At 42.0% G+C, this 115,343-nt stretch carries 97 protein-coding genes, 1 tRNA gene, 7 pseudogenes and 1 CRISPR repeat array (2 of these 106 only partly in view); of the genes and pseudogenes, 41 read left to right on the forward strand and 64 right to left on the reverse strand.

Features of this window, described 5'->3' with window-relative positions; all coding sequences use genetic code 11:
* Positions 1-1,238, reverse strand: the 5' portion of a protein-coding gene (gene uvrB, locus myaer_RS05815; RefSeq protein ID WP_046661362.1) for an excinuclease ABC subunit UvrB. Its footprint begins 766 nt before the window's first position; only the first 1,238 of its 2,004 coding nucleotides appear in the window; its start codon is at positions 1,236-1,238; the stop codon falls past the left edge of the window.
* 192 nt (positions 1,239-1,430) lie between these two features.
* Here uvrB and myaer_RS05820 point away from each other — a divergent pair, with 192 nt between their 5' ends.
* From myaer_RS05820 to myaer_RS05835, 4 genes are all read left to right on the forward strand, one after another.
* Positions 1,431-1,922 (forward strand): hypothetical protein, encoded by a 492-nt coding sequence (locus myaer_RS05820; protein ID WP_008197799.1) that lies wholly within the window; start codon positions 1,431-1,433, stop codon positions 1,920-1,922.
* A gap of 80 nt (positions 1,923-2,002) precedes the next feature.
* Complete coding sequence (locus tag myaer_RS05825; protein ID WP_046661363.1) at positions 2,003-2,755, forward strand: class I SAM-dependent methyltransferase; 753 nt, start codon at positions 2,003-2,005, stop codon at positions 2,753-2,755.
* A 49-nt stretch (positions 2,756-2,804) separates the two neighbouring features.
* Complete coding sequence (locus tag myaer_RS05830; RefSeq protein ID WP_235614805.1) at positions 2,805-3,332, forward strand: hypothetical protein; 528 nt, start codon at positions 2,805-2,807, stop codon at positions 3,330-3,332.
* A 24-nt stretch (positions 3,333-3,356) separates the two neighbouring features.
* Positions 3,357-3,755, forward strand: coding sequence for a hypothetical protein (locus myaer_RS05835; RefSeq protein ID WP_046661364.1), 399 nt, complete (start codon positions 3,357-3,359; stop codon positions 3,753-3,755).
* A gap of 12 nt (positions 3,756-3,767) precedes the next feature.
* On the opposite strand, the gene myaer_RS05840 is transcribed toward myaer_RS05835, so the two are convergent.
* Positions 3,768-6,881 (reverse strand): hybrid sensor histidine kinase/response regulator, encoded by a 3,114-nt coding sequence (locus myaer_RS05840; RefSeq protein ID WP_046661365.1) that lies wholly within the window; start codon positions 6,879-6,881, stop codon positions 3,768-3,770.
* Positions 6,882-6,987: 106 nt separating this feature from the next.
* Between myaer_RS05840 and myaer_RS05845 the strand changes: the two genes are divergently transcribed.
* Positions 6,988-7,650 carry a class I SAM-dependent methyltransferase gene (locus tag myaer_RS05845; RefSeq protein WP_046661366.1) on the forward strand — a complete coding sequence of 221 codons (663 nt, stop codon included), beginning with the start codon at positions 6,988-6,990 and terminating at the stop codon, positions 7,648-7,650.
* Between the two features lie 145 nt (positions 7,651-7,795).
* Here the strand turns inward: myaer_RS05845 and myaer_RS05850 are convergent.
* Positions 7,796-7,882, reverse strand: a tRNA-Ser gene (locus tag myaer_RS05850).
* A 246-nt stretch (positions 7,883-8,128) separates the two neighbouring features.
* Between myaer_RS05850 and myaer_RS05855 the strand changes: the two genes are divergently transcribed.
* From myaer_RS05855 to myaer_RS05885, 7 genes are all read left to right on the forward strand, one after another.
* Complete coding sequence (locus myaer_RS05855) at positions 8,129-9,070, forward strand: homogentisate phytyltransferase (protein ID WP_046661367.1); 942 nt, start codon at positions 8,129-8,131, stop codon at positions 9,068-9,070.
* Positions 9,067-11,340, forward strand: a complete 2,274-nt coding sequence (locus tag myaer_RS05860) for a hypothetical protein (RefSeq protein WP_046661368.1) — start codon at positions 9,067-9,069, stop codon at positions 11,338-11,340. Before myaer_RS05855 ends, myaer_RS05860 begins: the two co-directional genes overlap by 4 nt.
* 164 nt (positions 11,341-11,504) lie before the next feature.
* Positions 11,505-11,873, forward strand: a complete 369-nt coding sequence (locus myaer_RS05865) for a 2Fe-2S iron-sulfur cluster-binding protein (protein ID WP_046661369.1) — start codon at positions 11,505-11,507, stop codon at positions 11,871-11,873.
* Between the two features lie 14 nt (positions 11,874-11,887).
* A complete protein-coding gene (locus myaer_RS05870; protein ID WP_046661371.1) occupies positions 11,888-12,718 on the forward strand; it encodes an inositol monophosphatase family protein in 831 nt (276 codons plus the stop codon).
* A 43-nt stretch (positions 12,719-12,761) separates the two neighbouring features.
* Complete coding sequence (locus myaer_RS05875; RefSeq protein WP_046661372.1) at positions 12,762-13,700, forward strand: J domain-containing protein; 939 nt, start codon at positions 12,762-12,764, stop codon at positions 13,698-13,700.
* Between the two features lie 38 nt (positions 13,701-13,738).
* A complete protein-coding gene (locus tag myaer_RS05880; RefSeq protein WP_046661373.1) occupies positions 13,739-14,956 on the forward strand; it encodes an ATP phosphoribosyltransferase regulatory subunit in 1,218 nt (405 codons plus the stop codon).
* 85 nt (positions 14,957-15,041) lie between these two features.
* Positions 15,042-15,554: a dihem cytochrome c family protein gene (locus myaer_RS05885; protein WP_046661374.1), complete on the forward strand. Its 513-nt coding sequence runs from the start codon at positions 15,042-15,044 to the stop codon at positions 15,552-15,554.
* A 342-nt stretch (positions 15,555-15,896) separates the two neighbouring features.
* On the opposite strand, the gene myaer_RS05890 is transcribed toward myaer_RS05885, so the two are convergent.
* A complete protein-coding gene (locus myaer_RS05890; RefSeq protein WP_046661375.1) occupies positions 15,897-16,760 on the reverse strand; it encodes a helix-turn-helix domain-containing protein in 864 nt (287 codons plus the stop codon).
* A gap of 232 nt (positions 16,761-16,992) precedes the next feature.
* Between myaer_RS05890 and myaer_RS05895 the strand changes: the two genes are divergently transcribed.
* Complete coding sequence (locus tag myaer_RS05895) at positions 16,993-17,496, forward strand: MogA/MoaB family molybdenum cofactor biosynthesis protein (protein WP_046661376.1); 504 nt, start codon at positions 16,993-16,995, stop codon at positions 17,494-17,496.
* A gap of 1 nt (position 17,497) precedes the next feature.
* On the opposite strand, the gene myaer_RS05900 is transcribed toward myaer_RS05895, so the two are convergent.
* Positions 17,498-18,109 (reverse strand): hypothetical protein, encoded by a 612-nt coding sequence (locus myaer_RS05900; RefSeq protein ID WP_046661377.1) that lies wholly within the window; start codon positions 18,107-18,109, stop codon positions 17,498-17,500.
* Positions 18,110-18,243: 134 nt separating this feature from the next.
* Between myaer_RS05900 and myaer_RS05905 the strand changes: the two genes are divergently transcribed.
* The 5 genes from myaer_RS05905 to myaer_RS05930 all read left to right on the forward strand — a co-directional run bounded on the left by myaer_RS05905 (position 18,244) and on the right by myaer_RS05930 (position 24,328).
* The gene (locus tag myaer_RS05905; RefSeq protein WP_046661378.1) at positions 18,244-18,909 is read left to right on the forward strand and encodes an urease accessory protein UreF; all 666 of its coding nucleotides are present in this window, start codon (positions 18,244-18,246) and stop codon (positions 18,907-18,909) included.
* A gap of 227 nt (positions 18,910-19,136) precedes the next feature.
* Complete coding sequence (locus myaer_RS05910) at positions 19,137-20,087, forward strand: glycosyltransferase family 2 protein (protein WP_046661379.1); 951 nt, start codon at positions 19,137-19,139, stop codon at positions 20,085-20,087.
* Between the two features lie 5 nt (positions 20,088-20,092).
* On the forward strand, positions 20,093-20,683 hold the full coding sequence (gene hpsU, locus myaer_RS05915; RefSeq protein WP_046661380.1) for a hormogonium polysaccharide biosynthesis acetyltransferase HpsU: 591 nt from the start codon (positions 20,093-20,095) through the stop codon (positions 20,681-20,683).
* 163 nt (positions 20,684-20,846) lie between these two features.
* Positions 20,847-21,262: a CRISPR direct-repeat array (repeat unit 36 nt; unit sequence GTTTCCAACTAATCCTATTTGACCTAATAGGTAAGG).
* A gap of 746 nt (positions 21,263-22,008) precedes the next feature.
* On the forward strand, positions 22,009-22,233 hold the full coding sequence (locus tag myaer_RS05920; RefSeq protein ID WP_071846423.1) for a transposase family protein: 225 nt from the start codon (positions 22,009-22,011) through the stop codon (positions 22,231-22,233).
* 631 nt (positions 22,234-22,864) lie between these two features.
* Positions 22,865-24,328, forward strand: coding sequence for a GTP-binding protein (locus myaer_RS05930; RefSeq protein ID WP_046661383.1), 1,464 nt, complete (start codon positions 22,865-22,867; stop codon positions 24,326-24,328).
* 247 nt (positions 24,329-24,575) lie between these two features.
* On the opposite strand, the gene myaer_RS05935 is transcribed toward myaer_RS05930, so the two are convergent.
* Entirely contained in the window at positions 24,576-24,872 is a 297-nt protein-coding gene (locus myaer_RS05935; RefSeq protein ID WP_002737690.1) for a type II toxin-antitoxin system RelE/ParE family toxin, read from the reverse strand.
* A complete protein-coding gene (locus myaer_RS05940) occupies positions 24,857-25,045 on the reverse strand; it encodes a hypothetical protein (RefSeq protein ID WP_002737442.1) in 189 nt (62 codons plus the stop codon). Before myaer_RS05940 ends, myaer_RS05935 begins: the two co-directional genes overlap by 16 nt.
* Positions 25,046-25,399: 354 nt before the next feature.
* Here myaer_RS05940 and myaer_RS05945 point away from each other — a divergent pair, with 354 nt between their 5' ends.
* Both myaer_RS05945 and myaer_RS05950 read left to right on the forward strand, forming a co-directional pair.
* Complete coding sequence (locus tag myaer_RS05945) at positions 25,400-26,092, forward strand: Crp/Fnr family transcriptional regulator (RefSeq protein WP_046663617.1); 693 nt, start codon at positions 25,400-25,402, stop codon at positions 26,090-26,092.
* Between the two features lie 387 nt (positions 26,093-26,479).
* The gene (locus myaer_RS05950) at positions 26,480-27,223 is read left to right on the forward strand and encodes a cupin domain-containing protein (RefSeq protein WP_046661384.1); all 744 of its coding nucleotides are present in this window, start codon (positions 26,480-26,482) and stop codon (positions 27,221-27,223) included.
* 86 nt (positions 27,224-27,309) lie between these two features.
* Here the strand turns inward: myaer_RS05950 and myaer_RS05955 are convergent, their stop codons facing one another.
* From myaer_RS05955 to myaer_RS05965, 3 genes are all read right to left on the reverse strand, one after another.
* Complete coding sequence (locus tag myaer_RS05955) at positions 27,310-28,230, reverse strand: hypothetical protein (protein WP_046661385.1); 921 nt, start codon at positions 28,228-28,230, stop codon at positions 27,310-27,312.
* A 76-nt stretch (positions 28,231-28,306) separates the two neighbouring features.
* Positions 28,307-29,110, reverse strand: a complete 804-nt coding sequence (locus myaer_RS05960) for a type 1 glutamine amidotransferase (RefSeq protein ID WP_046661386.1) — start codon at positions 29,108-29,110, stop codon at positions 28,307-28,309.
* Between the two features lie 163 nt (positions 29,111-29,273).
* Positions 29,274-30,611, reverse strand: a complete 1,338-nt coding sequence (locus myaer_RS05965; RefSeq protein WP_002776995.1) for a Mur ligase family protein — start codon at positions 30,609-30,611, stop codon at positions 29,274-29,276.
* Positions 30,612-30,774: 163 nt separating this feature from the next.
* Here myaer_RS05965 and myaer_RS05970 point away from each other — a divergent pair, with 163 nt between their 5' ends.
* Both myaer_RS05970 and lptC read left to right on the forward strand, forming a co-directional pair.
* Positions 30,775-31,965, forward strand: a complete 1,191-nt coding sequence (locus myaer_RS05970) for an HhoA/HhoB/HtrA family serine endopeptidase (protein WP_046661387.1) — start codon at positions 30,775-30,777, stop codon at positions 31,963-31,965.
* Positions 31,966-32,041: 76 nt separating this feature from the next.
* Positions 32,042-33,190: an LPS export ABC transporter periplasmic protein LptC gene (gene lptC, locus myaer_RS05975; RefSeq protein WP_046661388.1), complete on the forward strand. Its 1,149-nt coding sequence runs from the start codon at positions 32,042-32,044 to the stop codon at positions 33,188-33,190.
* A gap of 66 nt (positions 33,191-33,256) precedes the next feature.
* Here the strand turns inward: lptC and nuoK are convergent, their stop codons facing one another.
* The 5 genes from nuoK to pyrE form a co-directional block, all read right to left on the reverse strand.
* Positions 33,257-33,562, reverse strand: a complete 306-nt coding sequence (gene nuoK, locus myaer_RS05980) for an NADH-quinone oxidoreductase subunit NuoK (RefSeq protein ID WP_197533180.1) — start codon at positions 33,560-33,562, stop codon at positions 33,257-33,259.
* A 25-nt stretch (positions 33,563-33,587) separates the two neighbouring features.
* Positions 33,588-34,184 carry an NADH-quinone oxidoreductase subunit J gene (locus tag myaer_RS05985; RefSeq protein ID WP_008203498.1) on the reverse strand — a complete coding sequence of 199 codons (597 nt, stop codon included), beginning with the start codon at positions 34,182-34,184 and terminating at the stop codon, positions 33,588-33,590.
* A gap of 145 nt (positions 34,185-34,329) precedes the next feature.
* Positions 34,330-34,902 (reverse strand): NAD(P)H-quinone oxidoreductase subunit I, encoded by a 573-nt coding sequence (ndhI, locus tag myaer_RS05990; protein ID WP_002733194.1) that lies wholly within the window; start codon positions 34,900-34,902, stop codon positions 34,330-34,332.
* 42 nt (positions 34,903-34,944) lie between these two features.
* Positions 34,945-36,063, reverse strand: coding sequence for an NADH-quinone oxidoreductase subunit NuoH (nuoH, locus tag myaer_RS05995; protein WP_002753735.1), 1,119 nt, complete (start codon positions 36,061-36,063; stop codon positions 34,945-34,947).
* A 411-nt stretch (positions 36,064-36,474) separates the two neighbouring features.
* Positions 36,475-37,164: an orotate phosphoribosyltransferase gene (gene pyrE / locus myaer_RS06000; protein ID WP_080949716.1), complete on the reverse strand. Its 690-nt coding sequence runs from the start codon at positions 37,162-37,164 to the stop codon at positions 36,475-36,477.
* Positions 37,165-37,217: 53 nt separating this feature from the next.
* Here pyrE and myaer_RS06005 point away from each other — a divergent pair, with 53 nt between their 5' ends.
* Complete coding sequence (locus tag myaer_RS06005) at positions 37,218-37,670, forward strand: hypothetical protein (protein ID WP_046661390.1); 453 nt, start codon at positions 37,218-37,220, stop codon at positions 37,668-37,670.
* Between the two features lie 114 nt (positions 37,671-37,784).
* Here myaer_RS06005 and myaer_RS06010 read toward each other — a convergent pair whose 3' ends face one another.
* From myaer_RS06010 to myaer_RS06075, 15 genes and pseudogenes are all read right to left on the reverse strand, one after another.
* Positions 37,785-39,779 carry an ABC transporter ATP-binding protein/permease gene (locus myaer_RS06010; RefSeq protein ID WP_046661391.1) on the reverse strand — a complete coding sequence of 665 codons (1,995 nt, stop codon included), beginning with the start codon at positions 39,777-39,779 and terminating at the stop codon, positions 37,785-37,787.
* Between the two features lie 183 nt (positions 39,780-39,962).
* A pseudogene (locus tag myaer_RS21895) lies at positions 39,963-40,130 on the reverse strand (DapH/DapD/GlmU-related protein); the annotation flags it as partial.
* Positions 40,131-40,196: 66 nt separating this feature from the next.
* Entirely contained in the window at positions 40,197-40,571 is a 375-nt protein-coding gene (locus myaer_RS21900) for an acyltransferase (protein WP_235614806.1), read from the reverse strand.
* 64 nt (positions 40,572-40,635) lie between these two features.
* Positions 40,636-45,108: a non-ribosomal peptide synthetase gene (locus tag myaer_RS06020; RefSeq protein WP_046661392.1), complete on the reverse strand. Its 4,473-nt coding sequence runs from the start codon at positions 45,106-45,108 to the stop codon at positions 40,636-40,638.
* Positions 45,109-45,189: 81 nt separating this feature from the next.
* Positions 45,190-45,966 carry an SDR family NAD(P)-dependent oxidoreductase gene (locus myaer_RS06025; RefSeq protein ID WP_046661393.1) on the reverse strand — a complete coding sequence of 259 codons (777 nt, stop codon included), beginning with the start codon at positions 45,964-45,966 and terminating at the stop codon, positions 45,190-45,192.
* Between the two features lie 55 nt (positions 45,967-46,021).
* Positions 46,022-49,300, reverse strand: coding sequence for a non-ribosomal peptide synthetase (locus myaer_RS06030; protein ID WP_046661394.1), 3,279 nt, complete (start codon positions 49,298-49,300; stop codon positions 46,022-46,024).
* A gap of 91 nt (positions 49,301-49,391) precedes the next feature.
* Positions 49,392-50,396 (reverse strand): putative capsular polysaccharide synthesis family protein, encoded by a 1,005-nt coding sequence (locus myaer_RS06035; protein WP_235614808.1) that lies wholly within the window; start codon positions 50,394-50,396, stop codon positions 49,392-49,394.
* Complete coding sequence (locus myaer_RS06040) at positions 50,368-51,168, reverse strand: SDR family oxidoreductase (RefSeq protein ID WP_002796359.1); 801 nt, start codon at positions 51,166-51,168, stop codon at positions 50,368-50,370. Before myaer_RS06040 ends, myaer_RS06035 begins: the two co-directional genes overlap by 29 nt.
* A gap of 48 nt (positions 51,169-51,216) precedes the next feature.
* Positions 51,217-51,843, reverse strand: a complete 627-nt coding sequence (locus tag myaer_RS06045) for a cupin domain-containing protein (protein WP_046661396.1) — start codon at positions 51,841-51,843, stop codon at positions 51,217-51,219.
* Positions 51,844-51,939: 96 nt separating this feature from the next.
* On the reverse strand, positions 51,940-52,572 hold the full coding sequence (locus myaer_RS06050; protein ID WP_046661398.1) for a bacilysin biosynthesis protein BacA: 633 nt from the start codon (positions 52,570-52,572) through the stop codon (positions 51,940-51,942).
* Positions 52,566-53,609, reverse strand: a complete 1,044-nt coding sequence (fni, locus tag myaer_RS06055) for a type 2 isopentenyl-diphosphate Delta-isomerase (RefSeq protein WP_046661399.1) — start codon at positions 53,607-53,609, stop codon at positions 52,566-52,568. The genes myaer_RS06050 and fni overlap by 7 nt, the downstream gene beginning before the upstream one ends.
* A gap of 39 nt (positions 53,610-53,648) precedes the next feature.
* Entirely contained in the window at positions 53,649-58,421 is a 4,773-nt protein-coding gene (locus myaer_RS06060) for a non-ribosomal peptide synthetase (protein WP_046661401.1), read from the reverse strand.
* 123 nt (positions 58,422-58,544) lie between these two features.
* Positions 58,545-60,422 (reverse strand): FAD-dependent monooxygenase, encoded by a 1,878-nt coding sequence (locus myaer_RS06065; protein ID WP_046661403.1) that lies wholly within the window; start codon positions 60,420-60,422, stop codon positions 58,545-58,547.
* Positions 60,423-60,666: 244 nt separating this feature from the next.
* Positions 60,667-64,926, reverse strand: a complete 4,260-nt coding sequence (locus tag myaer_RS06070) for an SDR family NAD(P)-dependent oxidoreductase (protein WP_046661405.1) — start codon at positions 64,924-64,926, stop codon at positions 60,667-60,669.
* 294 nt (positions 64,927-65,220) lie between these two features.
* A pseudogene (locus myaer_RS06075) lies at positions 65,221-65,367 on the reverse strand (IS30 family transposase); the annotation flags it as partial.
* A gap of 547 nt (positions 65,368-65,914) precedes the next feature.
* Between myaer_RS06075 and myaer_RS06080 the strand changes: the two are divergent.
* The gene (locus myaer_RS06080; RefSeq protein ID WP_046661408.1) at positions 65,915-66,700 is read left to right on the forward strand and encodes an SWIM zinc finger family protein; all 786 of its coding nucleotides are present in this window, start codon (positions 65,915-65,917) and stop codon (positions 66,698-66,700) included.
* A gap of 265 nt (positions 66,701-66,965) precedes the next feature.
* On the opposite strand, the gene topA is transcribed toward myaer_RS06080, so the two are convergent.
* The gene (gene topA / locus myaer_RS06085; RefSeq protein WP_046661409.1) at positions 66,966-69,602 is read right to left on the reverse strand and encodes a type I DNA topoisomerase; all 2,637 of its coding nucleotides are present in this window, start codon (positions 69,600-69,602) and stop codon (positions 66,966-66,968) included.
* 334 nt (positions 69,603-69,936) lie between these two features.
* On the opposite strand from topA, the gene myaer_RS06090 reads away from it, so the two are divergent.
* Positions 69,937-70,551: a DUF938 domain-containing protein gene (locus tag myaer_RS06090; RefSeq protein ID WP_046661410.1), complete on the forward strand. Its 615-nt coding sequence runs from the start codon at positions 69,937-69,939 to the stop codon at positions 70,549-70,551.
* 313 nt (positions 70,552-70,864) lie between these two features.
* On the opposite strand, the gene myaer_RS06095 is transcribed toward myaer_RS06090, so the two are convergent.
* Positions 70,865-71,920, reverse strand: a complete 1,056-nt coding sequence (locus tag myaer_RS06095; protein WP_046661411.1) for a Fe(3+) ABC transporter substrate-binding protein — start codon at positions 71,918-71,920, stop codon at positions 70,865-70,867.
* A gap of 247 nt (positions 71,921-72,167) precedes the next feature.
* On the opposite strand from myaer_RS06095, the gene myaer_RS06100 reads away from it, so the two are divergent.
* Positions 72,168-74,792, forward strand: coding sequence for a tetratricopeptide repeat protein (locus tag myaer_RS06100; RefSeq protein ID WP_046661412.1), 2,625 nt, complete (start codon positions 72,168-72,170; stop codon positions 74,790-74,792).
* A 90-nt stretch (positions 74,793-74,882) separates the two neighbouring features.
* Here the strand turns inward: myaer_RS06100 and cobT are convergent, their stop codons facing one another.
* The 3 genes from cobT to myaer_RS06115 are packed head-to-tail and all read right to left on the reverse strand — an operon-like array spanning position 74,883 to position 76,615.
* Positions 74,883-75,956, reverse strand: a complete 1,074-nt coding sequence (cobT, locus tag myaer_RS06105; RefSeq protein WP_046661413.1) for a nicotinate mononucleotide-dependent phosphoribosyltransferase CobT — start codon at positions 75,954-75,956, stop codon at positions 74,883-74,885.
* Positions 75,957-75,983: 27 nt separating this feature from the next.
* Positions 75,984-76,394, reverse strand: coding sequence for a type II toxin-antitoxin system VapC family toxin (locus myaer_RS06110; RefSeq protein WP_002738349.1), 411 nt, complete (start codon positions 76,392-76,394; stop codon positions 75,984-75,986).
* A complete protein-coding gene (locus tag myaer_RS06115; RefSeq protein WP_002739069.1) occupies positions 76,382-76,615 on the reverse strand; it encodes a hypothetical protein in 234 nt (77 codons plus the stop codon). Before myaer_RS06115 ends, myaer_RS06110 begins: the two co-directional genes overlap by 13 nt.
* Before the next feature lie 198 nt (positions 76,616-76,813).
* Here myaer_RS06115 and myaer_RS06120 point away from each other — a divergent pair, with 198 nt between their 5' ends.
* From myaer_RS06120 to myaer_RS22640, 4 genes and pseudogenes are all read left to right on the forward strand, one after another.
* Positions 76,814-77,692 (forward strand): ABC transporter permease, encoded by an 879-nt coding sequence (locus myaer_RS06120; RefSeq protein ID WP_046661414.1) that lies wholly within the window; start codon positions 76,814-76,816, stop codon positions 77,690-77,692.
* Positions 77,693-77,737: 45 nt separating this feature from the next.
* Positions 77,738-78,100 carry a thioredoxin family protein gene (locus myaer_RS06125; RefSeq protein ID WP_008203477.1) on the forward strand — a complete coding sequence of 121 codons (363 nt, stop codon included), beginning with the start codon at positions 77,738-77,740 and terminating at the stop codon, positions 78,098-78,100.
* A gap of 16 nt (positions 78,101-78,116) precedes the next feature.
* The gene (locus myaer_RS06130; protein WP_046661415.1) at positions 78,117-79,295 is read left to right on the forward strand and encodes an LL-diaminopimelate aminotransferase; all 1,179 of its coding nucleotides are present in this window, start codon (positions 78,117-78,119) and stop codon (positions 79,293-79,295) included.
* Between the two features lie 88 nt (positions 79,296-79,383).
* Positions 79,384-79,464 (forward strand): annotated as a pseudogene (locus myaer_RS22640) (PEP-CTERM sorting domain-containing protein); the annotation flags it as partial.
* A gap of 65 nt (positions 79,465-79,529) precedes the next feature.
* Here the strand turns inward: myaer_RS22640 and myaer_RS06140 are convergent.
* From myaer_RS06140 to myaer_RS06155, 4 genes are read right to left on the reverse strand one after another with little or no spacing between them, the layout of a single operon-like run.
* Positions 79,530-79,748, reverse strand: a complete 219-nt coding sequence (locus myaer_RS06140; protein ID WP_046661417.1) for a helix-turn-helix domain-containing protein — start codon at positions 79,746-79,748, stop codon at positions 79,530-79,532.
* Between the two features lie 22 nt (positions 79,749-79,770).
* Positions 79,771-80,562 (reverse strand): Rpn family recombination-promoting nuclease/putative transposase, encoded by a 792-nt coding sequence (locus tag myaer_RS06145; protein WP_046661418.1) that lies wholly within the window; start codon positions 80,560-80,562, stop codon positions 79,771-79,773.
* Positions 80,555-80,803: a helix-turn-helix domain-containing protein gene (locus myaer_RS06150; protein ID WP_046661419.1), complete on the reverse strand. Its 249-nt coding sequence runs from the start codon at positions 80,801-80,803 to the stop codon at positions 80,555-80,557. Before myaer_RS06150 ends, myaer_RS06145 begins: the two co-directional genes overlap by 8 nt.
* A gap of 22 nt (positions 80,804-80,825) precedes the next feature.
* Positions 80,826-81,605, reverse strand: a complete 780-nt coding sequence (locus myaer_RS06155; RefSeq protein ID WP_046661420.1) for an Rpn family recombination-promoting nuclease/putative transposase — start codon at positions 81,603-81,605, stop codon at positions 80,826-80,828.
* Between the two features lie 240 nt (positions 81,606-81,845).
* On the opposite strand from myaer_RS06155, the gene myaer_RS06160 reads away from it, so the two are divergent.
* Positions 81,846-82,568, forward strand: coding sequence for a hypothetical protein (locus tag myaer_RS06160; RefSeq protein ID WP_046661421.1), 723 nt, complete (start codon positions 81,846-81,848; stop codon positions 82,566-82,568).
* A gap of 64 nt (positions 82,569-82,632) precedes the next feature.
* Here the strand turns inward: myaer_RS06160 and myaer_RS21905 are convergent, their stop codons facing one another.
* The 11 genes and pseudogenes from myaer_RS21905 to myaer_RS06210 form a co-directional block, all read right to left on the reverse strand.
* Positions 82,633-82,833 carry a hypothetical protein gene (locus myaer_RS21905; RefSeq protein ID WP_052734165.1) on the reverse strand — a complete coding sequence of 67 codons (201 nt, stop codon included), beginning with the start codon at positions 82,831-82,833 and terminating at the stop codon, positions 82,633-82,635.
* A gap of 6 nt (positions 82,834-82,839) precedes the next feature.
* Positions 82,840-82,950: pseudogene (locus tag myaer_RS22315) on the reverse strand (DUF2887 domain-containing protein); the annotation flags it as partial.
* A 15-nt stretch (positions 82,951-82,965) separates the two neighbouring features.
* On the reverse strand, positions 82,966-83,787 hold the full coding sequence (locus tag myaer_RS06170) for an Rpn family recombination-promoting nuclease/putative transposase (RefSeq protein ID WP_046661422.1): 822 nt from the start codon (positions 83,785-83,787) through the stop codon (positions 82,966-82,968).
* A gap of 151 nt (positions 83,788-83,938) precedes the next feature.
* A complete protein-coding gene (gene dapB, locus myaer_RS06175) occupies positions 83,939-84,769 on the reverse strand; it encodes a 4-hydroxy-tetrahydrodipicolinate reductase (protein WP_046661423.1) in 831 nt (276 codons plus the stop codon).
* Positions 84,770-85,338: 569 nt separating this feature from the next.
* Positions 85,339-86,151, reverse strand: coding sequence for an FkbM family methyltransferase (locus tag myaer_RS06180; protein ID WP_046661424.1), 813 nt, complete (start codon positions 86,149-86,151; stop codon positions 85,339-85,341).
* Between the two features lie 22 nt (positions 86,152-86,173).
* Positions 86,174-87,172, reverse strand: coding sequence for a glycosyltransferase family 8 protein (locus myaer_RS06185; RefSeq protein ID WP_046661425.1), 999 nt, complete (start codon positions 87,170-87,172; stop codon positions 86,174-86,176).
* A gap of 748 nt (positions 87,173-87,920) precedes the next feature.
* Positions 87,921-88,874 carry an asparaginase gene (locus myaer_RS06190; RefSeq protein WP_046661426.1) on the reverse strand — a complete coding sequence of 318 codons (954 nt, stop codon included), beginning with the start codon at positions 88,872-88,874 and terminating at the stop codon, positions 87,921-87,923.
* 15 nt (positions 88,875-88,889) lie between these two features.
* Positions 88,890-89,393, reverse strand: coding sequence for a CGLD27 family protein (locus myaer_RS06195; RefSeq protein ID WP_002763155.1), 504 nt, complete (start codon positions 89,391-89,393; stop codon positions 88,890-88,892).
* A 5-nt stretch (positions 89,394-89,398) separates the two neighbouring features.
* On the reverse strand, positions 89,399-89,803 hold the full coding sequence (gene rsfS / locus myaer_RS06200) for a ribosome silencing factor (protein ID WP_046661427.1): 405 nt from the start codon (positions 89,801-89,803) through the stop codon (positions 89,399-89,401).
* Positions 89,804-89,858: 55 nt separating this feature from the next.
* Positions 89,859-90,455: a bis(5'-nucleosyl)-tetraphosphatase (symmetrical) YqeK gene (gene yqeK / locus myaer_RS06205; protein ID WP_046661428.1), complete on the reverse strand. Its 597-nt coding sequence runs from the start codon at positions 90,453-90,455 to the stop codon at positions 89,859-89,861.
* 80 nt (positions 90,456-90,535) lie between these two features.
* Positions 90,536-92,104, reverse strand: coding sequence for a YcjF family protein (locus myaer_RS06210; RefSeq protein ID WP_046661429.1), 1,569 nt, complete (start codon positions 92,102-92,104; stop codon positions 90,536-90,538).
* Between the two features lie 91 nt (positions 92,105-92,195).
* Here myaer_RS06210 and myaer_RS06215 point away from each other — a divergent pair.
* The 4 genes and pseudogenes from myaer_RS06215 to secF all read left to right on the forward strand — a co-directional run bounded on the left by myaer_RS06215 (position 92,196) and on the right by secF (position 97,159).
* Positions 92,196-93,383, forward strand: a pseudogene (locus tag myaer_RS06215) (RNA-guided endonuclease InsQ/TnpB family protein).
* A 296-nt stretch (positions 93,384-93,679) separates the two neighbouring features.
* Complete coding sequence (locus myaer_RS06225; RefSeq protein WP_002742584.1) at positions 93,680-94,663, forward strand: alpha-ketoacid dehydrogenase subunit beta; 984 nt, start codon at positions 93,680-93,682, stop codon at positions 94,661-94,663.
* A 26-nt stretch (positions 94,664-94,689) separates the two neighbouring features.
* Positions 94,690-96,096, forward strand: a complete 1,407-nt coding sequence (gene secD, locus myaer_RS06230) for a protein translocase subunit SecD (RefSeq protein ID WP_046661431.1) — start codon at positions 94,690-94,692, stop codon at positions 96,094-96,096.
* Between the two features lie 130 nt (positions 96,097-96,226).
* Complete coding sequence (gene secF, locus myaer_RS06235) at positions 96,227-97,159, forward strand: protein translocase subunit SecF (protein WP_002784403.1); 933 nt, start codon at positions 96,227-96,229, stop codon at positions 97,157-97,159.
* Here secF and myaer_RS06240 read toward each other — a convergent pair.
* From myaer_RS06240 to myaer_RS06275, 8 genes are all read right to left on the reverse strand, one after another.
* Positions 97,156-97,479 (reverse strand): helix-turn-helix transcriptional regulator, encoded by a 324-nt coding sequence (locus myaer_RS06240; protein WP_046661432.1) that lies wholly within the window; start codon positions 97,477-97,479, stop codon positions 97,156-97,158. The genes secF and myaer_RS06240 overlap by 4 nt on opposite strands.
* The gene (locus myaer_RS06245) at positions 97,476-97,892 is read right to left on the reverse strand and encodes a type II toxin-antitoxin system RelE/ParE family toxin (RefSeq protein ID WP_235614809.1); all 417 of its coding nucleotides are present in this window, start codon (positions 97,890-97,892) and stop codon (positions 97,476-97,478) included. Before myaer_RS06245 ends, myaer_RS06240 begins: the two co-directional genes overlap by 4 nt.
* A gap of 109 nt (positions 97,893-98,001) precedes the next feature.
* The gene (locus myaer_RS06250) at positions 98,002-98,229 is read right to left on the reverse strand and encodes a hypothetical protein (RefSeq protein WP_046661433.1); all 228 of its coding nucleotides are present in this window, start codon (positions 98,227-98,229) and stop codon (positions 98,002-98,004) included.
* Positions 98,216-98,467: a hypothetical protein gene (locus myaer_RS06255; RefSeq protein ID WP_046661434.1), complete on the reverse strand. Its 252-nt coding sequence runs from the start codon at positions 98,465-98,467 to the stop codon at positions 98,216-98,218. Before myaer_RS06255 ends, myaer_RS06250 begins: the two co-directional genes overlap by 14 nt.
* 196 nt (positions 98,468-98,663) lie before the next feature.
* A complete protein-coding gene (locus myaer_RS06260; protein ID WP_046661435.1) occupies positions 98,664-99,149 on the reverse strand; it encodes a crossover junction endodeoxyribonuclease RuvC in 486 nt (161 codons plus the stop codon).
* A 3-nt stretch (positions 99,150-99,152) separates the two neighbouring features.
* Positions 99,153-100,256, reverse strand: a complete 1,104-nt coding sequence (gene wecB, locus myaer_RS06265; RefSeq protein WP_046661436.1) for a non-hydrolyzing UDP-N-acetylglucosamine 2-epimerase — start codon at positions 100,254-100,256, stop codon at positions 99,153-99,155.
* Between the two features lie 93 nt (positions 100,257-100,349).
* Entirely contained in the window at positions 100,350-101,684 is a 1,335-nt protein-coding gene (locus myaer_RS06270) for an MlaD family protein (RefSeq protein WP_046661437.1), read from the reverse strand.
* Between the two features lie 46 nt (positions 101,685-101,730).
* Positions 101,731-102,513 carry an ABC transporter ATP-binding protein gene (locus myaer_RS06275; RefSeq protein ID WP_046661438.1) on the reverse strand — a complete coding sequence of 261 codons (783 nt, stop codon included), beginning with the start codon at positions 102,511-102,513 and terminating at the stop codon, positions 101,731-101,733.
* 219 nt (positions 102,514-102,732) lie between these two features.
* Here myaer_RS06275 and myaer_RS06280 point away from each other — a divergent pair, with 219 nt between their 5' ends.
* A complete protein-coding gene (locus myaer_RS06280) occupies positions 102,733-105,303 on the forward strand; it encodes a TIGR03960 family B12-binding radical SAM protein (RefSeq protein WP_046661439.1) in 2,571 nt (856 codons plus the stop codon).
* A 135-nt stretch (positions 105,304-105,438) separates the two neighbouring features.
* Here myaer_RS06280 and myaer_RS06285 read toward each other — a convergent pair whose 3' ends face one another.
* The 3 genes and pseudogenes from myaer_RS06285 to myaer_RS06295 all read right to left on the reverse strand — a co-directional run.
* The gene (locus myaer_RS06285; RefSeq protein WP_046661440.1) at positions 105,439-106,653 is read right to left on the reverse strand and encodes a type II secretion system F family protein; all 1,215 of its coding nucleotides are present in this window, start codon (positions 106,651-106,653) and stop codon (positions 105,439-105,441) included.
* Positions 106,654-106,773: 120 nt separating this feature from the next.
* A complete protein-coding gene (locus myaer_RS06290; RefSeq protein ID WP_046661441.1) occupies positions 106,774-107,880 on the reverse strand; it encodes a type IV pilus twitching motility protein PilT in 1,107 nt (368 codons plus the stop codon).
* A 121-nt stretch (positions 107,881-108,001) separates the two neighbouring features.
* Positions 108,002-109,432 (reverse strand): annotated as a pseudogene (locus myaer_RS06295) (GspE/PulE family protein); the annotation flags it as partial.
* Between the two features lie 41 nt (positions 109,433-109,473).
* On the opposite strand from myaer_RS06295, the gene myaer_RS06300 reads away from it, so the two are divergent.
* Positions 109,474-110,168 (forward strand): IS1 family transposase gene (locus myaer_RS06300; RefSeq protein WP_103672714.1). Its coding sequence is split into 2 segments (ribosomal slippage): positions 109,474-109,816 and positions 109,816-110,168, totalling 696 coding nucleotides; the frame shifts between segments, so codons are not numbered across the junction.
* Positions 110,169-110,188: 20 nt separating this feature from the next.
* On the opposite strand, the pseudogene myaer_RS06305 reads toward myaer_RS06300, so the two are convergent.
* Positions 110,189-110,779, reverse strand: a pseudogene (locus myaer_RS06305) (type II/IV secretion system protein); the annotation flags it as partial.
* Positions 110,780-111,019: 240 nt separating this feature from the next.
* On the opposite strand from myaer_RS06305, the gene grpE reads away from it, so the two are divergent.
* Complete coding sequence (gene grpE / locus myaer_RS06310) at positions 111,020-111,742, forward strand: nucleotide exchange factor GrpE (protein WP_046661443.1); 723 nt, start codon at positions 111,020-111,022, stop codon at positions 111,740-111,742.
* A 179-nt stretch (positions 111,743-111,921) separates the two neighbouring features.
* Here grpE and myaer_RS06315 read toward each other — a convergent pair whose 3' ends face one another.
* A complete protein-coding gene (locus myaer_RS06315; protein ID WP_046661444.1) occupies positions 111,922-112,581 on the reverse strand; it encodes an HAD-IA family hydrolase in 660 nt (219 codons plus the stop codon).
* Positions 112,582-112,671: 90 nt separating this feature from the next.
* Positions 112,672-114,636 (reverse strand): amylo-alpha-1,6-glucosidase, encoded by a 1,965-nt coding sequence (locus tag myaer_RS06320; RefSeq protein ID WP_046661445.1) that lies wholly within the window; start codon positions 114,634-114,636, stop codon positions 112,672-112,674.
* Positions 114,637-114,726: 90 nt separating this feature from the next.
* On the opposite strand from myaer_RS06320, the gene rpmH reads away from it, so the two are divergent.
* The 3 genes in view from rpmH to myaer_RS06335 are tightly spaced (at most 26 nt apart) and all read left to right on the forward strand, a layout consistent with a single transcriptional unit that may run on beyond the window.
* Positions 114,727-114,864 carry a 50S ribosomal protein L34 gene (rpmH, locus tag myaer_RS06325; protein WP_002739276.1) on the forward strand — a complete coding sequence of 46 codons (138 nt, stop codon included), beginning with the start codon at positions 114,727-114,729 and terminating at the stop codon, positions 114,862-114,864.
* A gap of 26 nt (positions 114,865-114,890) precedes the next feature.
* On the forward strand, positions 114,891-115,253 hold the full coding sequence (gene rnpA / locus myaer_RS06330) for a ribonuclease P protein component (protein WP_002763101.1): 363 nt from the start codon (positions 114,891-114,893) through the stop codon (positions 115,251-115,253).
* Positions 115,243-115,343, forward strand: the start of a protein-coding gene (locus myaer_RS06335; RefSeq protein WP_002784373.1) for a PH domain-containing protein. Its footprint extends 295 nt past the window's final position; the window shows 101 of its 396 coding nt (coding positions 1-101); the start codon lies at positions 115,243-115,245; its stop codon lies off the right edge, out of view. The genes rnpA and myaer_RS06335 overlap by 11 nt, the downstream gene beginning before the upstream one ends.

Here is a 115,343-nt window from a genome sequence, read left to right on the forward strand (position 1 = left end):
GGTCGGATAATTTGTTCGACAATGCGATTTTCTGACTGTGCTAATTCCCAATCTCCCGGAGTAGCCGAAACAAAAATACATTGATTAACTTTCTGCCAGAATTCTTCCGACTTCAAAGGACGATTATCCGCAGCACTGGGTAAACGAAACCCGTGATCGATCAAAACTTTTTTTCGTGATTGATCGCCATTATACATCCCGCGAATTTGCGGCACACTAACATGAGATTCATCTACAACTAATAACCAATCTTGGGGAAAATAATCCACCAAACATTCCGGTGGTTCCCCCGCTAACCTACCCGCTAAATGCCGCGAATAATTTTCCACGCCATTACAATAACCCACTTCCTGCAACATTTCTAAATCATAACGAGTCCGCTGATCCAAACGTTGCGCTTCCAGTAATTTGCCCGCTTTTTCTAACTCCAATAAACGGTTATCTAACTCGGTTTTAATATCCCGACAGGCTACCTCTAAACGCTCCTCCGGGGTAACAAAGTGACGGGCCGGATAAATACTAATTCGCTCTAATTTTTGCAAAACTTCCCCCGTCAAGGGATCCAGATAACGAATACTTTCAATCTCATCGCCAAAAAAATCAATTTTAATCACCCGATCCTCGTAAGCGGGGACAATTTCCAAAATATCGCCCTTGAGACGAAAACGACCGCGAGTTAACTCCAAATCATTGCGATTGTACTGCACTGACACCAAGGCCCGTAATAATTGCCTTTGGTCGAACTCTTGACCAACTGTTAAGGAAATCGCCGCTTTTAGGTATTCCGCAGGCATTCCTAAACCATAAATACAACTAATGGAAGCGACGACGATCACATCCCTGCGTTCAAACAGCGATCGCGTGGCCGAATGGCGCAGCATATCGATCTCATCATTAATCGAAGAACTCTTTTCGATGTAGGTATCGCTGACAGGAATATAAGCCTCCGGTTGATAGTAGTCGTAATAGCTGATAAAGTATTCCACGGCGTTATTGGGGAAAAATTGCCGCAATTCGTTACATAATTGGGCCGCCAAGGTCTTATTATGGGCTAGGACAAGGGTAGGCCTGCCGATTTTCTCGATCACAGCGGCAATGGTGAAGGTTTTGCCGGTGCCGGTTGCCCCTAGGAGGGTTTGGAAACGCTGCCGGTTTTGCAGGGAATCTACCAATTGATCGATCGCTGCCGGTTGATCCCCGGTGGGTTGAAAGGGTGCTTGTAGTTGAAAAGCGGACATTAGCGGCTAGGTGTAGAGAACAGGCAAAATAAATTATCAATCAAATTACCAACACTGATAGGGTTTTGGGGAAAGAAAGATGTATCTTAATATTAGAGAGGATTTTAAAAAAAGATTAAAAGTCTTCGAGAATACCCTAAACTTAAATCTTATCGTTTCCCCGAAGCTATTAACGGAAAGGAGTATCAGGTTATGACGGTGGAAAATCTAGAAACGAACGGGACCCAAACCCCAGCAACCACAGAAGAAAAGACCAGCAGCTCACGCGGCAAAGCTACTACGGCTAAAACCGCCAAAGATAAAGAAGTAGTCGCCCTTTCGGTGAAAAACAACGCTGAATCGGCTTCCAAAGCCTTAAAATTCTATCAACCTGAACATCGCTTACCCGAAAATCGTCCTGTTGGTACTAGCCATCTTCACTTCACGGAAGATGAAATGTTACCCGGAGGCCGTCCCGTGGAAGTTAGCCATCTGAAAGTGGTTAGTACCTATTCTTCCGTCGGTGGATTGCGTCCTGTCGGCTCTAGTGGTATGGAAGTTAGCAGCACTCTAGCGATTTCTGGCAATCGTCCGATCGCTCTTAGTCATCTGCACATTAGCGAAACCTATACAGTCATGGGTAATCGTCCCGTTGCTTCCAATGAAATCGATGATCCCGAAACTTTAATGGGATTTTTGGATTAATTGTTTTGTTGATCAAGATAGATTTTTTCCCTGTCCCGGACGGGGAATTTATTTTTTCTAGCCCACCGTTTTTAATCCCGATGCTGTTTAAGCAAAAATTGTTCTTAATTGTCTCGTTTCTAATAGTGGTTTTTTGTGGTTTCGGATTATTAAATCTTACCTACGATGCTTCAGTTTTAGCACCGCAGCAATATTATCAGATTCGATCGCTTCATAGTCGCGATGGTATCGGTAAATTTTATCTAGGACGGGAAATCGCTAAAGTCATGGGACACCAAGAAATGTTATGGTTAGAACGTCCTAGTCGCCGTTTCACAGAAAAACCCGATGATCTGATCACCGCACTACATCTAAAACCCACAGATCTAGTGGCAGATATCGGAGCGGGGACAGGTTATTTTAGTTTTCCTCTGGCGAATTTAGTAGAACAAGTTTTTGCCGTCGATGTGCAACCGGAAATGTTAGGGGCAATTGATTTTTTAGCCGAGGAAAATCAAGTAAAGAATATAACCACAATTCTCGCCACAGAAACCGATCCCAAATTGCCTATAAATGCGATCGATTTAGCTTTAATGGTCGATGCTTATCACGAGTTTTCCTGTCCCCGCGAGATGATGGAGAATCTGGTCAAATCCTTAAAACCCGCTGGTAGGGTGGTATTAGTAGAATACCGTCGTGAAAACCCTCTGATTGCCATCAAGGCCCTTCATAAAATGACCCGCAGACAGGTAGAAAAAGAAATGGCCGCCGTCGGTTTAGTGCCGGAAGAAATTATCGAGACTTTGCCCCAACAACATTTAATGATTTTCCAAAAGGCTGGTTCTTCTGGTTAATTTTATCGGCAAGCTTGGGTATCATAAGATTATCTAGGTAAAGAGGTACATGAAAATGGACATCGATGATCGAGTAGATTCTCTCTATAAACTAGCTAGAAATTATCCAGATAATCGGGAGTTACAAGAAGCGGTTGCTGTAATTAAGTCCCTGCGAAGCTCTCAAGGACAATATAAACGATGGAATCAGCAATATCGAGATGATAATAGTCATTTAAAAGACCAAATTGTTGAAATATCTGCCACTAATATTGACCTGCAAAAAGAATTAGATTCTTTAAATTCAGAAATGCAGAATTTAACTGAAGAAAAAGCCAAAATTACGGCGGAGAGAGAGAAAGTTATTGCTGAATTAAAGCAGATCCAAATGGAAGTAAAAGTGGCGGCTTATAATGTCCGTAGTACCAAGTCTGTATATGGAAAGCTAACTATTTTATGGACTCTAGTAAAATCTCTATTTCTCGATGATAACTGGGAAGATTTTGGTTCGATCGATAATAACTTGCCCTCCGATCCTGACCGGCCACAAATGGGGAGTGGTCAGTCAAATATCAACAAATCTTTGCTAGATAAATAAATCAGTTAAGGAGTAAAATCAATCATGTCTAGAATCAGTAAATTAATTGCTAACCTAGAAGATTTGCACCAGCAGGATATAAAAAATGCCGCCCAAGTTTACGGAATTACGGCCACTCTGACTCTCCGCTTGCAAGAAGTTTTAAATAGTTTAAGCGATCATGATTTGAATATTGCCCATAAGTCTTTGCCCGAAGGAAATTTAACTAAAGATGATATTATCTCCCTTTACGGTAACTATAATAATGCCTATAAAGCTTATAAAGAAGCCTACAATATTAAATGCTCAAAGGGATGGGAGGCATTTTTACAAGCGATTCATGGTTTAAAACCTCCCAGTCCTTCTCTTAGTTTAGAGCAGCGGGTTGAACAGTTAGAGAAAACGGTAAAAACCTTAGTGGAAATTCTCCTCGATAAAACTTAAATCCAACTGAACTTAATCCACGGAATTTTCTTTTTGGATTAATACTTCACCAGCGATTAAACGTTGGGCTGCCGACAGTAAAACATCCTCAATACAGGGCTTGACAAAATAACCTTTTGCTCCTTTAGCGGCGGCGAGATGCTCCATTTTTGGCGTCCCTCGCGAGGTAATCATCGCCACTGGTATCCCCTGAAGTTGTTCATTCTCTTGCAGACGAGAGAGCAATTCTAACCCATTCAGGCGAGGCATTTCGATATCGCAGAGAATCAGATCACAAGCCAAACCGGCCCGTAATTTTTCCCATGCTTCTAAACCGTCCCGGGCCTGTTCAATGCGATAACCAGCTTTAACCAAAGAAATCGCTAACATTTCCCGCACTATTAACGAATCATCGACAATCAAGACGAGAGGACTCGATTGTGCCAGCAAATTAGCGGGATTACTATCAATAATCGTTGTATCAGAGGATAAAGACTGATTAAGAGTCGCTTTAATACTATTAGCTAGTAATACTTCCCCCGCAATCATTCTTTCAGCTGCCCAGAGTAAATCTCTTTCCGTGTAGGGCTTGGTAAAATAACCACTAGCCCCTAATTTCGCCGCCACCTGACGATGACGTTCCGATCCTCGGGAAGTCAACAAAGCCACGGGAATCGCCGCTAATCTGTGGTCTTTTTGCAAATTAGACAGTAATTCTAGTCCATTCATGCGGGGCATCTCGATATCGCAGAAAACGATATCACAGGGCAAACCACCGCGTAATTTTTCCCAAGCTTCTTGACCATCCCGGGCCTGTTCCACACGATAACCGGCTTTAATAAAGCTTAAAGAGAGCAATTCCCGGACAGTAATCGAATCATCGACAATCAGAACCATAGCCTCGGATTTTTGGCTAGTTTCCACATCTACAGGGGGGGCAGATTGGCGCCAAAGACCACCGTTATCGATACGCAGACGACCCCTGGCGATGTCGATTAACTCTAACACATCGCCGACGGGCATCACCGTACCATCCCCTAAAACCGTCGCCCCAGCAATCCCAGCCGTTTTCGGAATCGGTCCTTCGATCTGTTTGATGACGATTTCCACTTCACCGATCACTTGATCCACCTGTACCGCGAGGAGATGATTACCACCGCGCAGGATCACGATCGAAAAAGAGTCTTCCTCCTGTTTGCCAGTGTAAAAACTACCGCGACTTAGTTGTCGATTGCAAGAAAGCAATTCGCTCAAGGGTTGGAAAGGCAGTAAAGTGTTTTGCCAGAAAACACAGGGCCGTCCCTCCCCATCTATTTGGATATCGCTGGCCCGGAAATCCTTCATATCTTCCACTCCGTCCATGGAGAAACCGATGCGAGCATGATTACTAACGCAACAGAGGGCCTTACAGATACTCAGGGTTAGGGGTAAACGGAGCGTAAAAGTGCTTCCTTTGCCCAGTACCGAGTCAATAGTAACGGTCCCGCACACATCGATTAAACTGGTACGCACCACATCTAAACCCACCCCACGACCGGAAAAATCATCGGCCTGATCTTTGGTAGTAAAACCGGGGTGAAGAAGAATTTCATAGACTTCTTGGGTACTGAGGTTTTGAGCTTCCCGATGGCTGATCAGGCCTTTTTCGATCGCCTTAAGTTTAATCAGATTAGCATCAATACCAGCCCCATCATCACTAACGGTGATCACGGTTTGATTTCCCTGTAGGAATGCCCCCACAGAGATCTTACCGAGGGCGGGTTTGCCTTTGGCCATGCGTTCTTGGGGTGATTCAATGCCGTGGGTGATCGCATTGTTGACCAGATGGATCATGGGACTATTGAGATGTTCAAGGATCATCTTATCGATGAGAACATCACCCCCTTCCACTTTTAATTTGGCTTGTTTGTGCAGTTTCAGGGAAATATCGTGAATTGCCCGGGGTAGATGATCGGCAGTTTGACTAAAGGGAACCATGCGTGATTTGGTCATCCCTTCCTGTAGTTGGGTGGTAGCCTGTCGCAGACTGCGCGTCACCTGATCGGTTTCATCGACGACAAATTGAATATCAGAGGCCGATTCTCGCACTCGCACGATCAATTCGATCATCTCTTGGGATAATAAGTGGAAATCGGTAAAACGGTCGATCTCTAGGGCATCTAGTTCCCCGGTCATGGCCGAATCGCCCTGATTTTCTCCCTTAACTCCACCGTAACCGATGGCACCGCTAGAATTGCCACTAGCCAGTAAAGCCCCTTCTAGGAGGGTTCTTTCATAGAGCTCCTGCATCCGAGCGCCCACATCGCTGAGATTTTGGACTTGGTTAAGCAAATTATCTAAAAAGAGACGCAGGCGATCCTGTTCCTCTTCCAGGCGATTGCGTTTAATCACCAGTTCCCCGATCAGATTGCTGAGGTTATCCAATTGTTTGATCGGCACCCGCATGGTCTGTTCAAAAGCTTTACTGACAAGAGGACGCAGGTTATTTAACCCGACCGGTGGACTGAAACTGGCCGCCGGAGTCGCTGCCATCACCTGATTGGTTTCTTCGAGGAGTTTTTCTAAATCTTTGAATTCATCCTCTGGGGAGCTTTCTGGGGCAATTTCCAGTGATTCTAACCGTTGGAGAGGTTCTGTCGCGGCCACCGGAGCCGCTGCTGTGGATTCCCAGAGGAAGACCTCTAGGGATTCAAAGATGTCTGGCAGTGGCGATTGCTCTGGTGGAGTGGGTTTTTCCAGAAAAGCTTCTAAGTCTTCGAGGCTGTCGTAAAAATTCGGGTTGCTGATGGTTATAATTGCTTCTGAGTCCCGCACCGCTGCATTTTCTAGCAGCAGCGATTCCAGATAATCCCAATCTTCTGGTTCTGACTTGGGAGCAGTCCCACGGGTAGAATAAAAATCATTAGTGGCGGCTTCTTCCCAATTGATGCTATCGCCAAAAAGTTCCTCTAATTCCTGTTCTAAGGGCAAGAAAGACAGGGTTTGGTCAAGAGAAGCCCCATACCTGGCCGCTGGGGGGGAACTCTGCTCAAATAAAAAGCTGAGTTCGTCTAGAGTCTCGTCACCGTCGGTGTCTTTGTCTTCTAAACTCTCTAACAACTGTTCGAGATCTTCGTTAAAGAAATGATCCGAGTCCGGTTTCATCATGATTTGCTTCCTGCCAAGTCTTCCTTTTTGGTCAACCAATGCTCTCTCTCTGGCTTCAGATTACCTAGAATTTTACTCGATCAACCCATTCACTAGGAATTTTTTTATGGCTAATCAAACTCTTGGACTCGATCGACAATTTTATTCCTATTATCAATCTATCTGTCTGCGAGAACCCCCGATTTTAGCTCAGTTACGTCAAGAAACTGCCTCTCAACCCCTAGCAGTCATGCAGATTGCCCCCGAACAAGGTCAGTTTATGGCTTTTTTAGTACAGGCGATCGGGGCGAAAAAAACTCTAGAAATAGGGGTTTTTACCGGTTATAGTGCGCTAGTGGTGGCCTTAGCTTTACCCCCCCAAGGCCAGCTGATCGCCTGTGATCTAAGCGAAGAATATACCAGTATAGCCCGCCGTTATTGGCAGCGGGCCGGTGTCGCCGATAAAATCGATTTAAGAATTGCCCCGGCCCTGGAGACTTTAGATCAATTAATCGCCGGGGGAGAAAGTAATAGTTTTGATTTTGTCTTTATCGATGCCGATAAAAGTAATTATGATCCCTACTACGAACGGGCGTTACAATTGGTCAGAAGGGGCGGAATTATCGCTATCGATAATGTTTTTTGGTCGGGACGAGTGGCGGCGGCCGATAGCACCGATAATCGCACCAAAATTATCCGTTCACTTAATGCCAAAATTCAGCAGGATGAACGGGTAAATATCAGTATTATTCCTATTGGTGATGGTTTGACCCTGGCTATGAAAAAGTAAAGAAGTTAAGGAGATTAGAAAAGCTTTTACTCTTAACAATCAGGGTCGATTTTTGTTGTCTAAATCTAGTCACCAGTCGGAAACCACCCACAGTAACGCTATATCTCTTAAGACCGTTAACGACAGCACTAAGTTATCAGTTCCACGGAGAGGGTGGGATTTGAACCCACGTTAGGTGTGACCCTAAAGCAGATTTCGAGTCTGCCGCATTCAACCACTCTGCCACCTCTCCACAGGGTTTGAGTCTGGATTATCATTTTAACAGATTACTTGCCCTAGGATTGATTTTTTTTGATCGACCTCTGGCATAATTGATTTTTGAGGGCTTAAAAACGTCAAAAATAAGGATTAAGCGGCATAAAATCGGTAAATAGACCATTTAATTGATTATTATTCATTCCCAATTCTCCTGACTACCGACTACTGACGACCGACTCCTCACCAACCACGACAATTTTTGATTTTTACAAGAGGTCTGATGAATCAAGCTCCTTTTCTTCCAGTTAACCATCCCCAGCCTAACTTTCTCGACCGGTTAGGGAGTCTCTGGAAATTTTCCCGTCCCCATACGATTATCGGCACTTCTTTCAGTGTTTTAAGTCTGTATTTAATTGCTTTAGGCAATATTAACGATTTTTTTAGCCATTGGCCAGTTTTATTGCTCACTTGGGTCGCTTGTCTTGCGGGTAATGTCTATATCGTCGGTTTAAATCAGTTGGAAGACATCGACATCGATAAAATCAATAAACCCCAGCTTCCCCTAGCCAAGGGCGAATTTTCTCCGTTAACAGGACGGTTGATCGTGGGTTTTACCGGTATTTTAGCAATTATAATGGCTTTTATCGGTGGTTTTTGGCTTTTAATCACCGTGGGGATTAGTTTACTTATCGGCACTGCTTATTCCTTGCCACCAGTGCGTTTAAAACGCTTTCCCCTCTGGTCCGCCTTCTGTATTTTTACCGTCCGGGGTGTCATCGTCAATTTAGGTCTTTTTAGCCACTACAACACAGTTATTAATCAAAATCAGTCTATCTATCCCTCGATCTGGGTTTTAACAGCTTTTGTTCTTGTTTTCACCGTTGCGATCGCTATTTTCAAGGATGTTCCTGACCTAGAAGGTGATCGCATTTACCAAATTACCACTTTTACCCTCCTTCTCGGCCCAGAAAAAATCTTAACAATTTCCTTATTGACAATTTCCCTGTGTTATGCTGGTATGATTGCCGTCGGTCTCTTGGGGATAAGGGGAATTAATTCTCCTCTGGCCATTGTCGCCCATCTGCTCCTACTTGTTCTTCTTTGGTGGCGTAGTCGCGGAGTAAATTTAGAAGATAAAAGCGAAATCAGCCGATTTTACCAATTTATTTGGAAATTATTCTTCCTAGAATACCTGATATTTCCCCTTGCTTGTTTACTATGAAAATATCTCCTTTTTTAGCGGCGATTCCCTTACTTTTACTAGGTGGTACAAGCGCACCTAGTCAGGAAACCATCGATCCGCAATTATTAACCGGCAACCTTCATTTAAACCTGAAACATGGGGTTTGGAAACTGTGGCAAGATCAACCCGTTTATCAAAATCTTACCCTAGATTTAAGCTGCGATCGATCTGTTTGTCAGCCGTCGGTGTGGGGATATGCGCCGAAATTCAATAAAGAAGTGGATCACCAAGGTACGGTAACAGCAATTAAATTAGACAATGCTTGGCGATTACAGGTGAAAATGAACATTCAAACTCACCCTTGGCAAGCGGAAGTCAGGGAAGCTATCTATAATATCGAAATTGTCCCCCACCAAGACCAACTTATCGGCAGTTATCAAGGCACGTTAGGGGGAAGAAGACTACAAAACCAAGTTAATGGCACAATTTCCCCTTTATGGCCTAATCCTGTCCCTAATTACCAACCCCTACAAGCGCGAGAACATCCCCGCTTAATCTTTCGCAAGTCAGAATTAACTAATCTCAGAGAAAAAGCGAAAACTCCCATCGGTCAAACTATTATCGCTCAATTAAACAACAGTTTACAGCAAAAAATTTATTACGATGGTTATGTTCCTAATGGGGGTTATCATGCCACAGGTCATTGTTTTTTAGCAATTTTAAATCAAGATAGAAAATCAGCAGAAACCGCATGGGAAATTCTCGAAAAAACCCGTAAAAATCGAGGCAGGAGAATCTTAGAACAATCTCCAATTGTCGCCGGAGTCGCTCTCGCCTACGATCTTTGTTATGATTTTTGGGGAGAAAAGCGCCAACAGGAAATTACTCGCTGGTTATCTAGTGAAAGTAAAAAACTTCTCAAAGGCGATTCACCCAAAAATGGCTGGAATGGAGACACAGTTAGTAACTGGAATGCGCGGGCCAGAGGTGCGGCAGGATTAGCCAGTTTAGCGATTCTCAAGGAAGATGTACCGCCCGATTCTCTCTATTATCCCTCTGCACAGGTGGAAATGGCCAAACGTCACATCGAACGCTATTTTATCACAGCTATCGGCGATCGAGGATTTGGCACGGAGGGAGATTTATACAGCACCGAACCCATGGTTCTCGCTGTTTTTCCTTTTTTGCAAGGGTATCGAAATAGTCTCGGATTAGACTTAGTAACCGGTTCCCCAGCAGCCCAATTAATCCCCCATTATTTAACCAGAATTGTCCCTAAAAATGGTCAATTATTGATTCCTGCTTATGGCAGACATCAGACTTTTTTGGGAGTATCTTTATTGACTATCGGATTGGGAATTACCGATAAATCATTGCTACCGGCACTAAAATGGCGATTACAAGGTCAAGAAAAACAACTTTTTCACCCCCATTATCCTCATATTGCCCCTTTTCTTCTCGCTGGTTATCCATCTAATCTTACTCCCGAAAATCCTGAGCGCCAACTTTCCAGGGTTTTAGTTGATCAACAAAAGGGATTTTATGCTTTTCGTAATCGCTGGCAAAATGAAGAGGATTTTGTCGCTAGTATCTATCTCAAACAGGAACCTTTTGTGGGGGGATGGTCTTTTCCCGATGTCGCGAGTTTGAGAATTTGGGGATTAGGAGGACATTGGGCGAGTTTTGAGGGGTCAGAAGGTGACTGGAACTCAGAAAACACGGTTACTTTCCCGAAAACCACGCCTTGGATCCAGGCAAAACCGATAACTTTTCAATCCAGTCCCGATGGTTCGGGAGTAATTACCTTAAAAACTGGTAAAATTAGGGTTAAAGGAGCTAATTCAACCTTCGGCTCCCCTCAGGGTCAACCAGCAGAAGTGGCTCTAGTTCGTTCTTTCGCCGTCGATTACGGCCTGTCCTCCGGTTCCCCCGGATTATTTGTCTTGATGGATAAATTATTAGGTAAAGTCGAGCAACCAGAATTTATTAATAAAACTTGGGTGATGAATACCCAGGGAAATGTCATTCTCGGAAAAAATAGTTTTACTATCACTCAAAATCGGGCAACTATGCAGGGAACTTTTATCACTCCCGTGACTTTAAAAGTCGAGAAAACTAATACAGGTGAGCGCATTTTAGCCACAGGTAGCGAGGAATTTTTTCTGGTGATGACCGTGCAGAAAAGTCGCCCCCCGGCAGTTAAAATTATCGGCAAGGGATTAGATGCGATCGTGCAAATTGGCTCCCAGGAAATATCAATTATCGACGGTGCAGTTAGATTAAAAGAGATGAAGTTTCAAGAGCCATAAAAATTGGCAAGTGACCCAAGAAAAGTTAACATTTGTCAAGGATAATTGTAAAGATGATGACTATTTGAGCAATGATTTATGATATAATTGGTACTGCCGACCAAAACAGACCCTAAATTTAGAACTATCTAGAATTGCATCTATAATTTCTGGCTAACTAAACTATGACTAAATATTATCAAATCACCGTCCACAATCGTCAGACGGGCGAAAAAATTACCACCACCGTTCCGGGGGATAACTATATACTACACAGTCTGGAAAAACAGGGCTATCAATTACCCTTTTCCTGTCGCAATGGAGCTTGTACTAGCTGCGCGGTCAGGGTATTATCAGGAGATATCTACCAACCAGAGGCGATCGGACTATCGCCGGAATTAAAAGCCAGAGGTTATGCTTTACTTTGTGTCAGTTATGCCCGTGGCGATATGGAAGTAGCCACCCAAGACGAAGATGAAGTCTATGAACTGCAATTCGGTCGCTTTTTTGCCCGTGGGAAAGTGCGTTTTGGTTTACCCTTAGATGAAGAATAGATTAGGGATTAATCGTGCCAGATACCAGCAGCCAATTAGAAAAATACCTAGACATTGCCAGTGAAGCCGCCCTAGCGGCAGGAACACTTATCCTCGATAATTGGGGTAAAATCGAGAAAATAGAAGAGAAAGGGCGATCGGGCGATTTAGTGACGGAAATAGATCGTCGAGCAGAAACAGAAATTCTCAAAATTATTGGCCGTCACTTTCCCGAACATGGGATTTTAGCGGAAGAATCGGGAAAACGGCCAGGGACGGACAGCGACTATCTCTGGGCGATCGATCCTCTCGATGGAACCACCAACTATGCTCACGGTTATCCCGTATCCGTCGTCTCCATCGGACTACTGATCGCAGGGAAAGCAGCAGTGGGAGTCATCTATAACCCCTTTAGAAAGGAACTATTTCGGGCAGCCCAGGGTTTGGGGGCCACCCTGAACCGTCGTCCCATCCATGTCTCCCGGACGAGTGAACTAGAAAAAAGTTTACTGGTGACGGGTTTTGCCTACGATCGCTGTCAAACTCCCGATAATAATTATGCCGAATTCTGTTATCTGACCCATCTGACCCAAGGGGTACGCCGCAGCGGTTCCGCTGCCAAAGACTTAAGCGATGTGGCCTGTGGGCGCTTAGATGGTTATTGGGAACGAGGGATTAATCCCTGGGATCTGGCCGCAGGAGTTATTCTGATCGAAGAAGCTGGGGGTAAAATTACCGCCTACGATGAAAGTCCTTTTCTGATAGAAACGGGGCGAATCCTGGCTACTAACGGACAGATTCACACCTCCTTAAGCCAAGCTCTGCAAAAAGCTGCCTCTTGGAGGGTTCAGTTTGAATCCTTTTAATATTTACTGCGATTATTATTTTAATTAGAGTAGGATACTCTCTATGACTTTTCCAATTTCCCAGGGATTATTTCAATATGATTTAATCGATCATTTCGCTATTTTAGGAGTCTCGATCGATGCCGAACAGGAGGAGATTCGCGAGCGTTACTTAAAAATCGCCTATAAACTCCATCCTGATACCTGTCGCACTCACACCCCCGATGAAAAGAAACTGGCTAATCAGTTACTTTCAAAATTAGTTAACCCCGCCTACGAACATCTGGGCCACGACCTATCTCGCGAAGAATTTCGCCTTGTTTTAGGACAAATGGGCAAGGCAATGGGGAAAGATTTGAGTAAAATCACCATCAGTAGCGAACCAGCTAGAAAACTAGCCCAATCTAGCGCTAACTATGAATTAGCCTATCAAAAAATCCTGCAATCTTTGGCGATCGATCAATATACTGCCCTGGAAAATACCTATCAGAAAATCGGCCAACTCAGTGAACTCAATCTGGTTTATCTGATCTTAACCGAAGGTCGGGGCAACAAGAAAACCAGCCCGAAAGTCTTTATCTCCCAGAGCAATACTAACCAGTCCGAGTTAGTTAGACCAGCTTTCACCACGGCAGTCCAGACTAAAAGCAAAGAATCGCCCCTAGAAGCCTATATTCGCCGCGCCCAAGCCTCTCTTGACCAAAATAACCCCGCCCAAGCTTTGCGAGAATTGCGCGATGCCCTGCGGCAAGAACCGGATAATGGCATCTGTCACGCCCTGCTCGGTTTAGCCTACCTGCGACAAAATCAACTGTCCATGGCCCGGGTTCATATCAATCGGGCCTGGAAAGCCAGCCCCCAAGATGCGACGGTGATTAGGTGCAAACGGGAACTAGATAAAGCAGTTAATTCTAATATTGAAATGCAAGACCAGAAAGAACAAAAAGATGAAGGAGAGCGCAAGGGCGGTTTTTGGTCTCGATTTGGTGGTAAAAAGAAATAGGACTGACCAGTGCCACCGATTTTGATTAGCAAACTCCCATGATTCATCAACCCCCGGCGGGGACAAGGGATTTATTACCCCTAGAAGTTACCCAAAAAGGCTGGATTAACGATCGCCTTCAGTCTGTCTTTCAGCGTTGGGGCTATCAAAGGATCGTCACCTCCACCATTGAATGGCTCGATACCCTCACCGCAGGCGGTACGATCGATCCCAGCACCGTGATCCAACTGCACGGGGATAGTCAAGGACTATCGGGATTACGCCCTGAATTAACCGCTTCCATTGCGCGTAGTGCCGTCACCCGCATGAGTGGGGAGTCCTATCCCCAACGTCTCTGTTATCGGGCCAACGTTTTTCGTCGCCCTAGCGCCAGTTATCATGGTCGTCAAGTGGAATTCTATCAAGCGGGGGTAGAACTGCTCTTTTCTGGCGGTTTACTAGCTGATGCCGAGATTTTACTGCTCCTGGCCGACTGTTTCGATAGTTTGGCCGTCCCTAACTGGCAGATTATTTTAGGAGAAGCGGGTTTGACTCGTTCGCTACTTTCTCCTTTTCCGGATCCCTTACGCGAACAGGTGAAACGCTGTTTAGCCCTCCTCGACTACGTTAGCCTCGAAAATCTTCCCTATCCCAATGAAACCCTCCGGCAGCAAGCCCGACAATTATTTCACCTGCGCGGTAATCCTGAGGATGTCCTCGCACGAGTGGCAGTATTAGCCCAGGAAGAATCAGCCCAAAAAGCCGTTAATAACCTTAAATCCCTAGTAGAGCTGCTTAATGCCGATCGCTCTGAACCCTTCCCCCTAATTCTCGATTTAAGTCTGATTCAAACCTTTGATTACTACACCGGCATCGTTTTTAAGGCGGTTAGTGATCACCAGCAAAATCTCAGTATTTTAGGCCAGGGCGGACGCTATGATCAATTATTGGGCGTTTTTCATCCCCAGGGTCAATCGGCTCCGGGTATCGGTTTTTCCCTGAATATCGAAGAACTGCACGAAAGTTTATTATCGGGGCAGACTTTACCCAGTCAAGCTCCCCCCCTCGACTGGTTACTTATCCCTTTGGGTAATAACGCCCAGATAGCGACTTTTAGTAAAGCTCGCTCCCTTCGCAATGCTGATCCGAATCTGAGGGTGGCGATCGATTTAGGGGGTCGCAGCGAGGCACAAATTCGTACCTATGCCCGCGATCGAATGATTAAAAATCTCGCCTGGGTGCAGGAAGATGGTTCCGTGATCGAAGAATCTCTCTAAAAGGGGGCAAAAGCAGCGAACATACTGCTTTCTGCCCGCTGCTATAGGACTCCCTAATTGTGTTCAATTACTCGTCATCCCAGTCATGCCTTCGATCGGTCAAGTGAAATCGATTTTTTTTATTATCCTCTTTCTCCTGAGTATTCTAGGGGGTATTCTACTGGCTTCGCTACTTCAACAACCAGCGATCGCCCAATCTCCTGCCTCGGATATAGTGCTGAATCGTTATCAAATTGGACAGCAAACCTATCTAGAAAATTGTGCCAGCTGCCATATTGCCATTCCCCCCAGCATCCTACCGAGTCAAACTTGGAAAAAAATCCTAGAAAATCCGGATTCTCACTATGGTATCCGTTTAAAACCAATTGTTGGCATTACTCAGCGTCTTATCTGGGATTATCTCAGTTATTCTTCCCGCCCTCTTAGGGAGACTACTTTTGTTCCCCTCCTAATTGAACAGTCCAGCTATGTAAAGGTTTTGCACCCTAGGGTCAATTTACCCACTCCTCTCGGTCATACCACCTGTGTCACCTGTCATCCTAACGCTTCCCGCTACGATTATCAGACCCTTACCCCCATCTGGGATGATGCAGCCTAATCAGTTATCAGTTATCAGTTATCAGTTATCAGTTATCAGTTTTCAGCTTCTGAAGGCAAGGGGCAACAGGCAAGAGGCAAAAGACAGAATCTGACAATTCTCCTACCTAAAAAGAAGGTTAGAAACTAAGCACATCAAAGCTTTTAGCTTAACCAATTAGGTCTTAGATTCGGCCCTTGTTTTCAGATGTGAGTTTTTAGTTCACTGATTACTGATACCAAATCCCTTTTTAATAGTGTGATTAACTCTCAAGTTATGAATTGTTTCTCCCCACACCCCACACCCCACACCCCACACCCCACTATCCTATACTTTTTAAACAGGATTTAGTATGATTACTGTTTACTGATCACTGAGAGGGGGTGCAGTTAGGGTGATTTCGCCGATTTGACCAGCTTTACCCATTAATTGGGCAGGTTTTTCGTTAAGAGAGATTTTAACACCGCCGGCATTGCCCGATCGAATATTTAAACTCTTTTGGGCTGTCCAAGTTTGTTTGGCCCCGGGTTGGAGACTGCCTTCATAGACTTTTTTGCCATCGGCAATTACGCGTACCCAAGCGGCCTGTTCAATAGTCACTTCGGCTGAGAGGGGAACTTGTGGCGGGGGAGAAGGGGAAGGAGAGGCTACCACTGCGGGAGGGACTACCGGCGCGGGGGAAACTAGAGGGGAAGGAGAGGGAGTAACGGCAGGGGGGTTAGAGAGGGGGGGACGGAGGAAAAGATAGCCAATACCGCAAAATATGCCCGCCAGCAAGCCTAACCAGAGATACATCCCGAAAACGCCTGATTTAGCTGGTTGGGGGCTAGTCTCTGGGGCTGGTTTTTCTGGTTCCACCCGTTCCGCTTTTGGGGCAGCGGGTTCAGCCTTGGGGATAGGGACAACTTTTGTGGGCAGTGTTTTCGGGATAGTTACCTCTTGGGCTAATTGTTCGGCACTAGGAGACAAGCGATCGGCTAAAGCTTTACCATCAATTTTTAGGGCATCACCGTAGCGCTTGATAAATCCCTTGACATAAATTAATTCTGGTAATTTCTCCCAATTCCCCGTTTCCAACGCTTCTAGCATTGGTACTCTAATCATCGTCAGGGCGGCGATATCGTCCATGCTCAGACAGCTTTCTTCCCGTTTTTGACGTAAATAAGTCCCGATTTCCTTGATTTGTTCGGCTTGTAGGGGACTGAGTTGACTCATAATTCCAGTCATAATCTGTACCAACTTAGATGATAATCTCGATTTTGTTATTTTGGGATAATCTCTTCTCTAGAAGCTCCTTTTACCTTGTCATCATTACCGGCGAAAAGGTTCCAAAAACTGGCAAAAATCGGCAATACTTGCAAAAGTTAAGTTTTTTATTCTCGGTTGACTGCACTGACCAGCCAGACATACATTTGTTCTTAATGCTTGTTGTTCTCGAACTCTCAGCTTATCCCTAATTATGACCTTTATTCCCCATCCCGACACCGCTCCCCTTCACCTTAGCTGTGCCGTAGTCACGGTGAGCGATACTCGTACCCCAGAGACGGATAGAAGTGGCCAAATAATTCAAGAGTTACTAACTCGATCGGGTCATGATATTGGCCTATACTTAATTATCCCCGATGAACCCTTACAAATTCAAGCAATCTTATCAGAGATTAGCAATCAAAATCGGATAAAAGTCTTAATTCTCAATGGGGGTACTGGTATTGCTCCCAGAGACACCACTTATGATGCTTTAGTACCTTTATTAAGGATTACTTTGCCCGGTTTTGGCGAATTATTTCGTTATCTCAGTTATCAGGAAATTGGCTCCCGTGCCATGGCATCAAGGGCAATAGCTGGGGTTTATCAAAACTTATTAGTCTTTTCTCTACCTGGTTCCACTAATGCCGTTAAATTAGCCCTAGAAAAACTGATTCTTCCCGAAATCTCACATCTGGTTAAACAGATGAATGGGTAATTTATTGGGATTTGATCTTAGCTGAAATTTCTTGAAAACATACATCCCAAAAATAGCTGGCCAGATTCACTGCGCTTAATAGTTTAGGAATTCCTTCACTTAGACTGGCAAAACCTCGATTTTTAATCTGGAGAAGATCGATAGTGATCGCAAAAGTTAAAAGTGCTAAAGCAATGATTAAAATTTGGTAAGAAGTTTGTCTTATGTGCCGCCAAAATACTAAACCATAAATCAGAATTGCTAGGCCATAAACAGAGATAGTCAAAAATTTGGGAATATTAAAATAGAGGAGAATGATATGAATTCTGAAGATTTCATTGATGGCAAAAAGTCCCGTTATTATACCAGAAAAAAGTAAAAAATGGCGAGAATTACTGAAACTTGCCTCCTGGGACAATAAAGCATAACTAAAAAGGCAAACAATCGGGGGTAAACAACAAAGAAACTGAAAAGAATGGGTTAATAAACCAGCGATCGGAGTTGGGGGAGTGGCGGGAGGATAAAATAAAAGACTAGAGGGTAATTCTGCCCGATCAACCCCAGCAATCAAAGCTAAAACCAAGAGAAGAACGACAAGATTTATTTTCAGAAAATGCTGTTCTCGTGAGGACATAAGTATAGTAGTTTATAATTGTGGCTATTAACCACGGTATAATTCACAGAGTGCCACTTTCTACTGGCTCGATCTACATACCGAAGTGCCAAGCATTTCCCTGATTGTGTTAGGGACAATTTTCTCGGTTTTCTATGCTCGATCAAAAAGAACTTTTGTGTTTATTACAATTGGCTAGTCCTATTTTACCCGTGGGGGCCTATAGTTATTCCGAAGGGCTAGAAACCCTCGTCGAAAAGGGGATTATCTCTAATAGTGCCAGCTTAAATGATTGGTTAGAGCGATCGCTTTGTCAAGGCTCGATTCGCTTAGAAACGGCGGTTTTGCTAAGGGTATATCGTTGTTTTTGTCAAGAAGATTTTACAAAACTTAATTATTGGGATAACTGGTTATCGGCAACGCGGGAAACGGCCGAATTAAGACAACAAAGCTGGCAAATGGGGCGATCACTGTTAAACTTATTGCGGGAGTTAGCACCAGTCCGAGATAATCTACCAGAACAGGCTAATTATGCCACCGCCTTTGCGATCGGGGCAAGTCATTGGCAAATTGGGGAAGAATTAGCGGTTTTAGGCTATTTACACAGTTGGGCAAGTAATTTAATCAATGCAGGACTGCGTTTAATTCCTCTAGGACAAACCCTAGGACAATCGCTTCTGATCGGTTTACAGCCCAGTTTATTAACAGCAACAGCAGATATTATCAGTTTAGCCGATGAAAACCTGAGTAGTTGGAGTTGGGGGCTAAGTTTTGCCAGTATGAACCACGAAACCCAGTATAGTCGTCTATTTCGCAGTTAGAAGTTTAGATAGGAGAACAGATGTATTATTATCGAATTTTTTGCTATTTTCCGGGAGAATATGCAAGTCTCTAGGAGTCTCTCTCTTAGGTTCAAGCCCAGAGAATGACGTAAAAACAAAATAAGGTATAGTAAGATAAAAAAAATCTTAGGTCCTAGTTCTCGCTTTTTGAGTAACTAAGGGTTTTAAGGAAAGGTGCGAACACTCTACCTAGCCACAGTGTACCAATGTTTAGTCAATCAGAAAAAATTCCCGTTTCGGTGTTAATTCCCGCCAAAAACGAGGAATCTAACCTTCCCGCCTGTTTAGAGAGTGTTGCTAGGGCTGATGAAGTGTTTGTCGTCGATTCCCAAAGTAGCGATCGCTCGATCGAAATATCTACCAACTATGGGGCCAATGTAGTCCAATTTTATTTTAATGGTCGTTGGCCGAAAAAGAAAAACTGGTCCCTCGATAACCTGCCTTTTCGCAATGAATGGGTATTAATCGTCGATTGTGATGAGAGAATCACCCCCGAACTATGGGACGAAATCGCCACTGTAATCCAAGATCCCAACTATAACGGTTATTATCTCAATCGTCGCGTCTTCTTCCTCGGACAATGGATCCGTTATGGTGGCAAGTATCCCGACTGGAATCTGCGTTTATTTAAACATAAGTCGGGCAGATACGAGAATTTAAACACGGAAGATATCCCCAACACGGGAGATAACGAAGTTCATGAACACGTTATCCTCGATGGCAAGGTGGGCTATCTAAAAAATGATATGCTGCACATCGATTTCCGCGATATCTATCATTGGTTAGAAAGACATAATCGTTATTCCAACTGGGAAGCGCGGGTTTATTACAATATTCTCACGGGTAATGACGAAAGCGGCACGATCGGAGCGAACTTGTTCGGTGATGCGGTGCAGAGAAAACGTTTTTTAAAGAAAATTTGGGTAAAACTGCCTTTTAAACCGCTGCTGCGCTTTATTCTCTTTTATGTTATCCGTTTCGGTTTCTTGGATGGCAAAGCTGGTTATATCTACGGTCGTCTTTTGAGTCAGTACGAATACCAAATTGGGGTTAAATTGTACGAATTACGGCAATTTGGCGGTAAATTAAACGTTAATGCCCCTGCTAATCCCCCGATTAAACCCTCGGAACCTCAACCGGTAGAAATGATTAAATAAGTCCTATGTCCCCAGAAATCCGCACCGATGAGGAAGCGTGGCTAGATCTGCGTACCTACGATCAATCTTGGTTCGATCGCGGTCGTTCTAATCCAATTATCCTACTTTGGTGGTTAGTACAGGGAATTCTTTTTCCCCTCAGTTTGCATCAGATGGATAGCTTTCGCTGCGCTGTTTTGCGGCTATTTGGGGCTAAAATCGGCCTTGGGGTGAAAATTCGCCCGACGGTAAGGGTGACTTATCCCTGGAAAGTGGCGATCGGCGATTATACTTGGATTGGCGATGATGTGGTGATTTATAGTTTAGATAATGTTACCATCGGCAGTCATTGTGTGATTTCTCAAAAATGCTATCTTTGCACTGGCAGTCACGATCCCGGCGATCGCTCTTTTGGTTTAAAAACCACTCCCATCCTCATCGGTAATGGTACATGGATCGCGGCCGATTGTTTTTTGGCTCCGGGGGTAAAAATTGGCTCTAATGTTGTTATTGGGGCAAGAAGCAGCGTATTTGCCGATATTCCCGCTCAAAAGGTCGCTTGGGGTAGTCCCTGTCGTCCTCAATACGATAGAAAGATGAATTCTTATAGTAGTTAAGCTAAGAGGCATTTTTGGCGGTCTTCCGCTCGCTTTTGCCCCACTGTTTCCCACGGGACATATTAAGCTGTTCGTAATTTAATTAGCATTTTTATCGATTTTTGTCAAGATATATTTGACACAATTTATTAGAAAAAGGGTTTCTAAAGAAACCCTTTTTCTAGTTTCCAACTAATCCTATTTGACCTAATAGGTAAGGAGTAAGAGTAGGGCTAATTCATGAATTAGCCCTACTTTTTTAGTTTCCAACTAATCCTATTTGACCTAATAGGTAAGGTTCACTGGCTCACCACCATGCCAAGGATTCTCAATAGTGTTTCCAACTAATCCTATTTGACCTAATAGGTAAGGTCCTTGCCATTATTAGCCCTGCTCGGGCCCAAGAACTCAAGTTTCCAACTAATCCTATTTGACCTAATAGGTAAGGCAGAGCCGTAAAATCGACGGGCAGAAAATGAATTCTACTGTTTCCAACTAATCCGATTTGACCTAATAGGTAAGGTTAGTCTGATTTTTTAATCAGTGTAGAAAAGCCCCCCTCAAGTTTCCAACTAATCCTATTTGACCTAATAGGTAAGGAGTACCCCTTGGAAAGTCTCATCGAGAGGGGAAGACAGACCCCCAGACGCATCTCCAAAAAGGTGGTATTGGGGGGGGGTAAAAGTCCCGATACCAAAGGGTAGAACCCTGACTGGGAGAGCAATCGACACATCTAACCAGAGAATCGGGGTTTTAGGTCGGGGAGAGGCTGCATCGATTTTCAACCAAGAGTTAGGGGACAAGCTCACCGTCCGTAGAGATTGGGGGGTGGTTGAGGAGGAGAACCTCCCATCACCAACAATCTAGAGACAGCTTCTTCGGAAATCCTATAGAAGCGCTCATCATCCTCTTGAGGATTGACCCTTTCTACTACTTTAGCGTACAGTTTCCGCCTCTCGATGTGTAATTAATTTTGCTTAAGTAGGGATTGCTGAATAAATCTAAAAACCTTGTTGGGTAAGACTTTTAGACTTTTTGTCAATCAAAAAAGACCAGAGATGGGAGTGATCAGGGGGAAAATTTAGGGACTTTTTCCCTGAAAATTAGGTAATTGACCAGATGAAAATCGGTAAAACCCCACACCCCAACCCCACCAACAAACTTTTTCAGCAAACCCTAAGTAATTAAGTAGCTGGTTATGATTAAATTAAAAATGGATTTTAACTTCGATCCCCCCTTAATCCCCCCCCCTTGATAAGGGTAGGGCTATTTCAAGGTCGATAGAGGGATTGTAAAAAAGAGGTTAGTGTGTATAATCACAATATTAACCTGACATAAGCCAAAATATGCCTAAAAATCTAATTTATTATCTGGAGAAAATTCCTGACTTCCGAGAGCCGAGAGGATGCCGTCACCGATTGTCAGTTGTCTTGCTTATTACCATCCTGGCCATCATGAGTGGAGAACTGGGCTATCAAGCAATGTCTCGTTTTTTAGAACGCCATCGTCGTAACTTGTCTTTTGTTACTCGGTCTGCCCATATCCCGTATCCCCTCTACATCAGTGATTAGACGAGTTTTAATAGGATTAAACTATAAAAAAGTCGGTTCTTCCGAACTTACACTGTAGAAAATTCCTCAAGTTCCCTCTCTGCCCAGCAATGCTCTAAAGTTGATAAATATCAATCTAACAAAAACTCAAAGCCTTAGTATACAAGCTTTACAAGCACGAGTTGTTGATAGTTTTACATGACAGGTTCGGTAGAGCCAAAAAGTCGAAGAACAATTGAACGAGTGGCTAAAAGAGAATGCTAAAGTTCCCGAAGGTGAATGGGTCAGTGGAGAGGGAAAAGCACTTAAAAATACGGTGTTGAATTATGATGATTCTCAACAAGTATTTTTTAATTTCGTCTCATTGTCCCCAGAAAAAGGGACTTTCCCCCATCAACATTTCCTTGTTAAAGACATGGGTTTTAACCTTGTACAGGTTAGAGGGTTATGATTCTTTAACAAAGGGAATTGACCACAATAAGCACAACATCCGCCAATTATTGTCTTTATGTCCCTAAAATTTCGTTTCTCGCCGTATTTCTCCTTTTTTCTTGAGAATGAAATAGCCCTACTACCCTTGATAAGGGGGGAAATCTGACAATTTTTAACACCTACCTACTTAATCACTGATAACCGATAACTGATAACTGAAATGACCTCTGACCCGTCCCTCGATCGAGCTTGGAATACCGAAGACCTAGAACAAGCGCTTCGAGGTGTCGGCACTATTCAAGAAGAACTCAACTATAATCAGGCACGCAATTCTCTGAGCAAACTTGTTGAGCGTCTGGATCTTACCTCGATCGAGAAAATTGGTCTAGAAGCGGAGATCGATCGCCTGGTGGCCCTGCTAGAAAAACTCGATCGATCCCTGATTCAAATTGCCGCTTTTGGCCTGGTGGGCCGGGGAAAATCCTCGATTTTAAATGCTCTGGTCGGTCAAGAAATCTTTACAACCGGTCCTTTACACGGAGTTACCCGCACCATTGAAGGGGTAAATTGGCAGTTAAGCAGCGATGATACTTTCCCCAATCTAGCGCGTCTGACCCTGAACGGCCAGGGTAATGCTCAGGTGCAATTGCTTGATACTCCCGGTATTGATGAGGTAGATGGGCAAACGAGGGAAATTCTCGCCTGTCAGGTGGCGCAGCAGGTGGATTTAATCCTTTTTATCATCTCTGGTGATATGACCAAAGTGGAATTTTCCGCCCTGGCCAAGTTGCGGGAAGCAGGAAAACCGATGATTTTGGTCTTTAATAAAATCGATCAGTATCCAGAAGTCGATCGCCTCGCTATCTATGAGAAAATCGCCTCAGAACGGGTCAAAGAATTACTCTCCCCCGATGAGATTGTTATGGTGGCGGCCTCTCCCCTCTTGGCGGAGACCGTCAAGGGGCAGGATGGGCGGCTAAAAACGCAACGATTTCGGGGAAAACCCCAGATAGAAGCCCTGAAACTCAAAATTTTAGAAATTCTAGAGCGAGAGGGTAAATCGCTGGTAGCACTCAATTCTATGCTGTATGCGGACGAGGTAAACGAGCAAATTGTCGCCCGCAAAATGGCTATCCGCGATCACGGCGCTAATCAATTGATTCAAAAAGCAGTGATGATCAAAGCATCGGCGATCGCTCTTAATCCGGTGACGGTGTTGGATCTGTTTACGGGGGCAGTTATCGATCTGGCCATGATTCTCGCTCTTTCTCGCTTATACGGCATCGATTTAACTCGTCAGGGGGCGATCGCTCTTTTACAAAAAATTGCCCTCAATATGGGGGGTATTAGTGCCAGCGAATTTTTAGCGGTTTTGGGCTTAAGTTCCCTCAAAGGACTGCTTGGCCTCTCGATTCCTGCCACTGGCGGCATTTCTCTCCTTCCCTATACTTCGATCGCCCTGACTCAAGCGGGAGTTGCCGGTGTATCCTGTTACGCGATCGGCCAAGTGACGAAAACCTATCTCGCTAATGGGGCCACTTGGGGACCCGATGGCCCGAAGGCAGTGGTGGCCAGTATTCTCGATTCCCTCGATGAAACCTCGATTCTCAACCGGATTAAGCGGGAATTAGGCTCAAAATTGGGGGGTGGGGGACTTTTCAGTGTTGCCAAAGGCACGGCGTAGCCGTCCAGTAAACAGTAATCAGTAATCAGTCAACTGAAGGCAAGAGGCAACAGGCAACAGGCAATAGGCAATAGGCTCCCAGAAAGAATCTGGCAATTCTCCTACCTAAAAAGAAGGTTAGAAACTGAGTAAATTAAAGCTTTTAGCTTAACAAATTTGGTATTAGATTCAGCCCTTGTGAACTGAAAATTCAAATCTGACCACTGATCACTGATAACTGATCACTGATCACTGATCACTGACTCGATCAATCCAAGAAATGCTTACTATGGACGATCGCCGCTATAATAACTACCGCCCCTTGAATTTGATAGATCAGACGGTAGGCATAGGCAGACTTTTCTCGGATGGTATCATCGCTAAATTCGGCGCATTTTTTCGCTTCTAGGGGACAATTTTCTAAAGAATAGCTTATATCAAGAATTCGACGCACGACGGCCGCCGCGTAGGACGGGGAATCTCGACTAATATAAGATGCGATCGCATCTACGTCTTCAATTGCTTTGGGCGACCAGACAAGGCGATAATTCACTCGATCAGCCATTTGTTTAAAAGACCCTCAACTTCTTCTTGGGGGATTGTATTCTCCAGAGAGGCAGCGTTCAAACTTTGACGCACCTTCTCCAGAACGTATAAATGATACTGAATATCTTCAATTGAACAATCATCTGGTAATTGATTCAAGAGGGATTCAACTTTTTGTCTAATGCTATTCATACAAGTTTGACCGAAGTTTTTAAGGAAAAGTATAAATTTAAGTTATCCATCAACTATCATCTATCATTTATCATCGGATAGAAAATTATAGTTACGCCTCCTATCCTAAGCCATAGTCCCCAGAAAAGCGAGAAAAAGTTAAGAATAGATAAGGTGATTATCTAGCTTTTGTAACATTGGGGCGGGGATACTGTTAAGAATGCTTAATAATTTCCTTATCTGCTCAATCCCCGCAACTTTTAGGGATTATTGACCGATAACCATCTAGCGGCCACAAGACCCCCCCCAATCGCAGAAAATTTTTGTTACATTAGTTTACAGTTCCCTCAACGCCCCAGTGGGTTATTAATTTTAATGTCTTCTTCGGTTCCTTCGTCGGATTTTATACCCTTAATCGGTCAAGAAACAGAAATCTTTAACTGGGCAAAATCCCATTATCGTAACCATACCTTTGCCAAAGATGAAAGAGTCGCCACGCGCCCCGGGCTGTTATACTTTGTGGAATCTGGGGCGATTCGTATTCTTGGTAAGGCACAAGTTAACGTTATCGACCAAAAATCCTGCCGTCAACTACCTATGGCCGACAGTGAGGAAGTATTTCTCGGTTTTGTGGGTGCAGGTCAACCTTTTGAGATTGTTTCTCAATTTCCCTTTCAATTACAAGCCCAAGCTCATCTAGACGGGACCGAGTTAGTCTGGTTATACTGGGAAGACCTAGAACAATGGCCGCAATTGCGATCGGCTGTTATGGAAACTTTTCGCCATCAATACCAGCGTAAGTTATTTTGGTTGAGTATTCTCGGTCAAAAACGCTCCCTCGATCGATTAATGGGGTTCTTAGTTCTATTATTGGAAGAATACGGTCAACCCTGTCTGGAAGGCTATTATCTCCCCTATACCCTAACTCACGCTCAAATTGCCAGCGCCATCGGCACTACCAGAGTAACAGTAACAAGATTAATCGGTAAATTGCGACAACAAAATTCGATCTTTTTTAAGCAGGATAATCTTATCGGATTGCCCAGTTTATTTTTGAGTCAGAATTAATTTTTCTGCAGTGTTGCGGGTGCATCTCATTTTTGTAAATCTACTAAGTTGGGATTTTTAAGGGGAAACTCTCGGATAAAATTGGGCATTACTTTCGATTTTATCACTCAATCCCAGCTTTTGGGGGGTTCTACCCCCCCAAACCCTGGAGCGCATTAGTTTTAATTAAGACGATCACCTTCTTGTCGATGAGAAGCACGGCATAACTTAGTCGTTAGCTGGACTAAAAAGCTATCGTGATCGAGTTCCGCCTATTTCCTGTTCCGAAGTTCTTAATGAGAGTAGATGAACTCGGAAACTTGAAGTCATAACTGCTTACATAGTATTCTTAGGTAGAAGAATAATGCCAAATAATTTTTCGACGCAAAAAAATAAAATTCAGGAAAGATGACTGCTCAATCTCTGTGGAAACCCCAAAAAGTTCACGTAAACTTACTAAGCCGCGTATCTGTGCTTCCCACATCATTAACTTGGTTTCAGACAAACTTTACTGGAATTTGGTTTGGCTGTTTCGAGTCTGACCATGAAATCCAGGATCATCCAGTAACAATGCTGACTCGATTCTATCCGGGTGGTTTTTTTCCGCTGCACGGACATCCCGGTGGTGAAGAGATTTTGGTGCTTGAAGGCAATTTTGCAGATGAAACAGGGGTGCATCCACCGGGTACTTATATGCTTAACCCCGAAGGCTTTATCCATCGCCCCTATAGTGAGGAAGGATGCCTGACTTTTGTTAAATTGCGGCAACATGGTGGTAAAACTCGCCAACAAGTGAGAACCAACATTTTTAACGGCTCCTGGCAAGCAGGTATAGTGCCTGAAATTAAGGTTCAACACCTCTATGAGCAAGCAGATTTCTCAGAAAAAGTCTGGATTGAGCGTTGGCTGCCCAACACTCAGTTGGTGAATGTTGTCGAAACTGAGATTAAAGAAATCTTTGTCATTGAAGGTACCTGGAGAGATGAATTGGGTAGTTATCCAGTAGGCAGTTGGCTAAGATACCCCCCCAATTGCCCCTACAGTCCTTCCTCAACAACAGGTTGTCTCATTTACGTTAAAACCTATCCTGTTACTGATACAACCGCAAGATTTGTGGTCGGTGATGATTTCCAACATCCTCAAGCAATCTGAAGCAACCATCTATGGGATTGAGGGTAGGACGTAGAGTCAAAAAAGACAGGCATTAAGCCTGTCTATAAAACAAAATAAATCACCTATCAGGTTGCCATAAATAGGGAGTTTTTTGCGTCAAATTTCCAAGCAATACCATCGGGATCTCTGATGCGACTCCAATCGGCAAATTCTGCTTCCGATTTATTTTTCTTGTTTCTACCCAAAACGGCCGGGGTAACTCCTAAACGTTTAGCCAAATCCGCCAAACTCATCGATGAGATGGTTTCAGATACAGTGGTTAGTGATTCTTCCCTAACTTCTGCTTCTGACTGGAACAAAGAACTGGCAGAACTGTTCAAACTAGGATTAATTATCTCCTCCGGTTCTTGAATTACCGTTTCTTGAACAGAGATTGCTGCAGTATTTTCTTCCTCTTTTTCCTCAAATAATTTACCTAAATTAGTCAGAGGTTGGGAGGAGGAAATAACAGCAACCTCCGGGACAGAATTTTCGCTTTTCTCGGCGACAATCAGGGGGGATTTAGCCTCCTGCGATTGCTCTAAATTGGTCAGAGGGGATCTCGATGCAGTAATCGCAGGAACTTGTTTTTCCTCTATTTCTTCTAAAGAGGGGTCACTCTCATCAAAAATACTACCCAAGGTACTGGCGGTGATAAAGTAATAGGCCATACCCTTATCGCCTACAGCTTTTTTTTGCGCCCCAAATTCCTCAGCTTTTTTGTCTAAAAATTGTCTGGCTAATTTGGCCGTGAGATTGGCTTTTGCCGATAGGTCAATCGGGGTGAGACAACCTTGATTGTCCTGTAAAAGTTGATTGAAATAGGGGTTAATCACCGTCGATAATTTTGACCAGCGATAGTCTTGCCACACCTTGACTGCAAGAGTTAAGAAGAAGACCAGTAGGATCAATGGCCAAGCGGTAAAAACAAGGATGATTAGCACCGCTAGGGGGATGATGAGGACGAGAAACCCCGCCGTTTGACGATCGATAATTTTTCCAGTCATAATTTCATAAGCTGCCAGAATTAAAATTCTTAATGGCTAGTTTGACTATCTCCTGCCATAAGTGTATATGACCAGTTTAGGCTTTATTGGTCACACTGGTTAGTTCTAGTCGTTCAAACATGGCAAATCTTGCCTTCAGGGCCAGAGAATCATCAAGTTTTGTTAAAAAAATCGGTTTTTGATACTTTTGTTCTAAAGCTTTTTGGATTAACCAATCAGCTAAAAAGGGATTTTTGGGTAGTAAGGGACCATGGGCATAGGTAGCGATCGCATTGTGGTAAAATGCTCCTTCATAACCGTCCTCTCCGTTATTTCCGTAACCGGTAATCACCTTTCCCAAGGGAGAAACGGTCTGTAAATAGGTACGACCCCCGTGATTTTCAAAGCCAATTACTAGCGGTTTTTCCCCAGTCATAGCTTTAATTTCCTCCGCTAAGGGAGAGGCCGTAATTTCAAAAACCACGTTACCGATACAGCGTTTTGCATTGGGGCCGGGATGTTTACTTACTAGGTCTAATAATCCTAATCCTTCGATTCTTTGACCGAAAGCTGGTTCGTAATAATGTCCTAATAATTGTGGGGAACCACAGGTAAAAACCCCCGGTATTCCTGCCGATAATTGTTCTTTCATCGCCGCCGCTTTTTTCCCCTGTAAATCCCGCATAACGATCTCCTGTTGCCGATCCTGCGCTCCACCCCCAACAATTATATCTACTTGATAAAATGTATCGGCTTCTGTTTGAGCATCTAGGGGAATAATTGTCACAGGAATATCACGCCATTGACATCTTCTTTGGATAGTAATAACATTACCTCGATCGCCGTAGGTACTCATTAAGGTCGGATATAACCAGCCGATTTTTAGTTCTAGTTCTTGCATAATTTTTTAGGGGATTAGGGAATGGGGAAATGGGGGATAAGAGACAGGCTGCATCTCAAGTTTGTGGAAATATCAAAAATTATTAATATATGAACAACTGCGTGTAAGTATCTCACAAAAAAAGCTAATGTACCCTTGCGCTTATGTACCCCTTTTCTAATTTCTACAAAATCTTTCGACCCGTGAGAATCTCTCGTACTTCCAACATAGCAGAATAGGTGGGTAAAATATGTAAAGTTTCCTCATTTTTGGTGTTATTAAGGGCAATTTGGATCGCTTTTTTTAGATCGGATTCAACAATTAAATTAACTGGATAAGCGAGACTATCCTGACTATATTGTAAGCGTAAAGCCATATCATAAAGTCGATCGCCCGTTACTACTAAAGTTGTTCCCAAACGGGTTAATTTTTCCGTATCCACATCCCAAATCCAAGAAACATCCGTCCCGTCGGGGATGCGATCATTGAGAACTAAGAGAGTAGTCGAGGACTTTTCTTTCTGTAAAATATCAGCCACTGCGCGAATTGTTTCATTCATACCCACAGGATTTTTAGATAGTAAAATTCTAACTTTTTTACCCTCAATTTCTAATTCTTCCGCTCGACCAAAAGCCGCTTTAAAACCCTGAACTGTCTCAAAAATTTCTCGATCTTTAATCCCCAATTCCTGGGCTACTAAACCCGCTGCTAAAGTATTATATTTATTATAAACACCGATTAAAATCTGCGGCCAATCGTGACTATGAAAAGCAGGATTACTCTTTTTAAAGCCACAACTAGGACAACTAAAATCCCCTAAATGGGAGAGATAAACCCCGCGATAATCCAAAGAAGCGCCACACTTAGGACAGTAAATAGAATCGACAGCGTGGGGAATTTCTTCCAGATATAATTCTGGCTCACTTAAGCCAAAATATACAACTCTTTGGGGCAGTTGTTGACCCAAATGGGAAAGGGTCGGATCATCAGCATTGAGAATCACTAAAGTATCGGTGGGTAGGGGAGATATGGCCCCTTGCCAACGGCGACTAATCGTATCCACTTCCCCATAGCGATCGAGTTGATCGCGAAACAAATTTAGAGCTAAAATAGCGCGAGGACGACAATCTTTTAAAACCAAAGGGAGAATATTTTCATCCACTTCTAAAATGGCATAATCAGCCTTTAAAGTGCCGAATAAATTAGCATCGGCTAATAAAGCAGTGATTAAACCATTAATTAAATTCGCCCCGGTGGTATTATGGGTAACTTTTGCCCCTTGACGCTCTAGAATAGTTCTTAGCAGTAGGGAAGTGGTAGTTTTTCCATTCGTGCCAACCACCAAGATTACCCCCCGTCGGACTTGCCCACAAAGTAGGGGTAACAAACGGGGATGGAGACGACGGGCAATTTCCCCCGGCAAGACGCTGGCAGCCCCTAAACGGAGTCCTTTAACCACAGCAGTAACGGTTTTAGCCACCGCTACGGCTATCCCTAAACGGATGCGATCAAACAATTGCATGAACTGAGATTCTCATAGCTGTTTCGTGATTTTACCCCTAAAAGAAGACCGGTAAACGGGGTAAGTTCCCATTGATTCTTTCCTACCGACAAAAAAGACAGCCTATAATATAGGTAAGTTTGGGGCCGATTCTACCGCACACGACATTTTAGGGCTAGAGCTTATGGGTTTATTGACAAGATTGGGGATTTCACTGGGATTACTCGCCCTAGGCGGTGCTGTGGGTGTGCTAGGAAATCAGTATTTAAGCAGAAAAGCGCCCCTAGAGGTAAATACACCGCCGGCAATCGTCCCCGCTTCCCTCTCTCTCCCTGTTATTCCCCAAAACGACGACAATGTTAATTTTATCGCCCAGGCCGTGCAGAAAGTTGGGCCGGCGGTGGTGCGGATTGACTCGGCCCGGGAAGTGGCCGACCAAATTCCCGAAGAATTTAAACAGCCCTTTTTTCGGCGCTTTTTTGGTGATCAAGTGCCGATTCCCAAGGAGCATTGGGAACGGGGAACCGGTTCTGGATTTATAATTAGTACAGAAGGACTACTTTTGACTAATGCCCATGTGGTGGACGGGACAACCCAAGTAAAAGTGACTTTGAAAAACGGTCAAACCTATCAGGGTAAAGTTCTGGGGGTTGACAATATGACCGATGTGGCCCTGGTGAAAATTGAGGCGAAAAATTTACCGACGGTGACTTTTGGCAAGGCCGAAACTTTAACCCCCGGGGAGTGGGCGATCGCTATTGGCAATCCCCTAGGCTTAGATAATACGGTGACAGTGGGCATTATTAGCGCCTTGGGCCGGACTAGCAGCGAAGTGGGGGTTCCCGATAAACGGGTTCGTTTTATCCAAACCGATGCCGCTATTAACCCCGGCAATTCCGGCGGCCCGTTGCTGAACGCCAAGGGGGAAGTTATCGGCATTAATACGGCAATTCGGGCCGATGCCCAGGGTTTAGGGTTTGCCATTCCCATCGAAACCGCCCAAAAAGTGGCGGGACAGCTATCTAGTAAGGGTAAAGCGGAACATCCCTACATTGGTATCCAGATGGTGACGCTAACCCCAGAATTACGGCAGCAATTGAACGAAACTAAAGAATTAAACTTTAATATTGACCAAAATGAAGGGGTAATCGTCCTGCGAGTGGTGGAAAATTCCCCCGCCCAAAAAGCCGGAATGCAAGCGGGTGATATCATCGAAACTGTGGCAGGAAATCCCGTTAAAACCGCTTCGGATGTGCAGCAAGGTGTAGAAACCAGTGCGATCGGTGGTAATCTGGAAATCGAGATTAACCGCAGGGGTAAACAACAAACTCTCACCGTTCAACCGGGGGTTTTTCCTAGCAAAACTAGCGAGTGAACTACTTTCAACCGGTCAAGGGGCGACCCCTTACCCTACACTGGGAGGAGAGAAAATAGCAGCGGAGCGATCGAAATTGAGGCAGCGGTTACAATTAAAATTATCAATTGGGCGCGGGGCTGCCCTTCTAATCGGTTTGCTGGGATTAACAGCCTGTCAACCTCCCGATCCGCCGAAAATTTCGCCGACAGAATCGCCTAAAATTGAAGAAACTGGCCGCTTAATTCTCAATAATGCCACCTTAGAACAGGCTAACCCCTCCGGACAACCCCTCTGGAAAATTCAGGTCAAAAAAGCTACCTACACCCAAGACCAAAAAATCGCCCGTCTGGAAAATATCAAGGGTAATATCTATCAAGAGGGGAAAGTAGTTTTACAGGTTAGTGCTGACCGAGGGGAAGTCTATAAGGAAGGCCAGGAAATTCTCCTCAAAGATAATATTGTGGCTGTGGATCCCCGCAATAAAGCCATTATTAACGCGCCTGAATTGCGTTGGCTACCCAAGGAAGGTATTTTAATCTCCCCCAAAGGGATCAAAGGTAGTCATCTACAACTAGAAGCCAAGGCCCGCCAAGGACGCTACGACACGCGCCAAGAAAAACTAGAATTACAAGGTCAAGTGGTGGCTACCGCCAAGGAATCTCGTGTCGTCCTGCAAACCGAGCGCCTGTACTGGGAAATTCCTCAACAAGTCATTAGTACCGATCAAAAAGTCGCTTTTGATCGCTATATTAATAAAACTATTATCGATCGCCTGACTGCTATCGGCGGTCGTTGGGAAAGAAAAAATAATCAGGTTATCCTGCAAGAAAACCTCGAATATCGCTCTTTAGAACCACCTTTACAGATTTCTGGTTCTCAGGCAATTTGGAACTATCAAAATCGTACCCTAACTTCCGATCGCCCCACGGAAATTTTTCAATATCAAGATCAAATCACTATTACTGGTAATCGTGTGGTGGTGGAATTAGGCAATCGTATCGCTTATCTCAAGGATGGGGTTAAGGGAATTAATCAGAAAACTGGGGCGCAATTGTATAGTCAGATCTTAACTTGGAAAATGTCGGAAAAAATTGTCGAGGCCGAGGGGAATATTATCTATGAACAACAGGAACCAAAATTTAATCTCACCGGCGATAAAGCGATCGGCACTTTAGAAGATAATAACATTGTTGTTACCAGTAGCTCCCCCGATCGAGTTGTCACCGAGATTTATCCTCGTTAACAGGGAAAACTGGCCAAAAAAAACTCTCCCCAAAAAAGGGAGAGAGAGGGGTAAATATTTAAAAGCTTACCATTTGAGCAGGTTAAACTGTTCCATATCGATGGTGTCGCGGTTACGATAGATAGTCAGGATAATCGCTAAACCCACGGCTGCCTCGGCTGCCGCTACGGTAATCACGAAAATAGTAAAAATTTGGCCTCGGATATTAGCGGGGTCAAGATAGTTGGAAAAACCCATTAAGTTAATGTTAACAGAATTGAGCATCAATTCGATCGACATTAAAACCCGGACGGCATTGCGACTGGTGACTAAACCGTAAATTCCGATACAAAATAAAGCCGCCGCTAATAACAAATAATACTCTAACTGAATCTGCATGATACCTCTTTTTTGGGTCTTATTTAGGGGCGGTTAATTCTCTAGGTCGTTCGGGTAATGTTAAGGCTGTGGCCGTAGGTTCTTCAGCTTTTAGGGTAGGGATAAGGTCACGACGAGCTAAAATAATTGCTCCGACCATCGCCATTAATAACAGCACAGAAGCTAATTCAAAGGGTAGCAAGAAATCACTAAAGAAATGCTTACCGATTTCTACTAAAGTATTAGTCACAACGGCGGGAGAAGTGGTAGAAATTGACCAAGGTGTGATTAAAACCATGGTCGATAACAGTACAAATAAACCCACACAAACTAAAGCAGTAGATGCCTGACGAATCCAACGTTTAGGAATATCAGAAAAGTCCTCTTGCTTGTTAACAAGCATAATAGCAAAGAGAATTAAAACGTTAATCGCACCCACATAAATTAGAATTTGTGCCGCCGCTACAAAGTCAGCATTTAGTAAGAGATATAAACCCGAAATGCTGATAAAAACACCGCCCAATAAAAAGGCGGAATAAACGATATTAGATAATAGTACCACGCCTAAAGCTGTCCCGATTACTAGGGCTGCTAAAATGCCAAAAGATACTATTTGAACGCCCTCGGCTAAATTCACAGTAGTTTCATCTCCTTTTATGTTTGAGAGTTATTAATTATTAGTTATCAGCTTCTGAAGGCAAGAGGTAACAGGCAAGAGGCAAAAGACAGAATCTGGCAATTCTCCTACCTAAAAACCGTGACGGCTGATAGCTAACTGCTAATTAATCAGTAATTTCTTCCGGACGTTTACCGGCGCGTTGACTACCGGCGGGTAAATCGTGGGGTTCGATGACACCTTTAGGCAGATAACCTAATTCCCTCAGAGGTGTTACCATCGGGTCTTGGGTGACTTTGTAGGGTAAACGGCCTAGGGCGACGTTATCATAGTTTAATTCATGACGATCATAGGTCGCTAGTTCGTATTCTTCGGTCATCGATAGGCAATTAGTCGGACAGTACTCTACACAATTACCGCAGAAAATACAGACCCCAAAATCGATACTGTAGTGTTTGAGTTCTTTCTTTTTAATTTCCTTGTTAAAAGTCCAATCCACTACTGGTAAATTAATCGGACAAACTCGCACACAAACTTCACAGGCGATACATTTATCGAACTCAAAGTGAATTCTACCCCGATAACGTTCCGAGGGAATTAACTTTTCGTAGGGATACTGAACGGTAATCGGACGACGACGCATATGGTCGAAGGTAACGGATAAACCTTCGCCGATGTATTTCGCCGCTTGAATGCTACCTTTGGCGTAATCGCTGACTTGTTTGAGGATGTTAAACATGATGGTCAGAGGTATAGTAGGTTAACAGGGCAAAAACGGGAATTAACCGCCAAAAGCAAAGGGAAAAGCTAGTTTTAGGGCGGCGGTAAGTAGTAGGTTAACTAAAGATACCGGTAAAAGGAATTTCCAGCCTAAATCGAGTAATTGGTCAATGCGAACCCGGGGTACAGTCCAACGCAAGAGAATAGCGATGAAGATGAGAAAATAGGCTTTTAATACCGTCATCGTAATCCCGAGGGAAGCGGTGATAATTTGTAGCCAAGGATTGGTTTCACTCACTCCCAACCAGCCGGCCACAGCATTGACGGGGATAGGAAATTCCCAACCACCAAGATAGAGGACGGCGAAAACTAGGGCCGACAGCACGAGGTTAACGTAGGAACCCACATAAAAGAGAGCGAATTTCATCCCCGCGTATTCGGTTTGATAACCGGCGACTAATTCCTCCTCCGCTTCTGGTAAATCGAAAGGCAGACGTTCACACTCAGCTAAAGCGGCAATCCAGAAAATCAGAAAACCCACCGGTTGGCGCCAGATATTCCAGCCTAAAATGCCATAACCGGATTGTTGTTCGACAATATCAATGGTACTGAGACTATTAGACATCATCACAATCGCTAATACCGATAAAGCCAAGGGAATTTCATAACTAATCGATTGCGCCGCCGCCCGTAGGCCTCCCAGTAAGGAATACTTATTATTTGAGGCATAACCCGCCATTAATAAACCAATGGGGGCAATACTGGACAAGGAAATCCATAAAAAGATACCCACGTTTAGGTCAGTAATCAGCAGATTTTGACCGAAGGGGACGATGAGGTAGGAGACAAACACCGGCATCACCACCAAAATTGGCCCAAAGAGGAATAACCAAGGGTCAGCTTTAGCGGGGACGACATCTTCTTTAAAGACTAATTTCAGACCGTCGGCGACCGGTTGTAAAACGCCCAAGGGTCCTGCGTATTCCGGCCCGATACGCTGTTGGACGGCGGCGGAAATTTTCCTTTCTAACCAGACGCAGACTAAAACCCCCACTGTGGCGGCTATAATCATCAGGAACATGGGTAAAGGCATCCAAATCGCTTTAGCCAGTCCTCCACTTAATCCCAAGTCTGTTAGGGATTTAATGAAACTTTCTTGTAAATCTATGCCTTGATTCATATTTGGCGATCGCTGTACTGTCGATAGTTCGGCATGGTCCGAAGATTTTTAAGCAAATCTTATAGCCTAGTATACAGTTAGTCGGTCTGAGGGTTATCAGAAAGTGATAAAGGCTTCAATTCTTAGCGGCCAAGAGAATCAAGCAATCTTGATTCCCCGTCCGAGAATAGCTATTAGTCAATCGTTAGACTCTGAATCTATCAATGTTCTCATTTGTTTCTTAGTGCCGACAACCTCAGCTAGTTACCAATTATTCACAGGAAAAAAATGTAAATAACTTATCGTTTAGGCAATGAAAGCAGCCCGCTTGAATCTGTCTTCCTCTTTGTGTTCTTTGTGCCTTTGTGGTTTATCCCCAGAGCCAATCCGACTGTTAAAATCCAGTTATCGAGCGTTTCTCGCCACTCCCCGCTATTGATTATGATAAGCCGCCTGTAGATCCCGAATCGAAAACAAAGCTTGAAACTTTATTCCCTGAGATTGGTAAAATTCCGCCCCTCCTTGCTCTCTATCCACCAAAGCAATGATTAAATCTACTTGATAACCCGCATCGCGTAATCTTTCTACCGCTACCATGGCACTTTTCCCCGTTGTCACCACGTCTTCGAGGACAACCACTGCGGCACCGGGGTTTAAAGTCGGCCCCTCGATATAAGCCATGGTTCCGTGACCTTTTGCCTCTTTGCGGACGATTAAAGCTGGAATCGGGCTATTTTCGTAGGCAGATACCACACTAACCGCGCTGACAATCGGATCCGCCCCTAGGGTTAATCCTGCCACCGCTTGGGTATCTGGAGGCAGTAGAGACAGCAATAAACGCCCCACGGCTAAAGCTCCCTCAGCAGTGAGAGTAACTTGTTTGCCGTTGATATAGTAGCTGCTTTTTTGTCCTGAAGACAGGGTGAAATCTCCCTCTCGATAGGCAAGACGGACAAGAGCATCGAGGAGAAATTGACGCAGGGAAGCAGTATCGAGATTCGCTACCGAGGAATTAGCCATATTTTCAGGATTGGGAGTCTGACTGACTCCAAAATTTCGGTTACAATTAAGCCAAAAGTCATTATATATTGCCTCGATCGCTAGTATTGATTTCTTTCTCATCCCATTGAAGCAATTTTTTAATTAACCTTGCCCCTGTGAGGAGGTTTTCACCCATGCGCGCTCAATTTTTACTCCCTTCCCTGTTTTGTTTAACCGGTTTAGTCTGGTTGAGTTCGCCTATTGCGATCGCCCAACGTTCACCCGCCACCAATCCGGCGCCGGTAAAAATCCAACAATTGCAACTTGTCCCCTCTCCCGATACGGCGGTGGGATTTAATAATATCCCCGGTTTGTTTAACCGCGCTGTTAATAATAATACCGGTCGTTTCTACGACTACACCAACATTTTAGGACAGTTCAACTCTCTTTTGGGTTGGCGTACTTTTCCCCAGGGTTCTTATTTCGATAATATGATTACCCGGGATGCTAAATTGACCGAAGCTTTATACTATGATGTCATGCAACAGCAACAGTCTGGGCCTTTAATTCGCACCCAAGATCTACCCAATCCCTTCGATACTTCCCTACAGGAAAATCCCAGTTATTTAAGCCCCGGCGGCTTTTAATTCGCCAATTTAACTCGCAATTGGCTAACAATGTAATCGGTCGAGAATCTTCTTTGAAGGTTCCCGAACTGCGGCAATATATCTTTTTAAGTTCAATCGAAGCTCCCTGAGAAGCTAAACTCTCACCCATTTGGCAATATCAAGGGTTTTGTCATAACGATAGCTCATGCCATCATTGGCAACAATCGTTTGACCTCGACTGGCTTTATTTTTGATCGTACTTAAGCTATAGTTGGTCAGTTTTTGCATTTCTTGATGGGTAAAATTGTCTTGATTGTTCATTTCAGAGACAATTTCTATCGTTTCATCAACGGTTTGGTCATTGTTAGAATGAGTTGCAATCACTGCTGATGGATGATAGTCTTCCATCCTCATTAAGCGCCAAGTAGAATCCTCGGACAGTTCCAAAACCTTTTGATGGTAGTTAAACAAACTTTCTCGATGTCCGACACTAATAAAGGTCTTGCCAGTTTGTTGTAACTGTTTATATAAATGATCTTCATTTTTTAAATCTAAAGCACTGGTGGCTTCATCTAAAATTACAAAATCTGGCTGATTAACGAATAGTCGCGCAAAGGCTAGACGCTGTTGTTCTCCTAAAGATAAAATATTTTCCCAATCCACTTCCTCATCAAAATTTTTGATGCGATTAAGAACATCTTGCAGGTTAACTTCTTGTAAGATTTCTTTTAATTGGAATTCACTCATCTCCGTTGTCGTTTGAGGATAAATTAGCTGTTCGCGCAAGTTTCCTAAAATGATATAAGGACGTTGGGGTAAAAATAATAAATCGTCGAGGGGAGGTCGCACCAAATGACCTGTACCTGTATTCCATAACCCAGAAATAGCGCGTAAAAGAGAACTTTTTCCTCGACCACTTGGCCCAACAATTAATAAACCTTTCCCTGGTTCAACGGATAGGGATAAATGTTCGACAATCACTTTAGCGGCATCGGGAGTTTGTAAGGTGACATCCTCAAAAGCTAGATTGTTATCTTCAATGACTTTAATGGTATTAACTGGGGTTTTTTGTTTGCTTACACCCTCTAAAGCTTGGTAAAACTCTTCTAAACGTTCAATATAATTAATAAACTCACCGGAGCGTCCAAATTCATCCACTAACACGGATAAGGCTGTGGAAAAGAAATAGCAACAATAGCTGGCTTGGTTAACTTGTCCAAACTCAATTTCACCACTAATATATAATGGGGAAACAATTAAGAAGGGGAAGATTTGAACAATGGATTGATAGCCGCGGTTAAAAAATTCTTGGGTTCTTTCCCAATTAATTCTTTCAATCATGATTTTAATCACCTGATTGAACTTTCTGTGAATAATATTTAACTCTTTTTCTTCCCCTCTAAAAAATGCAATTGATTCAGCGTGAGTCCGAACATGAGTAATGGCGTATTTATAGGTTCCTTCGATTTCTAATTGTTGTTTATTGACTTTATTTAGTTGTTGAGTAATATAGGTGGCAAGAATATTTCCAATAATCGTATAAACCAGAAGCACAATAGAAATGCTTTTAGAAATTGACCAAAGGATGACAATAAAAACCAGCATCTCCATAACTTTTTCAACACAGGTTGTTAAAAAGTCCATCGTTGTTCTGGCAATGGGTTGAATTTCTTGGGATAAACGTTGATCTGGATTTTCAATATCTCCTTTAAAATTAATTTGATAATAAGCACGATTTTTAAAATATTTTTGCAAGATACTACTATTGATCCATTGATACCAATCCAGCGCAATTAGTTTTTTAAGAAACCTAGACAATCCTGTGAAAAACGTCATACTGCCTAGAGTAATCCCATAAATAATGACAAAATGAGTTAATTTTTCTGCATCCCTAGCTTCTGTGACGCTAATTAAGTCTCTAAAAACAAAACTATTAAACGCATTAAGACCTACTACTCCCACTAATAATAAAAACAATAAAACGAGCATTCCCCAGGAACGAATAATCTGCGAAAAAGCTCTATCCTGGTGTTCTTTAGGATACCAATAAACTTGAATAAATCTTAAAAATTCTTGAAGAGATTGATTGAAAGTTCGAGTCTCTTGCTTGAGATTCATGCTGTCTGAGGTTTTTTCTGCAACATTCATAGGATTCTCTTTACTCTAAAATGGGGTACATTAGAACTTTTAAGGTCTATTTATTGAGTTAGACACTAATTCAGCATACCATAAAAATCTGCATTATTATCACAAATTCTATTACTACTATTTTCTAGATTTTTTACATATCAGTAATCAATATTAACCTATTGTTTAGGCATTGGATCAGATTCATAATCGTTTGATAATTTTGGCAGGATTACCAGCAACAACAGTAAAAGGTTCTACATCTTGTGTCACCACCGAACCTGCTCCAATAATTGCTCCTTTCCCAATCGTAACCCTTTTAAGAATCGCAACATTAAATCCAATCCAAACATGATCTTCTATCACCACTGGTGCAGATTTTATATCAAGATATTTAGCATCCTTAATCAGATTATTTAAAATGACGACTTCCACAAATTATTTCTGTCTTAAAACATAATTTAATGAATGAGCATCGGTATCATAAATATTGACATCATCGGCAATTATAACTTCATTGCCAATTTTGATAGAATTTGCTGATCTAATTCCAGTTTTCTCACCAATATAACAATTTTTACCGATTTCTATTTTTCCACCATGAGTAAATAAAAACAATTCACCTAATATTATGGTATTTTCTCCGATAGTAATTAAACTTTTATCTCCCCTATAATTTTCACACTTTCCGATAAATTTGACTGAACTGTGAAACGTGGCATTTTCAGAAAGTTGTTGACGTTTTTCGATCCGTTCTTGTTCTTCTAAGAATTTTGAAATTAATAAATATAATTGATGTTTTAAGTTAAACATAAGATTGATTTCGTGGAATTTATGATCTGGATTTTTGAATTTAGGGGTGTGATAAAATCGACATTTATTGTGTTAAAAACCCACTTTTAGTAAAATATTCAAAATAAGTTTTTAACAATCTGTCATCAATTTTGGGAAAATTAAAGGCTGTACCCTTTAACCCCATTACCGTATTTTGAGCATCAAACTGGGGGGGATAACCTGCGGATAAATTTTCATCTGAAAAATTATCTAACACCGGAGATAAAGCATTATCTGTATTAATTTTACATTGTTCTGTTAAATGCGATCGCCATTTTTCCAAGGAAACACACTGCAACGGATAACCCATTTCCCGAACACAATCAAATAACTCACGATTTAAGGTTGGGTGAGAATTCAACAAATGAAATGCTTTCCCTAAAGAGGTTTCTTGACTGGCTAAATGTACAATTGCACCACTGACATAATCCACAGGAGTGAGGTCTTCTGTACTATCGCCAAAATCAGGAATCATTCCTAATTGAATACAGCCTTTAATCATACGACAAAACAAATCTTCTCTATTACAAATTCCGGTTTTACTATGTCCAATAATTCGAGACGCTCTAAAAATTGTCATCGGAAGTCCTCGTTTTCCAGCTTCCATGATTAATTTTTCGGCAACCCATTTACTTTGAGTATAACCGGCATTGAGTCCATGATTTATACCCAGGGGATCAGATTCTTGAATTAAGTTTCCTTGAGCATAACTGGGGGAAAAAACAGAAATCGTCGAGACAAAATGAACAGGTTTGGTTTTAATTAAGCAGGCTAATCTCAAGATTTCTGCTGTTCCTAAAACATTAGTGGGTTTCAGTATTGAATAGGGATAAATAGCATTCACCCAAGCTCCATTATGATAAATCACATCAATTTGATTGGCTAATTCCAGAAAATCAGGTTCACACATTCCTAAACGTTTTTGGGATAAATCACCAATAACAGGAATAATACGAGAGCTTTTCTGTTCATCCCATAATTGAAAGGTTTTTAATTTCTGGTAAATTTTCGCTTGAGCTTGTTCTAAACTTTTGTCTCGAATTAAACAATGAATATTAGCTTCTGTTTTGTCTAATAATTCAGCTAATAAATGAATTCCGAGAAAACCCGTAGCTCCTGTGAGCAAAATATCAGCAGGTTTTTGAGGAAAGGGAGCCACAAGATTCGGCGGTTGAATGGAGGTATCTAAGGTAATTTCGACTTGCCAATCTGGGATTTGATCACTCTCAATTGTATCAGATAAATTCAAGTCTAAATTAGAGGATAATCCTGCTACCGTCGGTTCTGAAAAAAGATAGTTTAAAGGAATATTAATAGCTAATTGTTCTCGCAGTCGAGAAATCACTTGGGCAGCTTTTAAAGAATGACCACCTAAGTCAAAGAAATTATCGAAAATACTAATTTGCTTTAACCCTAAAACATCTTGCCAAATCTCAGCAACAATTTTTTCTGTAGCTGTTCGGGGTGTAATCATCGTTTTTTGCTCCCGAATTTCGGTGGGTGCGGGTAAAGCGTTACGATCAATTTTCCCACTGCTCATTAAGGGCAATTCTTGAAGCTGTACAAAGAAAGCTGGAATCATATAATCTGGTAATTTCTGTTTGAGAAAACTCCGCAATTTTGCAGGATCAATGGATGGGTATTTTGGCACAATATAAGCCACTAATTGTTTATTATTTGTTTGATCTTCTCTAACAATTACCGCCGTCGCTCGGACATCTGTGTATTCAGTTAATACGGCTTCAATTTCGCCAATTTCAATACGAAACCCTCGAATTTTAACTTGATTATCAATGCGTCCTAAAAACTCTATATTTCCATCGGGTAAATAACGAGCTAAATCTCCAGTTTTATAGAAACGTTGATATTCTGATGAATTAAAAGCATGAGTAATAAATTTTTCACGGGTTAAATCATCGCGATTGAGATAACCTTTGGCCAAACCTAAACCTCCAATTAACAGTTCTCCTGGTATTCCAATCGGGACTTGTTGCAAATAGCGATCACAAATATAAACCTGTGTATTTGTAATCGGTTTACCAATGGCAACAGAATGAATTTGAGCAATTTTATGACTCAAATTGGGATTAAAAACCGTGGTGGTTATCGTCGCTTCTGTCGGACCATAAGCATTCAACCAAGTGATATCTTCTCGTTGACTATTTGATAGGATTTTTTGCCATAATATTAATCGCTCTGCTAATACTTCTTCACTTCCTGTAATCACTAAGCGTAGGGTTTCAGGTAAAGTTATTAAAGTTTGAGATAAATCTAATACCCATTCATGCCAATAAGTAGCTGGAAGATTAATTACCGTTAAACGATTGTGCTGAATAAATTGAGTAAAATCGGCTAAAGCAGGGAACATTAATGCAGGACGCATAACTAAAGTTGCACCCGTTAAAAAGGTTGGATAAATTTCTTCAGCAGCTACATCAAAGGTAAAAGAAGCAAATTGTAAAATTCGGTCACGACTTGTTAAATCATAGGCTTTAATAATTCCTAAGCTATGATTAACTAAACTTTGATGTTCAATCATAACCCCTTTAGGAGTGCCTGTTGAACCAGAGGTATAAATAATATAAGCTAAATTATTTGGCTGAATAGGGTTAACTAAATTGTTTTGGCTTTGACTAATAATTAAGTTTTCTTCAGTATCTAGACAAACCACTTTTGCTGGATGCTCATGGAATAAATTAATCAAGGTATTTTGAGTGATTAATACCGAGACTTGAGCATCATTTAAGATATAGTTTAAACGCTCTTGGGGATAATTGGGAGCTAGAACAAGATAAGCAGCACCGGTTTTAAGAATTGCCAAAAAACTGATAATAATAGATACAGATTGTTCTAAACAAATACCCACTAATGATTCAACTTTAACCCCCTTAGATTGGAGATAATGAGCTAATTGATTGGCACGATAATTTAAGTCTTGATAGGTGATTTTTTCCCTGCCCCATTCTATTGCGATCCCATTTGGATTTTTTAAAACTTGATGTTCAAATAATTCATGAATACAAACCTTTGGATTTTCAGCAATATTAGTCTGATTCCATTGAGCTAATAACTTTTGTTCTGATAAAGGTAAAATAGGTAATAATTCAATCGATTGTTCAGGATTAACGGCAATTCCTTCTAATAAAGTTTTAAAGTGGGTAATCATGCGCTCAATTGTGTCTTGATTAAACAACGCGCAATTATAATCAAACGATCCAACTAAACCCTCAGTGGTTTCTTGCATGGCTAAGGTTAAATCAAATTGAGCAATTAAAGCATTCATCGTGACGGGAGTTAATTTTAAATCCGCCATCGAAAAATGATTAATGTGCAGCATATCTTCCCAAGAAAACATCACTTGGAATAAAGGACTATAACTTATGTTTCGTTGAGGATTTACCGCTTCTACCACCTTCTCTAAGGGTAAATCTTGGTGTTCATAAGCTTCTAAAACTACTTGTTTGACTTGATTTAATAAAGCTTTAAACGAGAGATTTTCTTTAAACTGAGTGCGAATGGGTAAGGTATTAATAAAGCAACCAATTAAGGGTTCAATTTCAGGAAATTGTCGATTTCCACTAGGAATTCCAATCACAATATCTTCTTGACTGCTATAACGATATAATAAAATATTAAAAGCCGTTAACAGCGTCATATTCAAAGTAGCGGTTGACGTTTGGCTAATATTTTTCAGGTTTTGGCTTAATTCTGGACTTAGTTTAAATGTACAATTATTGCCTTTAAACGTTTGTATGGGAGGACGAGGATGATCAGTGGGAATTTCCAATAACGGTGGAATTCCCGTTAATTTTTGTTTCCAATAATTAACTTCCTGGGTGAGTTTATCTCCTTGTAACTGTTGTCTTTGCCAAACGGCAAAATCACCATATTGAATAGGCAAATCGGGTAAAGGATTAGATTGTTTTTGTAAAAAAGCTTGATATAAACGAGAAAGTTCTTGTAGTAAAACTTTCATTGACCAGCCATCAAAAATAGAATGGTGTAAACTCAAAAATAAAAGATAAGAATCAGCTTTTAATTTAACCAAAAAAGTCCGCATTAAGGGAGCTTTGGTTAAGTCAAAGGGAGTATAAATTTCTTGTTCGGTTAATCGCTCTAATTCTTGGGTTTGTTCCCCAGAAGATAAAGACTGTAAATCCAGCAAGGTAAAATTTAAATGAATTTTAGGGTTAATAATTTGTCTGGGAATTTCTTCAACTTCTTGAAAACAGGTCTGCAACACTTCATGACGTTGCTTAATAGTTTCCAAAGCTTTTCTAAAGATATCAATATCTAAATTGCCTTCAATTTGAAAGCGAAACGGCATATTATAGGTATAGCCGTTAGCTTCTAATTGGTACAAAAACCAAAGTCGTTCTTGAGAAAAAGAAAGCGGTACAAGTTGAGACGGATCCCTAGTAGGTATCGTATTTGTTTTTACCCCGATTCCTTTTTTTTGTAGTAACAGCTTGAGTAATTTTTGTTTGTCTTGAGAGTTATGGTTCATCTTTGACATGGATTAAATAGGATTTAATTTAGTGATTTTAGGTTGTTTTCATGGATACAAATCAACCTAAAAATTGTTTAATTATTGATGCTAAATAGCGGTATAACCTCCATCTACCATTAAAATTGCTCCAGTTACATAAGAGGAAGCTTCGGAGGCTAAAAACACGACAGGGCCAATTAACTCTTCTAAATCTCCGGTTCGTTTCATGGGAATTCTAGTATATAATTCGTCCATTTCATCGGAAGTTGAACGTAAACCTTCTGTTCCTTCCATCATATTATTCATATACCCCGGTGCAAAAGCATTGACTCGAATTTTGTGACTAGCTAATTCGACCGCTAGGGATTTTACTAATTGATTGACCCCACCTTTTGCGGCGCTATATGCTCCTGAAGATTTGGGAACAGCAACGAAAGCACAGATAGAAGAATTCATAATAATTGAACCTGCTGTTCCTTGTTTGATCATTTGTTTGGTTGCGAGTTGAGCGCAATTAAAATAACCTTTTAAGTCAACATTAATAACCTGATCCCATTCAAATTCCTCTAATTCATCAGTGTTTTTGAGAATTTCAACCCCTGCATTACAGACCATAATATCGAGTTGACCATAATGAGCAACCGCCTGGTTAATTAAATTCTGACAAGCTTGACGTTGACGAACATCGGTCTCAATTGCGATGGCTTCGCCTCCTGCTTCTTGAATCAGTTGAGCAGTTTGTTCAGCGCCAACTTGATTAATATCACCAATTACCACCTTAGCTCCAGCTTGTGCTAACCCTTGGGCTAATACCCGACCAATTCCTCGGGCAGCACCCGTGATAATTGCAACTTTACCTGTTAAATCAAAGAGATGATTTGTCATTTTTTTCCTTCAGTTTAAATCAATGTCCATTATAGAAAGTTTAAGTCATTTAGGTTCAGCTTTGAGATAGTAAAGCTTGAACTTCTTCTGGTGAAAGTCTAGAAATTTCTTGAACTGTTACGGCAATTTCATTTAGTAACCCTTCATTCCCCACTAATTCAATCATGACTTGAGTTAATTGGCTGATAGTTGAGTGATTAAAAAGTTGACGCACAGAAATTTCAATTTCTAAGGTTTGACGGATTTTACTAATCAGTTGAATCGCTTTTAAAGAATGCCCACCTAACAGAAAGAAATCGTCTTCAATCCCAATTCGTTCGACTTCTAAAATTTCTGCCCAAATTACCGCTAAAACTTCTTCAATTGCAGTTCGAGGAGCGACATAATTTTGAGTTAACGATAAGGGGTTTTTATCGGGTATTGGTAAGACTTTTCGATCAACTTTACCGTTAGGACTGAGTTGAAAAGATTCCATCACAACAAAAGCAGAAGGAATCATATAATCGGGTAGCCAGTTTTCAAGGAAATGACGTAATTCAACTTGGTTTATGGTTTCACCTGGACGGGGAATAAAATAAGCGGCTAGATATTTTTCTCTAGCTGTTTCTCCCTGAACTGTAGCAACAGCTTGGGCAATTTGAGGATGTTGATTTAAAATAGTTTCTACTTCCCCTAATTCAATTCTATAACCTCTAACTTTTACCCCATCATCAATTCTTCCTACATACTCGATGTCTCCATTGGGTAAATAACGAGCTAAATCTCCAGTTTTATACAGCAATGAATTCTCGCTAAAGGGATTAGGAATAAATTTTTCTTGGGTTAATTGGGAATTGTTGAAATAACCCCGCGCTAAACCGCCACCCGCAACATATAACTCGCCAGTGACTCCGATGGGTACAGGTTGAAGATGAGAATTTAAAATATAAACTTGCACATTAATCGCGGGTTTACCAATGGGAATATACTTCGGCCAAAGCTCAGGATTGGTGTCAAAGGTATAACTGGTAACGATATCCGCTTCTGTGGGACCATAATAATTGTAAAGGGTACAATGTTCGAGTTTTTTGAATGTAGAAATCATCGTTGGAGTAATTTGTAATTGCTCTCCAGCTGAAATAATTTCACGCAAGTTAGCAAATAAGTAGGTTTCCTCACTATAGGTTTCAATTAATTGCTGTAATAAAGTAACGGGCAAAATTGCTTTATGAATGGGGTTATTTGCCAATAATTGACTTATTTTAGCAAGGTCTAAGCGAGAATCTTCTGGAACAATAAATAAGCTTCCCCCTAAACACAAAGCGGCAAAGATTTCGTGATAGCTGACATCGAAATTAAAGGGAGCAAATTGTAAGAAATTCCTTGCGGATGACATTTTTACTTGATGATGCTCAATAATATTCGTTAAGGATTGATGCAGGATCATAATCCCTTTTGGCACACCCGTAGAGCCTGAACTATAAATAATATAGGCCAAATCCTTTAAACTCACGGGGTTGTCAAGATTAGTCTTGGGTTCTAAGGCAATTTCTGAACCTTGTTCATCCAATAAAATCCTTTGAGAAATGGTTTCACTGTTTAAGAGAGATTGACAATCTTTTTCGGTTAATAAGGTTTTAATTTGGGTATCTTGCAGGATGTAAGAAAGTCTTTCTTGGGGATAAGTTGGGTCTAGAGGAACACAAACGCCGCCTACTTTTAACACTGCTAAAACGGCAATTACCATATTAACAGACCGTTCTAAACAAATCCCGACTAAAGATTGATAACTCACCCCAATTTTTCGTAAATAATGAGCCAATTGATTAGCGTATTCATTCAGTTCTTGGTAGGTTAATTGTTGCTCTTGAAAAACAACGGCAATGGCTGAAGTAGTTTTGAGAGTTTGTTGCTCAAATAATTGATGAACGCAGTGTTTTAGAGGCTTTTGGGGTGCAGTTTGATTCCATTCAATTAATAATAATTGACGTTCAGCTTCCGTTAATAAAGGTAAGTCTTGAATCCGACGATGGGGATTAATAGCGATTCCTTCTAATAAAGTTTTAAAATGACCTAACATCCGTTCAATGGTGTCATTTTCAAATCGTTCTTGAGGATAAATAATTTTAATACTTAAGGCTTCTCCAGGGGTGACAATAACCGTTAAGGGATAATCAGCATTGCCATAATCTTGCATTTCACCGACTTGTAAACCGCCTAAATTCTGACTATCATTGTCGCTAAAGGGTAAATTTTCAAAGACAACAAAACTTTCAAAAACTGAATGAGGGGCTGGAATTTCACTCCATTTTTGAATATCAATTAGAGAACTATAACTATATTGCTCTCGTTCTAAATGCTCTTGTTGTAATTGTTGAAACCAAGTTAATAATTCAAGTTGAGACTCAATTTGGATGCGAACGGGTAAGGTATTTAAAAACATCCCCACCATCGATTCAATCCCAGTAAAATTGGGCGGTCGTCCCGAAACGGTTGCCCCAAATACAATATCAGATTCACTACTATAATGATGCAATAATAAAGCCCAAGCTCCTTGAATTAGGGTAGAAAGAGTAAGGCGATATTCTTGGGCGAGTAATTTCAGACGACTGGTAATTTCTGGAGAAAGTTTTGATTTTTGATCAAGATAATTTTTACTTTGAGTAACAAGAGGATTTAACGGTTTATCAACGACTAATGGAGTTGGAGAGGTAAAACCTTGAAGATTTTTTCGCCAAAATCGTTCGGCTTCAGTTTGATCTTGCTGTTGTAGCCAATTAATATAGTCTTGATAAGGGCGGGGTGTGGGTAAATTGACGGGTTGATAGTTGATGAGTCCAGCGTAAAAATCGAAAACTTCTTTCAACAGAATTGCTGTTGCCCAACCATCTAATAAAATATGATGTCCAGTATGGATAAATTCATATTTTTGATCTTCGACTTGAATTAAATGACCTCGAAGTAAGGGGACTTTATCTAATTCAAAATATTGCTCTTTATCAGAGGTTAATAATTCCTGAAATTTAGTTTCTTGTTCGGCGGGAGAATGCGCTCGCCAATCCTGATTAAACCAAGGTAAGGTGACATTTTTTCTAACCACTTGTAAAGGCTGTTTGGTTTTTTTCCAAGCAAAACAAGTCCGTAAAATACTATGTCTATCTACTACTTTTTGCCAAGCTTGTTGGAACGCATTAATATCTAAATTGCCTTGCAAGGTGATTTGAATTTGTGATAAATACGTCTTTGATTCTGGATTATATAAAGAATGAAACAGCATCCCCTGCTGCATGGGAGAAAGGGGATAAATGGATTCAATATCTTTTTTACTAACCCTAGATTGTTGAGGTGTTACCATTATTTTTCCCAATAGATTAAATAAAAATATGCGTGAGTTTCTTGAATCAAATTTTATTCAAGAAACCTGATAAAATTAGAACGAATTACCTTTAACGTTGACTAGACCACTTGAGTTTAAATTTGTTAATTTCTTCATCGGTGTAAAAATGACGCACTAATGGTTGATCATAAATCTCTTCTAAATATTCATCACTAAAGGTCAGACTCTTTCTTAAATTATCATAGATGAGATAGTCATCCGCTTCTAAAAAGTCTGCTCGGTCAAGTCGTTCACAATCTAAATTTTCAACACCTAAAAAAGTTTCTAGGGCTTCTTTTAAGCAAGAATCAAGTTTTTCTAATTTTAAGACTAATAAGTCAATATTTCTGTCCGGGAAATTCGCAATCGCATAACCTTTTTCTTTCGGAAAATCAATGGAAGCGATATCAATGCCGAAAACTGGTTGCAATTCTTCTTCAAACCAGTCAAACTGCTTTCCATAAACAAATTTTTGAGACCAAAATTTTTTAATAATTTCATCCATTGTGATTAATCCTTCTTGATATTTTATGAAAAATTCAGGAAAAACAGATTGACAATGAATGACTTGAAAAAACCAAGAAATATTACGGGCGATGGGTTCTCGGACTCCAGTAATAATTTTAATATTTTTTTGATTTTTAATTTCCTCAATGTGTTCGCTTAAATATTTGGTCATACAGGAATGCCCAAAGGTAAAAGCATGATAATGTTTCTCCAGTTGCATTGTTTTCCAAATTTTTGAGAAATGTTCTGAATTCAGATTATGAATATGATAAATAGCTTGATTTTGCAGATGTTTTTTTAGGGTCAAATAGGTACTCATTGAACCGACTTTCCCCATTTGATAAACAAATATGACTGAAGAATTATTGAGAAGTTCTTGTTTTAATTTTCTTTCTGTATTCCACATATTAATCCTATTATTCATATAGGAATACACGGGAAAAAACTGTTTATCTGCGATGGGATAATAGTTAAGAGCTTGGTTTGAGAGTTTAGTTTGTGTGTTCATGATGCTTGTTGATGATGTTGGAGGGTTGAATTTAAAATGCTGACGAGGATAAACCACCATCGATGGGAATAGTAATTCCCGTTATATAACTCGCACATTCTGAAGCTAAAAATACAACGAGATTAGCAAATTCTTCAGTCGTACCAATTCGATTCATGGGAATTGTTTTTAGAATTCCTTCTCGGATTAAATCTGGGGTTGTTCCTTGCTTTTTGGCATAAATTTCTAAATATTCTCGATGTCTAGGGGTATCAATAACGCCGGGGTTAACACTATTAATTAAAACATTATAGGGGGCGGTTTGTCTAGCTACTGATTTGGTAAAATTCATTAAAGCTGCATTGACAACACCCGATTTAACTAAACGAGGAGATGGCTCTTTTCCCGATGTCCCAATGATATTAACAATTCTTCCCCAATGTTGTTTTTTCATAATCGGTAACACTAAATTGGTTAAGCGAATATAACCCATTAATTTTCCTTGAAAAACGTTTAACCAATCTTCATCGGAAAGGTTTTCAATTAAATTATCAGCAAAGTTAGCTCCTTCAGAATTATTTACTAAAATGTCAATTTTGCCATATTGATTTAAAGAGTCCTGTATTAATTGTTCAGAATCTTGAGCTTGATGGACATCAGCCACTAAACGCAGAATTTCTTGGACAGGATAAGCTTGAGCCAGAGATTGATAAGCTTGTTCTAAGCGTTGGGAATTGCGACCACAAATAATTAAGTGACAGCCTTCTTCTGCTAATTTTTCAGCAATGGTAAACCCAATTCCCGCACTACTTCCCGTAATCAAAGCCACTTTATCTTTTAATCCTAAATCCATAAACTTTGTCCTAGCATTTTGAGGTTAAACTTAAAATCATAAAACGAACTAAATTAAAATTTTAATCAAATTAATATCTTGGTTCGATGAATTATATCCCTTTTTTAAAACTTTTGAAGGAGCATAATAAATTTGACCATATTCTAAAAACTGTTCTTCATTTTCTATGGAGATTTCTAATTTTTCATTCAAAATCAATCCGATTTCTTCTTGCTCAACTTGATGTGGGGGAATGGAATAACCAGAAGGGATTTTCATCATCACGATTTCAAACCAAGAACCCTTAACAGATTGACAAGGTAAATGAGTGATTTTATCTTGGTTGTTTGATAGTGTTAATAAAACATCTTCTGAAGGTAAAGCAGAGGTAATCCGTTTAAGATCAAATCCAATCATCGGTTCTGATAAAGGATTAAAAGCACCATGAGGAATATTGCCATCAGCTATATAAACATCTTGCAAAGGTCTTAAGGGTTTAATCAAATCTTTAATATACAGTTCTAGTTCTCCTGAGAATACCATGCCAATTTGACTTTCAGGATGTTGGTGGGATTCAAGTTTAGCATTAGGAGCTATAACGTATAATTGAAAAATGGTATCTTGGCATTGAAAAACCTCTAATTCTACATGATGATTGAGTTTAAGAGGATCGGGAATTGGGAAAAATTCAGACATGATTTTAGGGTACAGGTTCAAAATGAAATTGAGATTTAAACTCTCAATTATTTTTATGTGATGAAGGCAACTATTTTGAGCGGATAGGGAGCTTTTTTAGGTATGCACAGGTAAATAAATACTTTGAATCATGGTGTTTTCTTTTTTCTGAAATAAAGACCAACTCATCTCAATTTTACCATATTGTGAAATAAATTCTAAATCATATTCTCGGAGGGCATTTTCATTGGTAATTGCTAAATCTGCCAACCCTTGTTTAACTTGAATAGCCGCAACACTGGTAGAATTGACAAATTTGATTTTAATCTTGTTTTGATTCAGTTCGCCTGGTAATAAATAAGGAAGTAAAGGAAGAGGAGCGGGATGAGTGACCAGGGTACAATTTTCTAAAAGGATTTCTTCATTTTTTCGCTTGGCTAATCCGTAAACGGGTGTGGGATAGGTGAAGATAAAACCTAGTTTAAAACTCGGTTCCATATAGAAATCATTAATTCTTTCATAGGCATGGGGGACTAACGCCAAATCTATCTGATTTTGGAGTAAAGATTCTTTTAAATCTGTAAAGCTATCAAATAAATGACTATTAACCGAAATATGTTGTAATTTCCATTGAGAAATTAGATAATTTAAGGTTTGTTCGCTGCTGGTTTCTTTGGGACCCAAAGTGCCAACGCTTAAGGTTTTGACATCAAGCTGGGGATAACACAATTCCATTGAAAACTTTAACATGGTTTTAAGGCTCCTGAATTTTTAAGGGCGGATAAATTAGGATTTCCGGTGCAAAATAAAACAATTTCAAGTTCAGCAATTAAAAATTTTACCAACTCATCAACGGCGGCTTCTGATTCAATCGCTGCTACGAGAAACGGTCGAGCCAACCCTCCTAAATCGGCTCCTAAAGCGATGGATTTGGCAAGGTCTAAGCCATTTTTTAAGCCCCCAGAAGCAATTAAAGGAATGGTTGAATTCATGGACCGAATGGCGGTAATACATTCAGCCGTAGGTAAACCCCAATCGGCAAAAACTTGTCCGAGATGCCTTTGTCTGTTGTCTTTGGCTCTTTGGCTTTCGACTTTGGCCCAGGACGTGCCTCCGGCCCCCGCCACATCAATTGCGGCAACTCCGGCTTCAATTAATTTTTTGGCCATCGGCGCAGAGATGCCATTTCCGACTTCCTTGGCGATGACGGGGACGGGCAATTGAGCGCAAATTTGCTCGATTTTAGCGAGTAACCCTTTAAAATTAGAATCGCCTCCCGATTGCACCCATTCTTGTAAAGGATTGAGATGCAAAATTAAGGCATCAGCTTCTAATAATTCCACCAGTTTTAAACAGTCTTCTAAACCGCAGCCGTAATTTAACTGTACAGCCCCTAAATTCGCTAACAGGAGAATATCTGGCGCCAGAGAACGGACTGCAAAGGTCGGCGCTAATTCCGGTTGTTCGAGTGCAATGCGTTGAGAACCCACCCCCATCGCTAAACCATAACGTTGAGCGACCGTTGCCAATCGAGTATTGACTAAATGGGCTAATTCCGTTCCTCCGGTCATGGAAGAGATGAGAATTGGAGCTTTTAGAGATTTCCCCAAAAAGGTTGTCCCCAGTTCAATATCGCTACGGTCAAGTTCAGGAAGACAACAATGGGTAAAGCGATATTTTTCTAAACCGTTTGTAAGTTGTTGAAACTCTACATCTTCTTCGATACAAACTCGCAGATGTTCGCTTTTACGATTTTCAATTTCACTGGGAAGATTAGGCTGTGACATAGTTGTTATCAAGCATAAGGGTTAAACATTAAGTTGAGGTTAAAAATCGAGTTCTGAAAGCAGTTCATCTAGTTCTACCTGATTAAGATCCGCATCGGGAAAATCCGATGGAGTATAGCCTCCTTCTACCGATAAACAATGGTTAATCAGGCTTTCTAAAGAATCTCGATAGGCAGCAGCTAAATTTTTGATCGTTGTTTGATGATGAAAATTCTCACTATATTGCCATTCTATATCAAGTTGCCCATCAACCACAATTCCATGAATCGCAATTAAATGGGAACGTTGTCCCAAAGGACTATGAATGGAACCACTGGATGCTTGAGATAATTTCCAGCCTATCTCGCCGATTTGATGGCTGGTAAATTGACCTAAATAATTAAAGCTAATTTGAGCTTTTGGATAGTTTTTTAACGGGGATTGAATTGTTAAATCTGAGTTGAGATAATATCCAATTCCATAATCAAATCCTCGATTCGGAATTTGTCGTAATTGCTCTTTAATAGACTTGAGACACTCACCCGGATGGTGAAGATTTTCTAAGGTCAAAAAGACGGGGAAAATACTGGTAAACCAACCCACAGTTCTAGATAAATTCACGGATTCAATTACATTCTCTCTTCCATGACCCTCCATGTCAAGCAAAAGTCCATAATTTCCTGTCCAATGGCCAAAAGCTTGGACTAAAGCGGTCAATAAAATATCATTAATTTGGGTGTTATAAACTTGCGGAACCTCCTGTAAGAGTAAGCGGGTTTGTTCTTCGTTTAAGGTGAAAGAAACCGTTTTGGCATGGGCAACAATGTTAGATTGGGCATCCCCCTGAGCATCCACAGGAAGAGGAGAAATTGAGGGAAAATCACGGTTTAGCCAATACTTGAATTGAGCGTAAAACTCTGGGGTTTTACCATAGTTTTGCAGTTCCTCAGCCCAAGTTTTAAAAGAACTGGTTTTAGGAGGAAGTTGCAGAGGCTTTTGGGTTTCTAATTGGTGGTAAATCGTAACGAAATCTTCGAGGATAATCCGCCAAGAAATTCCATCTACTGCTAAATGATGAATCACAATTAACATTTTTCCACTCTCACCCAAGGCGAAGAAAACCACCGCCATTAAGGGTCCTTCCTCTAAGTTGAGTACCCGTTGTTGAACCTCAGAAATTTCTGCCATCTTGGTCAATTGTTCATGGTAAGATAGATGGGATAAATCCACCTTTTCAAAAGCAAAATTATTGCAATCATCGCTGTGATTTTGTTGCCATTGTTCTCCTTGTTGCACAAACCGTAACCGCAAAGCGTCATGGTGATAGAGTATTTTAGAAATAGTTTGTTTTAATAAATCTGGTTGTAGATTATTGGGAACCTCTAACAAGATAGATTGATTAAAGTGATGACGTTCGGGCCAGTTTTGTTCAAAAAACCATTTTTGAATCGGAGTTAACGGGACTTCACCTGTAACTAATCCCTGGTCAATTTCAGTGATAGTAGTTGTTTCCGCTACGGTGGCTAATTGAGCGATAGTTTGATGACTAAATAATTGTTTAGGAGTAATTTGTAATCCCGCTTGATTAGCTTGAGCAATGATTTGAATGGCTAAGATAGAATCTCCTCCCAATTCAAAAAAGTTATCGTTAATACTAATAGTTTTAAGTCCTAAAACCCTTTGCCAAATTGCAGCGAGAATGCGTTCTGTTCCTGTACCTGGACTGAGATTGATGGCAGCTTCATCCTCTAATTCTAGTGCAGGTTTGGGGAGCGCACGACGATCAATTTTACCATTAGGAGTTAGGGGAAAAGCGTCTAACAAAACGAAGAAAGCAGGAACCATATATTGAGGTAACTTTTCTTGCAAAAATAGACGCAATTGAGAAACAGTTAAGTTTTGAGAGCCAATTACATAAGCACATAAACGTTTAACGCCGGGTTGATCTTCTCTAGCAATAATAATCGCTTCTTTAACTTGGGGATGTTGATTGAGAATGGTTTCAATTTCCCCTAATTCAATTCTAAAACCTCTAATCTTAACTTGATCATCAATACGTCCAATAAATTCAATTTGTCCGTCGTTTCCATAACGAACTAAATCACCAGTTTTATAAAGGCGATCACTGAGTTTTTGACTAAGAGGATTAGCAATAAATTTAGAATCGGTTAACTCTGGACGGTTGAGATATCCTTTAGCTAATCCTGAACCACCAATGTATAATTCTCCTGGAATTCCAATCGGTACAGGTTGTTGATATTGATCTAAAATATAGACCTGAGTATTGCTAATGGGGCGACCAATAGGCGGTGCTTTTTCGGTTAATAAATCTGGGGTTATTTTAACAGATGTTGTAACAACAGTATTTTCAGTTGGACCATAGTTGTTGACTAATGTAAAGGGAATGGAGGTAGGGGGAAAATCATTGAGTTTATCTCCTCCAGTTAACATTAATCTTAATGGACAATTGGGAGACCAATCTAGGGGAATTAGGGTTTCTGCAAGAGGAGTGGGTAAGAAAGAAACGGTGATTTTTTGGGCAATTAACCACTCTTGCAGTTGGTTCGGTGATGTTAGCAAATCTTGGGGAACAATCGCCAAACACGCCCCAGCTGTTAAATGAGGCCAAATTTCCCAAACTGAAGCATCAAAGGCAATTCCAGCTAATTGAGTGACTCGATCAATTGTTGTAATATTAAAAGCGTTTTGATGCCAAGAAACTAGGTTTAATAAACTTTGATGTTGAATTAAAACTCCCTTTGGTTTTCCAGTAGAACCAGAGGTATAAATGACATAAGCTAAATTCTCAGATGTCATCGGATGGAGGGGATTATCTTGCGGATGATGATCAAGAATTTTCCCATCCTGATCTAAACAAAATATTGTTCCTAAATAGTTGGGTAAAGTGTGAACTAAGTTTTCCTGAGTTAATAACACCGATACGGCAGAATCTTCTAACATATAAGCTAGACGTTCTGATGGATAGTTCGGATCTAAAGGAATATAAGCTGCACCCGCTTTAAGAATGCCTAAAAGTCCGATGATCATCAAAACAGAACGCTCGATACAGATTCCTACTAAGTCCTCGTTTTTAACGCCTAAGTTTTGCAAATAATAAGCGAGTTGATTGGCTTTTTGATTTAACTGTTCATAGGTCAAAGATTTTTCTCCATCGATGACTGCTATAGCATCTGGTGTTTGTTCTACCCACGCTTCAAATAACTGATGAATACAGTAATGATCAGGATAAGATGTTTGAGTTTGATTCCATTCTACTAATAATTGTTGTTCTTCCGATTCAGTCAGTAACGGTAATTCCCCGATGGTTTGCTGAGGATTGGCTACAATCCCCTTTAATAAAGTTTGGAAATGACCGACCATGCGGTTAATTCTTTCAGGAGTAAATAGGTCGCTATCATATTCCCAAAAACCTTCTAAATAAGCTCCTTTTTCGGTTTCGATTTCCTCTAAAACTAAGCTGAGATCAAATTTAATTCTCTGGTTTTCAACGGCTAGATATTGAGCTTTTAAATTGGGTAATTCTAAAGCATTGAGGGGGGCATTTTGCATCGCAAACATTACCTGAAATAAGGGATTATAACTTAAACTTCGTTCTATTTCTAACCCATCAACCACTTGCTCAAAGGGGACATCTTGATTAGCATACGCTTCTAAAACAACATTGCGAGCTTGCTGTAATAATCCCGAAAAAGTCGGATTTCCTTCTAGGGAATTCCGCAGCACTAAAGTATTGACAAAAAAACCAATCAAAGGTTCAATTTCTTGTCGGTTTCGGTTGGCGGTAGGTGTCCCGATTAAAATATCATCCTGACCACTATAACGAAAGAGTAAAGTGTTTAAAGCAGCCAGTAAGGTCATAAATAAAGTCACCCCCGACTTTTGGCTCAAAAGTTTCAGTTTTTCTGTGAGTTCTGAGTCAATTTGAAACGAGATACTATGACCTCGAAAATTGGGAGTAGCTGGACGGGGTTTATCGGTTGGAAGTTCTAATAAAGGAGGAGCAGCCGTTAATTGTTTTTTCCAATAATTTAACTGATTTTCTAAGATTTTACCCTGTAACCATTGTCTTTGCCATACCGCAAAATCCGCATATTGTATGGCTAATTCGGGTAAATCTACGGTTGAATTGGATAAAAGTGCTTGATAAAATTTAGATAATTCTTTAAATAAAATGCCCTTTGACCAACCATCGATAATAATATGATGGAAAACGTTGACTAAAATATAATTTTCATATCCCAGATCAAACAGAGTACATCGTAATAGGGGAGATTGGGTTAAATCAAAGGGTTTTTGTAGTTCTTCAATAATCTGTTTATCAATTTGCTCTTGGGGTATATCTTTTAAATTAACAACTAATAATTTAATCTTCAGCGATGGAGCAATTTTTTGAATAGGTTTTCCTTCAACCACTGGAAAGGTTGTCCGTAAGCTCTCATGGCGTTGAATAATAGCATTAATCGTTTGCTCTAAAATATCAATGTTTAAGCGTCCCGTTAAACGGATGGTTAAAGCTTCATTATAAGCTGGATTTTGCCGATCCATCTGATAGAGAAACCACATTCTCTGTTGAGCAAAAGATAGGGGTAAATCTTCAGTTCGGGCAACGGGATCAATAACCGATTCAACTGGTTTAGATGGTGTTGTTGCACTTCTTAAAAAAGTGAGAATTTCTGGTTTTCTTGTCCCGATTTCTTGCTTAATTTCTGGTGTCATTACTCCTTGGGGAGCTTGATATTTTAACTTTTCTTCCTCAAGCCAAAGCTTGATGTCTAAACTATTTAAGTAAGATAAAAATTCTGCGACTTTCATCAATAGTATCCTTTTCCTTAATTAATGTTCTGGTATTTTTGGAATGGGGGTGATGTTTGGCTGGGTTCAGTAGCCCTAACTTGAGCTACTGTTAGAAATCCAATCAACTTGATTCGTCTATTTTTATCGGTTGATTGCCTCTAAATATTGTTTTTTAATGCTGTGTAAATTACGAGGTTCGTTCTTAGGAGAAAACAGCCCATCAGTTTCCCATTTACTGGCATCCAAACTAATTGCCCAAGCATTTAACCAGGGGTGTTCGTTAATTTTAGGTAACAGTTCGGGTCTGGTATCCTCTAAGGCAATTTGAAAAATGACTTGAGCAAATTCTTCTAATAATTTTAAGCTGGCTCGATAAGCTTCTATGATTTCAGCTTCGGTTTTATTAGATTGTAAATTCCGGGTTCGCAGTTCATTCACAAAGGGGATTGCTAAGTAATCAATAAATTCAAAGCTAACCCGACCCAGGGATTGATTTGCCCAATCTCGGAATAGTTGTTGTATTCGATAGGAAAGAGGGAAAAATTCTGCATTAATCTGTTGAACTTTCATCTTAAGTTCCGGGTCAAGGAAGATGGAATTAAACATCATTAAGCAACCAAATGTCCATCCAGCTAACGTATCCCAGATCATTTTTGTTGCCATCACTATCCCATTTCCCATACAGTTGTAGGAATTTTGGATATTAAAGGTTAACCCATCGTGATAGGTTAAATAAAAGTGATTGGCATCGTCAACTCTTTCGGGAGTTAGTTGACCTTTAAGGTCAAGTTCAATCATTTGGGTGGTTAAAGAATTGCCAAAACCAATACTATCTGAACCAGGGGAATAAAAAGGATCGGGAAATAAACCGGCTTCACCAACACAAGTCCAACGATCAAAGGAAAAGACTTGTTTGGAGGAGTAACTATATTTCGGCATCTTTCTAAAGTCTTCAGGGGATTTACCTTCTAAATGAGCCGCTAAAACGGGTTCATTTTCCCTTAACCACTCAAAGGCTAATTCATAGTTATGATAATTTTTTAACGGGTGAATATCTTGACGAGTCACAATGCCAATACTGGTATAACCTGTGGATAAAGGAATTAACCAAACCCAGTATCCTTCACCGCATAAATGATTTGTAGAATAATAACGGTTGTTATTAGGAACACGCCGATGCCATTTTTCTTCACTGGCTGGCACAAAATTGCTGACATCAAAACGACACTCAACTCGGAACCAAACCGCACTGTAATTATTATGATTAGGTTTCGCTAAACCGAGTTTCTTCTGTATAAATCGACGGCGACCCATCGCATCGACAACCCATCGGGATTTAATACAATGAGTTTTTTGATTCGCTCCACTACCTTGAGTATAAATAATTTTATGCTGTTGCTGTAGCCCTTCAGCAAATTCGATGTCTTGAACTGAACAACTTTCCTTAAGATCAATTCCGGCTTCAATATTAAATTGGCGTAAATCATTTTCTAATTTACCCCGATCAATTTGATAAGATTTAGGATCATGAAACTCTGATAATCCCAGTTCAGGTCTTTTATGAAATTCAGTTTCTTGAGATTTGAAAAAATAACGTAATCCCAGTTTAGATAAATGTTGATTGTTAAAATAATCGGTTAACTGCAGCGTATTTGCTAAATAAAAAGCACCAACTTCAACGGTTGATTCCCCCACTTTAAAACCAGCTTCGGGTAAAGGACGAGCCATTTTATCAAGAACAACAACGGAAAGATTAGGTTGTTTAAGTTTTAACTGTCTCGCTAAGGTTAAACCCGCTAATCCACCGCCACAAATTGCCACATCATAGTCTGTTTCCGAACTAAAATTGTCAGCTTGTTCACGCAATAAGACGATGAGTTCTTCTTTATGCTCTTTCAATTGTTCGAGTAAATCGGGAGTCATAACACCTTGGGGAGAACGATAGCGCAGCTTATCTCCTTCCATCCAAATTGTCACACCTAAATGATTCAGATGCGATAAAAATTCAACTGTTTTCATAAATTTAAGTCCCTCAAAGACTAAACACTATAGACCCAACAACAATTATCAATGGCGAGGAGTGAGTGATTATTGTTAAAGTCAGTTGCTATGGGAGCAACCGCTTACATACTCCACAAAAAGACTGTTTTAAACCGAGACTATTTATAGCATATTCTGGATGATAAATTTTAGTGATGGATACAATTTTTTACATTTTTTCCCAAAAGGCTTCTGAAAAGCTTAAATTTTAGTTAACCTATTTTCATAATTCTCCTTCTTCATAATTTTCTGCGGCTGTTGTCATAACTTTACCACTTTTGCATACACTTTGAGTATTTTTGGATACATTAAGCACCTCAATCGTTTGAGTTAAACTGGCAACGGTTGGGTATTCTAATAAACTGTGCAACGACAATTCTACCGAGAAAATATCGCGTAAACGAGAGATGACTTGACTCGCCAGCAAAGAATGTCCTCCTAGTTCAAAGAAATTGTCATGAATTCCAATTTGAGATAGATTTAACACCTTTTGCCAAATCTTAGCAACTTGATGTTCAGCTTCCGTTCTGGGTGCTACCAATTCGTTATTTTCTTTACCTTGCAGTTCCTTGAGTAATTGCCGCTTATCAATATCTCCATTATCCTTAATAGGGAGAGATTGTCGCAGAACCAGGGGACATTGATAGGACGTTCCCAATCGATCTTTTAGACTAACATGATTAGGTAGATTGACCGATTGAACTGTAGATTTACGAGTGTAATAAGCCGTTAACTTTTGGCATCCTTCAGACCTAGATGTGAACCGATTAATCTTGCCATTACTCCCATCTAAACCGATTATTAATTGTCTTTGGTTGTGATATAAACTCGTTAGAAATGAGTCTAAACCTTGCCGCACCGTCATATCATAATACCCTTGAGATCGGGTTATGTATTGCATCTGATAACCCTGGCTAATTCCAGTTTCTTGCCAAGTTGTCCAACTATAACAATAACTGGGGAACAAATTCTTAGATTTTTGATAGGTATTCAAAGATTCAAGGAAACTATTAGCCGCCGCATAGGAACCCAAAGCCGCTCCTCCAAAAAAACTAGCTAAGGAGGAAAAACTAATAAAAATTCCCTGAGATTCTTTGAGGAGTTGATGTAAAACCCAAGTTCCTAATACTTTAGGGCGAATAATTGTCGATAAACCCTCTTGAGTTTCGTCCAGAAGTAAACAATCTTTGTAAATTCCAGCCAGATGAATCACCCCATTAAGTTCTCCTTGCCATTGTTTTTTCACCTGTTCTACAGTCTGTTTAACTTGAGGGAAATTAGCCACATCTACCCCTTGGTAAATGACTTCTCCCCCAAGGTTTTCTAAAGCTTGGAGATTTTTGATTTTTAAGGATAATTGATCTTCGACTTTGAGGTACTCACTCCAGAGGTGTTTTTCTGGTAAAGGTGTTTTTCCAATTAACAGTAAACGAGCTTGATAATTTTTGAGCAAATACTGAGCAATTTGTCTGCCAATCCCCCCTAGTCCTCCGGTAATCAGATAAATTCCCCCTGATTTAAAGGGTAATTCCTGTTGGCTGTGTTGAAGTAAATTGACTTTTTCCAAACCTGCGATTAAACGTTTCCCGTGGCGATAGGCAATTTCTCTTTCCTTGGATAAAACGGATAGTTCTTGCAGCAGATAACTGACATTAATTTCGGTTTGATCCAGGGGTAAATCAACATGACGAGTATTTAACCAAGGAAGTTCTTGAGCTAGGGTTTTGATCAGTCCTAAAACTGGAGATTTTTCATAGGCAATTTCATCTGTTTCTATGACAAATTGACTATAACTGGAAACAAATAGCAATTGAATTTTTGAGTTAAAATCATGAATTTTAGCTAAGGCTTGAACTAGAAATAATAAATCATAAATTCCTCGCTCTTGTGCTTTTTCTAACTGTTCAATTGTTGAAATTTCTCCCTGATAGTCTTGATAAGTCCCCAGATGAATAATATTGCTAAGGATAATTTTTCGCTCGGACAAAGATGCCATTAACTGTTGATAATGATTGGCTGTCCCAGGTCTGAGGGTATAGCAATTTTGACTGATTTGAGAAAATTCTTCCGCTGCTAAAACCGTGATACAGGGTAAGTTTTGACCTTGGATTTTTTCTGCTAAAGATGCTCCTAAACCCAAGGAATCGAGAAAAATTAAACTACAATACTTGGAAAGTTCGGTTTTTAAGTTAACTGGAGATCGAGGTTTCCAAACTTTCTGGTAAAACCAATCAGGAATGGTTTGATCGTTTTCTAATAAAATATCTATTTCTTTTAAAATAGAATTAAATTCTCCGTTCGCAAACCGTTTTGTTAATTGCGATCGCTGGATTTTACCGATGGAAGTTTTAGGAATTTCAGTTTTATTTAAGGGGATTAAATATTCAGGATTAACCCCAAAACTGTTAATGACTTTTCGTCTAATCTTTTTCAGAAGTTCCGCTAGATGCTGGTGGTCAAAGGTTTCTACACTAAAAAATAAAGCTAATTGATCGGTACTATTCCTAGGATCATAAACAGCACAAGCGGCGGTGTAGGACACTTCTACTTCTTCAATAGTTTCCACTACAGTTTCAATTTCATGGCTATAATAATTCACTCCATTAATAATAATGGTTTCTTTACTTCTTCCAGTAATGACTAAATGACCGTTACTAATAAATGCTAAATCTCCTGTCTTAAACCAGCCATCTTTTAAGAAAGCGTCTTGATTTGCTTCTGGGTTTTTATAATACCCGGGTGAAACTGCATGACCTTTAACTTGTAAATGACCAATGGTTTCTTCTGGTAATAGGGAATTATCAGTATTAACAATTCTAATTGATATCCCCGGAATGGGTAATCCTAAATCCGTAAAGGTTGCACCATTGGGATGTTCAGGATGGACTCGTTTTAAGGAAGAATTCAAGGAGGATTTATCAACCGTATGAAAGAGTAATGGCTGTTGTTCTGTAGGCTGATAATAGGTAATCCCTGAACCCATTTCTGCCATCCCAAAAGCAGGACGCATCGCCGTTTTTTTCAGATTATATTGAAGATGAAGGGTGTTAATAAATTCTCCAACAGCTTGACCGGAAACGGCTTCACCCGCCGCCAAAAAGAATTTGACACAATCTAAATTCCAATTTTGATCGGGTTCTTTTTTTAAAGCTTCATTGATCAAATTATAAGCAAAATTAGGAGCCCAACTGTGAGTAATTCGATATTGATCAATTAAATCTAACCAATTCAAAGGACGACCTAATATATATTCAGTTTGAACATAAACCATTTGGCATCCTAACTCGACACAGCGAATATTCCAGTCTGAAATACTTCCAATATGATCAAAAGGAAGCCAATTAAGAATAATATCGTCGTTTTGATGTTCACAAATTATGTTTGTTCCTCGCGCACGAGAGATGACATTTTTATGGGTTAATGAGATACATTTCGGTATCCCTGTACTGCCTGATGTTAGGTTAAAGAACGCGATATCATCCGGTTGACCAATAGGAGGCTGATGGGGAGAATGAGTTTTTAATTCTTCAATAAAACTCAAGCTTAAGGTTTGATTAGGTAAGCATTGTTCTAAATATTTTATCTCTTGCTGACGGGATTGATTTGTGATAATAATAGGGTCATCTAACAACTGCCAAACTTGACATATTTTATGAATTTCATTATTAAAATCTTTATAGCTGGGTGGCACTGAAATAATAACAGGAATAAATCCCCCTAAAAGACACCCCCAAAATGCAGAAATGATATCATAGTTTTCCGATAGCTGAAGAATTACTTTATCTTGAGCTTGTAACCCCTGCTTTTGTAATCCGGCTTGTATTTGTTGAGCGTCCTCCCATAATTGTTGATAAGACTGAAAAATTTTTAATCCATTAGATTGAATATAAATAATCCCTTTATTTGAATGATTTTTAGCGGCTTTTTGGAGGATTTCTGCCAAGGTTTTAGGCTGAAGTTCAGATTCTTCTAAAAGCTGTCCGTGACTGATTCCAGCTTGAGTGTTAGAAGTGTTAATCCTCAGATGAATCGGGGTTTGAGATTCTTGATTATCATTTTTTTTCTCTGGTTTTACGGGCAATAAGTCCGATAGATGTAGGGGTAAAATTTTGATTTTTTTGGAAGTAATGACGGCGGCAACTTGATCAATATCTGACAAAGAGCGTAGTTTTTCTTCTGTCTCCTGAACTTGATGATCATCGATAATTTCAATATTCTTTAATGCAGTTTCATCGACATCACCGCTATCGGTTAAGGGTAAACTGGAAATTTGCACATAGATATCAGGTAGAAGATTGTCTGGTAACTGAGACTGTAGCTCGGAGGACAATTGTTCAGAATTCCAAGCTCCAGAGGAAACGAGATAAGCGACTAATTCCCCCTCGCGTACCATAAAGTAGCAATCTTCAATTAAGGGATTTGATAAAAATACTTCTGCTAATTTCTGACAACTTAATTTTGGATTTTTGTGATCCGTCCTCATACTAAAATCCTCGGTTCTGTGTACATCTTGTGAAAGCTTCTTCAATAAGGACTTTCATGCGTAGCCAATTCGAAATCTATAATACGCCAATTCAAGTCTGAATTGTATCACGGTCAGAGCTATCAAAGTATACCTCATTCGGTCTGCGATAGTCAAGATAGTTTCGAGGACGATTGTTAAGCTGTTCGTAATTTAAATTGCTTGTTAATATGAGGTAACAGGCAACAAGCAAAAGGCCACAGTAAAAGGATTGAGGGAGATTTGGTTAATCTAAGAATAAGCGATTTAAATACGTCTTATTTTAATAAAGTTTACGGCTATTTCTACCTCCTCCGGCTTAACGATTTTAAATAGTTCATTCGTATTATCGTTTAATCCCCTCTCCCAAAAATGATAAGTAGTAGCAAAATAAAAATCTGCCCCGATTTTCTGACTCAACTCCCACAAGACTAGGAATCCATCCACGCTTACTTTTCGCTCCGCCGCTCGGCTGAGCGTTCCTGTTAGTGAGCAGCTCGAGTGAGCCTCGCCGAACTCTTGTCGAACTACTTAGCTCACGCCGAACGGCAACAGGCAACGCCGAAAGGGATTAGGGGAGTTCAGCTAATCAAAGGATAGGCGGTTAAAATGCGTCTTAGCTTAGTTTTGATAGATAATTTTATAGATGGTTTCTTGACATCCTCGCCGCCTTAAAACGGACGGCGATTCCCAAACCTCACAATTTGGGTTTCTGTTTTATAGATGACATCAGAGCAAGACGGCTATTTGTCGTTGAGATAAATTTCCCTCTTGACTAAGTTGGTGGAGAAACTTTCTTGGTTCTATGTTAAGATATTGAGGGCTTCGTTTTTGGGTCTGATTTGTTGTTGTATTGATCAGACTATACCTGATGAGCCTTTCCTAGTCAAGCCTCTAGGCTGATGCTTTTCCTTTTTGAATTGGCGTTTTTGTTGGTAACAAAGCTGATAAGCGGCAGGGTGAATAAAAAATGACAGAACAAGCTTGGTGGGTACAAAAATGGTTAGAACTACTCGATTCCTATCGCTTTAAAAAACGCTTGGAAAGAGCTAGACTGTACGCAAGAGAAGGCAATGTTTTAAGTATTGACTTTGAAGACTCGCAAGTTATTGCCAGAGTACAAGGCAGTGAACCAGAGCCTTATATAGTGGACTTATCCCTAGCGGCTTTTAGTGATGAAGAATGGGATTATATTATTAAGCTTCTCTCCAAAAAAGCCATTTATTCTGCTCAATTACTCACCGGACAAATGCCCGATCATATCGAGCGTGTTTTTATCGATAGTGGGGTAAATTTATTTCCCTTTTCCCTGGCCGATATTCGCTCTCGTTGCACCTGTCCCGATCAAGCTAACCCCTGCAAACATATAGGAGCAGTATATTATCAATTGGGCGATCGTTTTAGTGTCGATCCCTTCCTGCTTTTGCAACTGCGCGGCCGAACCAAAAGCCAAATTCTGGAAGCTTTACGCGAAAAACGCTCCTATTCCTCTGATAATCAACCTTTAGCAGTCAGTGAACTCCCCACAGTAGTTGAAAAAACTGCCCCCGAAAGCGCTATCGATCGCTTTTGGCAGTACGATGAGGAGCTAGATCCGTCCCTCGTTGTCATTACGCCGGGGAATGAAAATCAAACCATTCTCGACATTTTAGGCAATTTTCCCCTGGCTGCCCCCGAATCGGATGCCATAGAACAATTTTTAAAACCAATTTACCGACAAATTCCCCAAGAAGCGATGGCGATTGCTTTACAGTAGGGGAATTTGGGGTATAAGTAGCTGGTTATAATTAAATTAAAAATGGATTTTGCCTTTAATCCCCCCTTGATCCCCCCTTAATAAGGTAGGGTTGATTCATGAATCAACCCTACCCTTGATAAGGGTGGTGTCTGATAATTTTTAACGCCTACCTACTTAGGATCAGCCTAGTCAAAGTAGTTCCAAGGACAAAAGAGCCAACCGGATTTGTCCTCGCATCGGGGTGAGGAATTGACCATGGAGAAAATTGCCTCACCACTAACCGCTAAACCTTCTTACTTTTGCCGGTTTTACCGCTTGGGGAAGTAGTTTTTTTAGTAGTGGTAGAAGTAGTTTTCTTGGTGGTGGTTTTCTTGGCAGTGGTTGTCTTGGCCGCTAGGGCCGATAAAGCCTGTTCTAGGGTGAGGGTTTCGGCGGTTTCTCCTTCGGGAATCTTGGCGTTAGTCTTACCGTGCTTGATATAAACTCCGTAGGGACCCTCGTACAATCCCACCAATTCCCCGTCGTCGGGATGTTGACCCAATTCTTTTAGGGGTGGTTTGGTGGAACCCCTGGCGCTGCGAGTTTTTTTCGGTTCGGCTAATAAGGCTAAAGCTCGATCGAGGGTTATGGTTAAGATATCATCGCCGGCTTTCAAGGAACGATATTCTTTTTCCTTACCCTCTTCCTGAACTATATAGGGGCCAAAACGACCTAAGCTGGCTTTAATTTTGCCTCCGGTGAGGGGATGGGTTCCCAGCAGTCGCGGCAGTGCCAATAAACCCACTGCTTGTTCGGGGGTGATATCTTCCGGTTTGACTCCTTTGGGTAGGGAGGCGCGTTTCGGTTTGGGATTGTCATCGCTGACATCTCCTAACTGGACGTAGGGACCGTAACTACCCACCAGCAGATAAATCGGCTCTCCGGTGTCGGGATGAAGACCTATTTTATCGGGACCTTCGGTTTTTTGTCGCAGCAGGGTTTCTACCTGTTCGGGGTTGAGGTCGGCGGGGGTTAAATCGGGGGGGATGGAGGCGGTGAGGATTTCATCGCCTCGGGAGACTTCCAGATAGGGACCGTACTTGCCGATCTTGATGGTTGCCTGTAAATCTTCTAAATTTACCGATTTGGCGGTGCTAGAGTTAATTTGACTCTCGCGCTCTTTGACTTGGCTTTCTAGCCCCTTTTCCCCGCGATAGAAGCGATCGAGATAGGGCAACCATTGAGCGGAACCGGTGGCGATATCGTCGAGGGTTTCCTCCATTTTCGAGGTAAATTTGGGATCTACCAGGTCGGGGAAATGATTTTCTAACAAACTAACCACGGCAAAAGCGGTGAAGGTGGGAATCAAGGTTTTATTCCGCATTTGGGCATAACCGCGATCGATAATGGTGCCGAGAATGGTGGCGTAGGTGCTGGGTCGCCCGATTCCTTCACTTTCGAGGGTTTTTACGAGGGAGGCTTCGCTATAACGGGCGGGGGGTTGGGTATCGTGGCTAATCGCTTCTAGTTGGCGACAATTGGGGGTGTCACCGACGTTGAGGGCGGGTAAGATTATTTCTTGGTCGTCGATGGCGGCTTCGGGATCGTCGGAACCTTCCACATAGGCGCGGAAAAAGCCTGGGAAGTCGATTCTTTTGCCAGAGGAGCGAAATCCGGCATTTTCTACCTGAATATTAACGGCGATCTGGGTAATGCGGGCATCGGCCATCTGTGAGGCGACGGTACGCTTCCAGATTAGGTCGTAGAGGGCGAATTCTAGTCCGCTCAGGCCGGTTTCCCGGGGCAGGCGAAAGCTGCTACCGGCGGGCCGGATGGCTTCGTGTGCTTCCTGTGCGCCTTTGCTTTTGGTGGTGTACTGCCGGGGTTGGGGACTGAGATAATTTTTTCCGTACATTTGTTCTACACAATGACGGGCGGCGCTGATGGCCTGATCGGAAAGATGGACGGAATCGGTCCGCATATAGGTGATGTAGCCCTGTTCGTAGAGATTTTGGGCGATTCGCATGGTGTCCCTGGCGGATATGCCTAGTTTCCGGTTAGCCTCCTGCTGTAGGGTGGAGGTGGTGAAGGGGGGGGAAGGTTTGCGAAGGGTGGGTTTTTCTTCGGTGTGGCTAACCCGCCAGATTTTGTCTTGGATGCGTTCTTTTAAGGCCGCCGCCGTCGCTTGATCCAAGAGTGTCACCTGGCGACCGGGGAGCAGTCTGCCGGTGTCGGCATCGAAATCGCTCCCATTTGCCACTTTTTGACCGTTTAAGGTGACTAATTTCGAGTCGAATTGATTTTTGTCCTTTTCGAGGGTGGCTTTCAAGTCCCAATAATTTGCCGTTTTAAAGGCCCGTCGTTCCCGTTCCCGTTGCACGAGCAGACGTACTGCGACGGATTGCACCCGGCCGGCGGATAGACCTTTAGAGATTTTTTTCCAGAGTAGGGGGGAGAGGGTATAACCGTAGAGGCGATCGAGTATGCGGCGGGTTTCTTGGGCGTGAACTAAATTTTCGTCGATGGAGCGACAATTTTTCAGGGCGGCTTGGATTGCTTCTTTGGTGATTTCGTGAAATACCATTCTTTTGATGGGTATTTTCGGGTTGAGTACCTGCAAGAGATGCCAACTGATGCTTTCCCCTTCCCGATCTTCGTCGGTGGCGAGGATCAGTTCGCTGGCCCCTTTGAGGGCTTCTTTTAATTCTTTGACGACTTTACTTTTGCTTTTGGGGACGACGTAGAGGGGGTCGAAATCGTTCTCCACATCTACGCCTAAATTGGCCCAGGATTTGTCTTTGTGGGCGGGGGGAATTTCTTCGGCGGAGGCGGGCAGATCGCGGATGTGGCCCATGGAGGCTTGGACTCGATAGCCGCTAGGCAGATAATTACTGATCGTCCGAGCTTTGGTGGGGGATTCGACAATAACCAGGGTTGACATAGGAATTGATCACGAGGGCATGGCCACAGCGACTGTTTTAGTTGGGCTGACAATCGTTGTTTGATGATGGACAAAAGTTACTATTTATCTTGACCGGCTTGATTCCAGTCAAAAGCCACTTACTACGATAATAGAGATTAAAGCTGGTGTTTTGTCACTAACTTCTTAACAAAACTTAATATTTTTCTGGATCAGGGAGAGGGGAGAGGGGAGGGGGGAGAAGGGAGAAAAAAGCTGACACTGATGACTGATCACTGATCACTGATTCAAGGGGGGAGATGGTCGTCGATACTAAATTAGGTTACGCTTCATCTTTATAAGAAACGCTGCAGTTATGTCTGATTTACGTCAATACGCCCCGGCAACGGAACGCAATCGTCAGCCGATTTTGGAAGTTCTCAGCCAATTTTTACCGAAGACTGGCAATATCTTAGAAATATCTAGCGGCACGGGTGAACACGCTGTTTTTTTTGCCCCTCGTCTTGCTCCTCGTCGTTGGATTCCCTCGGATTGTAACCCTCTGGCTCTAGATAGTATTCGCAGTTGGTGCGATTATTGTCCTAGTTCTAATCTCGATCGCCCCCTATTTATCGATGTTCATCAGTCAGTTTGGGCGATAGAGAGGGAAAATATCGTTATTAATGCCATTGTTAATATTAATATGATTCATATCGCTCCTTGGTCCGCTTGTTTAGCTTTAATGGCAGGAGCGAGTCGCCTTCTCAGTCCGGGGGAAATTCTCTATCTTTATGGTCCATATAAACGACAGGGAAAACATACTTCTCCTAGTAATGAAAGCTTTGATCTTTCTCTCCGTTCTCAAAACTCTGCTTGGGGAGTTAGGAATTTAGAAGATGTGGTGCAAGCAGCGAGCGATCGAGGTTTACAATTGTTAGAAGTAATTCCTATGCCCGCTAATAATCTCTCGGTTTTATTTGCCTTAACATAGCAATTATCAGTGAACAGTAATCGGTAATTAGCTTCTAAAGGCAAAAGGCAAAAGGCAAAAGGCAAAAAAAGAATCTGGCAATTCTCCTACCTAAAAAGAAGGTTATAAACTAAGTACATCCAAGCTTTTAGCTTAACCAATTAAGTAGGGAGGCACAATTATTTGTAGGATGGGTTAGCGGTAGCGTAACATAATCGGGCGTTGGGTTTCATGCTTCAACCCAACCTACGTTCTGATCACTGAAAAAAGCTCCCCACTTCCCACTTCCCACTTCCCACTGATAACTGATAACTGATAACTGATAACTGATAACTTATTTCCAACCAGCGCGATTCATTACCTGTACTGCTTTGGCTAAATTAGGACCATAATTAGCCACACTAACGGTATCTTCTTTACCGCGTCCGAGTTTTGCCAGAACAGGATCTAAAGCAACGCCTCGAACGACGGGATATTCTTGATTACCCTTAGCAAAAAAGTTCTGTGCTTCATTGCTAGAAAGATACTCTAAAAATTTAATGGCCGATTCTCGATTGGGGGCGGTTTTAATTAAACCACCACCGCTAATATTAACGTGAGCGCCGCGCCCTGTTTGGTCGGGGAAAATTACGCCTACTTGGTCATAAATTGCCCGTTTAGCGGGGTCTTTTTCTTCGGCATACCCAGCTAAGTAATAGGTGTTAGCTAGGGCTAAATCGGCAATTCCTGCGGCGACAGCTTCGATTTGTGCCTTATCATTTCCCTGGGGTGAACGGGCAAAATTAGCCACTAATCCCCGACACCATTTTTCTGCGGCTGCTTCTCCTTGGATGTCGATTAACCAAGCGGTAAAAGATTGACTATAGATGTTACTAGATGACCGAGTGACGACTTTTCCTTTCCATTTGGGATTGGTTAAATCTGCATAGGAATCGATTTCTCTGGGGTTAACTCTGTCTTTGTTATACATGATTACCCGCAAGCGTTTACTAAACCCGAACCAGTGACCTTTGGGGTGACGCAAATTAGCGGGAATTCTTTGGGTGAGAATGCGGGAATTGACCGGGGCAAAAATTCCCTGTTGGTCGGCCCGCCATAATCTCCCGGCATCTACCGTCAGGAGTATATCGGCAGGACTATTGCGGCCTTCGCTTTTGATCCGTTCGATTAATGGGTCTGCTTCCCCTTCGACGAGGTTAATTTTTATTCCCGTTTGTCGGGTGAAGTTGTCATACAATCGTCGGTCGGTGTTGTAGTGACGGGAGGAATAGAGGTTTAATTGGTTAGTTTGGGCGGAAACCTCGTTTATTTTCCCTAATTGACCCACTGCTACCGCTAAGGTGGCTGTTCCTGCGCCTAGAAAGACTCTACGAGTTATTTTATCGTTCATTGCTCGATTCTTGGTAAAGTTGTCTTTTCCTATTGTACAGCTATTGAGAATAATTCTTATCTGTGCGAAAAATTATTTGTCGGGCTAGGGCGGTAGATGGGGTAAAATCAAGGTAAAATCAGGGTTTTTGGTTTTGATGGGGCTAATAAATCCTCGAATCTATCGCTAGTTAAGTTCAATAAGCCCAAAATGTTACCCTAAGCTCGATCGAGGGTATTGTGGAATAAAAGCAGCGAGAGTCAAGATAATGATCAACAGTGATCACCAACAAGCGATCGAGCTAATGTTAGCATCGGGAGACTATAATCAATTATTGTTATTTTGTCAGCAAGCACTGGCGGTTCATCCGGAAGTGACTGATTATTATCCCTATCTAGGATTAGCTTATCTGCTGCTAGGGCAGCAAGCAACAGCGCAAGAAATTTGGTTATTTTGGCTATTACAATCAGAGTCCAGTCAGGATTTAATTATGCTGCTCAAAAAAGAGATAATTAGAAATCTTGATTGCTGGCAGTTTGCCGAAGCTAAATTAATCTATATCCAGTGGCTAGAATTAGAAGAAATAGAAGGCGATGAAGAGATAGAAAATTATGCCCTGACGGTGATAAACTCCTGTCTTCAAGAGGTGCAAGAGGCAATTAATCGGCGAGAATATACTTTAGCTGAGGACTTTTACTTAAGAATTTTATCTTGGCGTGAACAATTAGCTTACATCTGGCACGATTTAGGATATTTATACTATATAATTAACCGACTAACAGAATCTTTTAACTGTTTGGCACGAGCCATCAACTTAGAGGAAAATCAAGCCTTATATCATTATACTATGGCCATGGTGCTAGAAAAACAATCCCGTTTAGATCTAGCTTTATCAGCTTATCAAAAAGCGATTGATCTCAAGGATAATTTTATCGATGCTTATAACAAACTGGGCAATTTATTTTATAAACTAGGGCAGCTAGAGTCAGCCGAAAAAATCTATCAGCAGGGAATTAATAAACAGGCTGATTTTTATCCTTTCTATATCAATTTAGGCAATGTCTATTTAGTTAAACAAGCTTGGACAGAGGCAAAAAATGCTTATAAAACAGTCCAACAACTGGCAGGAGATAGAGGAGAAATTAGTCAAAATCTCTCCCTTTGGGAAATTCTGCAAGCTGACCAAAAAAGAGCGAATATTTATTCAGGTGATTATTTTTATCAAAGAAAAATCTATCAATTAGCATTAAACTATTATCAAAAATTATTATCAATTAAAATAGAGGAGAGCAATTTTTATTTAAATTGCGCCCATTGCTATCTCATTCTTAAAGAAGAAAAACAAGCTTTAGAAGTGTATAAAAAAGGCATTGCCTATCATCCAGAAAATATTGATTTACATTTGCGCCTAATTTGGTTACTACAAAATAATTATCCGATCGAGGTGGCAATTCAAGCAACTAAATCGGCTTTAGAGTATCTTCCCGATCACCTATCTCTGAAGTTAGAATTAATGCGTTTAATGCCAATAGTTTACACAACTCAAGCCGATATTATGCAATATCGATCAAACTACGAGAAACAGTTAGATAATATCTTATCCAATCTTGATTTAACTACTACTACTAATCAACAACAGGATGCTTGGAAAAGTATTGGATTAAGAACTAACTTTTATCTTCAATATCAAGCTAAAAATGATTTAAAACTACAAAAAAAATATGGAGAATTGGTTTATAAAATTGCCTCGGTTAACTTTACTAATTCGGTGAAAAAGCCAACCATACCTACGCGAAAAATCCGCCTTGGCTATATTTCTGCTCACTTGCGTCATCACACAGTAGCGAAACTGTTTCAAGGATGGTTGCAGTGGCGAAATCGAGAGCAATTTGAAATTTACTGTTATGGAATAGATATTAATAACACCTGGGATAATTTTACCAAACAATATCAAGAGCAAAGTGATTATTTTTATCAATTTGATAATCTGGTCAATATAGAAAGAATTGCTCAACATATTTTAGATAATCAGTTACATATTCTGGTTTATTTAGATATTGGTATGGATGCTCGCACTACCCAACTAGCAGCATTGCGTTTAGCTCCAGTACAATGTGTAACTTGGGGCCATCCAATCACCTCAGGATTACCAACCCTTGATTATTTTATCTCCAGTGAATTAATGGAACCCACGGAGGGAGATAATCACTACAGTGAAAAATTAATTCGCTTATCTAATTTAGGTATTGCCTATGCTAAACCCTCGCTTCCTCCCCAGAGAAAAACTCGTTTAGAGATGGGATTAGCCGAGGATAAAATCATCTATTTAAACTGTCAGAGTTTATTTAAATATCTGCCAGAAAATGACGATATTTTTCCTAGAATTGCCCGACAAGTTCCCCACAGCCACTTTATTTTTATCTGTCATCGTAGCGAATTTGTGACCCATTGCTTTCAGTCGAGATTAAGTCAAGCTTTTGATAAGTATGGACTCAATTGGCAAGATTACGGGGTAATGATGCCACAATTAGAACAAAATGATTATTTTCAGCTTAACTTATTAGCAGACATCTATTTAGATAACTTAAGTTGGTCGGGGGGAAATACCACCTTAGAAGCAATTGCCTGTCAACTTCCAGTTGTTACCTGTCCGGGGGAATTTATGCGCGGAAGACATTCCTATGCTATCTTGAAAAAATTAGGCATAACCGAGACAATTGCTACGGATAAAAATCACTATATTGAAATTGCTATTCGTTTAGGTTTAGATAATCAATGGCGACAAACAATCAAAGATTATACTAAAATGAATATCGATACAGTATTTAATGATCGAACCTCTGTAGAAAGTCTAGAAAGATTTTATCAATCTGTAGTAGGAGAAGGTAAATAAAACTTTAGAGCTAGATAAAATTTTAAAAACTCACATCCGACTACCGACTCCCTAAAAGGAAAACTTCCTACCTGATCATTAAGATAACTGCTATAGTTGAAACCCGATTAAATTTTCGATCGCTTTGAGCAAATCTTGATTAGTCCAATTCTGGTACAGATAAGCGGCGATCGCACATCCCCCCGCACCGACTCCCTCTTTGACGAAACCCTGTTCATAAGCTTGCAAAACCGGGTATTTAGAGGCTGAAAAGTTTAATTGTGTGGCTAATAAAGGCACTTTTCCGATCATTCGGGCTAATCCCACCGTATCCCCCGTTTTATCTTCCGCTACCCAGCGAGTTGTGCCGACGATGATATTTTCCCAGTTAACGGGATAGGCATATTTAGCCACTAGAGCTTTAATTAGGGCAGAAACGGCTAACATTTGGGTTCCTCCGGCGAGGAGTACCCCACCCTGGCGACTGGCGGCGATGGCCATGCCAGCGACGAAAATCTGCTGAGGATCGCCTAGGGCGGCGATTACCTCAAAAGGATCAAAAATTTCTTTTCGGGCTAATCCCTGCTCAACTATTGCCCATTTCTGAGCATGATTGCACTGGGGATGGCTGCTGTTAACTTTGCCGTTGGCTCGATAACCCAATCCGGTGAGGATGGCGAGGGCGGTGGTGGTGCCACCGACCACACACTCGCCGATAATTAGATAACTAGACTGGCGGGCTAGTTTTTCTCCCCAAGCTAATCCTTGGGCGAACAGGTGTTTTACTATGTCGAAATCTAGGGCGCGGCCGGTGGAGAGACAACGGGCCGGTTGTCCCCCGAGTTCGATATAATCGACGGCCGGGGGCAAGGGTAAACCGGCGTTAAAAACGAGGACGGGAATGGCTAATTTTTCCACCACGGCCCGGGTAATATAGGCAGGGGAGGCTCCCACCGTTAGGGGGGGTAAGGGATAACGGGGATGGGGTGAAACTCCTTTAACGATAAATTCGGCATCGGCGATCGCTGTATATTTTCTATCTTCCGGGGTAGCACCGGCGGTGGAGATTCCGGGGATTAATCCCGTCTCGGTAAACCCCAAAACTAGGGCAAATATCGGAGAAGATTTTTGATGGCGCTCTAACCAATTTTGCCCCCGTTCGATTTCCGTGTAAATTTTAATCATCTGTTGATTTTGTCCTCTTACTTATCACTATTTCCCTCTCTCCATGAGATGATCTTTGATTTCAACATATTTAGAAAATAAGTTATCAATACTAGCCAGTTTTGCCCCGTATGCTAAGGCTGTAGCCATAATAATACGGTCAAAAGGATCTTTGTGAATGGGAGATAAATTAACGGCTCTAATGGCAATTTCGGGGGTAATTGAAAATATATCTATTTTAGCTACTGTTAAAGCTTGTTGAATCCACTCTTGAAGGGGATAACTTAATTCTAATCTCCCCCGTTGGTTAGCAAGGGCTATTTCATAGCAAGAAATGGGGGAAACTCCGAGAGATTCTGCTAACTCAAATTTTTCTAGCCAATGCTCGGGAAATCTGTCAAAATTGCCATTTATTAACCACAACCAAATATGAGTATCAAGCACAATTACTTCAGACATTCCCAATCTTCTTCATCTACAATAGGACTGACCATATCACCTAGTATTTTAGCTTTACCCACCATATTCTCAACTGGAAAATGACGTTTGAATAAGGATGGTTTTTCTTCTAATAAGTTGTTTTTGCTGGCGGTGAAATTTTTAATTAATTGATAAAGTTCATCTAGTTGTTCTTCAGGTAAATTATCAATTGCTGTTTGAATAAGTTCTTTAACAGTCATAGTTTTACTCTCTATTTTCTGAACTTGAGTTATACTATAACACAACGGTTCCTTCAATAAAGGGACTCATCTTGAGATTTTACCTAAAATACAGCAGACTAAAAAGACTCATTTAAACCGTTTATTCTTAGATTAGCGGAATCTCCCCTAATGCAAGAGTGCCTCGTCTCAAAAAGTAATTTAAACACTTAACAGCTTATGTCTCCCCTGTCTTCTGCAATTATCGATACTTGGCGACGTTTTTACCGAGATCCCCTGGCAACAATAGGAGCGATCGCATTAATGATAATTATTCTTGCTGTCCTATTCGGTCCGATTTTCTATCGGGTCCCCATCGATACCATCGATTTTAGTCAAACCACTGCTCCCCCTAGTTTAAAACATCTTTTCGGCACTAACGATCTGGGCCAGGATCAATTGGCGAGGATTTTGGTGGGGGGTCGAATTTCCCTAGCGGTGGGGATTGCTGCTATGATAGTCGCGATTATTCTAGGGACAGCGATCGGGGCTATTTCTGGGTTTTACGGGGGCGCAATCGATGGCTTATTGATGCGATTAACGGATTTATTCCTATCTTTGCCCCAATTACCCCTACTTTTACTGATTGTCTATCTATTTCGCGATAGCATCAAAAAAATCGCCGGACCGGAAACGGGTATTTTTATCCTCGTGGTTTTAGTAATCGGGGGTTTAAATTGGATGTCGGTGGCGCGATTGGTGCGGGGAAATTTCTTAAAATTACGCGAGATGGAGTTTATCTCGGCTGCGATTGCTTTGGGGGCCACTCCTTTCCGTTTAATCTGGGTGCATTTATTGCCTAATGTTTTGGGAATGATCATCGTGGCGGCTACTTTAGCGGTGGGTAATGCGATTATTACCGAGTCAACCCTGAGTTTTTTGGGTTTGGGTTTCCCCCCCGATGTGCCGACTTGGGGACAAATGTTATTTAAAGCTAAAGATTACTTGACAACTGCCCCCCACTTGGTGATTTTTCCGGCTCTGGCTATCGTGATCACAGTGTTAAGTATTAATTTTATCGGCGATGGTTTACGCGATGTCTTTGATCCTAATGTTTAAGGAAGCGTAGAAGTGGATAATTGCCGAAAATTACCCAGAACCCCTATGATGATCAGTAACGATGGTGAGGAAATAAATACTGTGAGTAGCGTAACTGTCATTAGCGATCAGAAGTTTGACCAAGAGGTTTTTGAGGTCGAAAAACCCGTTTTAGTCTATTTTTGGGCGAGTTGGTGCGGTCCGTGTCGTTTGGTATCCCCCTCGATCGATTGGGTGGCCAACACCTACGGCGAACGGCTAAAAGTAGTTAAACTAGAGGTGGACCCTAACCCCAACTCGGTGGCTAAATGTGATGTGAAAGGTGTTCCCGCTTTACGCATCTTTAAAGATAACGAAATTATTGCCACTCATGAAGGGGCGATCGGCAAACAACAATTACAATCTTTTATCGATACCTATGTCAGCTAATTAGGTATCCGTGGTTATGAATAACTTAACCCTAGCACACCGCTTACAGGCACTACAATCCAACGTTTTTGCCGATATGGATCGGGCAAAAGCTGCCAGTAGAGAAGCGGGTAATACCATTATCGATCTTTCGCTCGGTTCCTCCGATCTTGGTGCTGCTCCCCATGTTATCGATGCGATTGAGCGATCTCTCCACGATCCTCACACCCACGGCTATTTACTCCATAATGGTACGCGAGACTTCCGAATAACTGCCGCTAACTGGTATAGCGATCGCTTTGGTGTCCCCGTCGATCCGGAAACGGAGGTTTTACCCCTAATTGGTTCTCAGGAAGGCACGGCCCATCTACCTTTGGCCCTTCTCAACCCCGGGGATTTTGCTCTGCTCCTCGATCCGGGTTATCCCTCCCATTTGGGCGGTGTTGCCCTTGCTGGCGGTCAAATGTACGGAATGCCAATTTTGGCAAAAAATGACTTTCTGCCGGTTTTAGAGGACATTCCTGAGGCAGTGCTGGCACAATCGAAGCTGATGGTCTTGAGTTATCCCCATAATCCCACTACAGCGATCGCACCTTTGGCATTTTTCCAAAAAGCGGTTGATTTTTGCCGTCAGCATAATTTAGTTTTAATCCACGATTTTCCCTATCTAGACATCTTTTTTGCGGGAACATCGCCCCCCCCGTCAATTTTACAGGCCGATCGAGCTAAAACTAATTCGATCGAGTTTTTTACCTTTTCTAAGTCCTATAATATGGGCGGTTTTCGCATCGGTTTCGCCATTGGCAACCCGCAGTTAATTATGGCTTTGCGACAGATTAAAGCCATGGTTGATTTTAATCAGTATTTGGGCATCCTTAACGGTGCGATCGCTGCTTTAACCGGTAATCAAGATTCGGTCAAGGAAACCGTCGCTATCTTCCAAAAACGTCGGGATGTGTTTATTAATGCCCTAAATCGCATCGGTTGGCCGGTTGCCACTCCGGCCGCCACTATGTACGTTTGGGCGAAAATTCCCCCCAGTTGGCCGGGTAATTCCGTCGATTTTTGTCGGCAATTGGTGGCCCAAACCGGTGTCGCTGTTTCCCCGGGTTCCGGTTTTGGCAAGGGTGGCGAGGGTTATGTGCGTTTTGCCTTAGTTCACGATCCCGATATTCTAGAGGCTGCCGTGGAGAAAATTGGGGCTTTTTTGGGATAAAACCGATATTCTCAGCAGTAGTTATGCTGCAATCGATAACTTTCGCCTTGTTGCTGCTGATATTCCGGGTGATATTGGTAATGTGTCCACTCCCGAACCTTCTAGTATTATCGGACTAGGCATACTAGATGGTGGTTTAGTGGTGCGTCGCCTCGCTAAACGTCGTTAATCGCGCTTGGGGTGGGGGGATGAGCCAAAATTTTGCCAATTCGCCACCCTTTGCGGTTAAAAGCTTTAATTGTGCTGCTGTCTTTGTAATTGCTCGATAGTTGCGGGGGATAAATCGGTAAATCGGGCGATTTCTGGGATAGGAAAACCAGCAGATAGCATTTTTAGGGCAATTTGTCGAGCTTTTTCTTCTTTACCCGCTTGCAATCCTTTTTGTAGTCCCTTTTCCTCGCCTTCCTCTCTGCCTTCCTCTAAAATATCTTGATAGATGACGGATTCTCTCATAATGTCACTCCGAAGGATTTTTTTAATCGTCTCTCGATTGTAATTCCTCGATAGTTGCGGGGGATAAATCGGTAAATCGGGCGATTTCTGGGATAGAAAAGCCAGCAGATAGCATTTTTAGGGCAATTTGTCGAGCTTTTTCTTCTTTACCCGCTTGCAAGCCTTTTTTTAGTCCTTTTTCCTCGCCTTCCTCTAAAATATCTTGATAGATGACGGATTCTCTCATAATGTCACTCCGAAGGATTTTTTTAATCGTCTCTCGATTTAATACTAACCCGGCGAGAATACTGGTAGCGGCAGCGAGATTGCTTTGCACCTGTTTTTCGGGGATAGTTTCTAAAGAACGGGACACCTGACTTAACACCTGTTCGGGGTCATCGGTATTGCTGAGGATGGCAAAGGGTAATAAACCGGGATGATGAAAAAATTGTGGTGTATTTTCTTCCCAAAGACGGATGACTTGAAAGGAATGAAAGGTTTCCCCCAGACGGAAAGTATTTTCTTGCACTAGGGGGGAATCACTGCGTCGCAGATAAATTACCACTTGACGCATTTGTTTTTGGGGATGACGACGATAGACGCGAATGCGATAATCGAGCATTCGGAAGGGAATTTTGGAGTCGGGGTCGGTTTGAAACTCGGTATGGAGAATCAATTCCTCTGACTGCAAAAAAATCAGGGAATCGGCACGAATGGGGTCTAATTGTAATTCCGTCGGGTCGAGGACGGTTAAGGGGAGGGGAGAACCCAATAACCAAGTGGCTAGATCATCGGAGAAGTTTTCGGCGATAAATTTACAAATATTATCAAACATCGTGAGCGTTTTGTCTTTGTAATTCCTCGATAGTTGCGGGGGATAAATCGGTAAATCGGGCAATTTCTGGGATAGAAAAGCCAGCAGATAGCATTTTTAGGGCAATTTGTCGGGCTTTTTCTTCTTTACCTTCTTGTCGTCCTTCTTGCAGTCCTTCTTGTCGTCCTTCTTGTCGTCCTTTTTCCTCGCCTTCCTCTCTGCCTTCCTCTAAAATATCTTGATAGATGACGGATTCTCTCATAATGTCACTCCGAAGAATATTTTTAATCGTCTCTCGATTGTAATTCCTCGATCGCGTCGGGGGATAAATCGGTAAATCGGGCGATTTCTGGGATAGAAAAGCCAGCAGATAGCATTTTCAGGGCAATTTGTCGAGCTTTTTCTTCTTTACCTTTTTGTAGTCCCTTTTCCTCGCCTTCCTCTAAAATATCTTGATAGATGACGGATTCTCTCATAATGTCACTCCGAAGGATTTTTTTAATCGTCTCTCGATTTAATACTAACCCGGCGAGAATACTGGTAGCGGCAGCGAGATTGCTTTGCACCTGTTTTTCGGGGATAGTTTCTAAAGAACGGGACACCTGACTTAACACCTGTTCGGGGTCATCGGTATTGCTGAGGATGGCAAAGGGTAATAAACCGGGATGATGAAAAAATTGTGGTGTATTTTCTTCCCAAAGACGGATGACTTGAAAGGAATGAAAGGTTTCCCCCAGACGGAAAGTATTTTCTTGCACTAGGGGGGAATCACTGCGTCGCAGATAAATTACCACTTGACGCATTTGTTTTTGGGGATGACGACGATAGACGCGAATGCGATAATCGAGCATTCGGAAGGGAATTTTGGAGTCGGGGTCGGTTTGAAACTCGGTATGGAGAATCAATTCCTCTGACTGCAAAAAAATCAGGGAATCGGCACGAATGGGGTCTAATTGTAATTCCGTCGGGTCGAGGACGGTTAAGGGGAGGGGAGAACCCAATAACCAAGTGGCTAGATCATCGGAGAAGTTTTCGGCGATAAATTTACAAATATTATCAAACATTGTCAGGGATTACTTTCCGTTTCTCCTAGGATACCCTCGGTCGCCGGTGTTGACATCCTGTATTCGCCGTAACTGTTGCCGAAGAGAATCGTAGCGCAGAATACATTATAGACAAAATTCAACTTTAATTATGGACTAATTGTATAAATATCGGCAAATTTGTCACATATTCCCAGAAATTTCTTGACAATTGCTAGAGGAAGGGAGTAGATTACAATCACATCAATTTTATGAAGCTTTATGTCATTAGAAAAACTTATCAACCATGGGGGGGGGGAGAAGCATAGCTTATCAAAGGCTCTGCTCAAATCCTTTTCCCTAGCCACGGTTTTTACCACTACCCTTGTGCTGAGTTCGGTATCTTCCGCCGAAGCTTTCACTACTTTCACTAATCGCACCGCTTGGCAAGCTGCCGTCGATGCCATCGCTGGCAGTGTCACCACCACCGATACTTTTACCAACAACATCGCCTCTGCTCAAACAATAACACTGGATTCGGGCATCGTTTCGGCGAATTCCTTTCCACCCGCAGTTGCGTATGGGGATAATAGCGTTGGTGGAGGACTTTTCAACAATGCCACTGATGGAGATGCGAGTGGTGCTTCCGCAACTATCACTTGGACTTTTCCCTCACCTGTGTTTGCCTTCGGAGCGGATTTTAAAGGTACTGCGGCTGGCGGGCTAAACCTAACGGGAAATTTCGATGGTACAGGAAACCAAACTCTGCTTGTGAATGACAGTATCGGCGGACCAGACGGCTTTCTGGGCATTATTGGTAACGCAAACTTTAGCTCGATCGTCTTTGGGAATAATACAACTTTCTTCGATTCCTTCCAGATCGATAGCGCTTCTTTTGCCTCTGTTGCCTCTGTTCCCGTCGCAGTTCCTGAACCTGGTATGATCACAGGATTGGTGTTCTTAGGTGGTGGTTTAGTGGTGCGTCGCCTCGCTAAACGTCGTTAATCGCGCTTGGGGTGGGGAGATGAGCCAAATTTTGCCAATTCCCCACCCTTTGCAGTTAAAAGCTTTAATTGCGCTGCTGTCTTTGTAATTGCTCGATTGCGTCGGGGGATAAATCGGTAAATCGGGCAATTTCTGGGATAGAAAAGCCAGCAGATAGCATTTTTAGGGCAATTTGTCGAGCTTTTTCCTCTTTGCCTTCCTCTTTGCCTTCCTCTAAAGCTTCTTGATAGACTTTAGTTTCCCTTAAATCACTTAAACTAAACATTTTTTCAATCTCCTTACGGTTTAATTTGGGCAATTTATAAATGAGAATTGTCTCGATTAATTCCAGAATGTCCTCTCTTTTTAAAGACTCCTGAAATTGTTGCTTAAATTGTTGAATCTAAGGCTTTTTTCTTTAATTTAACCATTGCCGCAAATCTTCTAAATCCGAAAACCCCAACAACGCAAGAGCTAAATTATCCAGTTGATTAGGATTTAATTGTTTAATTTTTTGTTCTACCTTTAAAGGAATAGAACCGAGTTTTAAGTTTAGCTGACGCAAAATTAGGCTTTTTTTAGCGGATAATTCTCCTTCCTCCAAAGCTTCTTGATAGACTTTAGTTTCTCTTAAATCACTTAAACTAAACATTTTTTCAATCTCCTTACGGTTTAATTTGGGCAATTTATAAATGAGAATTGTCTCGATTAATTCCAGAATGTCCTCTCTTTTTAAAGACTCCTGAAATTGTTGTCTAACTTGTTGAATCAGTTCTTTTCCTTGAGCTAAGGTATTTTGTTCCGATTCCACAATTAATTGTAACACTTTTACCCCCAGAGAATCCCCCTCATCTAACTGATTCAGATAATAACAGTTAACCCGGCCTGACTCAAAGAATTCTTGATAACGAGATTTGGGACTATTTTCAATTTCCCGATGGGGATAAATGATCACCCCTTGCCAATTGTTCTTACTCTCACTTTGATGAAAATAGAGAAATATTTCACTAAAAAAGCGCGAGTAAAACCGTTCATCTTTTTGAAATTGTACCTCAACAAAGTAAATCGGATCATTGAGGTTATCGGGAAGAAAAACCCCATCTAAACGAAAAGCGAGTTGTTTAACTTCTAGGGAGGAAAATTGATAATGATTGACGGTTTCTGGGGGAAGATTGAGCAAATCAAAGAAACTTTCAGGAAAAGTCTCAAAGAGACGATAGAAAATACTGTCCGTTTTCACTCAATTTTGTCCCTCATTGACTTGTGGTACTTGTTCAATTTCTCAGTCTAAAGCTTGGGGATAGGAAAGCCAGCAGATAGCATTTTTAGGGCAATTTGTCGAGATTTCTCTTCTTTGCCCTTTTCCTCTCCTTTCTCTAAAATGTCTCGATTTAGAGGATTTTTTCTAAACCGTAAACGAGGGATTGCAGCTGAGTAACTTTGCGGATAGAAAGGAGAACCCCCGGCATATAACAGGAGCGATCGCTGGTATCGTGACGAAGGGTATAGATTTCTCCAGGAGAACCGAAAATGACTTCCTGGTGAGCAATTAAACCGGGTAAACGCACGCTATGAATACGGATGTTCTCAGCAGTTAAACCGCCTCTAGCACCGGGGATGGTTTCTTTTTCGGAAACTTGGGCAGGATTAAAGGTTTTACCTAATTCGGCCAGTAATTCGGCGGTTTTAATGGCTGTGCCACTGGGTGCGTCTGCTTTTTGATTGTGATGCAGTTCGATAATTTCCACATGATCAAAGTAGCGGGATGCTTGCACGGCAGCCTGTTGTAGTAAAACCATGCCAATGGAAAAATTGGGGATAACTAAACAGCCAGTGCTGGCTTTTTCGGCAAATTCGGCTAAATCTTGCAGTTGTGCCGCCGATAATCCCGTAGTTCCCACCACGGGACGCACTCCATAGGCGATCGCACTGCGGGTATTGTCATAAACACCGTCGGGATGGGTAAAATCCACCATTACCCCCTGCACTTTTTCCTGAGTTGCCAGGACTAAAACACTCTGTAAATCGTCGAGAATCGGCACTTCTAGGGGTTCACAACCGGCCACTTCCCCCACATCCTGACCTCGAAAAGCTGGATTTCGATCGACTGCACCCACTAAGATCATATCGTCGGCACGAGCAACGGCTTTAATAACTTCCCGTCCCATTTTGCCGGCTGCACCGTTGACAACTACGGGAATCGGGCCTCTATTTTCGGTCATAGTTAATTATTCTCCTTATATGTAGGGATTATGGACTGTTGGGGTGGAGGGGTATTTCAGGGACAAAGGAAAAAACCCCAACACCTAACCCCCTGTTGCCTAATCACTGAATCAATTATCCGTTTTCTCGCGCACAACGATCGAGGGGTAGTTATGAGAAAATCGTGATTATTTAGGGAGAATATGGGTTTTTAACCCTCCATGCCATGCTTAAACTGTCGTTTTCAGGGATTGGAAGAAGGGCAAAAATATCAGGCGTACAGTGTAAAAGTGAGAAGGTCTAGAGCATTCTACATTTTGCGCTGTTCCTACGTCAATGGTGCTTTGTCTGGGTGATATTTTGGCAAATGTGAGTGTATCCTTAACCATATTTTATCACCTCAAACTAATCAACTTATTATTTGGCGAGTTCTAGCAGTTGTAAAAATTAATTGCTCGCTGAATTTTGATGATAAGATATAGCGTTTCCTAAGCTAGTGAGGTACACCTATTTTTCTTCCCTTTTGCCTTTTGCCTGTTGCCTTTTGCCTAAAACCCATAACTTTTGTACCTCAGCAGAGTGAAAAACGCTATAAATTTTTAGTGATCACTTTCCACGCCCACTTTAAGGGTTTTCTGTTTTCCAATGCTTTTACAGAAACGGCAACAGTATCCATACTATTTAACTGCAACAATTGATATCCTCGTGCGCTCAAGAGACTCCGAGCGGATATCCTATCGCTATCGGAAAGATGTTTATGCTCGTACAGGATTAAACTAGGCTGAAACCGATCAATATCTATCATTTTCAGTACCTCGTAATCGAATCCCTCCGTATCTATGTGGATTAAATCTACAGTGCGAACCGAGTTCCGGTTACATAATTCTTCAAACGTTATACATTCCACTTGAGTTTTCCGAATTCGTTGTTCTAGTTCTGGGATAAAATCAATATGCTTTAAGACATGAGATAAGGAAAATGAACCGATTTGATCGTACCAAACAGGCAAAGGGGAATCTGTCTCTTCAACATAGTAGAAGTCTTTAAACCCGTTTACCTCGGCAATCGCTACATTTTCCAACTTAAATCGACCATAATCACCATATTTGGAGCATAATCTTTTGAATACATAGTCAACGGGTTCTATCATAATTCCACACCAACGTTTATCTAGCAGAAAATAACGTAGGGGATCACCGTAGCTAGAATCGTTTGAACCTACTTGAACAAAGAAAATATGCGCTTGTGAAATGGATAAACTATACAGCAGTGTATCGAGCTTATCCTTAAAGATTTTGTAGCGAAGACTAGGTGATTTAAAAATGCTCCAGAACTTTGACTGTTTGTCCGATCTTTTGCCGACTAATCGAGAGATATAAGTTTTAAGTTTTGCAAGTATCATGGCTAAAAAATTATAACTTTTGCTAGAAAATATTAGAACTAAATGATTTGGTTTTGAAATAGGCTAGAGCCTTGTTAAAATATCGTTCTAATCTTTTTTTCCATGCCTCTTTCGGTCGCCATCCAGACCAATCCGTTCGATCTAAGTATTCAAAAAATTGCTTTTCTGTATCCCTTAACGGAGAGAATTTAAATTTCCAAGGTTTATCATCTGATGCAAAATGTATTAGATAAGGAGCTTCCATAACCTGATGATAAACTTCCTCGGAAAAATGACTTTCTTGCCAAGAAGAAAATTTATTAGGAAGTTGATTCCAGCGTGGATCCAGTTTCCCCCAACAGCCCGCCAAAATAGCGTTGAGACCGTCCTGATCCCAGTAACGGAGACGGCTCCCATTTTCCTCTAGATAATTAATAACTTTAAAAGACATATCGTCTTCTCGCCATTTTTTTAAATTAAGAATCATTACCCCAGAGTTAAAATATGGCGTATCTGGGGGTATTTGAAGTTCTTGATAAGTTTTTAAGCCATTTTTACTTGACACTAGAGGACATCCCATATCTTGCACCGCAAATAAATATTGATTATCAATATCAATTTTCCATAAATTGTTTAAATCTTCTTTCAAAATTAAATCACAATCTAGATAAATAACTTTCTCAATCGACGGGGGTAAGAGATAAGGAATTAATAAACGATAGTAAGCGGCAATAGTAACATGACCCCAAGTCGGAAGTTTTTCCACGATTGTAAAGAACGCTGCTTCTTGAGGCTTTAGCCAGTTAAGTACCACTTCAACTTCTAATTTTTGTAGGGACCGAATCACCTTTTTTTTATTAGCATTGGTAATTCCTCCATCAATAACATAAATAAAAGCTTTCCCCTCTTTCAGGTTCTCTGCCAAGGAGTAAAGCATTACGCCAAGAGGAATTGCGTAATTGTTGTCCGCAGCACAGACGACTGTGGGTGTTTTAGTATTTTGCATTATCAACTCTTCGTGTCTTACAAGTTTAAATTCCATAGAAACAAGGTCAAAGAATCGCTTCTCTATTAGACATCTCTAAAAATTATAACCCAATTACAGCTTGCTTTTATGCTCTGTCCTAATTTAAAATAGTTCAATGGCTGAAATGTATATCTATCTTGGCTAATTCAATTTCACCGCAAAAATATAGGACAATTAAAATCATTTCTATTTGGGTAAGTTTCTTAACTAGAAAGACTTTTAGCCTTTTGACGATGACGGCTCGCCTCCTCCAGATAACTGCTATCGCAATGATGAGGGGAGCGGGATGAGCGAATCGGATTTGGCAAAAACTTCAGGGCGATCAGTGAGAACTACAAAAGGGCTATTATCAGCTATAGTACGAATATCCTCGGCGAGGGTAAGGGCATGATCTCGATATTTCTTCCCGACAGCTAGGGTGACGAAACAAATTTTCCTATCGATCAAACTCATAGGCTACTGTTGGTATTGTCTTGAACTGCCGCACACTCAGCGAGAATGCCACCACAGTTTACCATAGACCCATTGATCCGTCAAGATCGAATTGAGAGATAAATCTCCCGGTGCTTCCCCTGCCCCTTCTGCTCTCCCGGCTTGTCTCCACTGATCCTTTTAAAATTGACAGAGTAAATCTATCGGTTAAGTGGGATTGCCACGCCCCCCCTCTGGGAACCGCCTTCAATCGAATGATTGCCCGCCACAGTCAGCCATAAGGCAGCAAAAACTTTTCTTTTTGTTCCATTAAGCTTTGTTAACCGACTATTTACAATAAAGCCATTTCCCCCACTACTTCCAAGCGGGTATAACTGCCGATTGTCAGGAATTTTTCCGAGAGAGATTCGGCCACATTGGGAGTAATCCAGCCTAACTGTTTAAGAATTTGCAAAGCGGCGGCATATTTAGCCCGTTTGGAACCATCTAGGGCTTTAATCGCTAATCCTAAACCTTCACCGACGCGCCCGATACATTGAATCCCTTCGGCCCCAGCTTTACTGACGATTTCTCCTTGGCTAACCTGCATTAATTCCGTATCAAAAGCCCCTTCTCCTGCTACCATGCGGGGATGATAGGTCATCGCCCGGACGATTCTTTCTAAGTCTAAACGGTTGCCAGAGGCTAACTGGGCGTAGAGATGGGCCATTTGCCCCAACTGCATTGAATAGGTGGGCGCACCGCAGTCATCGTGGGCGCTGATTAATTCATCCCCCGGCATCCCCAATAATTCGGCAATTTTGCTTAAAATTAGCTTCTGTATCTGACTAGAACGCCGGAGATAGCTATTTAACGGCCAGCCGCGCTGTTGACACACCGCTAACATCCCGGCGTGTTTACCAGAACAATTGTACTGGAGGCGACTGCGTTTACCTTCGGGGAGGGGACATAGCAGGGCGTTGGGATCGATATCGGCGCGCCAGAGAATATTAAAGACTTGACGGGCGTGTTCCACCGTGCCTTGGTGAGAACTACAGATAATGGCTAGATCCTTATCGTTAAGATCGTAGCGTTCGAGGGTGCCGGTACTGATGACAGCCAGTGCTTGAAAAGGTTTCAGGGCCGAACGAATAAAGGCGCTAGTTTCGGCGCTGCCGGCGGTGGATAATACCCGGCCGCGGTCATCGCAAATAGCGGCCTCGACATGATGGACCGATTCAATAATGCCTTCCCGGAGGAGATGAATTTCTAAGCGGTGGGTTGGTGTACGTTTTACCCTATTCATTCAGATTGGTTGCGGTTAGTGAGTGAAAAATAGCCAGAAAAGACCACTGATAGCGACAATTGCCCCTAGAATTAGGGCGGTTTTTTGTAAACGCTGGAGAATGGGCTGGATTTGATAGGAGACGATTAAACGATCGCGGGTTAAAATAGCGGCGGTTTTTGTCCAGATTTGGCCATCATACCAGCCCGACTCTTCATAAAATACTTTCTCCGATTGCAGGCGGTCATAGACGTAGATCCAGCCTAAATACAAGCGCAATAACACCAATCCTACCAAAATTGTCGAGCCAAAAATCCCCGCGCAGAAGAAGAGAAAAGGGGCCTTTTTCAGGGGAAAACTAGCGGCGGCAATCGGTCCGACAATTAACCATGTCCACAACCATAACCAGACAATTTTTTTTGTATAAGAGGCTACATCTAGCGTTGCCCAACGGAAAAACCAAGATTCTTTTAATTGTTCGTACTCGTTAACCGGTTGCTGTTCTTCCGGGACGGGACAGAAATCAAGGGAGGATTTCATGGATTCTACTCCTCCAAATGGTCGCTAGGTAGAGGAATCCGTTGAGCATGACCCCAAAATGCTTCTAAATTATAAAATTCTCGCTCTTTTGGCAAAAAGATATGGACAATGATAGCGCCATAATCCATCAGGATCCAGCTACCTTCGCTTTTTCCTTCCACTTGTCGGGGGGATTGTTGCCATTCTAGTTCCATAGCGGCTTCGATCGCATCCTCGATCGCTCGCACTTGAGTGGTAGAATAGCCGGTAATAATCAGAAAATAATCGGTTAAATAACAGATATCGGCGACTTTCAGGATGGCGATGTCCCCTGCTTTCTTGTCCTCGGCAGCGGTAACAATTGTCTCTAGAAAATTTTCGGTCTTGAGATTTTCGGCGACAGGGGTAATAATTCCAGTGGGATTGGTCATTCAGGTTGTGGTTATCCTTTGGCTGAGGTGGTTGTAAGCGAGTCTTGAGATTATGTTAATCAATGGGTTTAGTTTTTGTTGGTTGTTCTTTAACAATTTGTAACGCCCAGTTGCGCGTTAGCACGGTGCGGGGATGAATGGGACAATGGCTACTTAAAAGATATTTTAGGGAATAATCGCAGGTTTGTTGAACGCTTTTATGGAGATTTTGATAGCTGAGTTGTCGTAGGGCGTTTAATTCGGGTGTATCGCCGCGATTGGGTTCCAAGGCATCGGCAATAAAGACTATACAGCTAAGATCGCTCATATTGGGTTTACCGAGGGTATGATTGCGAATTGCTTCGAGAATTTCCTCATCGGTAACGTTAAATTCTTTTTGGGCGACAACTGCACTGACATCGGCGTGGAGTAAGTGGGGATGGGATGCACAGATATTATCCACGTCTATTCCCGCCGATTCCGCCATTTTTAGCAGTTTTTTGGGCTTGAAAAATTTAGCCAGATCGTGCATTAACCCGGCTTGCCCTGCTTGGACGGTATCGAGATCGTGATGACGAGCTAAATCAATACACATGGTCTCCACACCAAGAATATGGCGCAGACGGTGTTCGTTGACGTTTTCTTTTAACCAGTCGATAACTTGCTGTCGCATCTTTTTTTTGCCCTTGTGGAACCCCAAAACGATTGTAACAATTACTATACAATTTTGCCTATCGCTTCAAGGTTCGATCTTTACCAATCATCCTCGCGAGTAGCTTCTAAAACTTCTTCTTGCTGCCAATCATCCTGAAAAGGTTGTACCACTTTACCGATCGCATCGGCCACAAAAGACTTAATAAATTCTTCCTTGCGACTGAGTTGAAATTGTCTTTGTACCACTTCCGTCATGCCACCGTCACCCCAGTCTTGATCCTGACGGAAATATTCAATAAAACTTTTGCCAGCAATGCGGGTTAAATAGGCGGCACTGACTCCTTGAATTGCCTTCCCGACTATATAGGTAGTAAAATTTAATTGTAGGATTCTGGCTAATAATTCTACTGCTCCTTTCACCACTCCCAAACTAACTAGAGTTTTACCCAAAGATACGGCCAATTCTTTGCCTCGATCGCTGTTAATTTCACAGCCATAAACTTGACCAATTTCCCTAACCATTTGAGCATTAACCGCCGCCGTTGCTAACATATCGATCACCGGTAAGGGAGTCACCGCAATCACTCCCGCACCGATCCACTGATAGCGATCGATAATTTTATCAGCTTGGCGACGACGTTGGCGATCGATAATTTTCCTAGCTTCTTCTCCTAATCTTTGGGATTGTAAGAGGATATTATCCGCCACTAAATCCTCCCCTTCGGCCCGTAAAACTGAAGCTAAACGTTTAATTAAAGCTAAAATATCCGGTTCCGGTGTGATGATTTGTCCACCGGTTAACTGTACTGGTTGGGGATTAGCGGTAACGGCAATAATATCGGCGGAAAGGATCACTCCTTTTAGCCGTTCTCGTAATTGTTTTAAAATCATTTCTCGATCTTCGTCGCTATAGAGATCGATTTTATTAAAGACTAAGAGAGAACGTTTACCAATATCAATTAAACCCAATAAAGGGCCGTATTCCGATTGTCGAATATCGTTATCGATGACAAATAAAAGTAAATCTGCTTCCGTGGCTAATTGTCGCGCTAACTGTTCCCTTTGACCTCCGGCCGCACCAATTTCGAGAATGCCGGGGGTATCGGTAATTTGAATTTCCCGATTCACACCTTTCATTTTTAAACTATAGGTTTCCCCTTTTTCCGTGGTTCCCATGGTTGCCTCCACATTGCCCACCATTTGACCGATGAGGGCGTTAATTAGGGAGGTTTTTCCCGCCGATCCCGTGCCGAAAACAATGATTTTAACTTCTTTTCTGGCTAAACTTCGCTCAATTTCTTGAGAACGCTTAATAAAAACCTGTTGAGTTACTTTATCTTGAATTTGCTCCACTTGTTGCCGGATAGCTTTTAAGGTTTCCCCGGCGGCCTCGGTTTTTTCTACTGGTAATTTTAGGGGTGGACGGGAGGAAGAATGCAACCCGCGGCGACTTTTTGGGCGCTGGGGCAGCAGATAAAAGTAGTACAAAAGAACGTATATCAGCAAGCCCAGCAGTCCGATAATGAGCAAAAGCAGAATATTAGCTAAGATAGGAGCGGTAAAGGCGATCTGGATGTAAAGACGATAGATAGAGTTGACTAACCACAACATTAATCCGAAAATAAAGCTCAGACCAATGATTAAAGTGGCAAGACGGGGTAATTTCATCGGAAATTTTGGGTCTGAAACCCCGTCGTTCTACGACGGCTTTGCTGTTAAATATTAGCACATTTACGAAATATATGCTAAAATGTGAGATATGGAAAAAGCCTATTCTTACCGATTTTACCCCACACCCGAACAAGAGTCGCTATTGCGGCGCACTTTGGGCTGTGTAAGATTAGTTTACAACAAAGCTCTCCACGAACGAACACAAGCTTGGTACGAAAAGCAAGAAAGAGTAGGCTACGCTCAAACTTCTTCAATGCTAACCGATTGGAAAAAACAAGAAGAATTAGAGTTTTTAAACGAAGTTAGCTGTGTACCCTTACAACAAGGGTTAAGACATTTACAAACAGCTTTCACTAATTTCTTTGCTGGTCGTACTAAGTATCCTAACTTTAAGAAAAAACATCAGGGAGGAAGTGCCGAATTTACCAAGTCTGCTTTTAAATTTAAAGACAGACAAATCTATTTAGCTAAATGCACAGAACCTTTACCTATTCGATGGTCAAGACAAATCCCAGAAAGCTGTGAACCAAGCACAGTAACAGTCAGATTACATCCCTCTGGACGCTGGCATATTTCAATAAGATTTGATGACCCAACGATTAAGCCTTTACCAGTAACAGATAAAGCCATTGGAATTGACTTAGGAATTAGTAGCCTAGTAATTACCAGCGATGGCGATAAAGTATCTAATCCCAAGCATTTTAAGAAACATTATCAGAGGTTGCGAAGAGCATCGAAAAGCCTTTCTAGAAAACAGAAAGGGTCAAAAAATCGAGAAAAGGCAAAAATCAAAGTAGCCAGAATTCACGCTCAAATCACCGATAGTAGAAAAGACCATCTACATAAGCTAACCACTCAATTAGTTCGTGAAAACCAAACGATTGTGGTTGAGAATTTAGCCGTCAAGAATATGGTCAAAAACCCGAAATTATCTCAGGCAATATCTGATGTAAGCTGGGGTGAAATCACTAGACAATTAGCCTATAAATGCCGTTGGTATGGGAGAAATTACATCGAAATAGATAGATGGTTTCCTAGCTCTAAAAGGTGTAGTAATTGCGGGTATATTGCTGAGAAAATGCCGTTAAATGTTCGAGAATGGGACTGTCCAGACTGTGGGACACACCATGACCGAGATATTAACGCAAGTAAAAATATTTTGGCCGCAGGGCTTGCGGTGTCAGTCTGTAGAGCGACCTGATGACCAGAACAGAGTAAATCTGTTAAGGCAGGTGCGAAAAATCCTTCGGGACAGAAGCAGAAACCCAAATCGTGAGGTTTGGGAATCGCCGTCCGTTTACGGCGGTGAGGATGTCAAAATTGTTTTTATTCATCAGTAGGGGGGCAAAATTATTTGTAGGATGGGTTAGCGGTAGCGTAACATAATCGGGCGTTGGGTTTCATGCTTCAACCGTTCGGCAAAAGCTCACGGCCGAAGCCCAACCTACGTTCTTCCCCACTTCCCCATCTCCCCACTTCCCCACCTCCCCACTTCCCGCTCCTTCGGGCCAGAAAAGGGGTAAGATAATAAGTTTAGTGATAAGATGACCGAATTGTGAGCGGGGACTTGATATGGCAGAAACCCTATTATTTAATGCTTTGCGACAGGCGATCGATGAGGAAATGGGCCGGGACCAGACAGTATTTGTTTTGGGTGAAGATGTGGGTCATTACGGTGGTTCCTACAAAGTTACCAAAGATCTCTACAAAAAATATGGCGATTTAAGGGTTTTAGATACTCCCATCGCTGAAAATAGTTTTACGGGCATGGCAGTGGGGGCAGCCATGACGGGATTACGTCCGATTATTGAAGGCATGAATATGGGTTTTCTTCTGCTTGCCTTTAACCAAATTGCCAACAATGCCGGGATGTTACGTTATACTTCCGGCGGTAATTTTAAAATCCCCATGGTTATCCGCGGTCCGGGGGGTGTGGGGAGACAATTAGGGGCGGAACATTCCCAACGTTTAGAGGCCTATTTTCACGCGGTACCCGGTCTAAAAATTGTCGCTTGTTCTACTCCCTACAATGCCAAAGGTTTATTAAAATCGGCGATTAGAGATAATAACCCCGTGCTTTTCTTTGAACACGTTCTTCTCTATAATCTCAAGGAAAATTTACCTGATAGCGAGTATCTTTTACCCCTCGATAAAGCGGAAATCGTTCGCAAGGGAGAAGATATAACTATTCTCACCTATTCGCGGATGCGTCATCACTGTTTACAGGCATTAAAACAGTTAGAAAAAGATGGCTACGATCCAGAAATTATCGATTTAATTTCCCTGAAACCCTTTGATATGGAGACGATTGCCGCTTCGATTCGCAAGACTCACAGGGTGATTATCGTGGAAGAATGTATGAAAACTGCGGGAATTGCTTCCGAGTTAATTGCTTTAATTAACGAGCAGTTATTCGATGAATTAGATGCCCCCGTGTTAAGATTATCTTCCCAAGATATCCCCACACCTTATAACGGTAATCTAGAAAGATTGACGATTATTCAACCTAATCAAATTGTCGAAGCTGTCCAAAAAATGGTCGGTGATCGCATTTAAAAAATTCTCCTTTTGATACTGAAGTTATGCAGAGACAAAATTGGTTATTGTTACTGATCATCGGCCTGGTTGTTGCCTCGATCTTCGTCCTGATTAAGTTACCCCTACAATTAGGTTTGGACCTGCGCGGTGGTAGTCAATTAACCATTCAGGTTAAACCCACTGAAACCGTGACGACCATTCAACCTAATGATTTAAAAGCCGTACAAAATGTGATTGAAAATCGCGTTAATGCCCTCGGTGTTTCTGAATCATTAGTGCAGACTGTGGACAGTAAAAATCAGGTAATCGTGCAACTACCAGGGGTTACAAATCCCAAAGAAGCTGAGAGAAACCTAAATGTTCAGGCCCAATTAGAATTTCGTCAGCAAAAACAAGGTACAGAAGGAGAATTCCGGGCTGAATACTCGATTTTTCAACAAAAAAAGGCGGAATTAACCGCCCTCAAAACCGAGAATAAACCCGAAAATGCCGCTAAAATTGCCGAACTAGAACAATCTCTGCAAAAATCTAAAGAGGCAATTTTAAATTTATTTGAGTCGGTGGACTTAACCGGAAAAAATCTGCAAAATGCCACCATTAGTTCCACCCAAGGCACTAACTGGGAAGTGGCCATTACTTTCGACTCGGAAGGGGGCAATAAATTCGCCGAACTAACTAAAGCGATCGCGGGTACGGGTCGCAGTATTGGCATTTTCCTCGATAATGAATTAATTAGCGCCCCTGTGGTTGATGTGCAGTTTGCCCAAACCGGAATCACGGGAGGCCGGGCCGTGATTACTGGTAATTTTACCGCCGAAACTGCCAACGATTTAGCGATTCAATTGCGCGGTGGTTCCCTACCTTTCCCCGTTAAAGTGGAGGAAATTCGCACCGTCGGAGCAACTTTAGGCCAGGATAGCATCCGTCGTAGTATCTACGCCGGTTTAGTGGGTTTACTGTTAGTTTTAATCTTCATGGCGGTTTATTACCGTTTACCCGGGATTATCGCCGATGTTTCCCTGATTATCTATACTATTCTTTCTCTGGGGGCTTTTGCCTTAGTGGGAGTCACCATGACGTTACCCGGTATTGCTGGATTTATCCTCAGTATCGGTATGGCAGTTGATGCAAATGTACTGATTTTTGAGCGTACCCGGGAGGAATTAAGGGCGGGAAAATCCCTATTTCGGGCGGTGGAGTCGGGATTTTATCGGGCTTTTTCCAGTATTCTTGATAGTAATGTCACTACTTTAATCGCCTGTGCTGCCCTATTTTGGTTGGGTTCGGGATTAGTCAAGGGTTTTGCTTTAACTTTAGCCATTGGGGTAGCTGTGAGTATGTTTACCGCTTTAACCTGTAGTCGCACTCTCCTGTTAATCACCGTGTTAAACGTCCCCAGCGTCCGTCAAAAACCGCAACTTTTCTGCCCCAATTTACCGGTAAACCAGTAGGGTGGGTTAGGCGACGACAAGTTATGCTGTTGACCAATAATTTCTGATTCGCCGTAACCCACCGATTACCACTCCCCACTCCCCACTCCCCAAATCCCTTTTTTCCTTTGTTCCTTGTTACTTAATCGATATGGCATTTAACGTTACAAAACAGCGTAATTTTTGGTGGACAGTCTCGGCCTTGCTGACGATTGGTAGTATTTTGGCCATGGTAATTTCTTGGTTCACTATTCAAGCGCCTTTACGACCGAGTTTAGATTTTGTTGGTGGCACGAGAATTCAGATAGAATTAGCCTGTGCCAAAAAGAATACCTGTGAGAAACCCTTAACTACTGCCGAAGTGCAAGCAATTTTAGAAGAGGAAGGATTGGGTAACAGTAGTGTGCAGGTGTTGGATAAATATACTTTATCGGTGCGGACTAAAACCCTAGCAGAAGAACAGAGAACAAAATTACTCGACACCTTAAATCAGAAAATTGGCACCTTTGACCCCGAAACCGGTCAAATCGATACCGTCGGGCCCACCATCGGTCAAGAATTATTTAGGTCGGGATTTTTAGCTTTATTAGTGTCATTTTTTGGCATTGCCGTCTATCTCAGCTTCCGTTTTCAACGGGATTACGCTTTTTTTGCCATTGTCGCCCTGCTGCACGACGTTTTGATCACTTTAGGGGTCTTTGCGGTTTTAGGCTTAATTGCGGGGGTAGAAGTGGATAGTTTATTTTTGGTTTCCCTCTTGACAATTGTGGGCTTTTCTGTTAACGACACAGTGGTAATTTATGATCGCGTCCGGGAAAATTTTGCTAATACCCCCGAATTATCCGTGGATGAAATTGTCGATAATGCGGTGAGTCAAACCCTAACTCGTTCAATTAATACCACCCTGACCACTTTATTGCCTCTGGTGGCGATTTTTCTCTTTGGTGGCACCACCTTAAAATATTTTGCCCTAGCTTTAATTATTGGCTTTGTAGCCGGGGCCTATTCGAGTATTTTTATCGCTAGTACCCTACTAGCTTGGTGGCGCGGTCGTTCCCATCGACCCACACTCAATTACAGTTAGGATGCCATTGGTGAAGAATCAGTCGGTCTTGGATAGGTCGTAATAGTAATTTCAACCTGTTGATTGAGACTACCCAAAATTGAGATCAAACGGTCAATAGTAAAGCGTCCCAAATTAGCACGGCGAATCTGAACAAATTCACTGTGATTAATTCCAGTTCGCACTTGAGCATCGCGGGTTGATAAGTCTTCCTTCTCCAGAACCTTGATAATTTCAGCAGCAAGCAGTGCTTTCGCTTGTCGCACGTCCGCATCCACATCGCCAAAATCGCGGTACACATTCCCGCTACCTTGTACCAGTTCAAATTGTTCTTCACTCATGAGAGTTCCTCCTTCAATCGCTTGAGCCGTGCTTTGATAACTTCGACTTCTTGCTGTGGTGTTTTGATCCCTTTTGGGGATTTTTTCTGGAAGGCATGAATCACCCAGATAGCCTCACCTAACTGGACAGCATAAATAGTTCGATAGGCATCCCCCTTGAAAGGTAGAGCAATCTCGAACACACCAGAACCTATCCCCTTAAAAGGCTTGGTTAGGGATGATTTTGCCCCTTCTGCTGCAATAGTTAAAGCGTCAAGTACAATTTCTTGGGCTTCCTTGGGAAACTTTTGAAAATCTTTCCGTGCCGCTTTAATCCAAGATATAGGACGGGTATTACGCATTCGCTTATGGTGATATAACTGATACCACCTGTCAAGCCCCATTATACCTGTTGAAGGTTTTGCTTGTGTCAATCAAAGCGGCAATCGCCTGATAATATCTGGTAGTGCGATTGCTAATCTTGTAGGTTTGGCCGGTTGTGGGTAAACAATAAATATATTTTCGTCACAGAAAGCTCATGATTCATGGATGATAAGCCGTAATAACCAGACTTCTATCGGCACTATAAATTGCTTCAACACGACGAAAACTAGAATGATTCCACCAGACTTTAGTTCTATTTCCCTTGGCTGGAGCAGACCCAACAACGGCATAACCAGCATTGAACATCAATTGTTCAAAAACTTCTGCTGGCATTATTTTAGATGAAATGGGAGAAAGACCATCAATTTGATGCTTATCGAGGGTCATAACTCCCTTTATAGGTTGTAAAAATTTGATAATCAGGTAAAACTAAGCTGATACCGGCAAAACTATGTATTGTTCCTGGATAACTTTCTTCTGCATCACTACCACCCAATCGCCAACAAAAAGAACCCAACCAAATATAAAAGCCTGGAATCAGTGCGTCCATCGAATAGGCAATATCCTTTAACTGAGGGTTAACTCCGTTTGATGATGCCTTTTTTTGGGAAACTTTTATTTTCATCTATTTTCATTATTTTAAACTTATACTCATTTAAGAACTATACCATATTTTTGTTAGCATTGACGATGACAATTATCACAATTCCACACTTAAACCCTTTGGTGCGATCACTTTTGCTAAAAGGACGAGTTATACTAAATCCAAAGATGGCTTTTAGTTGTCAGCTAAATTTTTTGACCAATTGGGTCAAATTACTTCAAGAGATTTGATTGCGAACGCCACTAAAAGCGGCGTATGCGATCGCTATAGCATCTACAGCATCATTAATAGGCATTTTTGTCAATCCGAATAAATACTTAATTTGTTCGGCCACCTCAGCTTTAGTGGCCCTACCATGGCCCAGATGACATTTCCAACTAGCTTGATGGAGGAAAATCGGTTCAATTCCCCCATCGCGGCAGCTAACCAGATTGATAATTCCCAATGCTTGCAGGACTCCACCGGCTGCCTTGATTTGCCGGTTAAAAAAGGGCATTTCTACGGCAATTTCCCCCGGTTTATATTCTGCGATTAACTCCTTTAAATCCCGTTCAATTTCGATCAAACGCTGGGCAGTAGAAAGATTTTTAGAAGTTTCGATCGTGCCGTAATCGACTAAAACCGGCATTAACTCACTATTATCCCGGAGAATAGCCCAACCGACAATCGCTAATCCGGGGTCGATACCCAACCAAGTAGTCATAGATTAAGCCAAAAAATCTTGGACGATTTCGAGGATTCTTTGGGATGCTTGTCCATCTCCAAAAGGATTAATGGCATTAGCCATACGATCATAGGCGATTTTATCCCTTAATAATTCTCCCGCTGCGGCTAAAATTTGCTCTGGATTAGTACCAATTAATTTCGCTGTTCCCGCTTGTACTGCTTCCGGTCTTTCCGTGGTTTCTCGCAATACTAAAACTGGTTTTCCTAAACTGGGGGCTTCTTCTTGAATGCCCCCAGAATCAGTTAATAATAAATAACAGCGTTGAATCGCCCCCACTAACTCGGCATAATCGAGAGGTTCAGTTAAAAATACCCTGGGATGATTGCCCAAAGCGGACTGTATTGGTTCTCGGACGGTGGGATTGCGATGGAGGGGTAATAATAGGGCTGTATCGGTATATTTTTCTAACAACAAAGTGAATCCTTTGATAATATCCTGTAAGGGTTCGCCCCAATTTTCCCGGCGGTGAACCGTGGCTAATAAAACCCGATAATCTGACCAATTTAAGCCCGCAATTTGACATTCTGGCGCGGTTTTGGCTACGGTTAATAAAGCATCAATAACTGTATTACCGGTGTGGTGAATATTGCCCGTAACCCCAGATTTTTGTAAATTTTCTACGGCTAAAGTAGTGGGAGCAAAATGTAGGGTCGTCAGTTGAGAAATTAGGCGACGATTAGCTTCTTCGGGATAGGGATTATAGATATCATTAGTTCTTAATCCTGCCTCTACATGGGCGATAGGAATTTGTTGATAAAAAGCCGCTAAAGCAGCAGCAAAAGCAGTAGTAGTATCACCTTGCACAATAATTAAATCTGGTTTTATGCGCTCAAAAACTGTTTCTAAACCGCGTAAACTGCGGCAAGTAATATCAGTTAAGGTTTGACGGGTTTGCATAATATCCAGATTTTCATCTGCTTTTAAAGCAAATAATTCCATCACCTGCGCTACCATTTCTTTATGCTGTCCCGTCAGAATTACATGGGTTTGAAACTGTTCCGATTCTTGAAAAGCACGAATAACGGGAGCTAATTTAATCGCTTCGGGACGGGTTCCAAGAGTAATACAAATTGATTTCGACATATTATTATCAGTTATCAGTTATCAGTTATCAGATGGGATTTTTTAGTTCAGCGATTACTGTTCACTGCAAATAGCTTGAATTGTGCTGTTTTGTCATTTTTCACTCCCAGGAGGTTGTTGAACGATAAATTGGGGATAGAGTTGCATTTGCTTGGGATTTAAAGGAGGTCGAGAGATGGTCAAAACTTTTTGTTTAGCTAACTCTTGAGTCATGGTATCTAAAGTTTGAGCGATACGCAAATTATATTCTAATTGTTCCCCAGAAGAAAGCAGATTACTTAAGCCATCAATTAAACGTCTTAAATTCTCGCGAAATTGGGGATCACCGATTAACTCATCAATATCCGAGGTGATTTTTTGAGTATTTTCAAAAGTCACCCTAGCGGATTCGAGAGTTTTTTGCAGCAGGACTATTGTAGCAGGATCGTTAATAGTTTTAGTGATTTCTCGTAAATTATTTGATGTTTCCACCGCATTATTCAAAATAGTCTCGATATTTTGCATGACTTGTTTAGTATCAATTTCATCTAAACCAGCATTCAACCTCAGGGCGGTATTATTGAGATTATTAGCGAGACTACCAATACCTAAACTAGCTTGATTAATATTATCGAGAGTATTAACAATTTGTCCCCGATTTTCGCTGAGAACAGCATTAAGATTAGCGACTAATTGGGAGGATTGTTGAAAAGTTCTGCTGATTTGACTGCGGTTTTCCTGAACGGTATTATCTAAAGTATTGACAAAACGGGAGGCATTATTAGCCGTATTAGTGACCGAGCGACTGGTGGCCGCTAATTCCAAAGATAGACGAGAGATTTCTCTTTGGGCATTACGGATAGTCTGGGAGGTATCATCGGATAAACGGGCGATTTTTTTGGCCGCTATAGCGGTATTTTTGGTGACATCATTGAGATTGCCCACAAATTCAGGACTGGTAAAAGTATCCACTAAACGACCAACACTAGACATTAATTGTGTTCCTGTTGTCCCCTGTAAACGAGTATTATTACAGAGAATTAACTGTTGATCACAGTCGGGACCCAGAGGGTCGAGATTTTTGGCCTCAGCACTTAAAGAAACTAAGGGAGTGATATCGATGGCTGCCTCCCCAATTAATCCGGAAAGATTGGTAGCAACAGTTACCTTCCTAGGCATAACTAAAGTAGCAGAAGAGATCTCGGCAATAACCTCCACTTGATTACTCCCCGGGATAAAACTCGTAATTCTTCCCACTCTCACCCCACGAAAACGTACCGGCGCCCCGACTTGTAACCCTTCCACGTCGGCAAACTCGAAGATTAATTGATAGGTTTTCTGACCAAATCCCCCCCCGCGAACCCAGATAGCGAGCGCCCCAAAGACCAATAATCCGCCTAGAGCAAACAAACCTAGTCTTCCTTCCCGTAAAGCTCGCGAACTCTGCATGATTTTTCTCTCATTCTCGATAGTTCTTAATTTAGCTTAATCTAGCTTAAACGATTGTCCTAATCGGGCCTTCAATGCTGGCGCTAAAAAATTGCCGGATCATGGGATGATCGGTACGATCGATATCTGCCACTACTCCCTGCCATTGCACTTTTCCCTGATAGAGAAATACTACTCGATCGGCGGTGCGTCGGATGGTACTTTGTTGGTGAGAAACCATTACATAAGTGTTCGCAGACCCCGATTTTTCATGGAGAGTCCGCACTAGATCCTCGATGATTGTGGAAGCTATCGGGTCTAATCCGGCGGTAGGTTCATCATACAGCAGTAATTCGGGATTATCGGCCGGATTATCGGGATTAGTGATAATAGCGCGGGCAAAAGCCACCCGTTTACGCATTCCCCCCGATAGTTCCGAAGGATAAAGGTTACTAATTCCCTGTAACCCGACCATTTCCAGGCTTTTTTCCACTAATTCCCTAATTCTGGCTTTTTTTAACTTAGTTTGTTCATAGAGATAAAAACCGACATTTTCCCCGACGGTGAGAGAATCAAATAGGGCCGTTTGTTGAAAAACTAAGGAAGTTCGCATCGCTTCCCGACCATCTTCTAGCAATCCCTGACGCAATTGACCTTTAATACGAATTTCTCCAGCATTTATCCCCGTTAATCCCGCAATTAACCGTAAAACCGTCGATTTTCCCGTTCCCGACGGCCCGATAATTACCAGGGCCTCCCCTCGATAAATGGTTAAATCTAATCCGTCGAGAATAACATTATCCCCGAATCTTTTCGATACTCCTCTCAATTCAATTAACGGTTCTTTCATCGTCGCTTAATTATCTTATAACCTCGGGAATTTTAGGGAGATGGGGAAGTGGGAAGTATTTTCAGTGAACAGTAAACAGTAATCAGTGAACTGAACTCTGATAACTGATAACTGATAACTGATAACTGATAACTGATAACTGATAACTGATAACTGACTCGATTCTGGCTGCTATAGTAGAAAAGCACCCATTGCTGACGATATCTGAGGTAGATTGCCGTGACTATTGCTTTAGACCAACTGCTCACCCCCGACATTTTTCGACCAGCGCGTTATTTGGGCAACGAGTTAGGCGCTAAACATAAAGAATGGGCAAGTGCTGTGGTTCGTTGGGTGTTAACCTATCCGGAAGTGTACGAAGTGGGGGCATCTAACCTCGGTCATATTATCCTCTACAATATCCTCAATGCTCAACCCCGCCAACTCTGCGATCGCACTTATCTACCCGCACCGGATTTAGCCCAAAAACTCAAACAGACAAAAACCCCCCTATTTGCCCTAGAATCCCGTCGTTACCTCACCGATTTTGATATTCTCGGTTTTAGTCTTAGTTACGAGCTAGGAGCAACCAATATTTTAGAAATGCTCGACCTAGCGGCAATTCCCTTGACTTGGAGAGAAAGAGATGCGGGTAACTATCCGCTAATTTTTGCCGGGGGACAAACTGCCACCTCTAACCCCGAACCCTATGCCGACTTTTTTGATTTTATCGCCCTTGGTGATGGCGAAGAATTATTGCCAGAAATCGGTTTAATTTTAGAAGAAGGTAAACTAGCTAATCTAAGCAAAGAAGAACTATTACTAGATTTAGCCCAAATTCCGGGGGTATATGTCCCCCGTTTCTACGATGTCACCCCAATCGGTGCAGTTATCCCCAATCGTGACGATGTACCGAAAAGAATTTTACGCCGGGTAGCTACTCCTATCCCAGCCTATTCTATCGGTTTAGTTCCCTTCGTGGAAACGGTTCACGATCGCCTGGTGGTGGAAATTCGTCGCGGTTGCACTCGGGGATGTCGTTTTTGTCAACCGGGGATGTTAACCCGTCCCGCGCGGGATGTGCAACCGGAAGCAGTAATCGAATCGATTGAAAAAGGAATGCGAGCGACAGGATATAACGAATTTTCTTTATTATCTCTCAGTTGCTCCGATTATCTAGCTTTACCTGCCGTGGGTATGGAGATTAAAAACCGTCTCCAGAATGAGAATATATCTCTATCCTTACCCAGTCAAAGAGTCGATCGCTTTGACGAAAATATTGCTAACATAATTGGGGGCAATCGTCAATCGGGTTTAACCTTTGCACCGGAAGCGGGAACCCAACGAATGCGCGATGTAATTAACAAAGGGTTAACCAACGAAGAATTACTCAGAGGGATAAAAACTGCTGTCGAACAGGGTTGGGATAAGGTCAAACTCTATTTTATGATCGGTTTGCCGGGGGAAACCGATGTGGATGTGATTGGTATCGTGGAAACGGTGCGCTGGTTGCGTCGGGAATGTCGTTTACCGAAGCGGAAACCCCTCGATTTTACCCTAACTATCTCCAATTTTACCCCTAAACCCCATACCCCCTTCCAGTGGCATTCCGTCTCCACGGCCGAATTTATCCGCAAACAGGAGTTATTAAGACAGGAATTTCAAGGCATGAGAGGGGTAAAAGTCAATTATACCGATGTCCGTATCTCGGCTATGGAAGATTTTATCGGTCGCGGTGACAGAAGTTTAGGGAAAGTGGTGCTGCGCGCTTGGCAATTGGGAGCCGGGATGGATGCTTGGTGGGATAATACAGAAAAAGCCTATCAAGCATGGTCACAGGCGATCGAAGAATCCGGTTTAACTTGGAAATATCGTCAGGTAGAACAGGGAGAATGGAATATTTTTGCCGATGCAGACAAAGATATTTTAGAGCGTCCTTTGCCCTGGGATCATCTGGATACCGGTATCGATAAAAAATGGCTAGAGGAGGACTTAAAACGCGCCCTAGACGCGGCAACGGTCCCCGATTGTTCTTTTGAGGGTTGTTCCCATTGTGGCGTTTGTAGCGTCGATTTTGGTCATAATATCGTCATTGAAGCGCCCCCGATTCCCGCTTTTGCTGGACATTTTCAACCCAATCAAGAACGCGCCCAAAGAATTCGGGTTTGGTTTGGCAAAATTGGCGAAATAGCCCTAGTTAGCCACTTGGATCTGGTGCGTTTATTTGATCGCGTCGTCCGTCGGGCTGCTATTCCTATTTCCTTTACCGGTGGATTTCACCCCGGTCCGCGCATTTCGATCGCTAATGCTTTATCCTTGGGAGCAACCAGTAGCGGTGAGATTGTCGATTTTGAATTGACAAAAGTAATCGATTTAGAGACTTTTAAACAGCAGTTAAGCGGGCAATTACCCGCAGATTTGCCGGTTTATCAGGTGGAAGAAATTCCCTTAAATGCCCCCGCTGCCACCCGTTTGTTGGAAAAAGCCGAGTATTTGCTCACTTTTAATAGTGAGGGAATTGATAGCCAACAGTGGCAAAATTGGCTCGAGGCAATTAAGCAAGCAACGGTGATGGAACGAGAAAAAACCACCAAATCTGGCAAAAAAGTCACGATTAATCTGCGAGAACAATTATATGAATTAGAGTTAAAAACTGTTGACAAACAAGCCGTTTTGTGCTATGTGGGCAGTTGTCGCAATGATGGCACTTTACTACAGCCTGATCATATCGTCGAGATGTTAGAAAGGGTCTCCGGGCAGGAAATTTCGCTGCTTAATTGCCATCGTCAGCGCTTGATTTTAGGGACTTAACCATTGTCAACCGTCATGCCAAATCCGTTTTTAATAGTGTGATTAACTGCCAATTCAAGCCTAGAAACCCAGTTATGGATTGTTTCTCCCTGCTCCCCGCTCTCCTATGCCTTTTAAATAGGGTTTAGTCTCAACTTATCCTAACGCCTCGAAGATTTTAAACATGGGCAAGTACATGGACAGAAGAATAGTTCCCACTATCCCGGCAATACCGACCATCATCAAGGGTTCAATGATACTGGTTAAAGCTTTAACAGCCTGTTCTACCTCATCTTCGTAGAAATCGGCCACTTTCATCATCATGGCATCTAATTCTCCCGTTTCCTCACCAATACTAATCATTTGAATGGCCAAAGCTGGAAAAACATTGGCTTTTTGTATGGCTAAACTCATCATTCCCCCCTGCTGAATTTCCTCCTTGGCACCGATGATCGCATTGGCAATTACCTGATTACCCACCGTATTACAAACGATATCAAGGGAACTCAAAATCGGGACACCAGAACGCGTCAGAGTCCCAAAAACCCGGCAAAATCTAGCCACAGCCGATTTTTCATTCAAATCACCAAAAAGAGGCATTTTAAGGAAAAACTGGTCAATTTGCAGACGACCAATCGGGGTTTTGTAATAGCGACGCAGTAAAAAAACTGTGGCAGTAATGGTGACAATCGGAATTAAAATCAACCAACTACGCATCAGACTACTTAAAAAGAGCATAAATTGCGTTAAAGCTGGTAGTGGCACCTTCAAATCGGTGAAAATTTTCGCAAACACGGGAATTAAAAAGATCGTCATCCCGAAAAACACAATTACCGCTAAAATTCCCACCGCTACCGGATAGGTCATCGCTGATTTAATCTGGTTTTTCAAGCGGGCCATATCTTCCAAAAGTTTCGAGAGACGGAGCAGCACTTCATCGAGTACCCCCCCCGTCTCTCCAGCTTCGATCATACTGACATAAAGTTCATCAAAACATTCTGTATGTTTGGCCATCGCTTGCGATAACGGACTCCCTTGCTGTACGTCGGCACCAATCGCTTGTAGTGCTTTTCTCATCTTGGGATTACCGCATTGATCCCCCAAAACTCCCAAACATCTCACAATCGGCACCCCAGCATTAATCATTACCGAAAATTGACGGGAAAAAACCGCTTTATCTTTGATGGAAATCTTGGCAAACATCAACTCTAAACCAGAAAGATCGATCTCTCCTCCCGCTTTTTTGACTTTACCGACGGCAGCATATTTCGCCTTCAGCATCATTCGGGCATGATCGGGAGACATAGCTTCAACTTTCTCTTGGAAAACTTTTCCAGAGCTGCTTTTAACTTGTGCGACAAAATTAGGCATAGGACAAATCAGTTATCAGTTATTAGTTATTAGTTATTAGTTATCAGTTATCAGTTCACTGTTTACAGCAAAAAACTTCTCACTTCCCACTCTCCTATCCCTTTTACACAGGATTTGTTATTAAATCCGGGCTTTAGTTTTGGCGTTAGCACTGGCCCCAGCGACAAGACGTTGTAATTCATCGGGTTTACCACTTTTAGAAATTGCCTCTTCAAAGGATATAACACCGCTAAAAACTAAATTAGCTAATCCCTGTTCCATAGTTTGCATTCCTAGCTTCATTCCCGTTTGAATTGCTGAGTAGACTTGGGGGGCTTTTCCTTCGCGAATTAGGTTAGCGATCGCTGGAGTTACCACCATGATTTCCTGTACCATTGCCCGGCCAAATTCCCCTGGTTTAGGATTTTTTTTCTTGACTAGGGTTTGACTAAAAACTGCTAGTAAAGAATTGGATAACATGGAGCGAATTTGTGACTGTTGGTTAGGGGGGAAAACGTCAATGATCCGATCGACTGTTCCCGCTGCCGAGCTAGTGTGCAGAGTTCCGAAGACTAAGTGACCGGTTTCCGCCGCCGTAATTGCCAAACTAATTGTTTCTAAATCCCGCATTTCTCCCACAAGGATAATATCAGGATCTTCGCGTAAAGCTGCTTTTAATGCGTTAGCAAAACTCTTGGTATCTTCTCCTTTTTGTCGTTGGTGAAACAGGCTTTTTATATTAGGAAAAACATATTCAATTGGGTCTTCTACAGTTAAAATGTGTTCAGACCTAGTCCGATTAATTAAGTCCAAAATTGATGCTAAAGTGGTAGTTTTACCTGACCCTGTTGGTCCGGTTACGAGAATTAATCCCCTCGGTCTTTCCGATAATTCTCGGACTACTTCTGGTAAATTTAATTGTTCAAAGTTAGGAATGTTGGAGGACAAAGCGCGTAAACAAGCTGCATAGGCTCCCCTTTCTTTATAAACATTGATCCTAAATCTTGCTAATCCTTTCACCCCGTAGGAACAGTCTAATTCCCAATTCTGCTCTAACTCTTTTATTTGACTATTATTGAGCATACTAAAAATCAATTTCTGACAATCTTGCGGGGTTAAAGATTCTTCATTAATCGGGGTGAGTTTGCCACTAATGCGGAAATAGACCGGCGCCCTGGACTGAATGTGCATATCGGAACCGCCCATCTCGACCAATTGTTCCATTAAATCTTCGATCATTAAGTCCATAAGTTAAACTCCATCTATCGTATAAAGTAAAAACTGAAAAGGAGCCAGTCGTCAGGAGACAAATTCATAATACTTTTGCCGGTTCCGGAATTCCCCGCTCACTGATCACTGAAAAACTGTCTTAACCACTAAATCGCGGTCTCATACAATAGGGACAATCGAGCCATTCTGGTTTTAGTTCGGCGCGACAACCACTACAGATTAAACCGCTTTTCCGTTTAGCTTTTAATTCCGCTTCCAGACCAGAATCGCTAAATGTCACCCGTTCCACTTCTTCGAGGGTGGTGTAACCCTCGCGCACCAGATTTAAACTGTAGGCTAGGAGTGTCACCATGCCCTCATCGACGGCCGCCTCCTTAATGCGATCGGTGGTTGCCCCTTGGTTAATTAATTGCTGTAGTCGTTCACTATTCTGCATTACCTCATAGACACCGATGCGACCTTTATAACCGCTGCCGTTGCACTTGACGCAGAGATTGCCCTCTCTTCGCGCCTGTTGAATTTCCTCTATGGTCAGGGTATTAGCCTTATAAAAGGTCACTTCCTGTTCATTGGCGGCGGAAAGACCAAAACGGGCCAATTCCTCTTGGGTGGGGTGATAGGCGACTCGACACTCGGTACAGACGCGCCGCATCAGACGCTGGGCCAAAACTCCCAACAGAGAACCAGAAATCATAAACGTTTCAACCCCCATCTCATCGAGACGAGCGATCGCACCTGCGGCATCGTTGGTGTGTAGGGTAGTTAAGACCAAGTGACCGGTTAAGGCGGCCTCGATCGCTGTTTTAGCTGTTTCCTTGTCCCTAGTTTCTCCCACCAGAATCACATCCGGATCTTGTCGCATGAATGCCCGCAGAATCGAGGCGAAATCCATGCCTTTTTCGCGAATTACCTGCACCTGGGTGATGCCTGGTAGAGAATATTCGATCGGATCTTCGGCGGTACTGATATTAACTCCGGGGTGATTTCTTTCCGCTAATACCGAGTATAAAGTGGTGGATTTCCCCGAACCGGTCGGGCCTGTCACCAGCAACAGACCAAAGGGACGACTGGCCAAGTCTCGGACAATTTGCAGGGTCTTTTGATCGGTGATTAGTTTATCTAAACCCAACTGGGTAGAGGAGTTATCGAGAATCCGTAAACAGACTTTTTCCCCGTAGCGACTGGGCAGGGTATTAACCCGAAAATCCACTTTCCGCCCTTGATAAATCCGCCGAATTTTACCATCTTGGGGAAGACGACGTTCAGCGATATCGAGATCGGCCATGATTTTAAAACGGGCTGTAACCGCTGGGGTAATTCTTTTCGGCAGTGGATCAAAAGCTTGATGAAGAACTCCATCTTTGCGAAAGCGAATTTTCAGGAATTCTTCTTGGGGTTCGATGTGAATATCGGAAGTCCCTTCCTGTAGAGCTTTAGCTAGTATTTTATTGACCAGGTTGATGACGGGGGCTTGATTAGCGTCTCCTTCTCCGAGATCATCGGCCACTTCATCGTCAGCACCAGAGACCACCTCAATACTGGCGACAATATCGGTGAGATCCGAGAGTTTTTCGGCGTTGCATAATAGAGATATGAATGGAGGAAATCAAAATGCAATGCCCTGAATGTAAATCTACCCATATCCGTAAAAATGGCATCAATAAACAAGGTAAACAAAATCATATTTGTGTAACCTGTGGCCGTCAATTTATTAATAACTATGAAAAACAGAAAGGCTATGACGAAAAAACGAAGCGAGAATGCCTAACTGCCTATGTTAATGGGATGGGATTTAGAGGAATAGAAAGGCTAAAGGGAGTTCATCATACGACCGTAATTAATTGGGTAAAATCTGTGGGAGAATTATTGCCAGTCGCCTATGACCCAGAAACAATTCCTGAAGTAGGGGAACTGGATGAATTGGAAACCTTTGTTGGCTCAAAAAAAACAAAATCTGGGTGTGGACAGCCGTTGACCACTTTAAAAAAGGAATTTTAGGTTGGGTAATCGGAGACCATAGTAGCGAAACGTTTCGCCCATTATGGGAATTAGTTAAGTCTTGGGGATGCTATTTTTATGTGAGTGATGGATGGTCAGTTTATCCATGTTTTATAGCAGAGGGCGACCATATAATTAGTAAGACTTATATGACCAGAGTAGAGGGTGAGAACACACGTTTAAGACATTATCTAGCCCGATTGCATCGCAAAACACTCTGCTATTCTAAGTCTACAGAAATGTTAGGATACTCTATTCGTTTATTAATTCATTATCTGAAGTTTCAAGAAGTGCCTATTCCTTACTGATTCATAGCTTAATTCAGCAACGCCAGTTTTTCCAGTTCTTTTTCTTTTTCGAGTCTGGCTTTTTCCTTTTCTAGTTCCGGTTGGGCCCAGTGGAATTTTTCCAGTAATCTTTCGTAATCTTCGCCGGTAATCACTAAACGCTGTAAACCTAACTCCCTGGGGCGGAGGATACGATTAATATCGTCCGTAGCCTCTAGGTTGTCGGGATCGACCATGGCTATCAAAATTGAAGCCGGCTCTCCTTCGATTCGACGCAGGGGGATGAGACGATAGCGACGACAAAGATCGATCGGAATCAAAGAATCGATCAATCTGGCTATTTCTAGTCCATCCACATCGCTCAATTCGGGGTCGAGCGATTCGACTCCGTAGAGAATTTTTAGTTCAAATAACTGGTTTTTCTTATACTGTCGCTGTAAATCCGGGGGCAAAGGTCGCCCGGTTAGTTTTTGTAATATTTCTACTAGCGATCGTCCCGATTTCCGTGTTTCCACCAGGGCCTGTTGCATTTCCTCGGCACCGATATAGCCCGACTGCACCAACTTGTTACCAAAGGGGGAAAAGTAATTGCGTAGGGCAACGGCACGGGTTTTCTTGGCAGAAAATGTCATAGACGATTCCTAACCTCTCCACTACCCTTTAATCTTGCCAATTTTACTGATAAAATTGCATTATAGCAAAAATTTTTCTCGATCACTGATTATTTATCGGGGCTGCTTATATCTAGTTACGGATCTTGTCCACAAAATGTTACATTAAGGGTTAAGCCTTGATTATTAGCTGGTACTTAAAGACCAAAATCAGCATTAAATGGTCATATATTGCCAAATTCCCCACTAAAATCCTATACCATGAGTGCAGAACCAAATACCTCAGCAATTTTCGACGAAAACCAAGAATCCTCTTCTAATTCCCCTGAATCTCTTGCCAACGAATCAGAAGCCAGTGTCACCGATGAAGCCAAAACGGTGACGGACAAGGCCGCCTCTAGCGAGGAATTTTCCCTTCTAGACGGAATGACTATCGATTTTCTACAAGAGGAAATCGACACTCTCAAGCAGCAGTTAGAGGAGCAAACCCAACAGGTTGATGCCTATAAGAAACGCTATATCAGTCTAGCAGCCGAGTTCGACAATTTTCGCAAACGCACAGCCAAGGAAAAAGAGGAACTGGAAACAAAAATCAAGGGCAAAACCCTGATGGAAATTCTTGGTGTGGTGGATAATTTTGAGCGCGCCCGTACTCAAATTAAACCGGCTAATGATGGCGAGATGGGTATTCACAAAAGCTACCAAGGGGTCTATAAAACCTTAGTGGACAGTCTCAAGCGTTTGGGCGTTTCCCCCATGCGTCCGGAAGGTCAACCCTTTGATCCTAGCTACCACGAAGCGATGATGCGGGAGTACACCGATGAACATCCCGAAGGCACAGTGGTGGAGCAGTTAGTACGGGGATACACTCTCGGAGAACAGGTTTTGCGTCATGCTTTGGTAAAAGTGGCCGCCCCCAAAGAGACAGACCCTAATGCTGATCAGTCCGAAGCCACTTCCATTCCATCCCAGGAATCGGTCTAAAATCCCGATGGGGATTAAACTGGTTTGAGGGTTAGGTATTAGCCAGTAGGGTCTGTATTCCCTCCCTATCACCTATCCCCACTGAAAGACTTTTTCTCTCTTAACCTATTTATTCTTGGTGTGGGGTGTGGGGTTTTACCCATAAGAGCCAAAGATCTGATCCCACAAGGTTTTTAGATTTATTCAGCTAACCCTCTGGCTCTTTTAATTAAAAATGCTTCTATACCCAAGGCTTTTGCTCCTTGGTAATCTTCTTTTTTACTATCGCCAATATGCCAAGCTTGTGCGGGGGAACAATCATGTTTTTGCAGGGCGATTTGAAAAATTTCAGCATCGGGTTTAGCTGCTCCTGCATGGGAAGAAATCGTGATCGATCGAAAAAAATATTCTAAGCCTAATTCGGCCAAAACTTGGTAGATACGACTATCAAAATTAGAAATAATGCCCAACTCGATCCCCTGAATCTGCCAGAGTCTTAAAGCGGGAATGACATCCTCGTACAGGACCCAAGGCTCGGCCGTGGCAAAATGATGGTAAAGTTCGCCAAAAAAAGCCTCAAAATCGGGAAATCTTTCCAGATAACCTAAATCATTAAAAACTGCCCCAGTCAGCGATCGCCACCAGCGATACTCTAACTCAGGAATTTGTGCCGGTTCAACGTCAGGAAAAGCTAGGGGGGGAGAAGTGGGGAAAATAGCCGAGAAAGACTGTTCTAGACTATCGGCCGCCACCTCTACCCCAAAATCCGCCGCTATTTGACTATAAATTGCTCCGACACTGCCTTTTACTCCAAAAATGGTCCCCACAGCATCGAGAAAAATAACTTGCGGTTTCTGCATGAGAGTTTTGTCTATAACCGTCGAACTGAGGTTTTTAGGGTCGGCCCTTTAGGGGGCCTAACACACCTAACAATTGCTCATTTTAAAGGATTATGGCCGAAATTCTCGGATCGCTTGCCAAACCCTTAATGCCTCTGCCACCGTCCATGCTTGGGCAAAAGCTCCCCTAGGGGTAAAAGGGGCATTACCATCGAAAATTTCGCTTAAATTACCGATACAGCTATCCCAAATATGATCGATCATCGGTGTTAAAAAACTCTCAGCTAGGATGGGATCGCGATAGACTTTCAGATGGGCCTCGATAAATGCCCCTAATAACCATCCCCAGACTGTCCCCTGATGGTAAGCACTATCTCTTTTTAAGCGATCGCCACTGTAAACGCCACGGTAATCAGGATGATCGGCAGTTAGCGATCGCAAACCGCGAGAAGTCAACAATTTTACAGTACAAATATCGACAATGGCCTTTTTCTGTGGGGAATTTAATAACTCCTCCACCGACAAAGACACGGCAAAAAGTTGATTCGGTCGTAAACTGGCATCATTGCCCTTGTCCGTATCTAAAACATCGTAACAATACCCCAGAGAATCATCCCAGAAGCGAGAAAACCCTTTTAAGGTCATTTTTCTCATTTTTTCGTAATCAGTGGCATCCATGCCCAAATAATGGGCAAATTGAACCATTATTTTTAGGGCATTGAACCAAAGGGCATTAATTTCTACGGGTTTGCCGATGCGGGGAGTAATCACCAGATCATCAACTTTGGCATCCATCCAAGTCAATTGTACTCCCGCTTCGCCGGCATAGATCAAACCATCGTCATCTAGGTGAATATTGTAGCGAGTACCGCGACGAAACCAAGCGATCACTTCCGTTAAAGCGGGATAAATAGTTCTGAGAAACTCAAAATCTTGGCTTTGGTTAAAATAGCAACGAATGGCTTCAAAATACCAAAGAATAGCATCGACAGCGTTATATTCGGGCATTTCTCCGCCATCGGGCAGTAAATTGGGCAATAAACCCCGGTCTAGATAACGGGAAAAAGTTAGTAAAATCTGACGTGCGATCGCAGGTCGGCCTGTAGTCAAAGTTAATCCTCTTAGGGAGATCATCGTATCGCGACCCCAATCACCAAACCAAGGATAACCCGCGATGATCGTTTTGCCGTCCGGTTGATCCCGGAGAGGACGACTAACGATAAACTGGTCGGCAGCGAGGGTAAGTTGTTGAATCCATTCGGGCTGCTGGGGATTAATCAGACTATTTTCGTAGCGATAGCGAGACTCTAGAGAAGATTGACCGTCTAAATTCGGATCGGGACGGGTACTAGCGGCAATTGTCACCGATTCTCCTACTTTGAGAGTAGCCGAAAAACTAGCCCCATGGAGATGATTTTCCCGATCGATTAAACCACGATAACGTTCCACGGCCAAATCAAAGCGATAATACCAGATATGAGCGGGAAAAACCTGTCCCTGACTGATTAATAGATAAAAAGGTACAGCATGGTTATATGCAATCACTCTGACTCCTTTTTCTAGAGGACTAATATCCATTTGCCAGTTAAAACTCTGGGTATTGCCGTGAAAATCACGATAATTGACAAAAGCAGTCAGATTGAGAGTTAGGGGAGAATTGCCGCGAAGGTAGGTATAGTGAGTATAGGTGGTATTTTCTCCCTGTTCCATCCAGATACGCTTTTCTAGTAAGGCATCCCCACAGGTAAAAGTCCAGACGGGAATTGTGCCTTCCAGATGAAAACTTTCGATATTAATATAGCCTTGCGGTTCGATCGTAGCACCTAACCAGCGATTGCTGGCCAGATGATAAATTTTCTGGTTATATTGTACCGATTCATCGATTTTAGTCACAAGAAGCGTTCTTTGCGTCGGTGGAGCCAAAGCAGCGATCAAGAGGCCATGATAACAGCGAGTTAGCAATCCGGCCACAGTTCCCGCAGCAAAACCCCCAATACCATTAGTGACTAACCATTCCCGCTTTTCAGCCACCGGGAGACAATTACAGATATCTCGACCGAAACGGAGCTTGACCATGAGCTTCCCAATTCCTAGTAATTTTGTTATAATTGAAAATTGTGTCTTTATATCTATAGAGTAACTCTATCTTAAGGAGGAAAATCAGCAGTGAGTAAACGTACTTTAGAAGGAACCACGCGCAAACAAAAGCGCACTTCCGGATTTAGAGCGAGAATGCGTAGCGTCAACGGACGTAAAGTCATTAAAGCTCGTCGGAAAAGAGGGCGCTATCGTTTAAGTGTTTAGGTTATTCTGGGAACCGACTAATTTTCGTGGGACTACCCCAAATTCATCGCTTAAAACATCGACAGGATTTTCAAGCTGTCTATGGAACAGGGAAGCGTTATCACGGTTCCCACTTAACCTTAATTAGTTTAGAGGATTCTTGCCCAGATGCCCCCGGCCCCAGTCGTTTTGGTATCTCGATTAGCAAGAAAGTTAGTAAAAAAGCGGTGGTTCGTAATCGACTAAAAAGGCAAATACGAGCGGTAATTCGGCAGTTATTGCCAGAAATAGCGGCAGGATGGCGAGGGATAATCATTATCCGTCCAGGAGCGATCGAGTGCAATTATGAACATTTTTTGCGAGAATTAAAGCAGTTGTTAGTGAAGGCGAATATAATTCATGGGCATTAAAGAAGAAACTTTTTATGAAGGCGGTCCGCACATCGGCGACCTAATCATCAATATCCTGCTAGGATTTACGGTGATTTGTTTGCCTTTAAC

The organism is Microcystis aeruginosa NIES-2549 (assembly GCF_000981785.2).
GTDB lineage: Bacteria > Cyanobacteriota > Cyanobacteriia > Cyanobacteriales > Microcystaceae > Microcystis > Microcystis aeruginosa_C.

Excerpts from the sequence above, each read along its gene's own strand:
- myaer_RS05820 (WP_008197799.1), top strand. The coding sequence starts at position 1,431 with ATGACGGTGGAAAATCTAGAAACGAACGGGACCCAAACCCCAGCAACC.
- myaer_RS05825 (WP_046661363.1), top strand. The coding sequence starts at position 2,003 with ATGCTGTTTAAGCAAAAATTGTTCTTAATTGTCTCGTTTCTAATAGTG.
- myaer_RS05830 (WP_235614805.1), top strand. The coding sequence starts at position 2,805 with ATGAAAATGGACATCGATGATCGAGTAGATTCTCTCTATAAACTAGCT.
- myaer_RS05835 (WP_046661364.1), top strand. The coding sequence starts at position 3,357 with ATGTCTAGAATCAGTAAATTAATTGCTAACCTAGAAGATTTGCACCAG.
- myaer_RS05840 (WP_046661365.1), bottom strand. The coding sequence starts at position 6,881 with ATGATGAAACCGGACTCGGATCATTTCTTTAACGAAGATCTCGAACAG.
- myaer_RS05845 (WP_046661366.1), top strand. The coding sequence starts at position 6,988 with ATGGCTAATCAAACTCTTGGACTCGATCGACAATTTTATTCCTATTAT.
- myaer_RS05855 (WP_046661367.1), top strand. The coding sequence starts at position 8,129 with ATGAATCAAGCTCCTTTTCTTCCAGTTAACCATCCCCAGCCTAACTTT.
- myaer_RS05860 (WP_046661368.1), top strand. The coding sequence starts at position 9,067 with ATGAAAATATCTCCTTTTTTAGCGGCGATTCCCTTACTTTTACTAGGT.
- myaer_RS05865 (WP_046661369.1), top strand. The coding sequence starts at position 11,505 with ATGACTAAATATTATCAAATCACCGTCCACAATCGTCAGACGGGCGAA.
- myaer_RS05875 (WP_046661372.1), top strand. The coding sequence starts at position 12,762 with ATGACTTTTCCAATTTCCCAGGGATTATTTCAATATGATTTAATCGAT.
- myaer_RS05880 (WP_046661373.1), top strand. The coding sequence starts at position 13,739 with ATGATTCATCAACCCCCGGCGGGGACAAGGGATTTATTACCCCTAGAA.
- myaer_RS05885 (WP_046661374.1), top strand. The coding sequence starts at position 15,042 with ATGCCTTCGATCGGTCAAGTGAAATCGATTTTTTTTATTATCCTCTTT.
- myaer_RS05890 (WP_046661375.1), bottom strand. The coding sequence starts at position 16,760 with ATGACTGGAATTATGAGTCAACTCAGTCCCCTACAAGCCGAACAAATC.
- myaer_RS05895 (WP_046661376.1), top strand. The coding sequence starts at position 16,993 with ATGACCTTTATTCCCCATCCCGACACCGCTCCCCTTCACCTTAGCTGT.
- myaer_RS05900 (WP_046661377.1), bottom strand. The coding sequence starts at position 18,109 with ATGTCCTCACGAGAACAGCATTTTCTGAAAATAAATCTTGTCGTTCTT.
- myaer_RS05905 (WP_046661378.1), top strand. The coding sequence starts at position 18,244 with ATGCTCGATCAAAAAGAACTTTTGTGTTTATTACAATTGGCTAGTCCT.
- myaer_RS05910 (WP_046661379.1), top strand. The coding sequence starts at position 19,137 with ATGTTTAGTCAATCAGAAAAAATTCCCGTTTCGGTGTTAATTCCCGCC.
- hpsU (WP_046661380.1), top strand. The coding sequence starts at position 20,093 with ATGTCCCCAGAAATCCGCACCGATGAGGAAGCGTGGCTAGATCTGCGT.
- myaer_RS05920 (WP_071846423.1), top strand. The coding sequence starts at position 22,009 with ATGCCTAAAAATCTAATTTATTATCTGGAGAAAATTCCTGACTTCCGA.
- myaer_RS05930 (WP_046661383.1), top strand. The coding sequence starts at position 22,865 with ATGACCTCTGACCCGTCCCTCGATCGAGCTTGGAATACCGAAGACCTA.
- myaer_RS05935 (WP_002737690.1), bottom strand. The coding sequence starts at position 24,872 with ATGGCTGATCGAGTGAATTATCGCCTTGTCTGGTCGCCCAAAGCAATT.
- myaer_RS05940 (WP_002737442.1), bottom strand. The coding sequence starts at position 25,045 with ATGAATAGCATTAGACAAAAAGTTGAATCCCTCTTGAATCAATTACCA.
- myaer_RS05945 (WP_046663617.1), top strand. The coding sequence starts at position 25,400 with ATGTCTTCTTCGGTTCCTTCGTCGGATTTTATACCCTTAATCGGTCAA.
- myaer_RS05950 (WP_046661384.1), top strand. The coding sequence starts at position 26,480 with ATGACTGCTCAATCTCTGTGGAAACCCCAAAAAGTTCACGTAAACTTA.
- myaer_RS05955 (WP_046661385.1), bottom strand. The coding sequence starts at position 28,230 with ATGACTGGAAAAATTATCGATCGTCAAACGGCGGGGTTTCTCGTCCTC.
- myaer_RS05960 (WP_046661386.1), bottom strand. The coding sequence starts at position 29,110 with ATGCAAGAACTAGAACTAAAAATCGGCTGGTTATATCCGACCTTAATG.
- myaer_RS05965 (WP_002776995.1), bottom strand. The coding sequence starts at position 30,611 with ATGCAATTGTTTGATCGCATCCGTTTAGGGATAGCCGTAGCGGTGGCT.
- myaer_RS05970 (WP_046661387.1), top strand. The coding sequence starts at position 30,775 with ATGGGTTTATTGACAAGATTGGGGATTTCACTGGGATTACTCGCCCTA.
- ndhI (WP_002733194.1), bottom strand. The coding sequence starts at position 34,902 with ATGTTTAACATCCTCAAACAAGTCAGCGATTACGCCAAAGGTAGCATT.
- nuoH (WP_002753735.1), bottom strand. The coding sequence starts at position 36,063 with ATGAATCAAGGCATAGATTTACAAGAAAGTTTCATTAAATCCCTAACA.
- pyrE (WP_080949716.1), bottom strand. The coding sequence starts at position 37,164 with ATGAGAAAGAAATCAATACTAGCGATCGAGGCAATATATAATGACTTT.
- myaer_RS06005 (WP_046661390.1), top strand. The coding sequence starts at position 37,218 with ATGCGCGCTCAATTTTTACTCCCTTCCCTGTTTTGTTTAACCGGTTTA.
- myaer_RS06010 (WP_046661391.1), bottom strand. The coding sequence starts at position 39,779 with ATGAATGTTGCAGAAAAAACCTCAGACAGCATGAATCTCAAGCAAGAG.
- myaer_RS21900 (WP_235614806.1), bottom strand. The coding sequence starts at position 40,571 with ATGTTTAACTTAAAACATCAATTATATTTATTAATTTCAAAATTCTTA.
- myaer_RS06020 (WP_046661392.1), bottom strand. The coding sequence starts at position 45,108 with ATGTCAAAGATGAACCATAACTCTCAAGACAAACAAAAATTACTCAAG.
- myaer_RS06025 (WP_046661393.1), bottom strand. The coding sequence starts at position 45,966 with ATGACAAATCATCTCTTTGATTTAACAGGTAAAGTTGCAATTATCACG.
- myaer_RS06030 (WP_046661394.1), bottom strand. The coding sequence starts at position 49,300 with ATGGTAACACCTCAACAATCTAGGGTTAGTAAAAAAGATATTGAATCC.
- myaer_RS06035 (WP_235614808.1), bottom strand. The coding sequence starts at position 50,396 with ATGGTGGTTTATCCTCGTCAGCATTTTAAATTCAACCCTCCAACATCA.
- myaer_RS06040 (WP_002796359.1), bottom strand. The coding sequence starts at position 51,168 with ATGGATTTAGGATTAAAAGATAAAGTGGCTTTGATTACGGGAAGTAGT.
- myaer_RS06045 (WP_046661396.1), bottom strand. The coding sequence starts at position 51,843 with ATGTCTGAATTTTTCCCAATTCCCGATCCTCTTAAACTCAATCATCAT.
- myaer_RS06050 (WP_046661398.1), bottom strand. The coding sequence starts at position 52,572 with ATGTTAAAGTTTTCAATGGAATTGTGTTATCCCCAGCTTGATGTCAAA.
- fni (WP_046661399.1), bottom strand. The coding sequence starts at position 53,609 with ATGTCACAGCCTAATCTTCCCAGTGAAATTGAAAATCGTAAAAGCGAA.
- myaer_RS06060 (WP_046661401.1), bottom strand. The coding sequence starts at position 58,421 with ATGAAAGTCGCAGAATTTTTATCTTACTTAAATAGTTTAGACATCAAG.
- myaer_RS06065 (WP_046661403.1), bottom strand. The coding sequence starts at position 60,422 with ATGAAAACAGTTGAATTTTTATCGCATCTGAATCATTTAGGTGTGACA.
- myaer_RS06070 (WP_046661405.1), bottom strand. The coding sequence starts at position 64,926 with ATGAGGACGGATCACAAAAATCCAAAATTAAGTTGTCAGAAATTAGCA.
- myaer_RS06080 (WP_046661408.1), top strand. The coding sequence starts at position 65,915 with ATGACAGAACAAGCTTGGTGGGTACAAAAATGGTTAGAACTACTCGAT.
- topA (WP_046661409.1), bottom strand. The coding sequence starts at position 69,602 with ATGTCAACCCTGGTTATTGTCGAATCCCCCACCAAAGCTCGGACGATC.
- myaer_RS06090 (WP_046661410.1), top strand. The coding sequence starts at position 69,937 with ATGTCTGATTTACGTCAATACGCCCCGGCAACGGAACGCAATCGTCAG.
- myaer_RS06095 (WP_046661411.1), bottom strand. The coding sequence starts at position 71,920 with ATGAACGATAAAATAACTCGTAGAGTCTTTCTAGGCGCAGGAACAGCC.
- myaer_RS06100 (WP_046661412.1), top strand. The coding sequence starts at position 72,168 with ATGATCAACAGTGATCACCAACAAGCGATCGAGCTAATGTTAGCATCG.
- cobT (WP_046661413.1), bottom strand. The coding sequence starts at position 75,956 with ATGATTAAAATTTACACGGAAATCGAACGGGGGCAAAATTGGTTAGAG.
- myaer_RS06110 (WP_002738349.1), bottom strand. The coding sequence starts at position 76,394 with ATGTCTGAAGTAATTGTGCTTGATACTCATATTTGGTTGTGGTTAATA.
- myaer_RS06115 (WP_002739069.1), bottom strand. The coding sequence starts at position 76,615 with ATGACTGTTAAAGAACTTATTCAAACAGCAATTGATAATTTACCTGAA.
- myaer_RS06120 (WP_046661414.1), top strand. The coding sequence starts at position 76,814 with ATGTCTCCCCTGTCTTCTGCAATTATCGATACTTGGCGACGTTTTTAC.
- myaer_RS06125 (WP_008203477.1), top strand. The coding sequence starts at position 77,738 with ATGATGATCAGTAACGATGGTGAGGAAATAAATACTGTGAGTAGCGTA.
- myaer_RS06130 (WP_046661415.1), top strand. The coding sequence starts at position 78,117 with ATGAATAACTTAACCCTAGCACACCGCTTACAGGCACTACAATCCAAC.
- myaer_RS06140 (WP_046661417.1), bottom strand. The coding sequence starts at position 79,748 with ATGAGAGAATCCGTCATCTATCAAGATATTTTAGAGGAAGGCAGAGAG.
- myaer_RS06145 (WP_046661418.1), bottom strand. The coding sequence starts at position 80,562 with ATGTTTGATAATATTTGTAAATTTATCGCCGAAAACTTCTCCGATGAT.
- myaer_RS06150 (WP_046661419.1), bottom strand. The coding sequence starts at position 80,803 with ATGAGAGAATCCGTCATCTATCAAGATATTTTAGAGGAAGGCAGAGAG.
- myaer_RS06155 (WP_046661420.1), bottom strand. The coding sequence starts at position 81,605 with ATGTTTGATAATATTTGTAAATTTATCGCCGAAAACTTCTCCGATGAT.
- myaer_RS06160 (WP_046661421.1), top strand. The coding sequence starts at position 81,846 with ATGTCATTAGAAAAACTTATCAACCATGGGGGGGGGGAGAAGCATAGC.
- myaer_RS21905 (WP_052734165.1), bottom strand. The coding sequence starts at position 82,833 with ATGTTTAGTTTAAGTGATTTAAGGGAAACTAAAGTCTATCAAGAAGCT.
- dapB (WP_046661423.1), bottom strand. The coding sequence starts at position 84,769 with ATGACCGAAAATAGAGGCCCGATTCCCGTAGTTGTCAACGGTGCAGCC.
- myaer_RS06180 (WP_046661424.1), bottom strand. The coding sequence starts at position 86,151 with ATGATACTTGCAAAACTTAAAACTTATATCTCTCGATTAGTCGGCAAA.
- myaer_RS06185 (WP_046661425.1), bottom strand. The coding sequence starts at position 87,172 with ATGGAATTTAAACTTGTAAGACACGAAGAGTTGATAATGCAAAATACT.
- myaer_RS06190 (WP_046661426.1), bottom strand. The coding sequence starts at position 88,874 with ATGAATAGGGTAAAACGTACACCAACCCACCGCTTAGAAATTCATCTC.
- myaer_RS06195 (WP_002763155.1), bottom strand. The coding sequence starts at position 89,393 with ATGAAATCCTCCCTTGATTTCTGTCCCGTCCCGGAAGAACAGCAACCG.
- rsfS (WP_046661427.1), bottom strand. The coding sequence starts at position 89,803 with ATGACCAATCCCACTGGAATTATTACCCCTGTCGCCGAAAATCTCAAG.
- yqeK (WP_046661428.1), bottom strand. The coding sequence starts at position 90,455 with ATGCGACAGCAAGTTATCGACTGGTTAAAAGAAAACGTCAACGAACAC.
- myaer_RS06210 (WP_046661429.1), bottom strand. The coding sequence starts at position 92,104 with ATGAAATTACCCCGTCTTGCCACTTTAATCATTGGTCTGAGCTTTATT.
- myaer_RS06225 (WP_002742584.1), top strand. The coding sequence starts at position 93,680 with ATGGCAGAAACCCTATTATTTAATGCTTTGCGACAGGCGATCGATGAG.
- secD (WP_046661431.1), top strand. The coding sequence starts at position 94,690 with ATGCAGAGACAAAATTGGTTATTGTTACTGATCATCGGCCTGGTTGTT.
- secF (WP_002784403.1), top strand. The coding sequence starts at position 96,227 with ATGGCATTTAACGTTACAAAACAGCGTAATTTTTGGTGGACAGTCTCG.
- myaer_RS06240 (WP_046661432.1), bottom strand. The coding sequence starts at position 97,479 with ATGAGTGAAGAACAATTTGAACTGGTACAAGGTAGCGGGAATGTGTAC.
- myaer_RS06250 (WP_046661433.1), bottom strand. The coding sequence starts at position 98,229 with ATGACCCTCGATAAGCATCAAATTGATGGTCTTTCTCCCATTTCATCT.
- myaer_RS06255 (WP_046661434.1), bottom strand. The coding sequence starts at position 98,467 with ATGAAAATAAAAGTTTCCCAAAAAAAGGCATCATCAAACGGAGTTAAC.
- myaer_RS06260 (WP_046661435.1), bottom strand. The coding sequence starts at position 99,149 with ATGACTACTTGGTTGGGTATCGACCCCGGATTAGCGATTGTCGGTTGG.
- wecB (WP_046661436.1), bottom strand. The coding sequence starts at position 100,256 with ATGTCGAAATCAATTTGTATTACTCTTGGAACCCGTCCCGAAGCGATT.
- myaer_RS06270 (WP_046661437.1), bottom strand. The coding sequence starts at position 101,684 with ATGCAGAGTTCGCGAGCTTTACGGGAAGGAAGACTAGGTTTGTTTGCT.
- myaer_RS06275 (WP_046661438.1), bottom strand. The coding sequence starts at position 102,513 with ATGAAAGAACCGTTAATTGAATTGAGAGGAGTATCGAAAAGATTCGGG.
- myaer_RS06285 (WP_046661440.1), bottom strand. The coding sequence starts at position 106,653 with ATGCCTAATTTTGTCGCACAAGTTAAAAGCAGCTCTGGAAAAGTTTTC.
- myaer_RS06290 (WP_046661441.1), bottom strand. The coding sequence starts at position 107,880 with ATGGACTTAATGATCGAAGATTTAATGGAACAATTGGTCGAGATGGGC.
- grpE (WP_046661443.1), top strand. The coding sequence starts at position 111,020 with ATGAGTGCAGAACCAAATACCTCAGCAATTTTCGACGAAAACCAAGAA.
- myaer_RS06315 (WP_046661444.1), bottom strand. The coding sequence starts at position 112,581 with ATGCAGAAACCGCAAGTTATTTTTCTCGATGCTGTGGGGACCATTTTT.
- myaer_RS06320 (WP_046661445.1), bottom strand. The coding sequence starts at position 114,636 with ATGGTCAAGCTCCGTTTCGGTCGAGATATCTGTAATTGTCTCCCGGTG.